Here is a 114969-nt window from a genome sequence, read left to right as displayed (position 1 = left end):
TGGTGGGCCTGGCCCCCTGGTGCCCGCCCGGGGACCCGGTGACGCAGCTGTCGGGGCGGGACGTCGTGCTGCTGCACAGCACCCAGGACCGGGTGACCAGCCCCCTGGCGTCCCAGTCGCTCACCGCCAGGGCCCGCCGCGCGGGTGCCCGTACCTGCCTGGTGACGATCCCGGGAAGCGACCACGCGATGATCCGCCGGGCCGGTGTCTGGCACCACCTGGCCGCCACCCTCGTCCGGGGCCTGCTGGGCCAGGGACCGGTTCCCGACCGCGTCGCCACCGCCCTGGAGCTGCCGGCCGACGCACGCGCGGCCGACGGCACGATAGCCCTGGCCGGCCTGCCCGCCCGACCGGGCGGCAGAGCCGCGCGCCGGGAGCCCCAGGAGTGAGGACACGGCGACTTCGAGGCCCAAGTCCGGCCGGAGCCGGGCCCGTTACGGTGTCGGCGGCTGCGCGTAGCATGGTCGGCGAGGTGAGGGGGAGCCCGTGGACAAATCCCAAGTGCCCAACCCGTACGACTACCGGAACCCCGTCCGCAATGCCGCGCTGTTCGTCGGCCGCACCGCCGAACTGGCCACCATCGACTACGAGCTGGGCCAGGCGGGCCTCGACCGGGCGTCCATCCACATCGCCGTGCACGGACAGCGTGCGTCCGGCAAGACGAGCCTCCTCAACCGCACCGAACATCTCGCCCGGGAGCGAGGCCTGTTGCCCGTCCGGGTGGACCTGGTCCCCGGCCACGCCTCCCCCTCGGCGTTCTTCCGCAAGGTGTACGAAGAGGTCGCGGAGGCCGTCATGGCCGAGGGCGTGCTCACGGACCCCGTGCCCCTCTCCGGCGCCCTGATACGCAGGATGTTCGCGGGGGCGGCCCCGGAGCCCGGGTGCCCGCTCCAGTTCCCCGAGGCGCTCGCCCTGGCCGGACCGCTCGGTGTGGTGCCGGAGACCCCGCTGCGGCTGGACCTCGCGCACTTCGTGAAGTCCCTCGGCCGGCCCATCGCCCTGCTCATCGACGAGGCCCAGCTGATCGCGGGGGAGCAGGAGGTCCTCTCCGTCCTGCGCTCGCTCGGCACCCGGCTCGACGGCTTCGTCTTCGTGCTCGCCGGCACGCAGAGCCTGCTCAGCACGATCGACGAGGTGTACTCACCGCTGCTCCGCCAGTTCACGGAGATCAAGGTCGAGCGCTTCGAGGAGCCGTCGGACATCGCCGCCTGCGTGTTCCAGCCCCTGCTCCACCTGGGCCTTCTGCGGCTGCTCTCCGAAGGACTCCGGGAGACCGCACACGAACTCGTACGGCTCACGGACGGCAATCCGTACGAGATCCAGCTCTACTGCCACGAGATGTTCGCCCGCTGGCAGACCGGCGCCGCCTCCACCATGGCGCTGACACCGGACATGCTGGAGGCGGTGCGCTCCCGCATGGAGAGCAACCGGGACGTCCGCGACCGCGCCCTCATCCGGGCGGTCCGCGAGATGTCGCCCGAGCGGCTCAGGGCCTTCAACGTGCTGTGCTGGGCGCTGGACCGCGCGACCCTGGACGACATCTGGTTCGCGTACAGCGTGCTGGGCGGCGGGTCGGTCACCCGCGAGGAGCTCGTCGAGTGCCGGGCCGAGCTGATCGCGGCGGGTGTCCTGGCCGACTCCGAGACCGTCCGTTTCGAGGAGGGGCCGGATCTCTTCGACGAGATCTACGTACGGCTGTGGACCGTCGGCCGGGTCGACCGCGAGCCGCATTCTCCGCTCCTGGGCAGGCGTGAGACCGCCGGGCTGCTGACGATGAGGCTCTCCTGCCTGCTCAGCGAGCTGGCGGGTGGCGAGGTACGCAGACTGTCCACCTGCTGCCCGGGGATGAGCCAGGAGGACGTGGACGGGGCGCTCCTGGCGCTGGAGGGCCTGACGGCGAGCGACACGAACCCCATCCCGTCGACCGTGCAGTTCCTGCACCAGGCCATCCTCAAGGCCGGACGCCCCGCCGCCCTCGACCTCACCACGGTGACCTGTGTGTACGGCGAGTACACGGCCGACCGCTGGCTCTACTCGCCGGACGCCGCCGACTACGACCTGTCGCGGGACGAGGCGTTCCTGGCCGCGGCGGAGCGGGTCGCCGCACTCGGCGGCGAGCTGCGGATCGACCGGGTCAGGGTGCCGGTCAGGCGCTGGGACGAGCTGACGGCGTGGCTGCGCAAGGCCACCGGCCCGCTGCGCGCGGATCTCGCGGAGAACTACGTGACCGCCGCGTACACGGCGTACGAGCGCGGGGACCGCGCCGGGGCGCTGGAGCTGCTGGGCGAGGCCTTCGCGCTGGAGCGGTCCGGGCAGGCTGCCAACAACCTGCTGTACCTCTCCCTGACCAGCGGCGAGCCGGACGCCGCCCTCACCTGGGCCGGGCATGCGGTCGAGCTGGCGGAGGACCCGACCGCCAGGGCGCTGAGCAGGTACAACGCCGCCATGGCACACCTGATGAACGAGAACTGGCAGGCCGCAGCCGAGATGCTGGGCCTGGCGGCGGCGGACGTCGCGCCGCTCGCCGTGCCCGAGGCCAGGGTCGGCTATCTCCTGATGCCACAGCTTCGCCCGGGGAGCGGGGGCATCGACTTCCCGGAGGAGGCCGGGGTCGATCTGCTCGCGGCGATCGACCGGGCGGCCGAGCTCGTCCGGAGCATCGCCCCGGTGCCGGACGACGCGGGAGCCGGTGCGCCCGGCGGGGCGGGACCGGGGCCCGACGCCGTCGCCCCCACCGCCTCCGAACCGCAGGGCGCCTCCGCTCCCGCGGTCACCGGGGACCGGGCCGCTGCCGTCGCCCCTGTGGTGCGTGGGCCGAAGGTCGTCCTGGTGGTCGCGACCGAGTGGTGGTCGGCCCACGGCGGGCTCAGCACCTTCAACCGCGACCTGTGCACGGCCCTGGCGGCTGCGGGCGCGGTCGTTCACTGCGTGGTGCTGAGCGCCTCGGACGCCGAGCTGACCGCCGCGCGCGAGAGCGGCGTCAACCTCCTCGTGGCGCCCGGCGCCGGTGACGTCGGCGACGACGTGCGGCTGACCATGCGGCCGAAGCTGCCGGCCGGCACCTCCGTGGACCTGGTGATCGGGCACAGCCGCATCACCGGACAGGCGGCGGCGCTGCTGGTGAACCACTTCTTCGAGGACGCCCGGCGTCTGCACTTCATCCACATGGCACCGGACGAGATCGAGTGGCTCAAGCCCGGCGGTGCCACCGAGATGGCGCTGGCCGCCGAGGACCGTACGGAGACCGAGCGGCGGCTCGGCAGGGACGCGTATCGCGTGGTCACGGTGGGCCCCCACCTGTACGAGCGCTTCCTCGGCGAGCTGGAGAAGGCGCCGCTGCGCCTCGATCCGGGCTTCGACGTCGCGGACGGCACCCCGCGGACGCCTCCCGCCGGCTCCCCCCTGAAGGTGCTCGTCGTCGGGCGCATGGAGGACCACCACCTGAAGGGGCTGGACCTGGCGGCCCGTGCCTGCGGAAAGGTCGCCGCCTGGCGCGACAGGGAACGGCTCAGCCGGATCGGCCTGGTGGTGCGGGGGGTGCCCAGGACCGGGGCGGACGATCAGCGGAAGGCGATCGAGGGCTGGGCCGACAACTCCCGGCTGGAGGTCGTGGTGCGGGTCTACTCGGCGGACCGGACGCGACTGGCGGAGGACATGGGGCGGGCGAGCATCGTCCTCATGCCCTCACGGGCCGAGGGCTTCGGCCTGGTCGGCCTGGAGGCGCTGACCGCGGGTGTCCCGGTCCTGATCAGTGAGGCGAGCGGGCTGGCCGAGCTGCTGCGGGAGAAGCTCGGCGACGAGGTGGCGGCCCGTGTGGTCGTACCGATGTCGGGGGACGACGACGCGGACGCCGAGGCCTGGGCGCGCAAGACGGACATGGTCCTGGCCGACCTGCCCAGCGCGTTCCGCCGGGCCGCGGAGCTCCGGGAGGTGCTGGCCCGCGAGGTGACCTGGACGGACGCCGCGGCCTCCGTGCTCGCGCAGACCGCGGACGCCGTACCGGACGCGCGGGTCGCCCCTGCGGTGACCGGCTGACACCTGCGCACTCCGCCGGGCCGGGCGCTGAGATGCGGGGCCGGGCGGAGCGGCAGACGATGAGGAGCCAGGGCGCCCGGCCGCAGGCGGTGCGGACCGCTCGCACTCGCCGGGTACGTATTCCTCCGGAGGCTCCGTTGCAGGCCGAAGAGCACGCCGACCCGCCGCCCTTCGACGCGTCCGGTCTGGCCGCGGTGATCAGCAGCAGTCCGGCCGGGGTGGCGGTATTCGACACGGAGCTGCGCTACGTCTACGTGAACCCCGCACTCGAACGGCTCAACGGGGTCCCGGCCGCCGCGCACCTCGGCAAGTCCGTCTCCGAGGTGCTTCCGGACATGGACGTCCGCACGGACGTCATGCGCCAGGTCCTGGCCGACGGGCGTCCCCGGGAGATCACCGTCGCCGGGCGGACCTGGGTGGACTCGCTCATCGAGCGGCGGTACTGGCGTGTCGGCCTCCACCGCATGGAGGAGAACGGCCGGATCCGCGGGCTGGTCGGGATCGCCCAGGAGGTCACGGCCACGGAGAACGAGCGGGAGGAGCTGCGGCGGGCCAAGAGCTATCTGTCGCTGCTGGACAAGGCGGCCGCCCGGATCGGTACGACGCTGGACGCGCACTCCACCTGCCAGCAGCTCGCGGAGTTCGTGGTGCCCGTGATGGCCGACGCGGCCGTCGTCGAGATGATCCCGCAGGAGAACGGACACAGCAGGCGGGAGCCGCCGGCCGGAATGATCCGGCTGCAGCGCTGTGGGGCGGCGGCGATTCCGGCGCTCTACGACGCGATCGAGAGTTTCGGCGGTCCGGGGGCGGACATCGACTACCAGGAGGACGCGGCGGTGCCCCGCTGCCTTGCCGACGACGAGCCGGTGCTCGTGAACCTCACCGGCGACGACCAGCTCGCCCGGGCGGCGCCCGGCGCCGAGCGAGCCGCCGCCTACCGCGCCGTGGGACTCCACTCCGCCGTCGTCGTGCCCCTCACCGCGCGCGGGCGCCCGATGGGGGCGCTCAGCCTGCTGCGTGCAGGGGACTCGCCGCCGTTCACGGAAGGACTGGACGTCGTCGTCGCCCGGACGCTCGCGGGCCGCGCCGCCGTCGACGTGGACCACGCCCACCGCTACACGCACGAGCACGGCGTCGCCCGGGAGCTCCAGCGCTCGCTGCTCTCCGAGCCGCGCGTACCGAACGCGGGCATCGAGATCGCGTCCCTCTACCTGCCCGCGGGGGAGGGGGCGCTCGTCGGGGGCGACTGGTTCGACGCCATCCCGCTGAAGGGCGGACGGCACCTCAAGGTGATGGGCGACGTGATGGGCCACGGGGTGGAGGCCGCCGTCGCCATGAGCAACTACCGCTCGATGCTCCGCATCATGGCCGACGACGAACAGCCGCCGCACCGCATCCTGGAGCGGCTGGACCGGGCCGTGGAGCAGTCCGGCCTCGACCGGGCGGCGACCTGTCTGGTCGCGGTCGTCGACCGGCGGAAGGGCGTCTGCGAGGTGGCCAGCGCGGGTCATCCGCCGCCCGCCTTCATCGACCCGGGGGCGCCCGCGGCGCGGGTGGCGCGGATGCCGGTGGGACCTCCCCTGGGCACCGGCTTCGGGGGGTATGTGACGACGGTGCTGCCGTGCGCTCCAGGGACGGTGCTGTTCATGTACACCGACGGTCTGGTGGAGCGCAGGGGCGAGGACATCGACGTCTCGATCCACCGGCTCGCCGGGCTCACGCTTCCGGCGAGCGGGCGTCTGGAGGACCTGCTGGAGGAGGTCGTGGACCGCTTCGCCGACACCGCCGAGGACGACATCGCGGTACTCGTCTCACGCAGCCGGGGATGCTGAACACCCTCCTCGGCCAAGGCCGTTGTCAGTGGCGGGTGCGAGGATCGACGGCATGGAACCTCTGCTCCTCACCGATGTCGAAGCCGCCGTCCGCAGCAGCTGGGACGCGGACACGACCACGCCCGAGTACCGCTCGCGGTGGAATCCGGGAAACCCCGCCCGGGACCAGTGCGGGGTCACCGCGCTCGTGGTCAACGACCTGCTGGGCGGCGAGCTGATCCGGGGCGAGGTGCGGGTCGACGGCGAGCGGGTCGACTTCCACTGGTGGAACCGGCTGGGCGAGGGCGTGGAGATCGACCTGACGCGCGAGCAGTTCGCCGCGCACGAGATCGTGACCGGGGGTGTGGTGATCGAGCGCCCCGCCGAGATCGTGCGGCTCCGCGCGGAGTACGAGCTGCTGCGCGGCCGGGTGCTGGAGCGGCTTCGCGGGCGGGCAGGGGCGGGCTCGCCGGCCGGGGCGCTCTGAGAGCGCGGCCCTCAGGTCATCGGGCGTGCCGGCCAGGTCACCGGGCGTGTCGGCGGGAGCGTCCGCGCAGCCGGCGCAGGACCAGCAGGGCGGACGTGACCAGGGGCACCAGTCCCGCCACGGTGTTCAGGGCGGTCAGCTTGTCCTGGGTGCCTCTGGACCTGCGCATCTGCTTCACGGTGCGGACGACGGCGACCGCGCTTCCGCCCAGGCTCAGGAGCAGACCGGCCTTGGAGTTCGAGGGTGTCCTGGGCATCTGCCTGCCTCCCGGTTGTGTCGCTGACCCTTCCCCCCGGACCACGTAACCGGGTCCAGTGCGGGATCGCAATCGGGGCCGCCCGCCGGACGCCGGTACATGCGGTCTGCGGGTCCGGGACGGGCTGGGACGCTGGGCCGGTGGATGCGGGGCCCACATGAAGTAGCCCTTCACGACGGGGGATGCGTGAAGGGCTACCGGGAGCAGTATGACCCTTCCCAGGTCTGCCGACAACTGACCGGTCGGTCAGCCCTGTTGGGGTGATCATGCGGCTACGGACCGCTTCCGCGGGTGCCCGCGCGACGTGGTGCGCGGGGTGGCGGACGCCCGGGCCGGGGGAAACCTGTTCCGGTGGCAATAGACATGACCTACCCCTACGCCTAGGGTTTCTTGTGCAGCCAGGCCATATCGGTGGTCCGGAGCGCTACAGAAGAGGTGCAGATGCCCCCGGAATTTCCGTCGCACGCCACGGACCGTCTCGATGACGACGACTACCCCGCTTACACGATGGGGCGAGCCGCGGAGATGATCGGTGCCACGCCGGGTTTCCTGAGGGCCATCGGTGAAGCCCGCCTGATCACCCCTCTGCGCTCCGAGGGCGGCCACCGCCGCTACTCGCGTTACCAGCTCCGCATCGCGGCCCGGGCCCGCGAGCTGGTGGACGGGGGCACGCCGATCGAGGCGGCCTGCCGCATCGTCATCCTGGAGGATCAGCTCGAAGAGGCCCTGCGCCTCAACGAGGAGCTGCGACGGCCCGCGGCCGGCCGGAGTGGCGCCGATTCCTGACCGGTGCGCGGGTGTATATCTGTTTCCGTCGGCACAGAAATGCGCGCAATCAGCGATGAGAGTTTATGCCTTGTGCGACGGAGCGCCGCGCGAGTGATATGGCGTACAGCTCGCCTGTGCCCGAATCGTGCTACTGTTGATCTCAGTTGCAGTTGTGGTTCCCAAAACTTCAAGTGCTCTCGCCGTTTTCACTCCGGTGGGTGCACTTTTGTATTTCCGGTCTCTTCCGGACGGGGCAATCATTTGCGGCGACGTAGGACTCGCACAGTGCGGGTCCACGGGCAACGCCCCGAAGGAGATATGACATGGCTACTGGCACCGTGAAGTGGTTCAACTCGGAAAAGGGCTTCGGCTTCATCGAGCAGGAGGGTGGCGGCGCTGACGTCTTCGCCCACTACTCGAACATCGCCGCCCAGGGCTTCCGTGAGCTGCAGGAAGGCCAGAAGGTGAACTTCGACGTCACGCAGGGCCAGAAGGGCCCGCAGGCGGAGAACATCACCCCCGCCTGATCTGCTCAGGTGTATGACGCAGCTGGGGCCCGCACCTTGGGGTGCGGGCCCCAGCTCGTTGTGTTTTTCCCGGCCGTGACCACGGCCGTCGCACCGTCGCGGTAATTCCCGCGGTGCGCCGACCGTGAAGTGGTCGGTTCATGCAGTCATATGGAGTACCGAATGCTGCTGGTTCATCCGGCGGACGGGCTTCGTTCTCAGACATTTCACCGGCTCGTTCTTGCGATTCTTGGCGCCGTACATGGCTGCAGCCGCCCGGAAAGAATCCCTCGACACGTGCCATTCGAGGGAAAGGTTCTCCATTGAACCGCGATCGCACATCTCGCACGAACGACCGATTTTCCCGGACCCGCTCCGGTGGGTCCAACGGCAGTCGCACCGCCAACGGATTCCGCTCGGCGGGATCCGGCAGGCCGGGCGCCCCGGGTGGGCAGGGCCGCTCAGGTGGACCGAAGCGCTCCGGCGGCTTCGGCCGGCGCTCCGCCCCGTCCGGTGAATTCGCCCTGCCGGTGACCATCACCCCCGCCCTCCCCGCCGTGGAGGCCTTCGAGGACCTGGAGATGCCCGCGCCCCTGCTGGCGGCGCTGGGTGCCGAGGGCGTGACGGTGCCCTTCCCCATCCAGGCGGCCACCCTGCCGAACTCGCTCGCCGGACGGGACGTCCTGGGGCGTGGGCGCACCGGATCGGGCAAGACGCTCGCCTTCGGTCTGGCCCTCCTCGCCCGTACGGCGGGCAACCGTGCCGACGCACGCCGTCCGCTGGCCCTCGTGCTCGTCCCCACCCGTGAACTGGCCCAGCAGGTCACCGACGCGCTCACCCCGTACGCCCGCTCGCTCAAGCTGCGGCTGGCGACGGTCGTCGGCGGCATGTCGATCGGCCGCCAGGCCAGCGCGCTGCGCGGCGGCGCCGAGATCGTGGTCGCCACCCCGGGCCGGCTCAAGGACCTCATCGAGCGCGGCGACTGCAAGCTCGACCGGGTCGCGATCACCGTCCTGGACGAGGCCGACCAGATGGCCGACATGGGCTTCATGCCCCAGGTGACCGAGCTGCTCGACCAGGTCGGCCCCGACGGCCAGCGGATGCTCTTCTCGGCGACCCTGGACCGCAACGTGGACCTGCTGGTCCGCCGCTACCTGCACGACCCGGTGGTCCACTCCGTCGACCCCGCGGCCGGCGCGGTGACGACGATGGAGCACCACGTGCTCTACGTCCAGGGCGCCGACAAGTACGCCACCACGACCGAGATCGCCGCCCGCGAGGGCCGGGTGATCATGTTCCTGGACACCAAGCACGCCGTGGACAAGCTCACCGACCACCTGCTGAACAGCGGTGTGCGGGCGGCGGCGCTGCACGGCGGTAAGTCGCAGCCGCAGCGGACCCGCACCCTGGACCGGTTCAAGACCGGCCACGTCACGGTCCTGGTCGCCACGAACGTCGCCGCGCGCGGCATCCACGTCGACAACCTCGACCTCGTCGTCAACGTGGACCCGCCCAGCGACCACAAGGACTACCTGCACCGCGGCGGGCGTACCGCGCGGGCCGGGGAGTCCGGCAGTGTCGTCACGCTCGTGCTGCCCAACCAGCGCCGCGAGATGACCCGGCTGATGTCCGACGCCGGGATCACGCCGCAGGTCGCCCAGGTGCGCTCCGGTGAGGCGGAGCTCAGCCGTATCACCGGTGCCCAGGCACCCTCGGGCGTGCCGGTCACGATCAGCGCACCCGTGACGGAGCGCAAGAGCAGTGGCTCGGGCCCCCGTGGGAGGCGCGGTGCGCGTCCCGGTCAGGGGCGCCGCTCCAACGCCAACACGGCGACGCCGCAGGCCCGTGCGGCAGCGGTCCAGCGCCGGGCCAACAAGGCCGCGTAGCGATCCGGCCCCCGGGCCGGCCCTTTCCGCCACCTCCCACGACCTTGCTGAGGCACCATGCGCTGTGTGATCGCCCGTTTCCCCTTCGACCTGTTCAAGAACGAGGTGGAAGCCTCGATGAAGGGCATCAAGCCCGAGCCCGTCATCGGTGACGCGGTGGTCATCAGCCGCCGCCTCTACCCCGTCAAGCAGGTCGGCGAAGTCATCACCCGGCAGGACCGCCGCGACTTCAGCGCCGCCGAGGTGACCCGGGCGCTGACGCGCCTGGGGTTCACCTGCCGGCCTGCGGAGGTGCCCGTTCCGGCTGCGCCCCGCACGCCGCTGGAGAGTGCGTCCGCGCTCCTCGGCGCGCCCGGCGACGCCTGACCTCCGCGCTCACCGCGACACCGCACCCCCGGAGCCGACGGCTCCGGGGGTGCGGTGCGTGGAACACGCCTCGGTCCCCGGGCCACGGGCGTCACCGGCTGGTGCTGCCCGGGAGGGCACGGCGGACGAGCTCCGTCAGGACACCGTCCCCGGCCTCCTGGCCCAGTCGAGCCGGGGCTCGACGACGTACCGGAACACCCGCCGTACGGGCGGGCTGCACAGGGCGGTGACCATGACAGCGGCGGCGACCGACACCAGGATCCGCCCAGGCGGCGTGGACAGCACGTCCGCCTCGAAGAGGTCCAGCTTCACCGCGCCCTTGATGACGAAGCCGTGCAGCAGGTAGCCGTACAGCGTGCCCGCGCCGAGCGCCGTCATCCACAGCTTGCGGCCGGGGACCCAAGCGAGGAAGCAGGCGCTGAGCACCAGGGCGCAGACGAACAGCAGCAGGGTCACAGGGGCGCCCGTCCAGGCGGGTGAGCCGAGCTGCTCGGCGCCGTACCGGCGGAAGAACCACGAGGTCGTCGTGCGCGGCACCGCCCAGTAGGCGGCGGCCAGGGCGACCAGGCAGACGGGCACGGACGCGATGCGCACCGCGCGGCGGCGTACGAACGCGAAGTGCTCGGGCCGCAGTCGCAGCCCCAGCACGTAGAACGGCAGGAACTGCAGGATGCGCTGGAGTTGCAGGTCGCCCCCGATGTTGCTGGTCACCGCCCCCACGGCCGCGACGGCCAGTGACACCGCGACCGGCCACCGGACCGTCTGCCAGAACGGGGTGGTGAGCCGCCACAGGAACAGCGCGGGCAGGAACCAGAGCAGCCAGTACGGGGTGAGCGGGCTCAGCGGGAAGCCGGGGGCTCCGGTGAGGCGCTCGAAGAGGGTGTAGGCGATCTCGAAGACGACGTAGGGCACGACGAGGCTGGTGACGAGCTTCCACACCCGGTCCTGCCGCAGTTCGAAGCCGCGCGAGAAGTATCCGGCGATCAGGATGAAGACCGGCATGTGGAAGGTGTAGACGAAGGTGTACACCGCCTCGACCAGGCGACCACTGCCGGGCAGCGGTTCCCAGGCGTGCCCCATCGCCACGAGCACGATGGCCAGGTACTTCGCGTTGTCGAAGTACGGGTCACGGCCCGGCCGGGCGGGCGTGGGGGCCGGTGCTCCGGCGCCGTCGGCGGCGGGACCCGGGGAGCGTGAGGTCAGCGAGGGCATCCGGTCACCCTACAAAGCCCCGCCGGGTCCCGAGCCCCCTCACGTGGTCAGGATCACCTTGCCGGTCGTCCGGCGGGCCAGCAGGTCCTCGTGGGCCCTTTGGGCCTCGGCGAGCGGATAGCTGCTGCCTGTCACCGGCCGCAGGCGGCCCTCGGCGACGAGGGTGAAGAGCTCCTTGAGGGGCCCGCTGACCGCCCCCGGGAGTGCGAGCGTGGGGCGCAGCCAGAATCCGACGACGGAGGCGTTGAGGCGGTTCAGGTGGGCCGGGTCGACCGGGGTGAAGCCCGTGCGGGCGGAGTTGCCGTAGGTCACGAGCCGGCCGAAGGAGGCGAGCGACCCCAGCGCCTGGTCGAAGAGCTCCCCGCCGACGCCGTCCAGGACGACGTCCGCCCTGTCGGCGAGGGGATAGCTGACCACCGCGTCCGCCCCGAGGTCCAGGACGAGCCGCTCCTTGGCCGGGGTGGAGACCTGGGCCAGCACCCGGCCCGCTCCGAACTCCCTGGCCAGCTGGACGGCCAGGCTGCCGACGCCGCCCGCGGCCGAGTGCACCACGACGCTCTCCCCGGTGCGCAGCCGGGCGGCGGAGCGCAGCAGGTGCCAGGCCGTCAGTCCCTGGACCATCAGGGCCAGCGCCTGTGCGGCGTCGAGCTCCTCGGGGATGTCCAGGACGGCGGACTCCTTGGCGGTCACCTGCTCCGCGTAGCCGTGGGAGACGCGGGCCAGGACCCGCCTGCCCTCGGGGGTGCGGCCCACCACCTCGCTGCCGGGGACGTAGGGCAGCGCGTCGGCGTCGAGGTAGGAACCGTCGACCTGGTGGGTGTCCGCGAAGTTCACCCCGGCCGCCTCGACGGTGAGGAGGACTTCGCCTGGGCCCGCCACCGGGGTGGGCAGCTCGACGGGGCGGAGGACTTCGGGACCACCGAAATGGTCGAACTGGATAGCGAGCATGCCGCACGGTATCGCGCGGCCTTCCAGGGCCGCCCGGTGTTCCGGAACGGGTTGTCGTGTTCCGGAACGGCTGTCGTGTTCCGGAACGGGCTGTCGGTCCTGGCTCGGGATCTCGCCGAAACCAGGACCGACAGAAACAGGACGAATGGTCTGTTCTCCGGGTGACTCTGCGTCGCGGCTGCGGGGCACGGACCGGGCACCGGGCCCCGTAGCGTCCGCCGGCCCGCACGCACCGGAGTCCCGGCCGCTCCGGGCAGGACCGGGCGGTACGGGAAGGCCGTGGTCGTGGCCGGGGAGGCCTGCCAGACTGCGCCCATGAGCGATCTCCTGAACGGCAAAGTCGTCCTGATCACCGGGGCGAGCAGCGGTATCGGCGCATCTGCGGCGCGGGTGTTCTCCCAGGAGGGTGCGACGGTCGTCCTGGCCGCGCGCAGGGAGGACCGACTTGCCTCGCTGGCCCACGAGTTGACCCAGAAGGGGGCACAAGCCTCCTACGTCGTCTGCGATGTCACGGTGGCCGAGGACGCCGCCCGCGCGGTGGCCTTCACGGTCGACACGTACGGCCGTCTGGACGCGGCCTTCAACAACGCGGGGCTCGGCGGCGATCGGACTCCCCTGCACCTGATGGGAGACGACGTCTACGACGCCGTCATGGACACCAATGTGCGCGGTGTGTGGAACTGCCTCCGCCACGAGATCGCGGCCATGCTGACGAACGCGTCGGGCGGCGCGATCGTGAACAACAGCAGTGTGGGAGGGCTGGTCGCCATACCCGCGGCGGCGCCCTACATAGCGGCCAAGCACGCTGTCGTCGGGCTGACGAGGGCCGCCGCGGACGAGTACGCCCAGCAGGGCATCAGGGTCAACGCGGTGGCACCCGGCACCACGCGCAGCGAGATCACGGCCGACTGGTTCGGCCGCAACCCGGGACTGGAGGAGATGGTCAACAGCATGACCCCGCAGGGGCGTACGGCCGAGCCGGAGGAGATCGCCAACGCGGCTGCCTGGTTGCTGAGCGACCGGAGCCCGTTCCTCACGGGCACGGTCCTCCCGGTGGACGGCGGCTTCATCAACCAGTGAGCCGCGGCGGGCCTTTCGGGGCCGTCAGGCGCAGGGACCGCTGAACCGGCCCCGGAAGACCGTTTCTCCGTCCTGTGTCGCGGTGATCCGGACGGAGGCCTCCCCGGGGGCGGCCGGCAGCACCTCAGCCTCGATCCAGCAGGGACGGTCGAACTCGGTGTACATCTCGAACGCGCAGTTCACCGTGGTCGCTTCGAGGGTGGCGGGATACAGGGCGGCGATCGCGGCCTGGTGGGCCGCCTCCATGAGGGCGAGCCCGGGGACGTGATCGACGGGGTGGTCGTACAGCACGGGGTTGCCGACGTCGTTGCGCAACTGCCAGCGAAGAGGCCTGTCGCCGGCCGACAGGGTCACGTCGGTGGGTTCGGTCCGGCGGACGGTGCGGGGATCGACCGGAGCGGGCAGCGGCCACGCGTTCCAGTCGACGGTGAAGTGGTCGCCGCGAAGCCGCCGGTAGACGCGGGTGGAGAGCCAGCCGAACTCGGAATCCGCACGGGCCACCATGCTGCCGCCGTGGAAGATGCGGAATTCCATGTCGAGTGAACTGACTTTCCTGCCCCGCTCCTTGGCCTTCTTGACCGTGACCTCGACGTCGATGTCGCAGGGCGCGCCCGGAGAGATCACGAATCCGGGAGCGACGGTCAGGTCGAAGTAGTTCAGAACGGTGTGATCGGACAGAGGCGCGCCGTAGGCTGCGTGCGCGATGGTCAGGCCGCTCTGCCGGACGGTCTGGGTGAGCATCCGCTGGTCGTACGGGAGGCCGACGGCGGGGGCCGGCCAGGTGCCGGACAACGAGAACTCGCCATCTTCCACGCGCTGCCAGGACGTGAGGAGAACCATGTCGGAACGTACCAGGTGGACGTGGTCCTTGAGGATTCCGTTCCGCCCCTCGACCGCGGCGAGCGGTGGGCGCGGAACGGGAGATATGTCGGGCACGGCCCCCCCGGACCTGGCGCAAAATGGTTGTTCCAGCGCTGATAGGATACCGGTTCACCGGTACTTTTTGAAGTAGCGTCATGCACGTTCAAGGGGGGCGCGAGTTGGCACGACAGCAACGGGCGATCCGCACGCGCCGCATCTTTCTGCAAGCCGCCGCCGAGGTCTTCGACGAGCACGGCTACGATGCCGCCACCATCGCCGCGATCCTCGACCGGGCGGGTCTCACGCGAGGCGCTCTCTACTTCCACTTCACGTCGAAGGAAGAGCTGGCCCGCGGGGTCCTCCAGGAGGCGGTGACCCTGGACGGGGTGACCCCGCAGACCTTCAAGCTGCAGGAATGGGTGGACATGGCCCTCCTGCTCGCCTACCGGCTGCCACGGGAACCCCTGCTCAGCGCCTCGATCCGGCTCTCCGTCGACCCCCGGGCGCGCGGGCTCTTCGGTACCCGCTGGCCGGACTGGATCGCTCTCGGCACCGACATACTCACCGAGGCCAAGGAGCGCGGCGAGCTCCTCCCGCACGTCGATCCGGAGGCCACCTCCAGGCTGGTCGTCGGCGCGTGGACCGGCGTCCAGCTGGTCACCGAGTCCATGGCCGAGCCGCTGGACCTGGTCGCCGAGATCTCCGCCCTCTTCGAGCTGATCCTCCCCAACAACGCGGTCCCGGGCGTGCTGGCCCGGCTCGACACCTCCCCGCACCGCGCGGCACGCATCATCGAGCAGCAGCAGGCGGTCGCCGCCTCCTGACCGCGCGGGCCGCCGCCCGGTACCGCCGCGCTCCCACTCCCCGCGGTCACCCGATCGGGCTCGCGTATCTGCGAAATGGCTGGTCAGCACGCATGGTGGGCCTATGTGGCTTCGCCGAACAGCCGTGGGTGCCATGGTCGTGCCGCTCGCCTTCCTGATCTTGAGGGACGCGCCGGTACGGCTCGCCGCGCCCGCACCCGCCACCGCGAAGCCGGCGACCCCTCCCGCGGCACCGAGGCCCCCGATCGTGAGCCGGGCGGCCTGGCACGCGGACGAGAGCCTGGTCAAGGAGGACGCGGTGTACACCGGGACGGTGCGGGCGGTCTTCGTCCACCACACCGGGCACACCAACGGCTACGACTGCGCCGACGCCCCCAAGATGCTCCGGGCGATGGAGGAGGCCCACGTCCGCGGCGAGGGGTGGGACGACATCGGCTACAACTTCGTCGTCGACCGCTGCGGGACCATCTACGAGGGCAGGGCGGGCGGCGTCGGACGCTCCGTGCGCGGGGCCCACGCCACCGGCTTCAACGCGCACAGCGTCGGGATCGCGGCCCTGGGTACCTACGACCCCGGCGTCCCGGTGCCCAAGGCGCTCATCGAGGGGGTCGCGAAGGTGGGGGCGTGGAAGCTGAGCCGGGACATCGACCCGGAGGGCTTCGTGCGGATGGTCTCCACGAACGACGAGAGTCTCTACAAGCGCGGCGAGGAGGTCTACCTCCACGCCGTCGCGGGCCACCGGGACACCTTCCAGACGTACTGCCCCGGTGAGGCGCTCTATGCCCAACTCCCCGCCATCCGCGCGGAGATGGTCCGGCTGAGGGCGGCAGCCGAAGCGCAGCGCGCCGGTTGAGCGTGCATCCCGCACCTGCGGGAGCGCGGGGTGGGGGCGGGGCCGTGGGGGACCCACCACCCGGGTGAAAGTGCGGACGTCGCACGCGTCAAAGCCAAGCTAAAAGCATATCGGCGGCTTATCTGTTCGTGCCCTTGCACACCTTTCGGAGCACAGCGGAGGACTACCGTCATGCCGGCATCACCCCTCGCCAAGCGGCCCGTCGAATCGGTGCTCGCCCTTCTGCTCGTACTGCTGAGCGTGCTGGGCCTCTCCGGCCGCAGCGCCGAGGCCGCGCAGGTCCGGACCCCCGCACAGGTCCCCGCCCAGGCCGTCACCGCCCCCACGGTGACCGCCCGCACCGCGACCGCCCCCACCGTCACGGCGCCCGCCTTCGTCGCCGGGACGGACTGGGACCGCATCGCCGAGTGCGAGAGCAACGGCCGCTGGAACATCAACACCGGCAACGGCTACCACGGCGGGCTCCAGTTCGCCCCCTCCACCTGGCGGGCCTACGGCGGCGGGCAGTACGCACCGCGCGCCGACCTCGCCACCAGGTCCGAGCAGATCGCGGTCGGTGAGCGCGTCGCCCGCTCCCAGGGACTCTCCGCCTGGCCCACCTGCGGGCGCCTCGGTGCGAACGGCTCGTCGAGCTCCTCGTCGAAGGGTTCCGGTGGTTCCGGTCAGAACGACACGGCGCAGGCGGCCCCGCAGCGGCAGTCGTCCGGCGGTTCGGGCAGCGGCTCGTCCGGCAGCACCGCGAGCGGTTCGTCCGACGGTTCGTCCGGCAGCTCCTACGGCAGCTCCGGCAACGGCAGTGCCTCCGGCAACAGCTCCGCGAGCGGGAGCAGCAGTGCGACGCACCACTCCGAGGACCTCGCCGACGAGGAGACGTACGTGGTGGAGTCCGGCGACTGCCTCTCGGTGATCGCGGAGCGGGCCGACGTGTCCGGCGGCTGGCACGCGCTGTACGAGCTGAACCGTGAGGTCCTGGACCGTGGACCGGACCTCATCTTCCCCGGTCAGCGCCTGCGCCTGAGCGCCTGAACGCACACCGGCACCACCTTCGGACCCGGCTTCCCCAGGGTCTGAGCTCCCCGAAGTCCTGACGGCTTCGCCGGTGAACGGCATCCCACGCAAGGAGACATCGATGGTGACGCCAGACCATCTCCTCGAAGGCCCGGCAGGCGCACACGCCCCGGCCGGACGAGGGGACGCAGGTCAAGGACACGCGGCGCGCGGCAAGGGCATTCAGCGCACGCGGGTCCGGCTCGCGGTGGGTCTCAGCGTCCGACGGCGCCCGAGCCCTCGATGTGATCGTTCGTCGCCCCAGGGCTCTCCCCGTACCTGTGGCACTCGGGATTGCGGCAGGGGCCCGGGCTCCAGTGCGGGACGAAGATGCCAAGGGTCTTGTGCCGCGCGAGCACGGTCTCGACGGGTTTCTTGCAGGCCGGACATGCGTATGCAGCCTGCCGATCGGTCTGACGCTCGGTACTGGCCATGCCTTCACGGTAGTCCTCGTCGGAACAAACCGAAACTTTCCAGACTTTTTACCCTGCGCGGCTCGATGGGGCACGAGGAGGACCTGCCGGAGCCACAGGAAGCGGCGACGCCCGGAACCTGGTGCCATGGAACAGGGGACGCCTCGACGAAGGGACCACCCGGTCATGGCACGCGCACCGTCACCGGCCGCAGTCCTGCTCTCCGTGCACGCGGTGGTCTTCGACACGGACGGAGTGATCACCGACTCCGCCCCGGCACACGCCGCGGCCTGGAAGGAGGCGTTCGACGCCTGCCTGGCCGTTCACGAGGGACAGCGGCCCTTCGACGAGGCGGACGACTACCGGCGCTACGTCGACGGCAAGGCACGCAAGGACGGTGCGGCGGCCTTCCTCGCGGCCCGCGGGATCGATCTCCCCGAAGGCAGCCCCGACGACCCCCCGGGCACCGGGACCGTATGGTCCGTCGCCGCGCGCAAGGACCAGGCGTTCACCCGGAGCCTGCGCACCGCCCCGATCGCTGTCTGGCCCGGCACGGTCCGTCTCCTGCACGTGCTGCGCGACGCGAGGGTGCCGTTCGCGGCGGCGTCCGCCTCCCGGCACGCGACCGGGCTGCTCTCCGGAGCCGGCCTCCTGGACCTGTTCACCGCCGTGGTCGACGGAAACGAGGCGCGCCGCCTGGAACTGCCGGGCAAACCTGATCCCGCCCTGTTCACCGAGGCGGCACGGCGGCTGGGAGTTCCCCCGGGTGACACCGCTGTCGTCGAGGACGCGCTGGCCGGTGTGGAGGCGGGCCGGCGCGGAGGCTTCGGCCTGGTCGTCGGGGTGGACCGGACCGACACCGCCGACGGCGCCGCCGCCCTCCGCCGGCACGGCGCCGACCTGGTGGTGTCCGATCCGGGAGACCTGCTGATCAGCGGGGCGAACTGATGGCGCGGGGCTGGGTGTGGTCGTACGAGGGGTACGACCCGGAGAAGGAGCGGCTGCGCGAGGCCCTGTGCACCCTCGGCAACGGCTACTTCGCCACCAGGGGAGCCGCGCCCGAGACACCCGCGGGCGATGTCCACTACCCGGGTACGTACGTTGCGGGCTGCTACAACCGGCTCACGTCGTCCGTGCAGGGGCGTCAGGTCGAGAACGAGGACCTGGTCAACCTCCCCAACTGGCTGCCCCTGCGCTACCGCATCCACCCGGCGGACACCCTCCCCGGTCCGTGGCTGGCCCCCGACCACGCGTATCTCGTGGAACACGGCCAGTCCCTCGACCTGCGCGGCGGCACGCTGACCCGTCGCTCGGTCTACGAGGACCGGCAGGGCCGCAGGCTGACGGTCGAGCAGGAGCGGCTGGTGCACATGGGCGACCCCCATCTCGCCGCGCTCCACACGACGTTCTCCGCCGAGGGCTGGTCGGGCGAGCTGGAGGTGGAGGCCGGGATCGACGGCGACGTCCGCAACACCGGGGTCGCGCGCTACCGGGAGCTGGCCGACCGCCACCTCGTCGGCTGGGAGACAGGCACGGAACCGAGTTCCGCGGTGTGGCTGCGCTGCCGCACCGTGGAGTCGGACATCGGCATCGCGCTGGCCGCCCGCACCCTGGCCTCCTGCGGCCCGGAACGCGACGGCGAGCACCGGGCCGAGCCCCGGCAGGAGCCGCGTGCGGTCCACCAGACCATGATGCTGCCGCTGGCACCGGGCTCCGACGCGGTCGTCGACAAGACGGTCGCCCTGTACACCTCACGGGACCCGGCGATCGGCAGCCCGCTGCGGGCAGCCGTGTCCGCGGTCGACGGGGCTCCGGCGTACTCCCGGCTGCTGGCCTCGCACCGCAGGGCCTGGGCGGATCTGTGGCAGCAGGCCAAGCTGGAGGTGCCGGGTGAGCCCGGGCGCATCCTGCGGCTGCACCTCTTCCACGTGCTCCAGACGCTCTCCCCGCACACCGCCGGACTCGATGTCGGGGTGCCCGCCAGAGGACTGCACGGGGAGGCGTACCGGGGACACGTGTTCTGGGACGAGCTGTTCGTCCTGCCCTTCCTGAATCTGCATCTCCCCGAGATCTCCAGGGGCCTGCTCGACTACCGGCACCGGCGGCTCCCCGCGGCCTGCGCCGCCGCGCGCGCCGTGGGCCGCAAGGGCGCGATGTATCCGTGGCAGAGCGCCGACGAGGGGCGCGAGGAGACCCAGGAGGTCCACCTCAACCCGCGCTCGGGGCGCTGGCTGCCCGACCGTTCGCGGCTGCAGCACCACGTCGGCTCGGCCGTCGCGTACAACGTGTGGCAGTACTGCCAGGCCACCGGCGACACGGAGTACCTCTACTCCAAGGGCGCCGAGATGATGATGCAGATCGCCCGCTTCTGGGCGGAGAGCGCCACCTGGGACGACGGCCTCGGGCGGTACCGCATCCGGGGGGTCGTCGGGCCGGACGAGTATCACGACGCCTATCCGGACTCCGACGCGGCGGGGCTCGACGACAACACGTACACGAACGTGACGGCGGCCTGGGTGCTCGCACGGGCCGGCGAACTCTGCCGCTCGCTGCCGCCGAGCCGCTGCCGTCAGCTGCTCGACCTGATCCGGCTCGACCCGGGGGAGCTGGACCGCTGGGACGACATCTCGCGGCGACTGTACGTGCCCCATCACCGGGGCGTCATCAGCCAGTTCGCCGGCTACGGAGATCTGGCCGAGCTGGACTGGGAGGGCTACGGGGAGCGGTACGGCAACTTCCGGCGCCTGGACCGGATCCTGGAGGCCGAGGGTGACACCGTCAACCGCTACCAGGCGTCCAAGCAGGCCGACGTGCTGATGCTGGGCTACCTCTTCTCACCCAAGGAACTCGCCTCACTGTTCCGGAGGCTCGGGCACGAACTCGACGACGAGACCTGGCGGGCCACAGTCGACTACTACGTGAAGCGCACGAGCCACGGCTCCACCCTCAGCTCCCTCGTCCACGCCTGGGTGCTGGCCCGGGTGCACCGCGACGACGCCTGGGTGTACTGCGAGGAGGCACTGATCGGCGACGTCGCCGACATCCAGGGCGGTACGACGGAGGAGGGCATCCACCTGGGCGCGATGGCCGGCACCCTCGACTTCGTGCAGCGCGGGATGACGGGCCTGGAGACCCGCGACGACGCCCTGTGGCTGGCTCCGGCCACGCTGCCGCAGCTCTCGAAGTTCCGCATGCGGCTCCGCTTCCGCCGGCACTGGGACGTGGACCTGCGGTTGCGCGCCGAGCGCCTCCGCATCGCCGTGCCGGACTCGGAACGGCCGGGGGTCCGGGTGCGGCTCGACGGCAGTTCGTACGTGGTCGAGCCGGGGACGGCGCGCTGGCTGGAGCTGCCGACCGACATGCCCGGCGGCGCATGACGGCGGCCGGGGCCCGCTCGCCGTAGGGCCCCGGTGCGTGGCCCTTTCGTCGTAGGGATGGCCCGTTCGCCGTTCGGGCCCGGGCGCGGACGCTGCGTGGGTCAGGCGGGTCGCGAGGAGACCAGGACGCCGATCTTGTCGATGCGGTGTTCCGGATTGTGGTGCGCGTCCCGCCAGAAGTTCCCGGCCGCGTCGTCCTCCGGGGTCGCGCAGGTCGAGAGGGTGATCATGGCCTTCGCCGGCTTCGCACCGGGCTCGCCCGGGACCTCGGCCCGCTGCTCGGCGAGCGAGCGCTCGGAGCGGAACGAGGTCTGCCGGGTCTCGGTGATCCGGTACTCGTAGACCGTGCCGCCCTCCGTGACCACGACCTCGTCACCCTTCTCCAGCGACGGCAGGTCGCGGAACGGGCCGCCCGCGGAGAGCCGGTGGGCGGTCACCAGGTAGTTCCCGATCTTGCCGGGGCCGACGCCACCGTCCACGCCGTACGGGCTGGCGGCCACACCGCGGTCCTGGACACGGGTCCCCGCCGTGTCGTCGGTCGTGCCCTCGTACGGCACCACGGGCAGGTCCGTGACGCCGATCGACGGGATGCCGAGCTCCGCCGTCACGGTGCGCGGGTCGGTCCGGTCCGCCGGGGTGACGGCCGCCGTCGTGGCCGTCACCGGAGCCGACACCACCGCAGTGGCCGGTGGAGGCCCGGCCGCCGCCGCTGCCGAGCAGCCGGCGGCCAGGGCCATGACGGCGGCGGCACAGGCGCGGGGGAGACGGCGGATCACACGGTGAGCGTGCATGGTGTTTCCGGATCGGTAGCCGGTGGGGGCGGTGGGGGCCTGGCAGGTGGGGCCGTGGGACCGGCCCGCACCTTCCAGTACACCACCGGTCGTCAGGCCGCGCCCGGGTCCAGCAGCTCACGCACCTCGTCGAGGGTCGTCTCGGTGAGCTCCTCCCCCACGAGCAGCCAGCGGGTGATCCCGACCGACTCCAGGAAGGGCAGGTCGTGGCCGGCGATCACGAGCGCGCCCTCGTAGGAACCGAGCGCGCTCGTCAGCTGCCGCACGCTCGCCAGGTCCAGATTGTTGGTCGGCTCGTCCAGCATCAGCAGCTGGGGCGCCGGGGTGGCGAGCATCGTCGCCGCGAGGGTGGCGCGGAACCGTTCGCCGCCCGAGAGCGTCCCCGCCTGCTGCTCGGCGCGCGCCCCCTTGAACAGGAAGCGCGCGAGCTGGGCGCGGATCTCGTTGTCCGTGGTCCCGGGCGCCATGCGGGCGACGTTCGCCGCGATGCTCAGCTCGTCGTCCAGCACGTCCAGCCGCTGCGGCAGGAAGCGCAGCGGCACGAAGGTCCTGGCCTCGCCCGCCTCCGGTGCCAGCTCCCCGGTGAGGGTGCGCAGCAGCGTCGTCTTGCCCGCGCCGTTGCGGCCGATGAGCGCGATGCGTTCGGGGCCCTGGACGTGCAGGCCCGCGTCGCGCAGGCTGCCGAAGCGGGGCCGCAGCCCTTCCAGGGTCAGGACAGTGCGGCCCGTGGGCACGGCGGTTCCGGGGAGCCGCACACGGATCTCCGCGTCGTCGCGGATCGCCCCCGATGCGGTGTCGAGCCGCTCGCGCGCCTCCTGCAGACGGTCCTCGTGCAGACCGCGGAGCTTTCCGGCCGTCTCCTGGGACGACCGCTTGTGCGCACCCGCCACGATCCTCGGCGCGCGCCGCTGCGCGTCCATCTTCTTGTTGTGGCGCTGCCTGCGGGCGACCTTGATCTGGGCCTCCTCCAGCTCGCGCTTCTGACGGCGCACGTCGGACTCGGCGGCCCGCACCATGCGCCCGGCCGCCTCCTGCTGGGTGGCCAGCGCCTCCTCGTAGTCCGACCAGCCGCCGCCGTACCAACTCACCGTTCCCGCACGCAGGTCGGCGATGCGGTCGACCCGTTCCAGCAGGTCACGGTCGTGGCTGACCACGACGAGCACGCCGGAGCGCCAGGACTCGACGGCGTCGTACAGACGGCGGCGTGCGAACACGTCGAGATTGTTCGTCGGTTCGTCGAGCAGCAGTACGTCGGGGCGTTCCAGCAGCAGCGCCGCCAGCCGCAGCAGCACCGTCTCGCCGCCGGACAACTCCCCGGCGGTGCGGTCGAGTCCGACGTCGCCGAGGCCGAGCGAGCCCAGGGTCGCGAGAGCACGCTCCTCGACGTCCCAGTCGTCGCCGACCGTCTCGAAGTGCTGCTCGGAGACGTCTCCGGCCTCGATCGCGCGAAGCGCCGCACGCCGCTCGGTGATGCCGAGGGCGTCCTCCACGCGCAGGTCCGTGTCGAGGGTGATGTTCTGCGGCAGGTAGGCGAGGCGCCCTTCGACGGCCACCGACCCCGAGGTGGGGCGGAGCCGGCCGGCCAGCAGCCGCAGCAGGGTGGACTTGCCGGAGCCGTTGGTCCCGACGAGGCCGGTCCGGCCCCGTCCGATGCTGAGAGAGAGCCCGTCGAAGACCTCCGTGCCGTCCGGATGGCGGAAGACCAGGGCGGAGCAGCTGAGGGAGGCGGCGGGCATGGTGGGCTGAGACATGTGATCCTCGCGGTCGCAAGCATGTGAACAGGGGCTTCGTGTGCGAGCACCACGCGGCGACCGGCCGAGGGGAAGGGGTGCGGTCCTCCGGGGAACGGGGGACGGTTCATGCACCGAGGTCGCATCCACGCGGGGTCACGGGCGGCAGGAAAGCCGACAGGGCGTGACGGGCTACGGCAGGGGCCGTACCGCGCGATGATCGCGGACCTCAGATGCGCAACGTCCACCTCTATCGGAGACAACAGGACTCCAAAACTGTACACCGCGCCGGTTCGGGGCGGGGTGTGGAACGGCGCACGGACGGCGGCCCCTCTCGCAGGCCCTCTTGACGGCGATGCGCGGGAATCCCTACGGTCTGCTCGCTCGATCGAAGAAAAGCTCGAAACTTTCGGTTGCGCAGCGTGAGTGCGACACAGGCTCTCGACACCCGCATCCCGTCTCCCAGCCCAGGAGTCACACCTCCATGAGACCGAACCCGGTGAACGCCCCGGCACGCCCGAGCCCTCTGAGCCGCATCCCCTTACGGGCGCGACGAGCTGCCCGTCCGCTGGTCGCCGTGCTGACCGGCGCGCTGCTCCTCGCCGCCGCGAACGCTCCCGCCGTATCGTCCGAGCCCTCGCCGGGACCCGGCGTCAACTCCACGAAATGGACCGGGACATGGGCCACCACGCCGACCGCGACTCCGGCGTCGGACACCACGGCGTTCGAGGACGAGACGATCCGCCAGACGGTCCACACCAGCATCGGCGGGAACCGCGTCCGCATCCGGCTGTCGAACGAATTCGGCAGCGCGCCCCTGGTCATCGGCGAGGCACGCGTGGCCCGCGCGGCCGGCGGCGGAGCGGGGACCCGCATCGATCCGCGTACCGACAGGCCGCTCACCTTCGGCGGACGCACCTCCGTGAGCGTTCCCGCGGGCGCCCCGCTGCTCAGTGACCCCGTCGCCCTGAAGGTGCCCGCCGGCACGGACCTCGTGGTGAGCATCCACCTTCCCGAGCCCACCCCGGGATCGACGCTCCACGCCTTCGCCCTCCAGCACAACCACGTGGCCGCCGGGAACGTCACCGACGACACCGTCATCCAGCCGACGTCGACCTTCGACCGCTGGTACTTCCTCACCGGTGTGAGCGTGAGTACCGCCCGGCCCTCCTCGGCCGTCGTCACGTTCGGTGACTCCATCACCGACGGGTCCGACACCGATGCCGGCGCCAACCACCGCTGGCCCGACTTCCTCGCGGGCCGGCTGCGCGCGGCCGAGGGCCCGGACGCGGTGGGCGTGCTCAACGAGGGCATCAGCGGCAACCGCCTGCTGCACGACCCCAACCCGCCCGCCGGTTCCGACGCCGAGAACTTCGCCGCGTACTTCGGCCAGAGCGCCCTGCGCCGCTTCGACCGCGACGTCGCCTCCCAGCCGGGCGCCGAGCACCTGATCGTGCTGCTCGGTGTCAACGACCTCGGCCACCCCGGCACCGTGGCCCCGGAATCGGAGCGGGTCACGGCCGCGGACCTCGTCGAGGCCCACCGCCAGATCATCGCCCGCGCGCACGATCTGGGCCTGAAGGCGTACGGCGGGACGATCCTGCCCTTCAAGGACGACACCCTCGGCTTCTACACCCCGGAGAACGAGGCGACCCGCCAGGCGCTCAACCGCTGGATCCGCACGAGCGGGGAGTACGACGCGGTGATCGACTTCGACAAGGCGCTACGTGGCCCCGCCGACCCGCAGCGCCTCCTCGCGGCCTACGACAGCGGCGACCACCTCCACCCCGACGACGCGGGGGCCGAGGCGATGGCCCGGGCCGTTCCGCTGCGGCTGTTTCGCTGAGGCGAGGCAGGCGTGCGGGGCCCACGACCGCGAAGTCGCGCCCGACGGGCCGCTTGCCGCGCGGCGACCTATCGAGTATCAATAGATAAGCATTGGTATTCGATAGGCGCCTGCGCGTGCTCGCCGGGTGCTCGACCGAGGGGGAAACGATGGGAAGACTGCCCGTGCTCGCGCTGCGCGCGGTGCTCGCGATGCTGCTCACCGGTTCGGTGTTCGTGCAGGCGGTGATGGTGCCGCTGCTCGCCGCCGATCTGGACGGACTCGACGCGGAACACGCGTATCTCCGGGCCCCGTTGCTCCTGATCGTCTTCCTGGGTGTGGTGACCGTCGAGGTCGTGCTGGTCTGCGTATGGCGTCTCGTGACGATGGTGCGGCGCGGGACGGTGTTCTCCCACGCGGCCTTCCGTCTCGTCCACGTGGTGATCGGCGCCGTCGTGGCCGCCGCGCTCCTGGTGTTCACGCTCGGAGCCCTCCTCGCGCCCGGCGAAGCGGTCGCGCCGGGCGTGGTGCTCCTGGTGGGCGGGGCGGGCGTGGCGGTCCTGGGGGTCGCGCTCGTCGTGCTCGTCCTGCGGATGCTTCTCGCCCAGGCCGTCGCGCGCGATGTCGAGGCGACGGCGATGCGGGCCGAGCTGAACGAGGTGATCTGATGCCGATCGCCGTCGACATCGACGTGATGCTCGCGAAGCGCAAAATGTCCGTGGGCGAGCTCGCGGAGCGCGTCGGGATCACCCCCGCCAACCTGGCGGTCCTCAAGAACGGCCGGGCCAAGGCGGTCCGCTTCACGACGCTCGCGGCGCTGTGCGAGGTACTCGAATGCCAGCCGGGGGACCTGCTGCGCTGGGAGGCGGAACCCTCGGACGGATGACACATGGCCGGGCGGCGCGGTTCCACAGCCGGTGCCGAGAGGTTCAGGTGCCGTTCATCCGGTGGCCGAGGGTGGAACCCACGTACGGAGACATTCCGTAGCTTGCGACCTCCGTAGCTGGTGACGAAGCCCCAGGCCGATCCGTCAGGCCTGGGGCTTCCTCGTGCGCGAGAGGAGGCCGGGCCTCCGAACGCGCGCTCCTCGCCGGGGCCGGGGCGCAGCCGGTGGCGACCCGGGAAGGAACCGGTGGTTGGACGGCTGTTCACCCGTGCGCCGCTTCCCGCTCGCCCACAGGTGCGACCATCTCGCTCCGACACTGTCGTGCCACTGTCGTGCAACGGAGAATCGATGCCCCCGAAGAGAACCCACGCCGCGCTGGCAGCCGTGGTTGTCGCCGCAGGCTTGCTGGCCGGTACGGGTGCGGCGAGTGCGCACCAGACGCCGCGGTGGCCGGTCGCCTTCGACCGCACGGCCACCTACCCGGTCTTCCAGAACCGGCCCGCCGGTGAGGACCCCGCCTCCGCGACCGTCGCCGAGATCTCGGCGGCCAGTGAGGACGGCCGCACCCTGGTCTACACGGACGCCCTCGCGCGCCGCATCGGTTTCCTCGACATCAGCGAGCCCGGGAAGCCGCGCGGCCTCGGCACACTGTCGCTGGCCGAACTCGGCGACGCCGAGGACGAGCCGACCTCTGTGGCCGTGGTCGGACGGTACGTGCTGGTCGTGGTGAACACCAGCGCCGACTACTCGGACCCCTCCGGACGCCTCGACGTCATCTCGCTGCGCGACCGCGAGCGGGTCAGCAGCTTCGACCTGGGGGGCCAGCCGGACTCCATCACCGTCACCGAGGACCAGCGGTACGCCGCCGTCGCGATCGAGAACGAGCGCGACGAGGAGGCGACCCCGCCCGGCGGCGAGGAGGGCGACCTCCCCCAGGCTCCTGCCGGATTCGTGCAGATCGTCGACCTGAAGGGCGGCTCCCCGCAGAACTGGAGCACCCGGGCCGTACCTCTGACCCGGCCCGACGGCGCCGCGCTGCCCGTGCTGGCCGACGCCGGGATCGCCGCTCCCACCGACCCGGAGCCGGAGTACGTCTCCGTCAACAGCCGCGGTCAGCTCGCCGTGACCCTCCAGGAGAACAACGGCATCGCGCTGGTGGACCTGCCGACAGGCCGTGTCACCAAGGCGTTCAGCGCCGGTACGGCCACGGTGGACGGCATCGACGCGGTCAAGGACGGCGTGATCGACCAGACCGGTTCGATCACCGGCGTACCCCGCGAGCCCGACGCCGTCAGCTGGATAAACGACCGCTACCTGGCGACGGCCAACGAGGGCGACTGGAAGGGGGGCACCCGCGGCTGGTCCGTCTTCGACAGCCGCACGGGCAAGGTCGCCTGGGACGCGGGCAACAGCTTCGAGCGGCTCGCCGTCCGGTACGGCCTCCACAACGAGGACCGCGCGGGCAAGAAGGGCACCGAACCGGAGGGGGTCGTGGTCGCCACCTACCGCGGGGTGCGCTACGCCTTCGTCGGCTCGGAACGCAGCAACTTCGTCGCCGTCTACGACCTGAGCCGGCCGACCGCTCCCGTCTTCCGCCAGGTGCTGCCCACCACCAACGGTCCCGAGGGCCTGCTGCCGATCCCGTCGCGCGATCTGCTCGCGGTCTCCAGCGAGGAGGACGACGCCTCCGTGAACGTACGGGCCTCGGTGAGCCTCTTCCGGCTGGGCGCGGGCACCCCCGCCACCCCCGGCATCGTCTCCGCCCCGGACTCCACCGGCGCACCGATCGGATGGGGCGCGCTGGGCGCGCTGTCCGCCGCCCCCGGCAGGCCTGACCAGCTGTACAGCGTCACGGACGCGGCGTACTCCGACACCCGGATCCTGACCATCGACACCTCGCGTCGGCCTGCGGTCATCACCCGGGCGCTCACCGTCGAGGACAGCGAGGGCCGGCCGGCCGGCTACGACGCCGAAGGCATCTTCGCCCGGCCCCAGGGCGGTTTCTGGCTCGCCGTGGAAGGCGCGACGGGCGACGGCAACAAGCTGGTCAGGCTCGACCGCGACGGCGTGACCCGGCAGGTCGTCCCGCTCCCGTCGGACGTCGCCGCGGGTCTGACGAAGCAGGGCTTCGAAGGGGTCACGGCCACCACCGACCGCAAGGGCCACGAGGTGGTCTGGGCCACGCTGCAGCGTGAGATCAAGGGCGACCCGGCCGGTCTCGTCCGGCTCGGCCGGTACGACGTGGCGACGGGCACCTGGAGCTGGTACGGCTACCGGATCGGCACCACCGGCACCCCGGGCGACTGGATCGGCCTTTCCGAGATCACCGTCGTCGGTGACAAGCTCGCCGTGATCGAGCGGGACAAGCTGAACGGTCCGTCCGCCAGGATCAAGCGGGTGTACACGGTCGCCCTCCCGAAGTCCGCAGCCCCCGTCGGCGAGCTGCGGGTCCTGCCCAAGAAGCTCGCCCATGACGTACTGCCCGACCTGCGAGCGACGAACGGCTGGACGCAGGAGAAGCTGGAAGGACTGACCGTGGGCGGCGACGGTCAGCTCTACGCCGTGACCGACAACGACGGCGTGGACGACGCCACCGGCGAGACGGCCTTCCTGCGCCTCGGTTCCGGCAGGAAGGTCTTCGGACGCGACTGATCCACCGCAGCGCGCGCTCAGAGGCACGACGCCGCGCCGCGACAGCACACCATGGCCGCCGGCACCCAGCCGGCGGCCGTACTGCTTTCCGGGAGGGCGCTCAGGAAGCCCCGGCTGAACGCCAGGTGGACGAAAGACCGAGGTGGGGACACCCACCGGATTGATGGCCGGGGCCGTCCAGCCGCTAGCATCCGGGCTCCGGGTGTTGCCGAGCGGTGGACGGAGTGGACTGTGGCGCGACCGCGTGTGGGTGTGGCGGTGCTGACGATGGGGACGCGGCCCGCCGAGCTGCGGGCGCTGCTCGATTCTGTGGCCGCCCAGGACGAGCCGGCCGCCCGCGTCGTCGTGGTCGGCAACGGCCAGGGCTCGCTCCCCGAACTGCCGGACGGCGTGACCGGGGTCGAGCTGCCGGAGAACCGAGGGGTGTCGGGCGGCCGGAATGTCGCCATCGAGGTGCTCCGCTCGTCCGGTGACGTCGACGTCCTGGTGGACCTGGACGACGACGGGCTGCTCGTCGACGCCGACGTGTTCCGCCGGCTCGCCGACCTGTACGAGGCCGACCCGAAGCTGGGCATCGTCTCGTTCCGCATCGCCGACGAGACGGGCGAGACCCAGCGCCGGCACGTGCCCCGGCTGGGCGCGAAGGACCCGATGCGCCGGGGCGAGGTGACGACGTTCCTCGGCGGCGGCCACGGCCTCTCCACGCGCATGCTCGACGAGATCGGCGGCTGGCCCGAGGACTTCTTCTTCACCCACGAGGAGACCGACCTCGCCTGGCGTGCGCTCGACGCGGGATGGACGGTGCTCTACGAACCGGACCTGCTGCTCCAGCACCCGAGGACCAGCCCGGCCCGCCACGCCGTCTACTACCGGATGACGGCCCGCAACCGGGTGTGGCTGGCCAAGCGCAACCTCCCTGCCCTGCTCGTCCCCCTCTACCTGGGCGTGTGGACCCTCCTCACCGTGGCCCGCACGAGATCGCTTCCGGGACTCAGGGCCTGGTCCGGCGGTTTCGTCGAAGGCGTGCGACGGCCGTGCGGCGTGAGGCGGCCCATGCGCTGGTCCACGGCCTGGCGCATGACCCGGCTCGGACGCCCGCCGGTCATCTAGCGCTGCTCCGGAAGTCCGTGTCGGCGAGCGGACTGCCCGTACGGACGCGCCGGGCCCGCACTCAGATGAACGAGAAACGCGTAGCGGCCTCGGCAGGAGTGACTCCTTGACGGCGGCCGGGGACGTCGTGAACGGCGTGCGCGCCCTCGGAGCGCAGTCGGTCGGCCCCGGCGTGCCGGGCCATCACCGTGGCGGAGGTGCGGATGTCGGCGGCAGTGATGTCGGTGCGGTCTCGCCCCGCGTGCTGCTCGAGGAGGGTTCCGAGGTCCGGGGCGAACCGCAGCACGGTCACCGGAGCGTCGAAACGCCTGGCGATGGCGATGAGGCGGGTGCGCGCCTGCGGAGTGACGTTCGTGGACTCGGCGACTGCTGTCCGTCCGCCCGCGAGCCGGGCGACGATCCTTCGGTCACGTTCCATGAAGATCCGAGCGTCCGCGGCGTCGGTGTGCGCTTCGGCGAGTGAGGTGCCGAAGAGCTCCGCGCGGATCTCGTCGCTGGACACCACGGCGCCCTCGTCGATGTGGCCGCCCGCGACCAGCGCGCGGACGAAGCTGCTCTTGCCCGACGCCGGCGGGCCCACGAGGACAACGAGCCCCGCCGGCACCCGGATCGGCCCGGACCTGGACGGCGCGTGAGGCCTCGGGCAGATGTCCTCGGCAGGCGGATCTGCCGGGACGGCTCGTGGCGGACCGTTGTGCGTGTACCTGCACTCCATCAGCAACTGGGTTCCCTGCGGGCCGACCGGACGAAAGCCCGCCCTGCTCCACGCTCTGACGGCCCGGTGGTTGGATGCCTCGGGGTCGACGGTCACCCGGTCCCATCCCACGACGGTATGGAGGTGCCGGACGAGTGCGCGGGCGGCGTCGGGGCCGTAGCCCCGGCCCTGTGCGTGGGGCAGGAGCACCAGGTCGATGCCGCCTTCGTGAGGGCCGGCAGGGACGTACTGGGCGTAACCCACGGGGTCGCCGCCCTTGAGTACCAGCAACGAGACCACTGCGGGACGCCGCCGTCCGGTGTACTTGGCGGCGACCTCCTCGCGAGTGAGTGGCCGCCCGCCCCAGTCGCGGACGAACTCCGGGTCGGAGAACCACTGGGCGAGCAACGGCAGGTGGTCCTCCGTGGCGGGGATGAGCGACGTGGCCTCGCCCGCGATGCCGCCCTCCGGCATGTCCTTCATGGGATGCCGCCCCCTTTCGTCCGTGCGTCCCGCCCATCCTTCCAGCGTGGGGCCGGTCCGGTGAGGAGACGGTGCGGAGCGGGAGAATCTGTGTTGCACCCGCTCGGGACGGGGAGGATGCTGAGCCGCCGGAGGTGCTCCAAATGATCAGTATCGCGATGGAGCTGACCGTGCGGGATCTGGTGCACGCGGATCTGGCATCGCTCGGCTGGGCAGGATCCGCCCGCCATCTCGTCTCCGTCGAGGAGCAGTTGGCCCGTAGAGGGTGCGGCGATGTCGACTATCTGGCCGTCTGCGCCCGTGCCGACATCCCGATCGCCAAGGGCGGTGTCGACTACCGGGCCAAGAGCGGCGCGGGCACGCTGTGGCAACTCGCCGTCCATCCCGCACTGCGGTCCTGCGGCGTGGGCACGGTTCTCATCAGGGCTGCGGAACAGCGCATCAAGGACCGGGGGCTGCGGCAGGCGGAATTGGGTGTGGAGGACGGCAATCCACGTGCCCGTGCCCTCTACGAGAGGCTGGGCTACCGTGCCTACGGCCGTCAGCCGGACGCGTGGGACGAACAGGCCCCCGACGGAACGCTGCGCCGCCACGAAACGGTCTGCACCATGATGCGCAAGGACCTGTCCTAGAGCGTCCCGCCTGAAGACGGATGACGATTCGCCCAGCGCCACCAGGAACACGCCATCAGGCCGGGTCGTCGGCGAACGTCGGCGCGAGTGCCGCCTCCAGCCGTGCGACGAACTCCTGCTCGCGTCCCGCGAACTGCGGGTACTCGTAGGCGAAGTGGCGCCACTCGACGTACTGGAGAGCATCGGTCAGGTCCTCACCGAGCACCCGGTCCCGCCCGAGTGCCGGCCACTCACCGCCCAGCCGGAACACCTCCTGGAGCAGGGCGTTCGGCAGCGCGTGGCGCTCGGCCAGCAGGACCGCGTCGTAGAGGTCCTTGCCCTGCGAATAGCCGTCGATGACCAGCCACAGCACCTTCCACGCCAATGACAGTGCTGGGGTGGCCCCTTGGAGCAGCCCCCCGGACGGTGCCGGAACGCGCTCCGGCGGTTCGGGAAGCGACTCACCGAAGACGAAGTCCAGCTGTACCCAGCCACCCGGGGTCCCAGGCGCCTCCCACGGCAGCATCATCCGGCGGCCCGGCACCCGCTCGTACGTCCAGATGTCCTCGCACACGGCACCCGAGGCGTCGATACGCACCCCGTGCGAACCCGCCGCGGCCCGTTCCCCGGCCGCCGCGGCGACACCGGCCAGGAGTTCCGAGGTCCGCTCCTCCTCCATCCGCCAGGACGGTGGAGCGACCACGAAGTCCAGGTCACCGGGCTCCCGGGCCTCCTCGCCGAACCACAGGGCCATCAGCATGCTGCCGCGGAGGACCAGCGAGGGTGCCCATCGCGAGGCAGCCGCCCCGTCCCGTACCGCGGCGAGCGCCTCGGCCCGCGCGGCCTGCCACGCCCGCGTCGCGCCGGGGGAGGGGAAGGCGGGGTCGGAAGCGCGAAAGGCATAGGGGAACTGCTTGAGTGCCGGATCGAACACCTCCTTCTGCACCGCGTCGGCGTCCATCACCCGCAGAAGTGTCCGGGGCACATCGGATGCGGAGCGGACCCAGGCGAGGCGTGACCCCGAAGGCTCCGGCGCGTCCTGCCGGCCGGCCTCGTTCGATGCGTTGCCCTCGTGCGTGCTCATACCGGCTCCAGCCACCCTTCGTCGAGATTCGGACCACTGTCGAGCAGCACGTATTCGCGCTCCACCGCAAGGACCTCGTACGCCTTCAGTTCCGAGAGCAGGGCGAGCAGGGCGCGCTCCGCGCTGCTCGCTCCCAGTGCGTGGCAGCGCTGCGTGACGAACCGTTCCTCCCGGCCGTCCGCGTGCCGCCTCCGCGCGTTCCAGGAGACGTGGGCGCCGTGCCGGAGGGCCACGGCGATCAAGGATTCCCGGTCATGGGACGGACCGAGCAGCAGCTTCACATGGTGCTCGAAGTGGCGTCCGCCGTCCTGGGTGGCCACGTCCGCGTCCGTCTGCGGCACCTCCTCCGCCCACGGCGCGCACTCGATCTTGATCCGCGCCACGTCGAAGCCGTCCCCGGCGAGGGACCGCACGGCGTGCCGCACGGCCGAGACCTCCTCGGAGTAGGTGGCCCGCGTTCCGCGCAGCGTCAGCATCGGCTGGGAAGCCGTCCGGCCCCGGGCCAGCTGGATGTGCGTGAACTTCACACCACTGCGGCGCTCCGCCCACTGCTCCAGTCTGTGCAGCTCGGCCCCGTCGCACAGCACTGTCATATGACTCTCGTACACCCCTGAAGCTTGCCGCAGTCCGTCACCCTGCGGCATCCGGATATACGGGGTCCCGCCCGGGCGCAGGCGTCGGCCGTGGCGCGTGCGGGGCGGCGCGCTCACCTCGCGACGGGAGAACCACTGCGGCGTGGGGGCTACGTCGGCGGGTTCAGCTTGCGGAAGTAGGTCCAGCTGGTCTCGTTCGGCTCGCTCCACTCCTCCGGCGCGCGGGCGAACTCCGGGTGCCGGGCGGCGATGTAGGCACGGGTGCGCTCGGGGACCTCGGCGTACGAGCCGAGCTTGCGTCCCCGGCAGTGGAAGGTGAGGCCGCCGGGTGCCTGGCCCCGGGCCATCCACGGGAGCCACGGGGACATCCGGGACCACGACATGGTGGCCGGGACCCCGGGAGCCGGGCCGGCCAGATCGGCCTTGTCGGCGAAGAACTGGAAGAGCTCCAGTGCCTTGTACGTGTCGCCTGCCGAGTGGACCGGGTACTCCGCCACCGGCAGCGGCGAGGGGTAGGACAGGGGGATCTCCAGGCTGAAGCAGACCTGTCCGCCGAGATCTGTCCGGGGGATGGGGAAGGGGCGCCACTTCTGGTTCGCCGGGTCGTTCCAGACGTGCACCACCGGCAGGTCCTGCCAGGTCTCCAGGATCTCGCGGCTCACGGGGTCCAGGTAGAAGGCGGCCTCACGGGTGAGCAGTCGGTAGGCGTCCGGCCCGGCCTCGGAGTCCTCGGCCAGCCGGGAGACGTTGATCCCTTCGAAGCCGAAGACGCGCCGGTAGGGCTCGTCCGGTGCCCAGGAGTACACGTCTCCGGACCACCAGTACGTGACGTCCTCGCCGTCGAGCGAGGCCCGGGTGCGGGCGAAGGAGCGGAGCTGCTCTGCGGGTGTCGTCATGGAACCACTCTGCGCTCCCGCCGCCCCGGAGGGAGGGGAAACAGGCCAGGGGCCGCGGGCGTGGGCCGGTGGAGCCCGTCGGCCGTGGTGGGCGGGCTCCACCGGCAGCGGACAGCGGGTGGCGGAAATCGAAGGCCCCGACAGCTCAGCGTGGCTATAGTCGCCCGCATGCATCTCCCTCAGATCTACGGCTGACAGCGGCTGGGGCCCTCGTGCCCCGGCCCCCGCGAGTCCACGTGCGCCGCCTGCGGCCGAGCCCTCACCGGCCCGGCCCGGCGCACCGGCTCGTCGTGTCCCTCTCGCCGTAGCCCTGAAATGAGTGAGCTTCCGTGCCTTCCGTGCCTTTCACGTCGCGCCGCCGTGCCCACATCGCGATGGCCGGCATCCCCGCTGTCAGCCACGTTCTGCCCAGCCTCGACATCATCCGGGAGCTCGTTGCCCGTGGGCATCGGGTGACCTACGCCAACGACCCAGCGGTGTCCGACCTCATCACGCCCACCGGCGCCGAACTCGTCCCCTGCACATCGGGACTGCCGGTCGCCGACAACGACTGGCCCGACGACCCGATCGCCGCGATGGGCCTCTTCCTCGAAGACGCCGTCCAGGCGCTTCCCCAGTTGCACGCCGCGTACGACGACGATCCGGCAGACCTGTACCTGTACGACATCGGCGCCTACGCCGCGCGGGCCCTCGCCGAGTCGCAGAACCGGCCGGTCGTGCAGCTGTCCCCGACGTTCGTGGCCTGGGACGGTTACGAGCAGGACGTCGCGGCGCAGCTGCGGCAACTGCCGGGGGCAGACGCGTACCGGGCACGGTTCGCGCGGTGGCTTGCCGGCTGCGGGGCGTCCACCACCGATGTGGACGCGTTCTCCGGGCCTCCCGCGCGAGCCCTGGCGCTGATCTCGCGGGCGATGCAGCCGTACGCCGAGAAGGTCGACGCCGGCAAGGTGACCTTCGTCGGACCCTGCTTCGACGCGTCCGCGGGCGACGGCGGTTGGACCCGCCCCGCGGACGCGGAGAACGTCCTGCTGATCTCGCTGGGTTCGGCGTACACCAGGCAGCCGGAGTTCTACCGTCAGTGCCTGGCGGCGTACGGCGGCCTGCCCGGCTGGCACGTCGTCCTCCAGATCGGCAGGTACACCGACGCGCGGGACCTCGGCAGCATCCCGCCCCACGTCGAGGTGCACCCGTGGGTCCCGCAGCGGGCGATCCTGGCTCAGGCGGACGCCTTCGTCACCCACGCGGGTATGGGCGGCTGCGGCGAAGGGCTGCTGGCCGGGGTCCCCATGATCGCCGTACCGCAGGCCGCCGAGCAGTTCATGAACGCCGACCGGCTCGTGGAACTGGGCGTGGCCCGTCGTATCGACACCCCCGACGCCACGGCCGGGGGCCCTGCGGGCGGCCCTGGAGGAACTGACCACCGACGCGGAGGTCGCCCGGCGCTCGGCACAGCTCCGCGTGGAAGCCCTGGCCGAGGGCGGCACCTCGCGCGCCGCCGACCTCATCGAGAGCATGCTGCCCTGAGCCTCCCGTGCTCCGGGGCGCACGCGTGTGGCCGACGTCCCGGTCGGGTCGCCGGCTGTCGCGGAACTCCTCTCTTTGTCGCCGGTCCCCTGTGGATTCGTCCGTGATCGGTAACAGACGGAGCCTGACGGGGCGTTCGCATGTCCTCATGGGTGCACTGCATCGGCGGAGACGGCAAAAGGGGCGGGCGGACATGGCGAAGCACAAGGGAAGGGGATGGAACGGCCGTCTTCTCGCGGCGGCACTCGGGGTGACCACCCTGGCCGCCGCCACCTCGGTGTGGACCGCGCAGGCCGACCCCGGCGAGGGGCGGCCGCAGCCGGGTGTCTCGGCACCGGGCACCCGGGGCGAGGACCAGAAGGTGGCCGCGGTGTCGGCCGAGATCGCGCACGCGTCCGACCGCGGTGACCAGGGCGTCAACATCACCATCGACGACGGCCCGGACCCGAACTGGACGCCGCAGGTGCTGCGGCTGCTGAAGGACAGCGGCGTGAAGGCCACCTTCTGCATGGTGGGCACCCAGGCCCAGGCGTACCCGGACCTGGTCAAGGCCGTCGTGGCGGACGGGCACAGGCTGTGCAACCACACGGTCTCGCACGACACCACGATGGACACCAAGTCCGAGGCGTACCAGTCCCAGCAGATCCTGGACGCCGAACGCATGATCATCAAGGCGTCCGGGGGCGTGCGGTCGCAGTACTACCGGGCCCCGGGCGGCGCGTTCACCCCGTACAGCCGACAGCTCGCCGCTTCCCACGGGATGCGTCCGCTGGGCTGGAACGTCGACTCCCGGGACTTCGAGCGTCCGGGCACGGACGCCATGGTCGCCACCGTCAAGAGTGAGATCGCCAACGGGCCCACCGTCCTCTTCCACGACGCGGGCGGGGAACGCTCCCAGACCGTGGAGGCCCTGCGCCAGGTGCTGCCCTGGCTGAAGGAGCAGGGCTATGTCTTCGGCTTCCCCGTGCGGTGAACGAGCCACATCCGAGGCCCGGCCTCCTGTTGTCAGTGTCTGCCCTTAGGCTCGCCGGACGCGGTCGGCTTCGGGGATTCCAGCTCTGTAAAGAATGGTTGCATCCCCGGTCTGTCCGGGGGCGGCCCGGGAAACACCCCGGGACCTAACCGACGACCGGGCTTCGTCGATGGCCAGCAGACGGCCTGACAGAGCCGACCGCGCCCCGGCCCTCCTGACGCCGAGGCTGACGCCGGCGACCCGCCGGGCGGGACCGCGCGCCGTCGACGACGACGCGTCACTCCGAGACGGCGGACCCCACTACCGCGGCCGTCGTCACAGCGCTGCGCTCAGCCGTGCGGCAGGACCGCACCGCGTAGCTCCCGCCGGCTCAGGACAGTCCGTCGAGCGGCCTGAGGAAACGGCGCTCGTAGCGTTTGATGCAGCGGGTCTCACGAGCCAGCTCGAACGCCGCCTGGCACTCCGGGTCGGTGGCGCTGTCCTCGCGGTACCGCTCGTACGCGGCCAGACTGGGGAAGGAGAACAAGGCGTAGGCGATGTCGCTGTCCCCCTCGCTCGGCAGGAAGTAGCCGTGGTGCGTCCCCCCGAAACGGTTGACGAGCCGGACCCAGCGACGACCGTACTCCTCGAAGCTCTCGAGTTCCTCGACGTCGATCTCGTACTTCAGATGAATGGTGATCATGCCCGAATGATGCCGTGTCACGGGCGGGCATCGGGTCCATGGCGATCTCAGGCGCGTGGGCCCGCACCGTGCAGCAGGGTGTCGATGATGCGGGCGGCGAGGGTGTCGGTGTCGATGCCCGTGTCGTCCGGGCTCCCGTGCAGGGACTCCCCGAGGAGCGCGTAGTAGACGCGCCGTACCCAGTGCAGGTCGGCCGCCTCGTCGATGAGCTCGTCCGCCCGGGCCCGTTCCAGCACGGTGATGCAATGCCGGCCGAGCTCCTCGTGGAGGGCCGCCGCTTCGCTGCCGGGGGCGGCCGGAAGTTCCAGGGCGAAGGTCCAGGCGCCCTTCACCTCGAGCACGTTGGCCGTGATCCGGTGCAGTGCCACCAGCGGAGGGGCGGTGTCCGGCCGGCCGTCCTCCACGGCCCGGACGAGCTGGCGGGCGGCGGAGGAGGCCAGCGCCTCGATCAGCGCCTGCCGGTGGGCGAACCGTCGATGGATCGTCGTCCTGGCCACCCCCGCCGCAGTCGCGATCTGCTCCATCGACGCGCCGGGGTCCTTGGAGAGCACGCGCTCGGCCGCCTCCAGGATCGCGCGGACACTGCGCTCCGCGTCCGCCCGCAACGGTCGTGCCGCTGACTCACTCATGGGCGCCTCCCGCTCTCCTGATTGACCTTCGAAACGATACATCACTGAGCCATCTTCCGGATAACTGCATCAAAGTTGTTGCAGCTAAGTGGAAAGTGAGTACGCTTTAGTCTCAGTTACCCGCTGAGTGGAGGAGATTTCCCGTGCACAGTGCAGCGCTCATCACCGGTGCCTCATCCGGACTCGGGGCGGAGTTCGCCGCCCAGCTCGCCGCCCGTGGACACGATCTGATCCTGGTGGCGCGTTCCGAGAGCAGGCTCACCGCCCTCGCCGAGCGGCTCACCGCGGAGCACGGCATCCAGACCCACGTATTGGTCCAGGATCTCGCCGAGCCCGACGCGGCCCGGCAGATCGCCGGACGTCTCTCCTCGCGCGGCCTGAGCGTCGGCCTGCTGGTCAACAACGCCGGATTCGGCACGTGCGGACGCTTCGAGGACATCGCCGCGGACCGCGACCACGACCAGCTGATGGTCAACGTCGTCGCACTCGTCGACCTCACCCACGAACTGCTCCCCGGCATGCTGGAGCGCGGCAAGGGCGCCGTCGTGAACGTCGCTTCCACCGCGGGTTTCCAGCCCTCCCCGTACTTCGCCGTGTACAGCGCGGCCAAGGCCTTCGTGCTCAACTTCGGGCTCGCCCTGCGCCAGGAGTACCGCGGGCGCGGCATTCGCGTACTGACCCTGTGCCCCGGCCCGGTCGACACCCCGTTCTTCGACACCATCGGCACCCGCAAGGCGGCGGTCAACGGCTCGATGACCACACCGGAGCCGGTGGTACGGGCCGCTCTGCGCGCACTCGACCGCGACCGCGGCTACGTCACCCCCGGACTCGGCAACGCCCTCTCCGCGCACCTGCTGCCGCGCCGGCCGCGCACTCTGGTCGCCGCCCTCGCCGAGCGTGTCACGCGTAAGGTCCTCAGCCCTGCGGGCACCGCCCCACAGCCGAAGGAGTACACGGCGTGAGTTCCTCCACCGTCCCGGCCGCGGGTGCAGCCGCCGCGATGCTGCTCGTCGGTACCTCGACGGCCGTCTCCGCGACGATCGCCGACTACCCCGTCCTCAGCGGCCAGGCCCTGCGCTACGCGCTCGCCGCGGCAATCCTCCTGGCCGTGGTACGCCACCGCCGATTACCCCGCGCCGGCCTGACCTTCCGTGACTTCCTGCTGCTTCTGGCGCTGGCCGCCACCGGACTGGCGGGCTTCAACATCTTCCTGGTCGAAGCCACCCGGCACGCGAGCCCCGCCACGATCGGCACGGTGGTCGGAGCGATCCCCATCGTCCTCGCACTCGTCGGGCCGTTGACGGAAGGCCGTCGCCCGGCGGCGCGCACCGTCGGCGCCGCGGTGGTCGTCACGCTGGGCGCTGCCGTCGCCGCGGGCTTCGGCGGAGGCAGCCTGCGCGGTGTGCTGCTGTCGGTGGGAGCGCTCGCCGGAGAGGTCGCCTTCTCGCTGCTCGCTCTTCCGCTGCTGCCCAAACTCGGCCCCATGAGAGTCGCCGCCTATCCCGCGGCGCTGGCCGTGCCCATGCTGGTGGCCGCGAGCATCGCCCTGGAGGGTACGGGCTCCCTCCGCCTGCCCACCCCCACCGAAGCGGCCGCCTTCGTATACCTCGGTGTACTCGTCACGGCCACCGCCTTCTTCCTCTGGTACGACGCGCTGCGCCGCCTGGGCGCCGCACGAGCCGGACTCTTCGCCGGTCTCGTCCCGGTGGGCGCGCTGGTCACCACGGTCGCACTCGGGCTCGGCGAGGCGGGCGTCGCGGATGTCGCCGGCGCACTGCTCGTCGGCGCGGGCGTCCTGATCGGTATGCGGCAGCCCGCGCAGACCGGCGGCGCGGACATCCCTGCCGGTGCTCATGGACACGGTCGCCACGTCCCTCGAGGCCAACCAGCCTCTGGGCGATTACGTACCCGCGGTGAATGAGCAGCAGTGCCTGAGCTGGGACTTCATACCGCTGGTCGAACGGACCGTCGTGCCTCGGCCGTGAGGCAGCGGAAGAGCGCTCCCGCTTCGACGCCAAGGCGGCCGTGGAATGTCTCACCGCTTCGTCGAAAGGCGGAGTGGTCTCAGGTGACCGCACATGACCGCTACTGCCCGCCGGGCACGGATGGGGCACGGGAATCGCTACGGAGACCGTGTGTCCCAGCGTCCGAGCTGTTGCGGCTGAGGCTCGTACAACCAACCGGTGCTCTTGGCTGTCTTGTTCGGCGACGTCTGACCGACATCGGCCGCCGAACAGGACTGAAGGACTTGATGAACCCAGCCAGACGCACGACCGCCACCGCCTTGGCTCTGGCCACGGCAGGCGGAGTGCTCTACGCCACCGCCGTACCTGCTTCCGCGGCGGTGAACTGTACTTCCCCCGTCTTCACACGGCAGTTCTTCGCGAACACGACGTTCTCGGGCACGCCGAAGAAGACGGACTGCGATTCCACGATCGACCAGAACTGGGGCAGCGGAGCCCCCGTCTCCGGCGTGCCGTCCAACAACTTCGGCGTGCGCTGGTCGGTGACGCGCGACTTCGGCTCCGGCGGCCCCTTCACGTTCACAGCCTCCGCCCTGGACGGAATGCGCGTCTATGTCGATGGCGTCCGCAAGATCGACGTATGGAAGAACGTCTCCGCCACCGTCAAGAAGACGGTCAACGTGACGATCCCCGCGGGCAAGCACACGATCCGCTTCGACTTCGTCAACTGGACAGGTTCCGCGAACGTCAGGTTCGCCTATACACCGCGCACCTCCGCCGCCTACGACAAGGTCAAGCCCCTCATCCCGACGGGCACGGCCGTCTCGTACAACTCCGCCACCGGCGCCGCCAAGCTCACCTGGACCAGGAGCAAGGAGATGGACCTGGCGAACTACCGGGTCTACCGGCGGCTGAAGGGCGCGCCGTACGGCAAGCAGCTCGCGACGACCACCGCGACGTCGTACACCGACAGCGCGCTGCCCAAGACCGGAGCGGCCTACTACTACGAGGTGCGGGCCGTCGACAAGGCGGGCAATGTCTCCGGCGGCAGCCCCGACAAGCTCGTCACCACCGTCGACAGGACGCCGCCCGCCGCGCCCTTCGTCGAATGGGATGCCTGCCCGGCCGACCAGCCCTACGCGGCACCGGAGCTGGTCACCACCGCGCAGAACGCCGCCGACATCGTCCGGTACGAGATGCAGCGGCTCGACGCCACCACGAAGAGCTGGAGCACCGTCTACTCCGGCACCAAGGGTGCCATCTGCGACACCGGTTACCGGGCCGACGGCAGCAAGGTCACCTACCGGGGGCGGGCCCGGGACGCCGCCGGGAACTGGTCGGCGTACTCGGCCGCCACGACGTTCACCACCCCCGACCTGACCCCGCCCGCCGCCGTCACGGGGCTCCGCGCCGAGTACCGGTCGGGCGTTCCGCATCTGGTGTGGTCGCCCGTCACCGGGGCCGCCTCCTACCAGGTCCTCCAGTACGACCCGGCGACCGGCGGCTACACCGACGCTCTTCCCGACGGAAGCCCCACCACCCGGACCGACGTCGTGCCGCGCCAGTCGGCCGCCGTCGCCGACAGCTACCGGTACGCGGTGCGCTCGCTGGACGCCAAGGGCAACCCTGCCGCGCCGGTGGAGATCACTCTGAAGATGGCCGACCGGCCGGAGGCGATCCCCGCGTTCAAGACCACTGCCGACAGGTTCGGCGAGGGCGTGATGGTCGAGTGGAGCAGCGTCGACCCGTGGACCGTCGACGAGCAGCCCCTTCCCACGTACAAGATCATCCGGACCGACACCGCGACCGGCGAGACCGACATCGTGGACCGGTGCAAACCGTTCACCTCGGTTGACCAGCCGCTGGATGACCCGGACACGTACTGGACCTGGGCGGACGACGATGCTCCTCTCTCCGCCCGCAAGCAGGTCAACGGCACCTGCTGGGATGTCCAGGGCGAGTCGGAGACGACGTACGAGTACCGAGTCGTGACGACCGACCGTTACGGACATGTGTCGCAGGCCGGCCCGCCCGCCACGGAGACCACCCCGGACACGCAGCGTCCGGCCCCGGTCCAGGACCTGACCGCGGAGCGCGTCCCGCTCGGCGTCCGGCTGACCTGGACGCCGCCCGCCGACGCGGACGTCACCGGCTACCACGTATGGCAGGGCGTCACCGACGCGGACAGCGGTGAGACGGTCTGGAAGGAGAACTGCTGGTCCGGCAGCTCCCTGGCCAGGACCGAGATCCTCTGCCCCACGGTTGCCGACGGTGCCACCCACGTCTACAAGGTGGCAGCCACGGACGACCGGCTCATGCACGACGACCAGGCACTCGACGTACTCCACCCCGCCGAGGTCTCGGTCACCCTGCCTGACACCCGCCCGCCGGGCTGGACGGGGACCGAGGTCCGTGAGGGCCAGTACCCGGAGCTGTACGTCGGCTGCTCCGAGAGTTCCGGACTCGGGGACTGTTCCCGGTTCGCGAGCTACCGCGTGGAGCGCTGGGACCCCGTCACTGCCGCCTACGTCGCCCTGGCGGAGGGCACGATGGGTGACGCCGCGTACTACATGGACACCACGGTGCACGAGGACCGGCTCGGCCTGTACTACTACCGCGTCGTACGGCTCGACGCCTCGGGCGTCGAGGCCGAGACCCGATCGGCGGCGTACGGCATCTGGGACTCCTGGCTCTGACCGGACGTGTGACAGGGGAGGCGACCGAAGGTTGTTTCGGCCGCCTCCCCTGTCCCATGCAAAAAAGCCCCCGGCCTCTGGCCGGGGGCTTTTCATGGAGCGGGTGACGAGGATCGACCTCGCGCTCTGGAATCGCTGATCGCTGATCGCCCTATGACGTACCCCAGACCTGAAAACCGTCGTGGCAGCGATGTGACGTGGGCCCAGATCCCGCACCACCGCAGGTGAACGGCCCTGGCCAGGCGAATTGGTCAGAGGTCGTTCCGCTGCCCGACGCCCGTAGGCGACCGCACTTCCCTGCGGTTTCCTGTCCAGTCGGGCACGGGTGGGGCACGGCGCCGGGGCTGCTGATCGTGAGGCCGCTCTTCAGCACCCGAGGTTGTCGGAGTTCTGGGAGGTGTCCGACTTCATCTTGGAACACGACCCGCTAGTACGCGGCCACATCTACGGGCGCTGATTCACCAAGGCTGGGGTGGCCCATTGCCGGGTCAAGGCCCCCAGCGTTCCTGTTACCGCGGGCCGTGCCAGTCCAGGCACAGGACTGTGGCGTCGTCTTGTGGGGGGTGGCCGTGGTAGGCATCGGTGACCGCGGCGACCAGAGCACGCACGGCCTCTCGTGGGTGATCGGTGGCTGTGGCACGGATGAGGCCGGGCAGATCCACGGTGTTCGCTTCGCGTTCTTGCATCCCGTCGGTGTGGAGCACGAGGCGGTCACCGGGGCGCAGATCGAGGTCCTGCACCTGGTAGGCGCCTTGCAAGGAGATACCGAAGGGCATGTCAGCCGCCAGAGGCAGTTCGTCGACTGTGCCGTCGCGCAGCCGGAGTGGCTGGGGGTGGCCGGCGTTGACGAACTTGGAGCTGCTCCCATCCAGGGCGATGCGTAGCAGTTGTCCGGTGGCAAAGGCGGGTTGCCCGTGGTCGAGGAGGGCCTGGTGGATCTGGCGGGCCTGTTCGGCGAGGCCGGTTCCGGCGCGGCGGGCGCCGCGGGAGGCGTTGACGAGGAGGGTAGCGGTGAGAGCGGCGTTGACGTCGTGGCCCATGGCGTCAGTGACGGACATGTGAAGGGTTTCGTTGTCGAGGCTGTAGTCGTAGGTGTCGCCGGCGATGTCGGAGGCCGGGACCAAGGCGCCGGCGAGGGTGAAAACGGTGGCTTCCAGGGAGGCGGCCGACGGAAGGAGTTGGCGCTGGATTTCCGCGGCCAGGCTGACTGAGGTGGTGCGATTGCCCCAGTGGTAAAGGTCGGTGAAGCGACGGTCGGTGACGACGATGTACGCCAACGCGTGCGCCGCCGCCTCGACCTGTTCCAGCACGTCCTGGGTTACGTGATCGAGAAACAGCTCCAGGACACCGATGGTGTCGCCGCGGTTGGTGACCGGTGCGAGCACCCGCTGCCTGTGTTCCCTTTCCGGAGCCAGCACCAGCCGCTGGGCACGCAGGACCTTGTCGTAGAGGCCGCTGTCGGCGAGGGGCACTTGTTCGGCGCAGCGCTCCTGTGGCGTAGCCGCGGTGTCGTTCACCCGCAGCAGGCGTCGTCCGACGACGTCGACGAACAGGAACGACACGGATCGGGCGCCGAACCGGTCGCGCAGATTGCGCGCCACGACATCGATGGAGTCAGCCGGAGCGGCATCCTCCGCCGCCGCCAGCACCTCAGCCAGTCTCATTCGATCACGAGCCACATCAGCCTCCCGGAACGGCGGACTCCTGCGGACTCTGCCTCCCGCGGCATAACAGTACGTTCCTCACCCATTACTCAATGCGATAAGCGGTGAACTCGCCTCTCGCCGAGCAACCCGTCCTGCCGGTTCAACCGGACCGAGTGCCGCGTCTGACGGCCCCGACGGCGGTCTGCCGGGTGATCTGGGACTGAAATCGCGAGCCGAGCAGCACGCGACCGTCCGGTAGGACCGGGCCGGGCCGGTCGGTGGGCACCGGATCAGCCCAGCGGCAGTTCGGCGGTGCCGCATCGGGAGGCCGCACCAGAGGCCGTGGAAGCCGCGCACCAGTGACCGGGGCCGTGGTCGTATGCCTGGGCACCGACGGCCTGAACGGCGGCGATGGCGGACGGGATGCCGAATGTGTCGAGTCTGTGCGGGAGATGGGGTCACAGGCGTGCCGCGCCCATGTGCCGGCGATTCATTGATCTCACCTGGACGGCGGCACGAGAACATCCCGGACGGGACTTGCTCGCAGCCGCGACGGAGACATTGCGTCATGTGAGTTAAGGAAAGAGACGCGCCAGAGTGAATAGGCTTATGGTCGACAGTTCCTTCATCTTGTGATTGTCACTTTTTTGGAATGGCATTGTCGCTGGAATTTCTGGCTCCGTGGCCGGGGTGTGGAAAATTGCTGCGTAATATTCGGCGGAAACGTGACGGCTGCTCGGACGTTTGGCTGGGCCGGGTGCGCCGTGGACCACGACTCTCCGACAGGAAATGGCCTCTCGATGAAGTTGAAGATCCCTAAGCTGGCTTCCCGCCGCGCCCTCTCCGGCTGGCTTGCCTCGGGGCTTGCGGCGACCGTTGCCGGCGTCATGGTCGCTGTGACACCGACGCAGGCGCTGGCCATCGCGACCCCCGTGCCGTTGGGCACGGCTGCCTCGTACTCCGTTCTGGCGGGCTCGGAGATCACGAACACGGGGCCCTCGCTCATCAGCCAGGATCTCGGGGTGAGTCCGGGGACGGCCATCACCGGGTTCCCGCCCGGACAGGTGCTCGGTGCGGTGCATTCCGCGGACGCCGCGGCGCTGCAGGCCAAGAGCGATCTGGTCGTGGCTTACAACAACGCGGCGGGCCAGGCCACGGATTTCGCACTCGCGGCGGGTATCGGGAACGGAGACACGCTGCTGCCGGGTGTGTACACCGCGGTGTCGGGTGTGGGCCTCACCGGTGACCTGATTCTGGATGCCGGGGGGAACCCGAACGCGGTCTGGGTGTTCCAGATTCCCGAAGCTCTCACCACGGCGTCCTCCAGCCGGGTGCTTCTGACGAACGGCGCGTCCGCCTGCAATGTGTACTGGCAGATCGGCAGTTCGGCCACGCTGGGTACCACCTCCACGTTCGTCGGCACGATCATGGCTCTGACCTCGATCAGTGTGACCACGGGGACGAACATCCAGGGCCGTGCGCTGGCCCGCAACGGTGCGGTGACGCTCGACAACAACCGGATCTTCCCCGGAACGTGCTCGACCACGACCACGGGCGGAACGACGACCGGCACCACCACCGGCACCACGACCGGGACCACCACTGGAACGACGACCGGCACCACGACCGGTGTCCTGGGTGGCGTGACGACCGGCGGTACGACGACGGGCGCGGTCGGCGGTCTTCTGGGCGGCATCTCGACCGGGGGCCTGGTCGCCGGCCAGGTGTCCGGCGGTACGTCCGGGAACATTTCCGGCAACACCGCAGGGAATGTCGCGGGCAACACGACCAGCGGCAACACCGCGGGCAACACGACCGGCGGTAATACCGCGGGCAACACGACCGGCAACAACACCGCGGGGAACGACACCGGCGGTCACGGTGGTGGGCCGGGCGGCCCCGGTCAAGGCGGTCCGGGGCACGGCGGCCCCGGTCACGGCGGTCCGGGTCACGGCGGTCCGGGTCACGGTCACGAGGGTGGACCGGACAAGGGACACGAGGGTGGACCGGACAAGGGACACGAGGGCAAGCCCGGGCACGGTCCCGAGGGCAAGCCCGGGCACGGTCCCGAGGGCAAGCCCGGGCACGGCGGCGACGACAAGCACGGTGAGCACCACGGCTACGGGGACAAGCCCGATGAGCAGGGTGGCCCTGAAGGTCACGCGGGCTAGGTCTCGGACCTGACACGGCGGTTCCGAGGCTTTCGGGGGCAGGTCTCGGACTGACCGCCGGTATCGAATGACTGGATGACAGCTCGACGGCATGCGGCAGATTCTTCTTTCTGCCGCATGCCCTCAGTGGTATTCGCGATAGCGGCAGTAAATGCGAGAGTTGACATGAGAAGAACTGGGTGGGCGGTGTCCAGTGGAATGCAAGCAGTGGACACGGAACGAGCACAACAGTCCGAGTCCGGTGTGTCCAACGCCGGCGTCAAGGGGGTCGGCCCGTCGTCGAAGCGGGAGAAATCTGCCCGTGCCCTGCATAAGGGTCTGTTCACCGTGGTGCTCATGTGTCTGGTGACAGCACTGGCCCACGTCGCCATGGTTTTCCTCCATGTGGCACCCGCGAATCATGTGTCGAAGCGATACAGCCCTCAGGTGAACGCATGGGTGTATCCCTTGTTCGAGCAGAACTGGCGGCTGTTCGCCCCTGATCCGGACTCTGCCAACCGGCAAATCCTGGCGAGGACGTCGCACACCGCGCCGGATGGATCAGTCCAGGTGAGCGGCTGGTTCGACCTGGCCGCCGTGGACTCCTCGGCGGTCGAGCACAACGTGTTCCCGAGCCACACAGCGCAGAACCTGTTGCGCCGCGCGTGGACGACCTACGTCGAACTGCACGGTGGCGACGACGCGGCGGACTCGGACCGGGCCGTGATGTTGCAGCAGTACCTGCGCAACATCGCCGCTGACCGTTTCGCGGACCACAACAGCGGCCCCTTCGAGTTCATCCAGCTCCGTGCCCTGACGCTGCCTATCGCAGCCCCCGGGACAGCGGCATCCAAGCGTCCGCCCGTCCCGGTCGAGAACCGGCTTCTGCCCTGGTGGAAAGTGACCCGTCATGGGAACTGAGCAGCTCCCCCCATACCCGTCGGCCGTGACCCCGGACCGGACGGCCGAACAGGAAACTACGAACAGAGTCGTCATGCGGTGGCTGAGTGAGCGGGCCGCAGCGTTCTGGGCTCTGGTGACCGGCCGACCGGTGTCCTTGTACGCGGCCGCGGTGCTGCGTATCGGTTACGGACTGCTGTACCTCGCCTTCCTCCTCCGGGAGTTCCCGCACCGAAACGAGATCTGGGGCCCCGGCTCGCCGTGGACACCGGAACTGGCACAGCAGCTCTTCGAGCAGTCGGGCTGGAACAGCATCCTGACTCTGTCCGGCAGCCGCACCTACTTCGAGGTCTGCTACGCGGCGGCCGTGGTGACGTCCGTCCTGTTCACGCTGGGCTGGCGGACCCGCATCATGTCCGTGCTGTTCGCTGTCGTGGTGGTCTCCTTCCACGCGAGGGCGATCTTCATGACGGACGGGGGAGACAACCTGATCCTGCTGATGGCCCTCTACCTCGTCCTCACCGCGTGCGGCCGGCGCTGGTCCCTGGACGCGCGCAGGACCCGACGGGCCGTCGCACGAGCGGGCATGACGCCGCCGCCTGTGAAGACCTTCTGGATTCAGCAACTCAGCGACGCGCGGGTCACGCTGACGACCGTCGTACACAACTGCGGACTCTTCGTCATCGCAGCACAGGTATGCCTCCTGTACGGAGCAGCCGGCCTGTACAAGGTCCAAGGCGCCTCGTGGGGTGGGGGCACCGCCATCCACTACGTGCTGAACCTCGACCTCTTCCAGCCCTGGCCGGCGCTCTCGCATCTCGTGGACCAGTACCCGACCGTGATCGCTGTCGCGAGCTACGTCACCGTTCTCCTGCAGGTCGCCTTCCCCTTCGTACTCTTCGGCAGACTGAAGTACCCCGTCCTCGCCCTGCTGCTGGGCATGCACATCGGCATCGCGGTACTCATGGGACTACCCCTGTTCTCCGGGGCCATGATCGTGGCCGACGCGGCGTTTCTCCCCGACCGCTTCTACATGTTCCTGGCCCGCGCCGCCCGGCGCATGGCTCCGCGAGCCGGCACGCGGCGGCCCAGCGCCTCCGAGGGACCGGACTCCCGGTCCGTGCCTCCACAGCTCAGGGGCGGCTACACACCGCGGGTCAGCAGATCGCTCAGGTAAGGGGACGTCCGGCGTCAGCCGACAAGGACAAGCTGCTCCCCGACCTGCGGTGAGTGCGGCACTGCGGTATCGCACGACACCACCATCGCAACTCACGTACCGCAATCTGCCCAGCGCCTGTATGCCGGCAAGCGCGCCGCAAGACCGACAGCGCCGGCCCGTGCCCGCACCTCTTGCCTGAGGGCAGGAGGCGTAAGCCGTCAGAATTCCTGCACAAGGGGTCTGCCGAACTGACGGGCCGGGCCCTCTGGCACAGGGTGCTCCACCGCAGCGCGGACCCGCCGCCCAGCCGGACTCGAACCGGGCTACCGGACAGCTCCCCCGCGCAGGGAGGTGCACTCAGACAGGACGAGCCCATGCCCAAGCGATCTGTACTCCCAGTGGTGGTCTACGACGGTGACTGCGCCTTCTGTACCACCTCGCTGACCTATCTCATGCGGCGCTTGCGGCCCAAGTGCGCCGTTACACCCTGGCAGTTCACAGACCTCGATGCTCTCGGCGTCAGCCGACGGAGAGCCCAGCACGAACTCCTGTACGTCTCGCCGACAGGAACGGTGTACGGCGGCGCGCAGGCCGTCGCCAAGCTCCTGCTGCGCGCGGGCGGCATCTGGGCCTGGCCCGGCGGGATGCTCACCTTGCCACCGGTCCGCTGGATCGCCCATGGCATCTACCGGATCATCGCCACCCACCGGGACCGAATGCCCGGCGGCTCACCGGCCTGTGCGATGCCGACCGCATACCAAGCGCCCTGACCTGCGGCCTTTGACAGAGCGGTGGTTCCGGTGCGCGTCGGAGCGCCTCGCAGCCGGTGACCACGGCCAGGCAGAACCCCTCTGTCACAGCGGTGGGCACTCAGTGTTACGCCATACGGGCGGACTCCCCCACGCGGTTGGCTGACACCTCGGCACAGCGATGCACAATGTGCTCAAGATTTGATCTTGGCAGCCTGTTGAGCAGCAGTGCGCCCATTACGCCCGGAGATGCACTACCCCGTGGTTTCGAGGATGAGCCCCACTGTCAGGAAGCGCCGTCTGGGAGCCGAGCTCCGTCGACTCCGCATCGACAGCGGGCTGACCGGCGGGCAGGTCGCAGAGCGCCTCCTGATCTCCCAGCCGAAGATCAGCCGTCTGGAGAACGGCCACTGCGCCATCAGCCCCCGCGACGTCCGCGACCTGTGTGCCCTCTACGGCGTCACCGATCAGCAGGTACTCAATTCGCTGATGCGGATGGCGAAAGAATCCGCACAGCAGGGCTGGTGGAATTGCTACGGCGACATCCCCTACAGCATCTACATCGGCCTGGAGACCGACGCTCACTCCATTCACTGCTTCGCACCCATAATCATTCCCGGGCTGCTGCAGACCCCCGCTTATGCCCAGACAGTCATCGAGGAAACGATCCCTCTGATCACCGCTGAGCAGGCATCCAACCGCCTGAAGGTACGGCTGCGACGCCAGCACAGGATCTACGACCCCACTGGCCAACTGCGCCTATATGTCATCCTCGACGAATCAACGCTACGTCGAGTCGTTGGCGGCCCTGGGCTCATGCGCGAGCAACTGGAGCACCTGAACGCACTGAGCGCCGAACCGCACATCACCGTGCAGGTCCTCCCCTACAGCGCGGGTGCCCTCTCAGGTGCCGCAGGACAGTTCTCGATCCTGAGCTTCGCGGACAGTCCCGAAGCAGGGGTGGTGTACCTCGAAGGATCGACCAGCGACCTCTACCTGGAAAAACGTTCCGACCTGGAGCATTACGAGCTCATCCACACCCACCTGCGAGCCCGGGCACTCAGCCCTGACAACACTCGGCACTTCGTCTCCGACATCATCGGGAGCTATGGCGCCGCAACACCGTGAAGGGCGAAGGACTGAACCGGGTGTGGTGGAGTATCAGGGCGTGCCCCTCCCTGACGCCGACGGCTCAGAAGAGACCGCGCCGGCCCTCCGCACCGCGAATCCGGCCTGCGGAGCGGAGCGCGAGCCGCTCTGGTCAGCCGGCGACGCGGGCTGCCTGCTCGTGGAGCTCTTGGGCCTCCGGGACGGCGCTGTACCGGCGCGGGCGGACGCGCATGTCCTGGAGGGCGGCCTGTACCTTCACCGAGCGGTATGCCGTCGGCGCAGTCGAGGAAGGCGAGCCAGGCGGCCATGGCGCCGTCCACGTCACCCTGGCGAAGGCGTACGCCGCCTAGGTCGGCCAAGACGATGGCTCGAGAACGGCGCCGAGGCATCCGTATCAGCCGGAGACGGGGCACGCGGAGGGCACAGCCGCTCAAGCGGTCTAGACAACAAGAAAGGCCCGGGTCGCTGACATGGGCCTCATAAAAGAGCGGGTGACGAGAATCGAACTCGCGCTCTGCTCCTCGGGAATCAACGGTTCTTGAGAAGGCGAAGCCGCTCTGGCCTGCATGTTTGACGGGTGCGGGCCAGGGCGGTGCGGCCTCTGGGAGCCATACTTGTCCGCTGCTGTCCGCTCCGAAGGGCACGGATGGGGCACGAGAGCTGACAGCGCGACGCGTGCTCCGGGCGGGCCGACTGGTCAGAGGTGGATGATGCGGACTTGGTTGCCGCAGAGGCTGGTCATGTCGTCGTTGTCGGAGGTCAGCAGGGCGACAGGCTTCGGCTGGCGCAGGGCGACCTCGGCGACTGTGGCGTCGATGGCGTACTTGTGCCCGTGCAGTCCGGCACCTTTGAGGAGTTCCGCTGCTGCTTTCGCCGTCTGTTCGGTGACGGGCTCCACCTTGACGCGGGACAGGGCCCAGTTCAGGCGGGGCATGTTGGTGCGGGAGTGGGTGACTTCCACGATGGTGTTGGCCCCGATGACCAGGTCGGCTCCCATGTCGTGGAAGACCCGAAGCATGGCGAGGAGCTTGCGGTCCTGCGCGATCCAGGCGGAGAGCCCTTCCGAGTCCAGGACGACGGTTTCGATGCGTTCGCTCACGCGGCGTCCGCGCCCGTGGAGGTCTCGGCGGAGCCGAAGATCTTCGCGCGGGCCTCGGCGAGCTCCTCGTCGCTGAAGGGGCTGTGCTCCTCCTCGTGACGGCGGAGGTCGTCGCCCAGTAGCTGGTGCCGGATCTGGCGGGCTACGGCTTCGGCGACGTAGCCGGAGACGTTGTCCGTGAGCTTGCGGAGTTCCGCCACCTGGTTGCTGGGCAGCGTGACGGTGATGCGAGTCGTTGAGGACATGCAGCAAGCATACTGGAGTATGCGCGCAAGGGTATGTGTTTGGGCGCCCCATCGCCACTCTCGTGACGCTAGTCATGCAATGTGGATGGGACACCACATGCGCGACGTTGCCCCCCTTCGCCCTCGACGTGTGGTGGGAAGCTGTATGAACAAGCTCCTGTGTGTGCCCGGGACGGTTGAGTCGTAGCTCACGGCTGGCTGGAAGGCTGGCGGGTCCCAGTGGAGTCGCGATGGTCGATTGGCCGTCGCCACCACTCCGTAGATTTGAAACAGCCCATCAGCCAGTGGGCTTCCGCGATGTCAAGGATGACGTTGCCGACCCAGGGGATTGGCTCGAAGCGGAGCATGCCCTCCTGGATGCGCACCGGCTCCCAATCCAGGTCGTGGTGGAGAAGGACGGCGTGCGGCTCACCGCGACGCTGCCAGAAGACCATGGGTTCGTGGACCTCGTTCTCGAAGGGTTTGACGATGTCGTCCGGAGCGAACTCGACGTTCGCCATGTCCGCCCACCTGCCGACTCCCTCGCGTTCCCGTGCCAGATAGCGCCGCATGGCCTGGACGAACACATTGAGGCTCGCGTCGTCCAGTACGGACTCCTTGGGGACGACGATCGACTTCAATTTCTTGCGTAGCGCCCTGCCCCGGCGGAGCTGACGGGTCGCATTGGCCCAGAAAAGCCCGCCGCGCTCGGGATCGTGGACCACGCAGAGAACGGGAAGGCTGCCATCGCGCCAGTTATCCCCGTGATTGCCGACCGGTACGCGGTGCCCGTTGTTGGTGCGGGTCGAGATTCCGCCCTTCACCTGCACGGTCAGGGAATCCTCCGTCCGCTGTCCGTTATCGACGAAGGTGATGTGCAGATCCTCGCCGTGGTCGTTGCCGCCGTCTATCTCCTGCACGATGTGGCCGTGCCGTTCCAGCAGCGAACGCACCTCATTCACTGCCATGCGTCCGATACGCCTACTTTCGGGCACCTTCGGCATATAGCCCCCTCTTCACGAATGCGCGGGAACCAGGTTAGGACCAGCCACTGACACGCATGTGGCCTTCGAAGAACGTGGCGGGACGTGCAACTCCCTGGCTCACCTTGTCAATTGCTGTCAGCGTGGGAAACCGTGCGATTGAGGACGACCTGATCCGACAACCCACGTGGGATCGGGGCCTGGACGAGCTGACCAACCGCGTCCGCATGGCGGCGCCCGAGCTGACCGCCGGTCGCCGTCCTCCGGGCGACATCAAGTCAGAGGTGGTCGAACGGGTCGTGGTCCTGTCGGCTCCGGACCGACATCCCGTGTGCTCGTTGGCCTGGCCGGACGGCTTCCGCTTCTCACGACCTCCGTCACACCGGGCATACCCAGGCCACCTGATCCGGGGCCACCCTCAAGGAAGCGATGGTCCGGGCCGGGCAGTTCTCGGAGAAGGTCGCGTTGATCTAACAGCACTCCGGTCTTGGGCGGCAGCAGAAGGTGGCCGGCGGCCCGGACGGCCTCGTGCGCGACGCCCCGTGAAGGCCAAGGAGAAGCCTTCTGGTGCGGAGGCGGTGTGTGGCGCTGGCCAGTCTGGACAACAAAAAACCCCGGCCGCTGGCCTGGGGCTTTTTCGTGGAGCGGGTGACGAGAATCGAACTCGCGCTCTGAGCTTGGGAATCAATGGTTCTTGAACGGCTTTAGTGACTCTGACCTGCATGTTTGGCCGGGCCGGGCAAGGTCGGTGTGGTCTCCGGGCACCGGGCTTGACCGCTGTTGTCCGCTCCGAAGGGCACGGATGGGGCACGAACGCGGTCACTGTGGGGAAACGGCCCTTGGCGTGTCACACCCAAGCGGTGATGAGGTGGTCGGGGGTGAGGCTGAGGATGCCGTTGGCGCTGCTTCCGCTGCGGGCGACGGCGAGCAGGGGGGTGGAGTCGTCGGTGCCGGGCAGTTGTGAGCGGTGGGTGACGAGTCGGGCGAGGTCGCGGTTGTCGAAGGGTTTGTTCTCCAGCCATTTGATGGATCCGACGAAGGTGATCTTCTTGGCGATAGGAGATCGGTCGGCGCCGACGAGGTCGATTTCAGGGTCGTTGGTGCGGGTCCAGTAGCCGCCGATCACGTTGGTGGCCTCCGGCAGCCGGTCGTCGGTCAGGCGCCACAGGGCCTCGCGGATCACAGGTTCGACGGCGCGGCCCCGCCAGGACGTCCAACTGGTGCGGATCGATTCGAGTACACGGTCTCCACGCCCGCGCTCGATCATGGGGATGCCGGGCCCGAGGAAAGAGAGCCAGAAGCGCAGGTACGGATCGGTGACGCGGTAGCGGCTCTCGCGGCTCGGCCTGGTGGACAGTGGAAGGTCGGCCGCCACCATGCGTCGGCTGGTGAGGAGCTCCAGGGAACGTTTCAGAGAGCCTGGATTGAGGTCGCCGGCTGCCCGGCCGATCAGGGTGAAGGTGCGTTCACCGTGTCCGATGGCACTCAGCACGGTGCGGGCCTGTGCCTCGGTGGGGAATTCGGCGGCCAGAGTGCGCTCGCCACTGACGAGGAGGGCGGATGTCGGACGGACCAGTGCCTGTTCCAGGTAGTCCCAGAGGGTGGCACCTGGAGGCCATTCTTCAAGGATGAGCGGGAGGCCGCCGGATACGAGAAAGGCGTCGAACGCTTCAGCCGGCGGAAGGTCGAGCATGGCGGCGACCTCGGCCGGATTGAGCGGAGGTACGACCATCTCGGTGCCGCGCTGGTAGAAGGGGCGACCGTAGGTGTTCAGCTGCTCCATCATGGCGATGTCCGAGCCGATGAGGACGAGTAGTACAGGGAGCTTGGACAACGTCCGATCGAATGCCTTCTGTAGCGCGCCCTCGAAAGTGGGGTCCTCGCGTACGAGGTAGGGCATCTCGTCGAGCACGACCACGCTGGGCGTGTCCTGAGGCAGGACACTGGCGAGCAGGCTCAAAGCCGCGTCCCAAGTCTGCGGGGTGGCGAAGTCCGCGACGCGGCCGGCGTCGGGGAGTGGAGAGACGGCGAGCTCGGCGGCGAATCCTGCCAGGTCCTCGGCCTTCGAGCCGCCTACTGCGGTGAAGAAGACATGAGGAAGCCCGGAGCGTTCCAGGAACTCCTCCACGAGCCGGGACTTGCCGACGCGTCGGCGCCCTCGGATCAATACGGCGCGCCCGGGCCGCCCGCTGCGTCCGCCGGTCCGTACAGGGGCCAGCAGGTCATCAAGAAGGCCGAGCTCCGTACGACGCCCAACGAATCCGTTCACAGGTTCCACCTCGCCGATCGTTCATTCTCTGCCAGGGCAGGTTACTTTCATAAATGAAAGTTGCGCAAATGCAATGCTTCCTGCGCAGCTGTTGCCGACATCCCGTGAGACCGAGAGAAGATCAAGGCCGGCTTGCATGCGGTGGGCCCGTGTTATGGCACGCCAACTCGCCGACGCCCGGGGTCGATCGACGTCAGTGGCGGGCGCCGGGTGCCGGGAGGTGTGCGTGACAGGGCTGCGTCCAGGCGCCTCCGGCAGTCGACGCATGCCGACGCGCCAGATTGGACTCGCCTTGTAGTTGTAGATGTTGTTTGAAGCCAGGCTCGGGGCGTGATGGCCGGGCGGAAGGGCGCTGAATAGCGGGAAGAGGGGCACGGCGCGGAGGTGATACGGGATGGTCAGGCCGGTCTGAACAGCAAGAAAGCCCCCGACCACTGGCCTGGGGCTTTTTCATGGAGCGGGTGACGAGAATCGAACTCGCGCTCTGAGCTTGGGAAGCTCATGTTCTACCATTAAACTACACCCGCGAAGCGCGCCGATCATCCGGCAGTGCATCGCCCACACTGTACCCCATCTCAGGCCCCCGGCGTCGTCGCCGTGGGGTCTGTGTGTCGTGCCGGGGTGCGGGCGGTGGGGTGGACGCGGGTGCCGGGGCGGGGAGTTGGGGGCGTAGCGTGGGTGGTCGGAGTGCCGCCTGGAGTGGCGTCCTGTTCATCCCCTAATGTGGCGGTCTCGTCCAAGGCTTGTTGGGGAAGGGACTTGATGGAGTCGATGGAGCGCACCGTCGTCCGCTGTGCCTCGGGGCACGTTTTCGCTACCTCGTCGTTCCCGATGCAGCAGCTCGGGTCCGAGCGGATCGGTCCCGGGCGGCTCATCCGCTGTCCGCGCTGTGCGCGGTTGCGGCAGGCGGTTCCCGTGGTGTTCGAGGAGCGTTAGCGGGGCGTCGGAGATCTGAGGCGGGACGCGCGGGACGGTCCGGTTGGGGTCGGCTCGCGCGTTCTGCGTATCCTCGGTGCGTGCTTCTCTCAGATAAGGACCTCCGGGCCGAGATCGATGCCGGGCGGGTTCGCATTGACCCGTTCGACGCTTCGATGGTGCAGCCCTCGAGCATCGATGTGCGGCTCGACCGCTACTTCCGGGTGTTCGAGAACCACCGCTATCCGCATATCGACCCTGCCGTCGAGCAGGTGGACCTGACGCGTCAGGTCGAGCCGGAAGGCGACGAGGCGTTCATCCTCCACCCCGGGGAGTTCGTCCTGGCGTCGACGTACGAGGTCATCTCGCTCCCCGACGACCTGGCGTCGCGGCTGGAGGGGAAGAGTTCGCTGGGGCGGCTCGGGCTGGTGACGCACTCGACGGCCGGCTTCATCGACCCCGGATTCTCGGGGCACGTGACCCTGGAGCTGTCGAATCTGGCGACCCTGCCGATAAAGCTGTGGCCGGGAATGAAGATCGGGCAGCTGTGCATGTTCCGGCTGACTTCGCCCTCGGAATTCCCGTACGGATCCGAGCGCTACGGATCGCGATACCAGGGTCAGCGAGGGCCGACCGCCTCGCGTTCGTTCATGAATTTCCATCGGACTCAGGTGTGATGCTGCGTGGCTGCTGAAGAGCGGGAGAATCTCAACTACGAGGCCTTCGGGCGTGCCGTGCGTGAGCTGGCCCAGTCGGTCGCCGACGACGGCTACGAGCCCGACGTCGTGCTGAGCATCGCGCGGGGCGGGGTCTTCGTCGCCGGTGGTCTGGCGTACGCCCTGGACTGCAAGAACATCCACCTGGTGAACGTGGAGTTCTACACCGGGGTGAACACCACCCTGGAGATGCCCGTCATGCTGGCGCCCGTTCCGAACGCCATCGACTTCACCCGGAAGAAAGTCCTCATCGCCGACGACGTCGCCGACACCGGCAAGACGCTGAAGCTGGTCCGGGACTTCTGCATCGATCACGTGGCCGAGGTGCGCAGCGCGGTCATCTACGAGAAGCCGCACTCGCTCGTGAAGTGCGAGTACGTGTGGAAGAAGACCGACCAGTGGATCAACTTCCCGTGGAGCGTGGAGAAGCCCGTCGTGCGCCGTGAGGGACAGGTGCTCGACTCGTAGGCCCGCGCCGCGAGGCATGGTCTCGGTTCTGACGCGGGAGGGCCCCGGTGGCACGCCACCGGGGCCCTCCCGCGTCAGAACCGGGTCGGTCAGATCGTGCCCAGCTTGATGATCGAGAGCAGCGCGATCAGCTGGATCGCCGAGGCGCCCAGCGCCTTCGGCCACGGCAGGTCGTGGGACTTGCTCACCATGGACGTGAACAGCGCTCCCGCGGCCAGCCAGGTGACCCAGCCCAGGATCTGGACCAGGGAGTTCTCGCCGCCCAGGAAGAGGGCGAAGACCAGGCGGGGCGCGTCCGTGATCGACATGATCAGCATCGACAGGCCGACGGTCGGCTGCCAGGAGCCGGTGCCACCGAGCTGGCGGGCCAGGGTGTGGGTCACCGCGCCGAGGACCAGTCCACCGATGACGAAGCCCAGGCCCGTGAAGATCACGTACGGGGCCGCCGTGGAGACCTCGGCGTGGATCGCCTCGTCGCGGGCCTGGTCGAAGCCGAAGAGCGCGAGCAGGCCGTAGACGAACGTGACGACGATCGCGGTGCCCCAGACGGGGTAGTCGCGCATCTGCCAGAACGTCGGTCCCGGCCGCATCACAATGCCGCTCAGCAGCTGCTTCCAGTGCAGCCGGGGCCCCGACGGCTGCGCGGGGGCCTGGCCGGCCTGGTAGGTGCTGCCGTCGCCGTACGGGTCCTCGCCGATGCTGAACGCCTGGGTGTGCCCAGGGGCGTTGGCGTACGGGTCGTGCTGCGCGGGCTGGTGGTACGGGTCGCCGAAGTACTCCGGCTCGCCGTGCCCGCCCGTGTGCCCCTGCGCACCCCCGTGTCCGTTGCCGCCGTGCCCGCCGCCGTACGGGGCCCCTTGGGGCCCTCCGTACGGTGCGCCGTTGCCTCCTGCCGGGGGCCACGACTGCCCGCCGTACGGCTGCTGCGATGGTGCCTGCGCGCCGTACGGCTGTTGCTGCTGCGGGTGTTGTTGCGGTGTGCGGTTGTCCCGGCCGCGTCCGATCCTGAATCCAGCCACACATCGAACGTACCTGGTCCGTGCGGGTGCGGGGCGGGAGCCGGGGGAACAGGGGCCCTTTGCGGCCTACCTGTGACATCCCCTAAGGGGACCCTGGGGGGCCCGCCCCACCCCGCAACGCCCGCTGGACGTGCTCCTGGGACCCCCAGGCGCCCCTGGACGCCCCGGGAAGCGCGGAAGCGGCCGGTCCTGCCCCCGAGGCAGGTCCGGCCGCTTCCGCGCGGCGGGGCAGAGCTACTGGACGGGCTCCGGCTCCGGCTGGTCGGCCGTCTCCGCGTCGCCGGCCGGGTCGGTGGGCGTCTTCACCGACTCCAGCAGCAGCTGGGAGACGTCGACCACCTGGACCGACTCCTTCGCCTTGCCGTCGTTCTTCTTGCCGTTGACCGAGTCGGTCAGCATGACGAGGCAGAACGGGCAGGCGGTCGAGACGATGTCCGGGTTGAGCGACAGGGCTTCGTCGACGCGCTCGTTGTTGATGCGCTTGCCGATCCGCTCCTCCATCCACATCCGGGCACCACCGGCGCCGCAGCAGAAGCCGCGCTCCTTGTGGCGGTGCATCTCCTCGTTCCGCAGGCCCGGCACCTTCGCGATGATCTCGCGCGGGGGTGTGTAGATCTTGTTGTGGCGGCCCAGGTAGCAGGGGTCGTGGTACGTGATCAGACCCTCGACCGGCGTCACCGGGATCAGCTTGCCCTCGTCCACCAGGTGCTGGAGCAGCTGCGTGTGGTGGATGACCTCGTACTCGCCGCCCAGCTGCGGGTACTCGTTCGCGATGGTGTTGAAGCAGTGCGGGCAGGTCGCGACGATCTTCTTCGCCGACTTCGCCTTCTTGGTGGAGTCGTCCTCGTCGTCCTCGCCGAACGCCATGTTCAGCATCGCGACGTTCTCCTGGCCGAGCTGCTGGAACAGCGGCTCGTTGCCGAGGCGGCGGGCGGAGTCACCGGTGCACTTCTCGTCGCCGCCCATGATCGCGAACTTGACGCCCGCGATGTGGAGGAGCTCCGCGAAGGCCTTCGTCGTCTTCTTGGCACGGTCCTCGAGAGCGCCCGCGCAGCCGACCCAGTAGAGGTAGTCGATCTCGCTGAGGTCCTCGACGTCCTTGCCGACGATCGGGACCTCGAAGTCGACCTCCTTGGTCCACTCCACGCGCTGCTTCTTGGCGAGGCCCCAGGGGTTGCCCTTCTTCTCCAGGTTCTTGAGCATCGTGCCCGCCTCGGACGGGAACGCGGACTCGATCATCACCTGGTAGCGGCGCATGTCGACGATGTGGTCGATGTGCTCGATGTCGACCGGGCACTGCTCGACGCAGGCACCGCAGGTGGTGCAGGACCACAGCACGTCCGGGTCGATGACGCCGTTCTCCTCGGCGGTGCCGATGAGGGGGCGCTCGGCCTCCGCGAGTGCGGCGGCGGGGACGTCCTTGAGCTGTTCCTCGGAGGCCTTCTCGTTGCCCTCCATGTCCTTGCCGCCGCCGGCCAGCAGGTACGGCGCCTTGGCGTGCGCGTGGTCGCGCAGGGACATGATCAGGAGCTTCGGGGAGAGCGGCTTGCCGGTGTTCCAGGCGGGGCACTGCGACTGGCAGCGACCGCACTCGGTGCAGGTCGAGAAGTCGAGGATGCCCTTCCAGGAGAACTGCTCGACCTGGGAGACACCGAAGGTGTCGTCCTCGCCCGGATCCTCCCAGTCGATCTCCTTGCCGCCGCTGGTCATGGGCTGCAGCGCGCCGAGCGCGACCTCGCCGTCGGCGTTCCGCTTGAACCAGATGTTCGGGAAGCCGAGGAAGCGGTGCCAGGCGACACCCATGTTGGTGTTCAGCGAGACCGTGATCATCCAGATCAGCGAGGTGCCGATCTTGATCATCGCGGTGAAGTAGATGAGGTTCTGCAGCGTGCCGAGCGCGAGGCCCTTGAAGGCGAGCACCAGCGGATACGAGACGAAGTACGCGGCCTCGTAGCCCTCGACGTGGTGGATCGCGCCTTCCAGGCCGCGCAGGGCCAGGATCGCCAGGCCGATGACGAGGATGACGTACTCGACGAAGTACGCCTGCCAGGCCTTGGAGCCGGCGAAGCGGGACTTGCGTCCGGCGCGCGAGGGCAGGTTCAGCAGGCGGATGGCCATCAGCGTGACGATGCCGAGCACGGTCATGATGCCGATGAACTCGATGTACATCTCGAACGGCAGCCAGCCGCCGACGATCGGCAGCACCCAGTCGGCCTGGAAGAGCTGTCCGTACGCCTGGAGCAGCGTCGGCGGCAGGGTCAGGAAGCCGATCGCGACGAACCAGTGGGCGAAGCCCACGATCCCCCACCGGTTCATCCGGGTGTGGCCGAGGAATTCCTTGACCAGGGTGATCGTGCGCTGCTTGGGGTCGTCGGTGCGGCTGCCTGCCGGTACCGGCTGTCCGATGCGGACGAACCGGTAGATCTGCGCGACGGCTCGGGCGATGAGCGCAACGCCGACAACCGTCAGCACCAGCGACACGATGATCGCGGCGAGTTGCATTTGGGGGCTCCTCGGGCCTGCGAGGGTGGGATCCAGCGCGTACAAGCGATTACTAAGCAGTAACTTAATCAGTCTGTGCTGACACTATCCACTTATTCCGCCACGCTGTAGTTGGGCAGGCGGTGATCTGTGTCGCTCAGGTGAGCCTTCCCCCGGCGCGGTACCCGGCGCAGTGCCGCATGCAGGGGGATGCGTACGGATTGCGCCAGGATCGCCAGGTCCAGCCGTGTTCCATGATGCTCTGCGTAGTACGCGTCCAGGAGGGCGGGTTCGTCCCAGGGCATTCCCGAGCGGGCGCGGACCTGGGCCAGGCCGGTCAGGCCGGGCCGGAGCCGGTGCCGCCAGTGCCGGGCGGGCCCGAGCGCGGCGGTCTGCTCGGCGCTGAGGGGGACCGGGCCGATGAGGGAGAGCTCTCCGCGTACGACGTGGGGCAGCCGGGACAGCAGGTCGAGCCGGAGCCGCCGGGTGTCCAGCGAGCGCAGCTCGAAGGGGTGCCCGCCGCGCCCGATCCGGATCTCGCGCCGCAGTGCGCCGGCGGTCCCGCGGGCCCGCACGGTGAGTGCCAGGGCGGCGAGTGCCAGCGCGGGGGCGGTCAGGACCAGGAGAGCCGAGCCGAGCGCCAGGTCGAGAAGGCGCTTCACGGTCAGGGCCGCGAGCGCCTTCGCCAGGCGCCCGGCCATCGGTCCCGCGGCCCCGGCCATCGCGGAGACGGCGGGGTGCCGTGTCCTTCGTGTCGCAGTCCGCCTCGCGTTCCGCATTGCACCTGCCCGGGGTCGGTGAGGTGACGGTATGACCGTCTCGATGCATTTTGTGACAGAACGATCCCACGGTGCGATGGTGGGTGGGGTGTGTACGGCATGCCCCGTGTGCCGGGTGTCGCGGATCCGCAGTGCCCCGGGAGGGCGCCGAGGGAGGTCGCGCAACCTTCAGAATCCGGGAAATGCCTGGTCATCGCGTATGCGAGCACATAAGTTGAGCGTAAGCGGCTCAGGTCCTTTGACTCCGGAGTGCGTGTCATGCATCCTTGAGTCAGATCCACTCAAGTAGTCAGTTGGAGGAATCGAAATGGCACGTGCGGTCGGCATCGACCTGGGCACGACTAACTCCGTCGTGAGCGTTCTGGAAGGCGGCGAGCCCACCGTCATCACCAACGCCGAAGGCGCCAGGACCACGCCGTCCGTCGTCGCCTTCGCGAAGAACGGCGAGGTGCTCGTCGGCGAGGTCGCCAAGCGCCAGGCGGTCACGAACGTCGACAGGACGATCCGTTCGGTCAAGCGCCACATGGGCACTGACTGGAAGATCGAGCTGGACGGCAAGAACTTCAACCCGCAGCAGATGAGCGCCTTCATCCTGCAGAAGCTGAAGCGCGACGCCGAGGCGTACCTGGGCGAGAAGGTCACCGACGCGGTGATCACCGTCCCGGCGTACTTCAACGACTCCGAGCGTCAGGCGACCAAGGAGGCCGGTGAGATCGCGGGCCTGAACGTCCTGCGCATCGTCAACGAGCCGACCGCCGCCGCGCTGGCGTACGGCCTCGACAAGGACGACCAGACGATCCTCGTCTTCGACCTCGGTGGCGGCACCTTCGACGTGTCCCTCCTGGAGATCGGCGACGGCGTCGTCGAGGTGAAGGCCACCAACGGTGACAACCACCTCGGTGGTGACGACTGGGACCAGCGCGTCGTCGACTACCTGGTGAAGCAGTTCGCCAACGGCCACGGCGTGGACCTGTCCAAGGACAAGATGGCTCTCCAGCGTCTCCGCGAGGCCGCGGAGAAGGCGAAGATCGAGCTCTCGTCCTCGACCGAGACCACGATCAACCTGCCCTACATCACGGCGTCCGCCGAGGGCCCGCTGCACCTGGACGAGAAGCTCACGCGCTCGCAGTTCCAGCAGCTGACGGCGGACCTCCTGGACCGCTGCAAGAACCCGTTCCACAACGTCATCAAGGACGCGGGCATCCAGCTCTCCGAGATCGACCACGTCGTTCTCGTCGGTGGCTCGACCCGTATGCCGGCCGTCGCCGAGCTCGTCAAGGAGCTCACGGGCGGCCAGGACGCCAACAAGGGTGTGAACCCGGACGAGGTCGTCGCCATCGGCGCCTCGCTCCAGGCCGGTGTCCTCAAGGGCGAGGTCAAGGACGTCCTCCTCCTCGACGTGACCCCGCTGTCCCTCGGCATCGAGACCAAGGGAGGGATCATGACGAAGCTCATCGAGCGCAACACCACGATCCCGACCAAGCGTTCCGAGATCTTCACGACGGCCGAGGACAACCAGCCGTCCGTGCAGATCCAGGTCTACCAGGGCGAGCGCGAGATCGCGGCGTACAACAAGAAGCTCGGGATGTTCGAGCTCACGGGTCTGCCGCCGGCCCCGCGTGGTGTGCCGCAGATCGAGGTCGCCTTCGACATTGACGCCAACGGCATCATGCACGTCGCCGCCAAGGACCTCGGCACCGGCAAGGAGCAGAAGATGACCGTCACCGGCGGCTCCTCGCTGCCGAAGGACGAGGTCAACCGGATGCGCGAAGAGGCCGAGCAGTACGCCGACGAGGACCACCGCCGTCGCGAGGCCGCCGAGTCCCGCAACCAGGGCGAGCAGCTCGTCTACCAGACGGAGAAGTTCCTCAAGGACAACGAGGACAAGGTCCCCGGTGACGTGAAGACGGAGGTGGAGACCGCGCTCACCGAGCTGAAGGAGAAGCTCAAGGGCGAGGACACCGCCGAGATCCGTACCGCCACCGAGAAGGTCGCGGCCGTCTCCCAGAAGCTGGGCCAGGCGATGTACGCCAACGCCCAGGCCGAGGGTGCGACGCCGGGTGCCGAGGCGCCGGGCGACGGTCAGGCCAAGGCCGCCGACGACGACGTCGTCGACGCCGAGATCGTGGACGACGAGAAGGACCAGAAGGGCGGTGCGGCGTGACCGAGGAGACTCCGGGCTTCGACGAGAAGCCTGACGTCCCCTCCGGCGCCAACTCCGACGACGCCGACCCGAAGGCCGCCACCCCCTCCGAGGAGGAGGCGGCGGCCCCGGCCGGGGACGTACCGCAGACAGCGGCTCTGACGGCTCAGCTGGACCAGGTCCGCACCGCGCTCAACGAGCGCACGGGTGACCTCCAGCGGCTCCAGGCCGAGTACCAGAACTACCGTCGCCGCGTCGAGCGCGACCGGGTGACGGTCAAGGAGATCGCGGTCGCGGGTCTCCTGACCGAGCTCCTGCCCGTGCTCGACGACGTCGGCAGGGCCCGCGAGCACGGCGAGCTCGTCGGCGGCTTCAAGTCGGTGGCCGAATCGCTGGAGACGGTCGTCGCGAAGCTCGGCCTGCAGCAGTTCGGCAAGGAGGGCGAGCCCTTCGACCCGACGATCCACGAGGCCCTGATGCACTCGTACGCACCGGACGTCACCGAGACGACCTGCGTGGCGATCCTGCAGCCTGGGTACCGCATCGGGGAGCGCACCATCCGCCCCGCGCGGGTGGCCGTGGCCGAACCGCAGCCGGGCGCCACGCCCTCGGCCGCGAAGGAAGAGAAGGCAGACGACGAGGAGAGCGGTGGCACCGAAGAGGTCTGACATTCCGTCCGACCACAGCGGTGAACACCGACGGGGCGTGCGGCCGGCCACAGGGCCGGCCGCACGGCCGATCGTCCGGAAGGAGGGACGTCGATGAGCACGAAGGACTTCGTCGAGAAGGACTACTACAAGGTTCTCGGCGTCCCCAAGGACGCCACCGACGCCGAGGTCAAGAAGGCGTACCGGAAGCTCGCCCGCGAGTACCACCCGGACGCCAACAAGGGTGACGCCAAGGCGGAGGAGCGCTTCAAGGAGATCTCCGAGGCGAACGACGTCCTCGGTGACCCCAAGAAGCGCAAGGAGTACGACGAGGCGCGCGCCCTCTTCGGCAACGGAGGCTTCCGGGCGGGTCCCGGCGGTGCCGGAGGCAACTTCAACTTCGACCTGGGCGACCTCTTCGGAGGCGCCCCGGGCGGTGCCCAGGGCGGCGCGGGCGGCTTCGGTGGTGGCGGCGGTGGTCTGGGAGACGTCTTCGGCGGCCTCTTCAACCGTGGCGGCGGTGGCACACGTGTCCAGCCGCGGCGCGGCCAGGACATCGAGTCCGAGGTGACGCTCAGCTTCACCGAGGCGGTCGACGGGGCCACGGTCCCGCTGCGGATGTCCAGCCAGGCACCCTGCAAGGCCTGTTCGGGCACCGGCGACAAGAACGGCACCCCGCGGGTCTGCCCGACCTGTGTGGGCACCGGACAGGTCTCCCGCGGCACCGGTGGCGGCTTCTCGCTCACCGACCCCTGCGTGGACTGCAAGGGCCGGGGCCTCATCGCCCAGGACCCCTGCGACGTCTGCAAGGGCAGCGGCCGGGCGAAGTCGGCCCGCACGATGCAGGTCAGGATCCCCGCCGGGGTCCTGGACAACCAGCGGATCCGGCTGCGCGGCAAGGGCAGCCCGGGCGAGCGCGGCGGCCCGGCCGGCGACCTGTACGTCGTGGTCCACGTCGACGCCCACCCGGTCTTCGGCCGCAAGGGCGACAACCTCACGGTCACCGTGCCCGTCACCTTCCCGGAGGCGGCGCTCGGCGGCGAGGTGAAGGTGCCTACGCTCGGCGGGCCCCCGGTCACCCTGAAACTCCCGGCGGGCACGCCCAACGGACGTACGATGCGGGCCCGGGGCAAGGGCGCCGTGCGCAAGGACGGCACCCGGGGCGACCTCCTGGTCACCGTCGAGGTGTCCGTGCCGACGGACCTCGGCGCCGACGCCCAGGACGCGCTGGAGTCCTACCGGAAGGCGACCGCGGGGGAGGACCCGCGGGCGGAGCTGTTCCAGGCTGCGAAGGGAGCTTGAGATGGACGGCCGTCGACGCAATCCGTACCAGCTGACCGACGAATCACCGGTGTACGTGATCTCGATCGCGGCCCAGCTCTCGGGCCTGCACCCGCAGACACTGCGCCAGTACGACCGTCTCGGCCTGGTCTCCCCCGACCGCACGGCCGGGCGAGGCCGGCGCTACTCGGCCCGCGACATCGAACTGCTGCGCACCGTCCAGCAGTTGTCGCAGGACGAGGGCATCAACCTCGCGGGCATCAAGCGCATCATCGAGCTGGAGAACCAGGTCGCCGCGCTCCAGCAGCGCGTCGCCGAGCTCTCGGCGGCGGTGGACGGGGCGGCGGTCGCGATGCAGCAGCGCGAGGCCCAGGTGCACGCCTCCTACCGGCGGGACCTCGTGCCGTACCAGGACGTGCAGCAGACCAGCGCGCTGGTGGTCTGGCGGCCGAAGAGGCCGAAGGACTGAGCGGTCCGGAAGGGGCCCGTAGCGGAGTTCACGACTCCGGTACGGGCCCCTTCCGCATGGTCGCGGAGGTGTCCACGATGCCGGACCGCACGAGCAGGACGCCGAGATGGGTCCGGCTGGTCGCGCCGAGGGCCTGCGTGAGCCTGGCGATGTGGGAGCGGCAGGTGCGGACGCTGATCCCCAGCTTGCGGGCGACCACGTCGTCGACGTGGCCCTCGCTGAGGAGCCGGGCGATGCTCTGCTGCACGGCCGTGACCTGGACCCCCGGCGCCGGGCCGGGCACCTGCTCGGTGAGCGGGGTGGCCTGCGCCCAGAGGACCTCGTAGACCTGGACCAGATAGCGGACGAGTGCGGGGTGGCTGATCCGCAGGGCCGCGCTGCGGTCGGCGGTGGCGGGGATGAACGCCACCGTCCGGTCGAAGATGAGGAGCCGCTCGACGGTCAGCTCGGTGGTGCGCACCTGGAGGGACTCCGCGGGTACCTGGCGCAGGTAGTCCCTGACCTGTGTGCTGTAGCGCGCCGGGTGCTGGTAGATGTGCCGGAGCCCGGCGCCCCGGGCGATGGCGGTCGTGGCGTTGTCCAGTGCCGTACGCAGCGTCGCCTGCGGCCTGGTGCTCCCCGGCTGTGCCGTCAGGACCTCGTCGGCGGCCTGGGCGGTGGCCTCCTGGATGGCCGTACGTATCGCGTCGGGCCCCTCCAGCATGGTGATGGCCAGATGGGGGTCACCGTTGGCGATGGCTGCCAGCGGCGCCAGCGAGCGGGTCAGCCGGAGCGTCTGTTCTATGCGCTCGTCGATCTCGCGGGTGAGCGGCTGCAACAGCCGGGACAGGGCCGCGGACGGCGGTACCGGGCGCAGCCAGTGCTCGTCCCAGGGGTCTGCCTGGACCAGTGCGCCGGCGGTGAGACAGGGCGCGGCCCCGAGCTCCTGACGGGCGATCCGCCCCTGGCGCAGCGCCCGCTCGTACAGCTCGAGTGCGGGAGCGCAGAGTTCTCCAGGTCCGTGACGGTGCGGCGGTTGCACCGGTTCTGTTCCCATCTGGGAGCCCCCCGCTTTGTGCACTGCAACAAGTTGCCGGTGGTGCAAGCCTAGTGGCCTGGTGGAGTGTGGGGGCCTCCTGGCCAGGAGAGCCCGCCACGGCGCGCGCCGTTCCACACGTCACCGGGCGCCGGCCGTCAGCTCTTCCGGTCCAGGATTCCCGACTGCGAGATGAGGTAGCCGAGCTGCGCACGACTGCCGCTGCCGAGGGCGGCGTTGAGCTTGGCTATGTGCGCCCGGCACGTGCGTACGTTCATGCCCAGCCTCCGTGCGATGGAGTCGTCCACATGGCCCTCGACGAGCAGTTGGGCGATGGAGCGCTGTACTCCGCTGATCCCGGCGGGAGTCGGGGTGTACGACACGTCCTCCAGCAGGGGGGTGGCGCGTTGCCAGAGTTGCTCGAAGACGTTGATCAGGTAGGAGACGAGGCCCGGGTGCCGGAGTTCCAGCGCGACCGTCAGGTCGTCCTGAGCGGGAATGAAGGCGACGGCGCGGTCGAAGATGAGCATGCGCTGCACGAGCTCCTCCAGCGTACGTATCTCGACGCCCTCGGCGAGGCGCTCGGCGTACGCGAACGTGCCGTGGTGGTGGCGCACCGTGTGCTGGTAGAGGGTGCGGATGCTGACGCCGCGGTCCACCACGGCCGTGCCGCGCTCCAGCCCCTTGCTGAGGATGTCCTCGCTGCGCGCCCCCCCGGGCTGCACGGTGAGCACTTCGCTGCGGCACTCGGCCGTGGCCACGTCGATGGCCGCGTTGATGCGCGTCCCGCCTTCGAGCACGGTGATTGCGTGCGTCGTGGGCGGATCCTGCGCGCTGATGTCCATGAAAGGTTCGAAGGACTCGGTGAGTTCCAGGGAGTGGCGTCTGCGCTCCTGGATCTCCCTCTCGATGGGGTGCAGCCGCTGGGCGAGGGCCGCCGACGGCGGAACCGGACGTAGCCAGTCGGCGTCGTCGGGGTCGGGATGGAGCAGGGCGAAGTCCATCAGGCACGGAGCGGGCTCCACCTCCGAACGCGGTATGCGGCCGGAGCGCAGCGCGCTCGCGTAGAGACGCTGCCCCGCATCGCATAGTTGGGTGATCCCGTGCCGATGCGCCCCATTTGAGTCGCATGTATCCATATCTCCACCCCCCATGTTCCTGAACGTGCAAGAACATGATGCATCGATCCAGTGGTGCTTGCGTGTCCGCGTGAGACATCGTCTTGAGAGCGGGGGAGATGAATCCATCAAGTGAGGACGAAGCCGAAATGTCTAAGCGAATGCTTCGCTCGGTGCTTGCCACAGCTTTCGTGGGGGCCCTGGCCTACGGTGCGTTGGGTGTCCACGACATCACCTGGGGGGCTGCGCCGGCCGAGCAGGCGACAGCCGGGTCCGGTGACATCACCTGGGGAGCGGCCCCTACCGACATCACGTGGGGCGCGGCATCGGGTGACATCACCTGGGGTGCCGCTCCAAGTGACATCACGTGGGGTTCGGCTCCGACCGGCACCGCGGCATGACCATCCCACCGGACGACCGCACCTTCCGGCGGGAGATGGCCACGGCGTATCGCTCAGGGTGGCATTTCATCGATCTGCTCACGGCACTCACCCGCCCGGGCGATTCGTTGATGGTCACCCTGTTCGGAGAGCCGATCGTCGTCGTGATGGAAACGGATGACGACATCCGCGCCTATCGCTGTCTCCGTCGGCCGCGCGGAGCGCCGCAGCCTGTTCGATGTGCCGTGCGTTACGGCATGATTTTCGTAAATCTCGACCAGCGTGATCATGAGCTGTTCGAACCAGAAACCATTTCCGCCACCCCCCGCAGTGCCTGAACGATTCCCCCGTCGTTCCATGTCGTTCGGGCACTTCCCCCACACAACGGCGCCATCGTGACCTGAACACGGTGGCGCCGTTGTGCTGTCCGGATATTCTTTCCGGAATTCCCCGAGCCTGCTGCCGGCTGCTTTTTCAGCCCTTTCCGAGCGCCCTGTCGACGGCGATCTCGATGACCACCCGCTCCGGGTTGGGCCGGGGGGTGCGCTCGTAGCGCTCCGCGTAACGGCGTACGGCGTCCTGGATCTCGCCGGGCTCCGTGCGGACCACCGCGCGGCCCTCCAGGGTCGCCCAGCGGCGCCCCTGCATCTGGCAGACCGCGACACGCGCACCCTCCGGGCCCGCCGCCAGGACGTGGGCGACCTTCCTGGTGTTCCTGCCGGTGATGATGCGGGCGAGCCGCGTCTCCGGGTCATAGGTCACCCCGACGGGCACCACGTGCGGTGTGCCGTCCGGGCGGAGCGTGGTCAGGGTGCACACATGGCGCTCCTGCCAGAAGGCGAGGTACTCGGGGCCGGGGTTGCTCACGTCAGGCATGGGGTCAGCCTAGAGACAGGAGCATCCGGGCCCCCCGGAGGCCTCCGCACGGCCTTGAGTGGAATAGACTCAACTTTGTACCCGTTGTTGCAGTCATAGTTCCGTGGAAGCACCCGTACGAGGAGGAGACAGCGCCCGTGGACGCAGAGCTGACCAACAAGAGCCGGGACGCCCTCAACGCGGCCACCAGCCGGGCCGTGAAGGACGGACATCCGGACCTGACCCCCGGGCATCTGCTGCTTGCGCTGCTCGCGGGCGAGGACAACGCGAACATCACCGACCTGCTGGCCTCCGTCGAGGCCGACCAGGTGACCGTGCGCGAGGAGACCGAGCGGCTCCTCGGCGCGCTGCCCAGCGTCACCGGGTCCACGGTCGCCCCGCCGCAGCCGAGCCGCGACCTGCTCGCCGTCCTCGCGGACGCCGACCGACGCGCCAAGGAGCTCGGCGACGACTATCTCTCCACCGAGCACCTGCTGATCGCGGTCGCCGCGAAGGGCGGCCGCGCCGGTGAGATCCTCGACGGGCAGGGAGCCAGTGCGAAGAAGCTCCTGGACGCATTCGAGAAGAGCAGGGGAGGGCGCCGGGTGACCACTCCCGACCCCGAGGGGCAGTACAAGGCGCTGGAGAAGTTCGGAACGGACTTCACGGCCGCCGCGCGTGAGGGCAAGCTCGACCCGGTCATCGGCCGTGACCAGGAGATCCGCCGCGTCGTGCAGGTGCTGTCGCGCCGCACGAAGAACAACCCCGTGCTCATCGGTGAGCCCGGCGTCGGCAAGACGGCCGTCGTCGAGGGCCTCGCCCAGCGCATCGTCAAGGGCGACGTCCCCGAGTCCCTGCGGAACAAGCGGCTCGTCTCCCTGGACCTCGGCGCGATGGTCGCGGGTGCCAAGTACCGCGGTGAGTTCGAGGAACGCCTCAAGACCGTCCTCTCCGAGATCAAGGAGAGCGACGGGCAGATCATCACCTTCATCGACGAGCTGCACACCGTCGTCGGCGCGGGCGCGGGCGGCGACTCCGCGATGGACGCCGGGAACATGCTCAAGCCGATGCTCGCCCGCGGTGAGCTCCGCATGGTCGGCGCCACCACGCTGGACGAGTACCGCGAGCGCATCGAGAAGGACCCGGCGCTGGAGCGCCGCTTCCAGCAGGTCCTGGTCGCCGAGCCGTCGGTCGAGGACACCATCGCCATCCTGCGTGGCCTCAAGGGCCGCTACGAGGCGCACCACAAGGTCCAGATCGCCGACTCCTCACTGGTGGCCGCCGCGACGCTCTCCGACCGTTACATCACCTCCCGCTTCCTCCCCGACAAGGCCATCGACCTCGTCGACGAGGCGGCTTCCCGGCTCCGTATGGAGATCGACTCCTCGCCCCTGGAGATCGACGAGCTCCAGCGGTCCGTCGACCGTCTGCACATGGAGGAGCTGGCGCTCAAGAACGAGACCGACCAGGGCTCCAAGCAGCGGCTGGAGAAGATCCGCCGCGACCTCGCCGACAAGGAGGAGGAGCTGCGCGGTCTCACCGCCCGCTGGGAGAAGGAGAAGGAGGGCCTGAACCGCGTCGGTGAGCTCAAGGAGCGCCTCGACGAGCTGCGCGGCCAGGCGGAGAGGGCCCAGCGCGACGGCGACTTCGACACGGCGTCCAAGCTGCTCTACGGGGAGATCCCCGGTCTGGAGCGCGAGCTGGCCGAGGCGGACGAGGCCGAGCAGGAGGCCGCCGTCGACACCATGGTCAAGGAGGAGGTCGGCCCGGACGACATCGCCGACGTCGTCGGCGCGTGGACCGGCATCCCGGCCGGACGCCTCCTGGAGGGTGAGACCCAGAAGCTGCTGCGGATGGAGTCCGAGCTCGGCAGGCGGCTGATCGGCCAGGCCGAGGCCGTGCGGTCCGTCTCGGACGCCGTACGCCGCACGCGGGCGGGGATCGCCGACCCCGACCGGCCCACCGGCTCGTTCCTCTTCCTCGGTCCGACCGGGGTCGGCAAGACGGAGCTGGCCAAGGCCCTCGCCGACTTCCTGTTCGACGACGAGCGCGCCATGATCCGCATCGACATGAGCGAGTACAGCGAGAAGCACAGCGTCGCCAGGCTCGTCGGGGCTCCGCCCGGATACGTCGGCTACGAGGAGGGCGGTCAGCTCACGGAGGCGGTCCGCCGCCGTCCGTACAGCGTCGTGCTGCTGGACGAGGTCGAGAAGGCGCACCCCGAGGTCTTCGACATCCTGCTCCAGGTGCTCGACGACGGCCGGCTCACCGACGGGCAGGGCAGGACGGTGGACTTCCGCAACACCATCCTGATCCTCACCTCGAACCTGGGCAGCCAGTTCCTGATCGATCCCCTGACCGAGCCCGAGGTGAAGAAGGAGCAGGTCCTGGAGGTCGTACGGAGCTCCTTCAAGCCGGAGTTCCTCAACCGGCTCGACGACCTGGTCGTCTTCTCCGCCCTGTCCGGGGACGAGCTGGCCCACATCGCGGGGCTGCAGGTGGGCCGCCTCGCGCAGCGACTGGCTGACCGCCGGATCCAGCTCGACGTCACCCCCGACGCGCTGGCCTGGCTGGCGGTGGAGGGCAACGACCCGGCCTACGGCGCCCGGCCGCTGCGCCGACTCATCCAGACCGCGATCGGGGACCGGCTCGCGAAGGAGATCCTCGCGGGCGAGGTCAAGGACGGCGACACGGTCCGGGTGGACCGTGCGGGCGACGGACTGATCGTCGGGACCGCGACGGCGGCGAAGACCCTGTAGGACCGTCCCCCCACGTCCCCGGCCGCCAGACCTCGCGTCGCGGCCGGGGACGCCTGTGTGTGCGGTGCCGTTCGTTTTGATGAGTGCATCCGGCACACATCAGCGGCGGATATCGCCCACGAAATCGAGCCGAAAATTTACATTCCTTGGCCGACCGGTGGGCGCGTAACGTTCCGGTGCTGCTTTTTGTATCGCGGCGATACATATCGTCATCCCCCGGCGGGAGCTGTGGCAATGGCGGTGCGTGTGATCGGCGAACCCTCGATACCAGGACACTCCGGGTCCTTTTTCCATTGCGACGGGGGAGGCTCTGCCGAATTCGGAAGCCGGTAAGGTACGCGCATGACGGAGCGGATATCTGGCGACCCGGGTGCGGATTCGAAGGATCGCAGAAGTGGCACCCTGATTCGCCACGGCGAATTTCGGACGCTGTGGGCGGCTTTTGCCCAGTCGGTGCTGGGTGACCAGCTCGCGCGGGTCGCCCTGTCGCTCCTGGTCTTCGAACGCACCGAGTCGGCCGGCTGGACCGCGGCGACCTACGCGCTGACGAGCCTGCCCGCACTGCTGTCCGGAGTGCTCCTCACCGGTCTCGCCGACCGTTTCCCCCGGCGTACGGTCATGATCGGCTGCGATCTGGCGCGCGCGGTCCTCGTCGGCCTGATGGCGCTGCCGGGCACGCCCCTGCCGCTGCTGGCCGGGCTCCTCGTCCTGGCGCAGCTCGCGGAAGCCCCGTTCGGGGCGTCGCAAGGCGCCCTGATGCCGGCCGTCCTGGGCGAGCGTCTGTACGAGCAGGGGCAGCGGGTCATGATGGTCACGCATCAGGCCGGACAGCTGATCGGCTTCGCCGTCGGCGGGGTGCTGGTCGTGTGGCTCGGCAGCCACGTCTCCCTCGGGCTGAACGCGGTGACGTTCCTGATCTCCGCGGCCCTGATCAGGCTGGGCGTGAAGGCGCGGCCGGTGGAGGAGGCGGACGGCGCGCGGCCGAAGCGGATGCACACCCAGGTGCGGAGCGCGGCAGCGCTGATCTGGTCCGACCCCCGGCTGCGCTCGCTGGTCGCGCTCGGCTGGCTGGCGGGGTTCATCGTGCTCCCGGAGGGCCTGGCCGCCCCGTTCGCGGAAGAGGCCGGCGGGAGCGCCGCGTCGGTGGGGCTGCTGCTCGCCGCGCATCCCGCCGGAATGGTCCTGGGGGCCGCGCTGCTCGGGCGGGCCGGCTTCGACGCCGAGCGGCGGCGCCGGCTGCTCGGGCCGATGGCGGTGGGCGCGAACCTCCCGCTGGTCGTCTACTGGGCGGGCCCCGGGGTGGGGGTGGCCCTCCTGGTACTGCTGGTGTCGGGCGTCTTCTCCGTCTACCAGATCACCGCCGGGGCGACCTTCGTCCTGCTCACCCCGGCCGGCCAGCGCGGTCAGGCCCTGGGGCTGGCCAGGTCCGGGCTGACCGCCGTGCAGGGCATCGGGGTGGCGGCGGGCGGGCTGGCGGCGCAGCTGTCCGGCTCGTCGGCCCAGACCATCGGCGGTGCCGGCCTCGTCGGAACGCTGTGCGCGGTCCTGGTCGGGGTTTCCTGGTCACGGGCCCGGGGAACGAGCGCCGGGACGATTCCCCTCAGCGCTTAGAACGGCGGGCGGGACGACCGGCCGCGATCGCGGCTAGGGTCGAAGCCAGGAAACCACGTGCGATCCACAGGAGTACCCAGCGATGTCTATCGACCCGTCCTCGATCCCTAACTTCGGGGGACAGCCCGAACCGCAGGCCGCAGGACCCGAGGGCCCCGTGGTCCCTGACCAGGACCTCGTCAAGCAGCTTCTCGAGCAGATGGAGCTCAAGTACGTCGTCGACGACGAGGGCGACCTCGCCGCGCCGTGGGAAGAGTTCCGCACGTACTTCATGTTCCGCGGCGAGGAGGAGCAGCAGGTCTTCTCGGTGCGGACGTTCTACGACCGCCCCCACGCCGTGGACCAGCGCCCGGTCCTGCTCGACGCGATCGACGACTGGAACCGCCGCACCCTGTGGCCCAAGGTCTACACGCACTCCCACGAGGGTGAGGAGGGCGCCGCGGCCTCCGTGCGGCTGATCGGTGAGGCGCAGATGCTCATCGGCACCGGCGTCAGCCTGGAGCACTTCGTCTCCTCGACGGTCAGCTGGGTGCGGGCCTCGATCGAGTTCGACAAGTGGCTCGTGGAGCGCCTGGGCCTGGAGCCCGCCGAGAAGAAGGCGGAGGGCGAGGAGCCCGGCGAGGCCTGATCCGGCCGAACCGCGAAGGCCCGGTCGGGGCTGTGGTCGCAGGACCACGGCCCCGGGCCGGGCCTTCGCCGTGCCGCAGCCCTGTCCGGGCCCTTCGGCACGGCGGGGACAGGCCCTCGGAGGCTCTGCACCGGGCCTCCGGACTGCCGGGTCAGGCCCCCTGGAGGCTCTTCAGCCGGGTGACCGCCTCGGTGAGCACGTCGGTGCGCTTGCAGAACGCGAAGCGCACGAAGGGCGCGCCCTGCGCACGGTGGTCGTAGAAGACGGCGTTCGGGACGGCGACCACCCCGCACCGCTCGGGCAGTGCCCGGCAGAAGGCGAAGCCGTCCTCGGTCCCGAGCGGGCGGATGTCGACGGTGACGAAGTACGTCCCGGCGGGCCGGTACACGTCGAAGCCGGCCTCGGCGAGGCCCCCGCTCAGCAGGTCCCGCTTGGCGCGCAGGTCCGCCCGCAGCTCGTCGAAGTAGCTTCCGGGCAGCCGCAGGGCCTCCGCGACGGCGTACTGGAAGGGGCCGCCGGAGACGTACGTGAGGAACTGCTTGGCGGAGCGCACCGCGGTGACCAGTTCCGGGCTCGCGGTGATCCAGCCGATCTTCCAGCCCGTCAGCGAGAACGTCTTGCCCGCGCTGCTGATCGTGACCACCCGCTCGCGCATGCCCGGGAAGGACGCGAGAGGGATGTGCTCACCCTCGAAGACCAGGTGCTCGTAGACCTCGTCGGTGATGACGAGCAGGTCCCGCTCACAGGCCAGCGCGGCGATCGCGGCCAGTTCGTCCCGGGTCAGCACGGTCCCGGTCGGGTTGTGCGGGGTGTTCAGCAGGATGAGCCGGGTGCGGGGGGTGACGGCCGCCCGGAGCTCGTCGATATCGAGCCGGAAGGCGCCCTCGTGGGGCCGGAGGGTGACGGGCACGCGGGTGCCGCCCGCCATGGCGATGCAGGCGGCGTACGAGTCGTAGTAGGGCTCCAGGGCGATGACCTCGTCGCCCGGTTCCAGGAGCGCCAGCAGGGAGGCGGCGACCGCCTCGGTCGCGCCCGTGGTGACGAGGACCTCGGTGTCGGGGTCGTACGCCAGCCCGTAGTGGCGCTGCTGGTGCTCCGACACCGCGGCGCGCAGTTCGGGGACGCCGGGGCCGGGCGGGTACTGGTTGCCGTGGCCGGTGCGTACGGCGCGGACCGCGGCCTCGCGGATCGCCTCCGGGCCGTCGGTGTCGGGGAATCCCTGGCCCAGGTTGATCGATCCGGTCCGCACGGCCAGCGCCGACATCTCCGCGAAGATCGTCGTACCGAAGTCGGTGAGGCGGCGGTTGAGCAGCGGTCGTCCCTGTGTCATGGGGCCATCCTGGGCCGAAGCTCTGGAGTTGCTCAAGTCTGCTTTGGCCCGGGCGGGGCGCGGGAATCCAACGGGCACTTGAGAAGCGGGGACCTCGCTTCGGGGGACAGAAGGATGTGAGGTCGATGGAGTTGTTCGTCTTCATCGTGTTCCTGGGGATCGTGGTGATCGGGATCATCGCGCTCTCCTCGGGGGCGGGCGGCAGGAAGAAGCCGCTCGGGGGGCGCGCCGGGCGAGGCGGGCGCCGGGGTTCGGACAGCGGCGGCGGCGGTGGTTCCGAAGGGGGCAGCTGGTGGGGCGGTGGTGACAGCGGCGGCGGTCACTCGTGCGGTGGTGGTGGCGGTTGCGGTGGTGGTGGCGGCGACTGAGCCGGCCCCGCCGGCCGTGCGGAACGGACGGGGGACGTGGGCGTGAGGTGTCCGGCGGGAGCGAACTCCCGCCGGACATCTTTTGGTTGGGGGCACCGGGAACACCTGAACCGTGCTGCCCCCTGACGGATGGAAACCACGGCAAGTTGGGTAAAAACGCTGTGAGTGCCGCGTACTTCGTGATTGCATCGATGTAGAGAACATTCAGCCCTCGGAGCCCAGTTGGGCCGGATCGGGCTTGTCCGCCCCTGCGTGCGCCGCACCGGGGTACCTCCTGTCCATGTGTCCCTGTGTGTCCTGCGGAGCCGATCCATGCTCACGACCCTCCAGACCTCCTATTCCGACACCCGCGCCGCCGACCTGGCGTGGGCGCTCGGCTGTGAGCCGTTGCCGGCTCTCGCCGTGCTCGATCTCGAACTGGCCGGTGCGAAGGTGCAGATGAGGCTGCTCGGCGCCTCCCATCAGGTCCTGATGGAGGAGGAGCGGCGGACGTGCTCGGAGACCGTCGCCTGCCTTCCGGGCAGCAGCACCCCCCTGCCCCTCGGCGTCGCCGAGCGTGTGGGTGACTGGGAGTACGAGTTCGCGGCGCGCGTCGAGACGCTCTCCGAGGGGTCCTTCGCGGGGCGCGCGCAGGAGCTCCTCGCACTGGTGGCCGATCATCCGCACGGGCTTGCGGGCACCTTCCCCGGCAGCCCTTACGCCTTCACGGCGATGCTGGCGCAGCGTACGGAGGGCCAGGTCCGGTGGCGCACCTGGCACGCCTATCCGCAGGAGGGGCAGCTCGTGGTGACCCGGACGCGGGTGGGGGTGCGGGCCAGGGCGCGGGCTTCCTGAGGGGCGCGGGCGGGGTCGCCCGAGGCGACTCCTCCGTGCGCCACTTGCACCCGTGTGGGTGACGAACGGCAAGGTTTCCGTCACGTAGCGTTCGCCTCATGATCGACCAGCAGACACCGGTGCGACGGGGCGCGGCGCGACTTCCCGTACGGCCGAGGACCGGCCGGTTCCTGGTGCTGGCCGTGGTGTTCGTCTGTGCCGCGTGCGGTCTGGTGTACGAGCTGGAACTGGTCGCGCTGGCCTCGTACCTGATCGGTGATTCGGTCACGCAGGCGTCCGTGGTGCTCTCCGTGATGGTGTTCGCGATGGGCATCGGCTCCCTTCTCGCGAAACGTTTACGCTGCCGTGCCGCCGTGGGCTTCGGGCTGATCGAGGCCGCACTCGCGCTGACGGGCGGCACCTCGGCGCTCGTGCTCCACGCGTCCTTCGCCTGGCTGGGCGAGTCGCGTCACGCGCTGGTGTGCTTCTCGCTCGCCATCGGCATCCTGATCGGCGCGGAGATCCCGCTGCTGATGACGATGATCCAGCGGGTCGACCGGCAGGACGCGGGCGGCGCCGTCGCGGATCTCTTCGCCGCCGACTACGTGGGCGCGCTCGTGGGCGGGCTCGCCTTTCCGTTCCTGCTGCTGCCGATGATGGGCCAGCTCACCGGGGCGCTGTTCACCGGCGGGGTCAACGCGGTGGCGGGCGGGGCGCTGGTCCTGTGGGTGTTCCGGCGTGATCTCGCCGGCCGGGAGCGCCGGCTGCTGATCGTGGTCAACGCCCTCGTCATCGCGCTGCTGGCCACCGCCACGGTGCTGGTCGACGACTTCGAACGGGCGGCGCGGCGTGCGGTGTACGGGGACGAGGTGCGGGTCGCCGTGCGGACCGGGGTGCAGGAGGTCGTCCTCACCGGGACGGGGCGCGGCCCGCTCGACCTCTATCTGGACGGGCGGCTGCGGGTCAGCTCCCGCGACGAGTACCGCTTCCACGAGGCGCTCGTGCACCCGGCGATGAAGGGGGCCCACCGGCGGGTGCTGATTCTGGGGGGCGGTGACGGACTGGCCGCCCGGGAGGTGCTGCGCTATCCGGACGTCACGGCCGTCGTCGTGGTGGAGCTCGATCCGGCCGTCACCCGCCTGGCCCGTACGGACCCGGCGCTCTCCCTGCTGAACGGGCACGCGTACGAGGACCCCCGGCTGAGGACGGCCACCGCTGACGCCTTCACCTGGTTGAGGGCCGCGCGGGACCGTTTCGACGTGGTGATCTCGGACCTGCCCGACCCCGGGATCACGGCCGGCTCGAAGCTCTACGCCGCTGAGTTCTACGGGCTGGTCACCGAGGTCCTCGAGCCCGGCGGGCGGCTGGTGGTGCACGCGGGGCCGCTGGCCGGCAGTCCTGAGACGTTCTGGACGGTGGAGGCGTCGATGCGGGCGAGCGGCCTGAGGACCCGGCCGTACCGCGTGGCGGGGAGCCTCACCGGTTTCGCGGCCGGCCCCGCCCCCGGCCGTGGGACCGGTGCAGCGCCCCGGGACTGGGGGTTCGTGCTGGCCGCCCGGCACGATTCGGGTCCGCTCGGTCTCGACCCCGGGGCGCCGGTGCTGCGGACGCTGGGGGAGCGGGAGCTGCGGGTGGCCCGGCACGGGGCGGAACGGGTACGGCAGCGAGGGGTGCCGCCTTCGACGCTGGTCCATCCGCGCTACCGGGAGGCGCCGTGAGCGCGGCGAGGCGGTGCGGTGGACGTGGCGTACGCGGGTCGCGGGGTGCGGAAGCGCTGACGGGACGGCCGGGGCTGAGTAGGCTCGGGCGGTATGGAGCATGAGGTGTTCGTTCCGGTTCCGGTCACGTCCCTTCGGCGGACGCTGGGTGATCCCGCCCGGGTCGCGCGATGCGTGCCCGGCCTCCAGCGGGACGCCGACGCGTCGGCGGGCCCGTTGGCAGGCCGGCTGAAGTTCCGTGCCGACGGTCACACGATCACGTATCGCGGGGCGCTGACCCTGCGGCCGTCGGGCGAGGGCGAACCCGGTGCCTTCTCCGTGACGGGCGAGGGCGTGGAGGCCAGAGGCACCGGTTCGGCGAAGCTGGCCCTGACCATCGGACTCGCGGAGACGGACGGCGGGACGACGATCCGGTTCACGGGCACGGCGAGCGGTGACGGCCGGGTCGTGGATCTGGACGAGGCGACGGCGCTCGCCTCCGCGCAACGGCTGCTGGACCGCTTCACGCAGCAGCTGGTGACGGAGACCCTGGCGACGCGGGAGGACACGTCGGCACGGGAGGGGGAACAGGCCACGGAGCCGTCCGCTTCCGGCGCACCGGCGGGGAAGACGCCCGATGCGCCCACGGCGAAGACGCACGACGTACCGAACGGGAAGACGCCGGACGCACCCACGGCGAAGACGCCCGACGTGCCCCCTGGGGAGGCTCCTGACGCCCCCGCCGGGAAGACGCCCTCGGACCGGGATTCCGTGTTCGACACCCCCGTGCCGGATTCGCCGCTCGACCCGTCAGCGGAACTGGAGTTCACCGTGCCCGACGAGCCGCCCGCCGAGGCCGCGCATGCCCGCCGCACCATGATCGGCCGCAGCACGGAGGAGGTCGACCACGCCCCGCCGCGCGGCCGGTACGCCCCCGTCCCCTCGCCCGAAGCGGGAGCCGCGGGCATCACCCTTCGCTGGGCCGCTCCGGCCGCGGCCCTCGCGATCGCCTCCGCCGTGGTCGTGGGCAGGGCTCTGCGCCGTAGGAGGCCCTGAGAGGCACCCCGCGCCAGTAGTGTCGTGGGGTGAGCGATGTTGGGAAGAACGTCCGGCTGACCGCCGGCGATGCCGAGTTGACCGTCGACCCCGTCCATGGCTGCCGCATCCGCAGCCTGCGGATCGGAGGCACCGAACTGCTGCGCCAAGGCGAGCGGTACGGCTGCTTCCCGATGGTGCCGTGGTGCGGACGAACCGAGAACGGCCTGTTCCGCAACGGCGGCGAGCCGCACCGACTGCCGCTGAACTCTCCGCCGCACGCCATCCACGGCACCGGCCGTGACACCGCCTGGAAGCCCGCCCGGCAGGACGAGGCCGAAGCGGCGTTCTTCTACGACCTGGCCGATCCGTGGCCGTACGAGGGGCGGGTCACGCAGACCTTCGAGCTGACCGAGGACTCGCTGACGCTGAGCCTCGGCATCGAGACGTACGGCGACTCCTTCCCGGCACAGGGTGGGTGGCACCCCTGGTTCCTGAGGAACCTCGGCGGCGAGGACGTGCGGATCGACTTCGACGCGGCCTGGCAGGAGGAGCGCGGCGAGAACCACCTGCCGACCGGCCGCCGGATCGACCCCCTGCCCGGCCCGTGGGACGACTGCTTCGGCATGCCCGCAGGTGTGGACGTGAAGCTCACCTGGCCCGAGCAGCTGGAGCTGACGGTCAGGAGCCGGGACGAATGGGTGGTGATCTACGACGAGCAGGCGGAGGCGGTCTGTGTGGAGCCGCAGTCCGGTCCGCCGAACGGGCTGAACACCGCCCCCCGGCTCGTCACCCCGATCGAACCCCTGGAGATCGCCACGACCTGGAACTGGGTGCGGCTCTGAGCCTCCGCGGCAGCGCTTACCCTCGTTGACATGACTGACGTACGCGCTGAGCTGCTCCAGCAGATCAAGGACAAGGCCGTGGTGCACGGCAAGGTGACCCTCTCCTCGGGTCTGGAAGCCGACTGGTACATCGACCTGCGCCGGATCACGCTGGACGGCAAGGCCGCGCCGCTGGTCGGCCAGGTCATGCTCGACGCCACCGCCGAGCTGGACTACGACTGCGTGGGCGGGTTGACCCTGGGTGCCGACCCGGTCGCCACCTCGATGCTGCACGCCTCGGCCGCACGGGGGAAGAGCCTCGACGCGTTCGTCGTCCGCAAGGCACAGAAGGCCCACGGGATGCAGCGCCGCATCGAGGGCACGGACGTCAAGGGCCGCCGCTGCCTCGTCGTCGAGGACACCTCGACGACCGGTGGCTCGCCGCTGACCGCCGTCGAGGCGGTGCGCGAGGCCGGCGGCGAGGTCGTCGCCGTCGCGGTGATCGTGGAGCGCGGTGCGGCTCCGGCGATCGCCGAGGCCGGTCTGCCCTACCTCCACGTCTACTCCGTGGCTGACCTCGACCTGGCCTGACCTGGGGATTCTCTCGGAGGCGCCCCGTTTCACGTGAAACAGGGCGCCTCAGCCGACAGGCAGCGTGGAGCCGGAGCGAGAGTCTGGGAAGATAAGGGCGACGATGACGTCGCCCCCAGGTCAGGGACCAAGCCTGAACACCCGCACATCCCAAGGAGCGGACAGATGCCCATCGCAACCCCCGAGGTCTACGCCGAGATGCTCGACCGGGCGAAGGCAGGCAAGTTCGCCTACCCGGCCATCAATGTGACGTCGACCCAGACCCTGCACGCTGCACTGCGCGGCTTCGCGGAGGCGGAGAGCGACGGCATCGTCCAGATCTCCACCGGTGGTGCCGAATTCCTGGGCGGCCAGTACAACAAGGACATGGTGACGGGCGCCGTAGCCCTCGCCGAGTTCGCGCACATCGTCGCCGCCAAGTACGACATCACGGTCGCGCTGCACACCGACCACTGCCCCAAGGACAAGCTGGACGGCTATGTCCGCCCGCTGCTCGACGTCTCCGCCGAGCGGGTCGCCAAGGGCCTGAACCCGCTGTTCCAGTCGCACATGTGGGACGGCTCGGCCGAGACCCTGGCCGACAACCTGGCCATCGGCCAGGAGCTGCTGGCCAAGGCCGCCGCGGCCAAGATCATCCTTGAGGTCGAGATCACTCCGACCGGTGGCGAGGAGGACGGCGTCACGCACGAGATCAACGACGAGCTGTACACGACCGTCGACGACGCGCTGCGTACGGCCGAGGCCCTCGGACTGGGCGAGAAGGGCCGCTACCTGCTGGCCGCGTCCTTCGGCAACGTCCACGGCGTCTACAAGCCGGGCAACGTCGTCCTGCGTCCCGAGCTCCTCAAGGACCTGCAGGAGGGTGTCTCCGCCAAGTACGGCAAGCCGGCCGGCAGCCAGCCGTTCGACTTCGTCTTCCACGGCGGCTCGGGCTCCACGGCCGAGGAGATCGCCACCGCGCTGGAGAACGGCGTCGTGAAGATGAACCTCGACACCGACACCCAGTACGCCTTCACCCGCCCGATCGTGGACCACGTGTTCCGCAACTACGACGGCGTGCTGAAGGTCGACGGCGAGGTCGGCAACAAGAAGGTCTACGACCCGCGCAGCTGGGGCAAGTCCGCCGAGGCGGGCATGGCCGTGCGTGTCACGGAGGCCTGCGCCAACCTGCGGTCCGCCGGCACCAAGCTGAAGTAAGTACGCACGTACGTCGCGGACGTCCACGGACGCAGGACGGGCCCGGTCTCCCTCGCGGGGGGGCCGGGCCCGCTCCATGTCTGCGGCCGGTCACCGGGACCCGGGGAATTGAGGACAACGCTGTGAGCACGCCTGCGCGCTACGACTTCGACACCGTCATCGACCGCCGGGGGACCTGGTGCGTGCAGTGGGACGGGGTCGCCGAGCGCTTCGGGGTGGACGGGCTGCTGCCGTTCACCATCTCCGACATGGACTTCGAGACCGCGCCGGAGGTGCTGACCGCCCTGCGCGCCCGTCTCGAACACGGGGTGCTCGGCTACACCGGATGGCAGCACGAGGACTTCCTGTCGGCGATCGCGCACTGGTACGCGACCCGGTACGGCACCGCCCTCGACACCCGCCAGGTGGTCTACGGGCCGTCCGTGCTCAGCCAGCTCTCCCAGCTGCTGCAGATGTGGACGGCCGAGGGCGAGGGCGTGGTCGTCCACACCCCGACGTACGACGGATTCCGCAAGGCGGTCACCGGGCTCGGGCGGGAGCTCCGGGGCGTGCCGATGGAGGACGCGGCTGCCCTGGAACGGGAGCTGGCGCGGGCCGACGCGAAGGTCCTGGTGCTGTGCTCGCCGCACAACCCGACGGGGCGGGTGTGGACGGAAGCCGAGCTCCGGGAGATGGCTGCGCTCGCCCGCAGGCACGGGGTGGCGGTGGTGTGCGACGAGATCCACGCGGACTTCGTGCGGGACGGACACGCGCACGTCCCGTACGTGCGGATCGCGGAGGCGGAGGCAGAGGCGGCGGGCGGTCCCGGGCGCTGGGCCGTCATCACGTCCGCGTCGAAGGCCTTCAATTTTCCGGCGCTGACCGGGGCGTACGGGATCATCGGGGACCCGGAGGACCGGGCGGAGTATCTGCGGCGCATGGAGACGGCGGAAGGGCTCGCCTCGCCCGCGGTGCTCTCGCTGACCGCGCACATCGCGGCGTACCGATCGGGTGCGGCCTGGCTGGACGCGGTGCGCGCGTACGTCGCGGAGAACCTGGCGCTGGTGGCGGAGCGGCTGAACACGGCCTTCCCCGAGCTGGCGTGGGAGCCACCGCAGGCCGGCTACCTGGCGTGGGTCGACCTGCGTCCACTGGCTGTGGACGACGAGGCGCTCCAGCGGGTGCTGATCGAGCGCGAGAAGGTCGCGATCATGCCGGGGGCGGTGTACGGGGCCCCGGGGTTCGTTCGGCTGAACGTGGGGTGCGCGCGAAGCAAGGCCGACGCCGGGGTCTCCGCGCTGGTGCGCGCCCTGGAGGCCGTACGGGACGACGCGTCCCGCACATGAATGGCCTCGCGGGCGGGGAGCGGTGATGCTGCTCGTATGACTGATGCGGACGGTGACGGGATCCGGGTTGCCTCGCCCGTAGGACGGTGGGTCGTCCTCACCACCGTGCTCGGGTCGAGCATGGCCCTGCTCGACTCCACCGTCATCAACGTGGCACTGCCCCGCATCGGCCAGGACCTCGGCACCGATCTGGCGGCCCTCCAGTGGACCGTCAACGCCTACATGCTCACCCTGGCCGGCCTGATCCTGCTCGGGGGTGCGCTCGGGGACCGGTTCGGGCGGCGCCGGGTGTTCGTCCTGGGGGTCGTCTGGTTCGCCGTGGCCTCGCTGCTGTGCGGGATCGCGCCGAACGCGGAGGTGCTGATCGCGGCGCGGGCGCTCCAGGGGGTCGGGGGCGCGCTGCTCACGCCCGGCTCCCTGGCGATCATCCAGGCGAGCTTCCACCCCGACGACCGGGCCCGCGCCGTGGGGCTCTGGTCCGGGCTCGGCGGGGTCGGCGCGGCTGTCGGGCCGTTCCTCGGGGGATGGCTCGTGGACGGGCCGGGCTGGCGGTGGGTGTTCCTGCTGAACCTCCCGCTCGCCGCCGTCTGTGTGCCCGTCGCCCTGCGGCACGTGCCGGAATCCCGGGACCCGGACGCCCACGGACGGTTCGACGTGCTGGGGGCCGCGCTCGCCGCGCTCGCGCTCGCCCTGGTCACCTACGCCCTGATCGAGGTGCCGGAGCAGGGCGCGTCCTTCGTGGTCGTCGGCTCAGCGGTCGGCGGCGTGGCGCTGGGCGTGGCCTTCGTGTCCGTGGAGCGGCGCCGGGCCGAGCCCATGGTGCCGCCGTCGATCTTCGCCTCCCGGCAGTTCACGGCCGTCAACATCGTGACGTTCTGCGTGTACGCGGCCCTCGGCGGCTTCTTCTTCCTGTCCGCGATCCAGCTCCAGGTGGTCGCCGGCTACTCCGCACTCGGAGCGGGCACCGCGCTCTTGCCCACGACGGTGCTCATGCTGCTCTTCTCCGCTTCGGCGGGCGATCTCGGACGGCGGATCGGGCCCCGCGTCCCGCTCACCGTGGGCCCGCTGCTGGCGGCAGCGGGGATGCTGCTGATGCTGCGCGTCGGGGAGAACGCCTCGTACGTCGCCGACGTCCTGCCCGCCGTGCTGGTGCTGGGGCTCGGCATGGTCACCCTCGTGGCGCCCCTCACCGCGACCGTGCTGGCCGCCGTGGACACCGGCAGGGCCGGGCTCGCCAGCGGGATCAACAACGCCGCGGCGCGGGCCGCCGGGCTGCTCGCGGTGGCCGCGCTGCCGCTGCTGGCCGGGATGGGCCCGGAGGCGTACCGGGACGCGGGGGAGTTCGCCTCCACGTTCCGCCGGGCGATGCCCATGTGCGCCGGTCTGCTGGTGGCCGGTTCGGTGATCGCCTGGTGGACCGTGCGGAAGCCGCGGGAGGCCCGTCAGGAGGCGCGGCCCGAGTGCACGATGCACTGCGGTGTCACGGCCCCGCCCTTGGAGCCGGAGCGCGGGCCCAGGCACACTTGAACCATGTCCATCCACGAGAACCTGCTCGGGGGCCCCGCCCCGACCCACCTGCCCGACGACCCGGAGCCGCGTGAGCTGCTCGCCGCAGGCACGGCGCCCGCCGATGTCGCGGCGAAGTACCCCACCTCCTCGCTGGCCTGGGCGCAGCTCGCCGACGAGGCGTACGAGGGCGGCCGGGTCATCGAGTCGTACGCCTACGCGCGCACCGGCTACCACCGCGGTCTCGACGCCCTGCGCCGCGCGGGCTGGAAGGGCCACGGCCCCGTCCCGTTCGAGCACGAGCCCAACCGCGGCTTCCTGCGCGCGCTGCACGCCCTGGCGCGCGCCGCGCAGGCGATCGGCGAGCAGGAGGAGTACGAGCGCTGCTCCACGTTCCTGCGTGACTCCTCCCGGACCGCCGCCGACATCCTGGGCTGAGTCTCCCTCGCCCCACGGGCCCCGCGGGCAGCCGCCCACGGGCCCCGCGGGCAGCCGCCCGCGGGGCCCGACGCGTTCCCCGGACTGCCGTTAGGATGCCGAGCAGGGGACCGGAGCTCCACCACCTCAGAGGAAGGGGCGGACCGCTACCCGGAAGCTCGTGTCGAGGAGACAGAAATGTCGGCCATCCACCCCGACCCCGAAGCCACCGGTGCGGACACCCCGCACCTGGACTTCGCGGGCACGACTCCGTACGAGGACTATGTCCAGGCGGATGTCCTGACCCACCTCCAGCACCTGCGCTCGGACGACCCCGGCGAGATGGTCTTCCTGGTCACCACCCAGGTCATGGAGCTGTGGTTCACCGTCATCGTCCATGAGTGGGAGACGGCGGCGCACGCCCTGCGCGAGGACCGCATACCGGTCGCCCGCGACGCCCTGAAGCGCTCGCTGCGGGAGCTGGAGGCGCTGAACGCCTCCTGGAAACCGCTCGCCGGTCTCACGCCCGCCCAGTTCAACTCCTACCGGGGCTCGCTCGGCGAAGGATCGGGATTCCAGTCGGCGATGTACCGGCGGATGGAGTTCCTGCTGGGCGACAAGTCCGCCTCCATGCTCGTGCCGCACCGGGGCGCTCCCCGTGTGCACGCGGAGCTGGAGAAGGCGCTCCACGAGCCCGGCCTCTACGACGAGACGCTCGCGCTGCTCGCCCGGCGTGGATACGCCGTACCGCAGTCGGTGCTGGAACGCGACCTGTCGCAGAAGTACGAGCCCTCTCCCGCGGTCGAGGCCGTCTGGGCGGAGATCTACGCCGACCCGGACCAGAACGCCGAGCTCGTACGGCTCGGCGAGGTGCTGACCGACGTCGGCGAGCTGGTGTGGCGCTGGCGCAACGACCACCTGACCGCCACCCGGCGGGCGATGGGTTCGAAGACGGGCACCGGCGGATCGGCCGGGGTCGCCTGGCTGGAGAAGCGGGCCACCAAGAGCGTGTTCCCCGAGCTGTGGACGGCGCGCAGCCATGTCTGATCTCCGTGAGCGCGCGACGGCGCTCGACTCCGCCGACCCCCTGGCCGCACTGCGCGATCTGTTCACCCTGGACGACACCGTCTACCTCGACGGCAACTCGCTGGGCGCGCTGCCCCGCCACGTGCCCGCGCGCATGCAGGACGTCATCACCCGCGAATGGGGCTCGCTGCGCATCCGCTCCTGGGACGAGAGCGGCTGGTGGACCGCGCCCGAGCGGATCGGCGACCGGATCGCCCCGCTCGTGGGAGCCGCCGCGGGCCAGATCGTGGTGGGCGACTCCACCAGCGTGAACGTCTTCAAGGCCGTCGTCGGCGCTATCCGCCTGGCGGGTGGGGGCAGGGACGAGATCCTCGTCGACGCGACGACGTTCCCGACGGACGGGTACATCGCCGGATCGGCGGCCCGGATGACGGGTCACCGCGTCGTGCCGGTCGCCCCGGCCGACGTGCCGGCCGCGCTCGGCCCCCGCACGGCGGCGGTGCTCCTGAACCACGTGGACTACCGCTCGGGACGGCTGCACGATCTGCCCGGTCTCACCGCCGCCGTCCACGCGGCGGGCGCCCTCGCCGTCTGGGACCTGTGCCACAGCGCGGGCGCGCTGCCCGTCGGCCTCGACGCCCACCAGGTGGACCTGGCCGTCGGCTGCACGTACAAGTACCTCAACGGTGGCCCCGGTTCGCCCGCGTACCTGTACGTCGCCGAGCGCCACCAGGAGGCCTTCGACTCACCGCTGCCCGGGTGGACCTCGCACGCGGACCCGTTCGGGATGACTCCCGGCTACGTCCCGGCGGACGGCTCCGTGCGGGGCCGGGTCGGCACGCCCGACATCCTCTCCATGCTGGCGCTGGAGGCCTCGCTCGACGTGTGGGACGGCGTATCGGTGGACGCCGTCCGGGCCAAGTCCCTCGCCCTGACGGACTTCTTCCTCGAGTGCGTCGCCGCCTACGTCCCCGAGGGCCGGGTCACCCCGGTCACCCCGGCCCCCCACACCGCGCGCGGCAGCCAGGTCTCGCTGCGCTGCGAGGTGCCCGAGGAGACCGAGCCGGTGATGCGCGCGCTCGTCGAGCGCGGGGTGGTCGGCGACCTCAGGCGCCCCGACGTGCTCCGGTTCGGTTTCACCCCGCTGTACGTGGGTTTCGCCGACGTGGAGCGGGCGGCGCGGATCCTGGCCGAGGTGCTGGGGGTCTGAGCGTCCGCCGCCGTACGCGTCCGCTCTCCGGGCCCGTACGGCGGCGGTCCGCCGTACTGGTACCGTCCCCGCAGGTCAGTCCAGTTGGGCACAGGCGTAGGACGGTTGGAGCAGCATGTCGGATTCTGCCGCGCGTGATCGGGACGCCGCCGAGACCGAGTCGGCGTTCGCGCATCCGGTGGTCGCGCCCGACGGGTCGGCGGCCTACGGGAGCCACCCCGACCAGGTGATCGACTTCTTCGCGCCGAGGGACGGCCGTGACGGGGCGCCGCTCGTGGTGCTGCTGCACGGCGGGGCCTGGCGCGCCCCGTACGACCGGCAGCACGTGTCGCCGTTCGCGGACTTCCTGGCGCGGCGTGGCTTCGCCGTGGCCAGCGTCGAGTACCGGCGCGGCGGCGAGATCCCGCAGCAGGGCGGGGCGGGGCCGGTCGCCGGGCGCTGGCCCGAGACGTTCGACGACGTCGCGGCGGCGATGGACGCCCTGCCGGCGCTGGTGGCCGAAGGGCTCCCGGCGGCCGACCTGCGCAAGACCGTCGTCACCGGGCACTCGGCCGGCGGGCAGCTCGCCCTGTGGGCGGCAGCCCGGCACGTGCTCCCGGAGGGTTCGCCGTGGCGGCTGCCCGCCGCCCCGCCGCTGCGCGGGGTCGTCGCGCTGGCGCCGATCGGGGACTTCGCCAGCGCGGTGGAGCTGGACGTCTGCTCGGGAGCCCTCCACCAGCTCCTCGGCGGCGCCACGGACTTCGAGGCGCGCAGCGCCCACGTCGACCCCGCCCTGCTGCTGCCCACCGGGATCGCCACGGCCGTCGTCCAGGGGGTGGAGGACACCACCGTGCCGCCCGCCGTCACGGAGGCGTTCGTGGACGCCGCGGCGAAGGCCGGGGAGATGGTGGGGCTGACGCTGCTCGACGGGGTCGGCCACTTCCCGCTGATCGACCCGTCCGCGGACGCCTGCGCGGTCGTGGCCGAGGAGATCGCCCAGCTGGCCTGGTAGTACTTGCGACGGACGGACCAGGATCCACATCACTGCGGACGCCCCGGGCACGGCCCGGCACCTACCGTGTGGGTGTGACCGAGACCAAGACCAGAAGCCCGGAATTCCGGCTGGCCGCAGGAGCGATAGGCGGACTGCGGCAGGACCTCTTCCACGATGTGTTCGACTACCGCCCGCTCGGCCCGCTGGGCACGGACGGGCCGGTGATCCGCCGGCTGCCGAGGCCCGTACGGGCCAGGGCCGTCTGGTTCCCGCACGCGGTGGTGGCCGCGGTCGCGCTGATCGCGCTGCTGGACGGTGTCTTCACGGCGAACTCCTACTCGCCGTTCGGTATCGCGACGCTCATTACCGCGTTCCTGCCGGCCGCCACGCTGCTGATGACACTGATCCGTCCCGTCCTCGCGTTCTGGGTGTCGATCGTGTCGACCCCGGTGGTGGCCGTGGTGGGCAGTGGCGACTGGCCCTGGCAGACGAGCGCCTTCATCTGCCACCTCGGCGTGCTGGTCGTCGTCGCGGCGAGGACCCGGCCGCGTACCGCCGCCTGGATGTGGCTGGCCACCCTGGTCGTCGGCAGCCTCCTCGGGAACATCGGCCCCGGCTTCTCCAACACCGCGCCCATGGCCGTCACCTCGGCGTTCGCGCTGCTCGTCGTCGCCATGGTGCAGGTGCGCCGTGAGGCGGAGCGCGAGGTGACCGTGCAGCGCACCGTCACCGCAGTCGAACGCGACCGGCGCACCCTGCTGGAGGAGCGCACCACCATCGCCCGTGAGCTTCACGACGTCGTAGCCCACCACATGTCCGTCGTCGCGATCCAGGCCGAGGCCGCCCCGTACCGGGTGGAGAACCCCCCGCCCGAGCTGGAGCAGGCCTTCGCCACGATCCGGGAGAACGCCGTGGCCGCGCTCACCGAGCTGCGCCGGGTCCTCGGTGTCGTACGGGCGGAGGACTACGAGGCACCGGACGCCCCGCAGCCCACCCTGGCCGAGCTCGACCGGCTGCTGGACAACGTCCGGGAGACCGGGCTGCGGACGGAGAAGACCGTCACCGGCGCCGTACGCGAACTCCCGCAGGGCGTCGAGCTGTCGGCGTACCGGATCGTCCAGGAGGCGCTGAGCAACACACTGCGCCACGCCCCGGGCGCCGGCGCCCAGGTGGAGATCGGGTATGTGCTCGGCGGGCTGGGAGTGCGTGTCGTCAACGGTCCCGCGCGGGGGCTGGTCAAACCGTCGCCGGGGGCCGGACACGGGATCACGGGGATGAGGGAGCGGGTCGCGATGCTGAACGGGGAGATGACCGCCGGGCCGACCGGCGACGGAGGGTACGAGGTCGCCGTGTTCCTCCCCGTACCGTCCCAGCGGGAGCAGACCGAGGACGGTGGGCGCGCATGAGCGAGTCGCCCATCCGGGTACTGATCGTCGACGACCAGATGATGGTCCGCGAGGGTTTCTCCGTGCTGCTGAACGCGATGCCCGGCATCGAGGTCGTCGGCGAGGCCGTCGACGGGCGGCAGGCCGTCTCGCAGGTCGCCGCCCTGCGTCCCGACGTGGTGCTCATGGACATCCGGATGCCGGAACTCAACGGCATCGAGGCGACCCGTGAGATCGTCGCGGCCGACGCGGAAGCCAAGGTGCTGGTCCTGACCACGTTCGATCTCGACGAGTACGTCTACCAGGCGCTGCGCGCGGGCGCCTCCGGCTTCCTGCTGAAGGACGCATCGGCGCGGCAACTGGCCGACGGCGTGCGGGTGGTGGCCTCCGGCGAGGCGCTGCTCGCGCCGACCGTCACCAAGCGGCTGATCACCGAGTTCTCGAAGATCGCCGAGGCGCCCAGGCCGCCCGCCATGGCCCGGATCGGTGACCTCACCGAGCGGGAGACGGAGGTGCTCGTGCTGATCGCGCAGGGCCTGTCGAACCAGGAGATCGCCTCGCACCTCGTGGTCGCCGAGTCGACGATCAAGACGCACGTGAGCCGCATCCTCGTGAAGCTCGGGCTGCGGGACCGGACCCAGGCGGCCGTGTTCGCCTACGAGGCACGGCTGGTCACGCCCGGATAGCGTCGGCCCATGCACGTGTCCTTCGACCCCTGGTCCCCGGCGTTCGTCGCCGATCCGTACCCCGCCTACGCCGCGCTGCGCGCCACCGGCCGGGCGCACTACTTCGAGCCGACGCGGCAGTGGCTCGTCCCGCACTACTCCGACGTCTCGGGGCTGCTGCGTGACCGGCGGCTGGGGCGGACATATCTGCACCGCTTCAGCCATGACGAGTTCGGGGTCACCGCCCCGCCCGAGGCACACGAGCCGTTCCACACGCTCAACGGCCACGGGATCCTCGATCTGGAAGCGCCCGACCACACCCGGATCCGGCGGCTGGTCGCCAAGGCGTTCACGCCCCGCAGGGTCGAGGCGCTCGCCCCGACGGTGGAGCGGCTGGCCGCCGCGCTCGTCGACGACTTCGTCTCGGCGGGCGGCGGCGATCTGCTGGGGGCGGTGGCCGAGCCGCTGCCGGTGGCGGTCATCGGGGAGATGCTCGGCGTGCCGGAGGCCGACCGGGGGCTGCTGCGGCCCTGGTCGGCGGCGATCTGCGGGATGTTCGAGCTGAATCCGCCGGAGGAGACGGCGCGGGCCGCCGTCCGCGCGTCGGTCGAGTTCTCCGCGTATCTGCGGGAGCTGATCACCGCACGCCGCGGCGACCCCGGAGCGGACCTGATCTCCGGGCTCATCGCCGCGCACGACGACGAGGACCGGCTGACCGAGCAGGAGATCATCTCCACCTGTGTGCTGCTGCTCAACGCGGGCCACGAGGCGACGGTCAACGCCACCGTCAACAGCTGGTGGATGCTCTTCCGGCATCCGGAGCAGCTGGCGGCCCTGCGCGCCGACCACAGCCTGCTGCCGACGGCCGTGGAGGAACTGCTGCGCTACGACACCCCGGTGCCCATGTTCTCCCGATGGGTCCTGGACGACATCGAGGTCGACGGCACCGTCATCCCCCGTGGCGCGCAGGTCGCGCTGCTCTTCGCGTCGGCCAACCGTGATCCGGCGCGCTTCGCCGACGCGGAGACGCTGGACCTCTCCCGCCGGGACAACCCGCACATCTCGTTCGGGGCGGGCATCCACTACTGCCTGGGCGCGCCTCTGGCCCGGGTCGAACTGGGCGCTGTGTTCGGCGAGTTGCTGCGCAAGGCGCCCGGCATGCGGCTGCTGGCGGAGCCGGAGTGGAAGCCCGGCTACGTGATCCGGGGGCTGCGGGAGCTACTGGTCGAGATCTGAGACGAGGGTGCCCGACAGCCGTACGCGATCCGGGTCGTACGGATTCGCCCAGCTGTGCAGGCCCCACGTGGCCCCGGCGGACACGCCGGCCGTGCAGAGCCCCGCGACCAGGACCCGGCCCCGCAGGGGCGCGCGCCCGCGCAGCGGACGCAGGGTCAGCAGCCAGGTCAGCGGGGGTGTCAGGGCTCCGGCGAGCAGGACGAGGGGCAGCTCCGTCCACAGGACGGAGAGGTCCCGCCCGTGGCCCTCCGGTCCGGTGCCCATGTGCGGGCCGGTACGCCGGGACGAGCCCCGGACGAACAGAGCCGTCACGGCGCCGAGCAGCGCCGTCGCGCACCCGCCGTACCCCGCCACGTCCCGTTGCTCCATGCGGGTGGGGACGTCCGGCGGCCGGGGCCGGTTCCTCACGTGGTCCGCAGGTCCCGGCGGCGGAAGCCCTCCAGGCCGAACAGGATCAGGGCCGCCGCGACCAGGGTGAGGACGGCCAGGGGTGTCCAGTCCATGGGTGCGGCGGGCAGCCGCGGGACATGACCGAAGGGGGACAGGTCGTTCATCCCGTCCGGGAAGCGCAGCAGCTGACCCAGGTAGCCGGTCACGAAGGCGTACACCGGGAGCGCCCACGCGGCCTGGGCGGCCCGGGGGAGCCAGCCGAACAGCACGGCGGCCACGCCCGCGGTGACCCACAGCGCCGGTGCGTACGCGAGCGTCGCGCCGGTCAGGGAGAGCACCAGCCGCGAGTCGCCGGTCGAGGCCGCCCCCGCGACACCGATGCCGAGTCCGGCCAGCAGCAGGACCACGGTGCCGCCGGCCAGGGCGACCGCCAAGTGGCTGCCCGCCCAGCGGACACGGGACAGCCCGGTCGCCAGGAGGGCTTCGGCGCGGCCCGCGTTCTCCTCGGCCCGGGGCCGCAGCGTGGCCGTCACGACGTGGACGGAGGCCACCACCGCGAGGACCACGATGATCATCGAGGCGAACGACTCGGCCGTCGTGGCCCCGCCGATCTCCGAGAGCGCCTCCTCCATCTGCTCGATGCTCCCCAGCATGTCGTCGGCCTGGCCGAGGATCGACCTGTACATGGCGCCCATCAGGAACAGCCCGGCGCCGAATCCGGCCAGTACGGAGCGGTGCAGCCGCAGGGCGAAGCCCAGCGGCCTGAGCAGCGCGCCGGACGCCGTCGCGCTGCCGGGCCGGGTGGCGCGGAGCCCCGCGCCCACGTCGCGCCGGGTGGACAGGGCGAAGCCCGCGCCGGCGCAGAGGGCGGCGGACACGAGGCAGAGCAGCAGGGGCCACCAGTCGTCGTCCACGTACGGGTAGCTGCGCTGCACCCAGCCGATCGGGGAGAGCCAGGACAGCACGTCGTCCCCGCCCGCGTCCCCGGCGGCCCGCAGGACGTAGGCGAGACCGATGACGGCGAGCGCGGAGCCGGACGCGCCCCGGGTGTGGGCGCTGATCTGCGCGGTGACGGCGGCGACGGAGGCGAAGACGAGGCCGGCGCACGCAAGCGCGAGGCCGTAGAGGAGTGAGCCGGTGGCTCCGGCGGGCGCGAGGTCCATGGCGCCGAGTCCGGCGGCGAGCAGGACGGCGAGCGCCAGGTCGGCGATCACCGCCACGCAGAGCGCGGCGGCCAGGTGCGCGTGACGCCCCACGACGGTGGAACGGACCAGTTCGGCGCGGTTGGTCTCCTCCTCGTCCCGGGTGTGGCGGGTGACGGTCAGGACATTCATGAGCCCGATCAGGACGGCGGTGAATCCCAGCATCTGATGGCCGGTCATCGCGCCGAACGTGTAGTCGTCCAGATAGTGCCTGGGCCCGGTCATCGCGAGCGCGGCCGGGCTGCCCATGGTGGCGAGCGCGGAGGCCCGGTCCTCCGGACCGGCGTAGAGCGCCGCGTACTTGTCCGCGGCGGCCAGGGTGCCGAAGAACAGCGCGAGGATCCATACGGGGAGCCGGACGCGGTCCCTGCGGAGGTTGAACCCGACCAGGGTGCGGGTGCCCGCCAGCGCGCCGGGGGCCATGAGGGTCCGTGGGGGTGCCGGTGTCCTGGTGACGGTCGCGGCGCTCATCGCGTGCTTCCCGTGGAGAGGTTCCCCTCGGGGGAGCCGTGCCCTACGGCGGCGAGTTCGTCGCCGTAGTGGCGCAGCATCAACTCCTCCAGGGTCGGCGGATGGCTGATCAGACTGCGCACGCCGAACGAGGCGAGCCTGCTCACGGCGCCGTCCAGATGGCCGCCGTCCACGGTGAACCGCACGCGGGTCCCGCCCCCCTCGGCCGCCACCTCCACGGAGTGCACGCCCGGGAGCAGGCCGAGACCCTCCGCGGGCCGTACCGTCTCGGCCTCGACCGTCGTACGCGTCAGATGCCGCATCTCGCTCAGCGACCCGGACTGCACGGTCCTGCCGAGCCGGACGATGCTGATCCTGTCCGCCAGCTTCTCGACCTGCGCCAGGACATGGCTGGAGAGCAGCACCGTCCTGCCCGCCTCCTTCGCCTGGAGGATCACGTCCTGGAAGACCGTCTCCATCAGGGGGTCGAGTCCGGCAGTCGGTTCGTCCAGGAGCAGCAGTTCCGCGTCGGACGCCAGGGCCGCGACGATGGCCACCTTCTGACGGTTGCCCTTGGAGTAGGCCCTGCCCTTCTTCGTCGGATCGAGTCCGAAGCGCTCGATCAGCTCGTCACGGCGCCGCTTGTCGGCCCCGCCCCGCAGACGCGAGAGCAGATCGATGGCCTCACCGCCGGTGAGACCCGGCCAGAGCTCCACGTCGCCGGGGACGTAGGCGAGGCGCCGGTGCAGCGCGACGGCGTGGTGCCACGGGTCCTTCCCGAGCAGCTGGGCCGCGCCCGAATCGGCGCGCAGCAGCCCCAGGAGGACGCGGATCGTGGTGGACTTCCCGGCGCCGTTGGGCCCGAGGAAGCCGTGGACCTCGCCGGCCTCGACGGCGAGGTCGAGCCCGTCCAGAGCGCGCGTCCGGCCGAACGACTTGTGCAGCCCGGCGACGCTGATTGCCTTCGTCATGTTTCTGAACGTACGCGGGCTTCATAAACTTGTGAAGTTAAGGAACCGTATAAAGTCGGGCCATGACCTGGGCGGCGGAGACGGCGGGGGATATGACCAGCGGGACCGAGGGCGCGGGCGCGGGAGCGGCCGGCGGGCGCGACGAGGAGGCCGTGGCGCGGTTCGTCGAGCGCTTCGCGGCCGATATGGCCGAGGCGGGGATGCAGCGCATGGCCGCGCGCGTCTTCGCGGCCCTCCTGGCGGCGGACGACGGCTCCATGACCTCGGCGGACCTCGGCCGGCAGTTGCAGATCAGCCCGGCGGCGGTATCGGGCGCGATCAGCTATCTCTCGCAGGTCAACATGGTCGGCCGCGAACGCGACCCCGGCTCACGCCGTGACCGTTACCGCCTGCACGAAGAGGTCTGGTACGCCACCCTCGCGGGCCGCGACCAGGTGATGACCCGCTGGGAGCGCACGCTGAGGGACGGCGCGCGCTCCCTGGGCGAGGACACCCCGGCCGGTGCGCGCCTCACGGAGACGGCGGAGTTCTTCGAGTTCCTGCAGGAGGAGCTGCTGGGCATCCTGAAGCGGTGGCGGGAGAGCCGGAAGACGGAGAGCTGAGGGCGCTCCGGGGCTGGAGCCCTTCGGCCGCGGTGCCTTCCGGCCGGAAGGCACCGTTCCCGGCTCAGCCGTCAGCCGCCGGGAGTACCAGCTCCCAGGCTCCCGCCCGGACCGTCCACGTGCGGCTCCTGACCGGGCCCGCCACCTGTATGTCCGCGCGATAGCGGAAGTCCGGACCCGCGACCGTGACCGCCTTGGCCTCCGACACGAGGGTCTCGCCGGAGGTCGTGTGGATCACCACGTCCGCCAGCCCTCCGTCTCCCTGGGCGGTCACCGAGACGCCCTCGACCGGACGGTCCAGGTCGTTCAGCAGGACCCCGTCCGCCTCGACCCGCAGCCGGTGCGTCCGGGAAGGACCCGAAGGTGAGGGCGGCGCGGGGCGGACCAGGGCCGTTATCAGGTTGCGGCAGGTGTCCCAGACCGTGTGGGGCGGGCCGGGCCGGGTGCTCGACGCGGGGATGCGCAGTTCGCCCAGTACGACCCCGTCGCTGTCGTCGACCAGCAGGTCCAGCCGGCGGGCGGCCCCGTCGAGAACCGTGCGGGCCGCGGCGACCGCTCCCCTGGGCACGCCCAGCGCGTGCGCGAGCTCCAGGGAGTGCGCGGCGCCGACCGGGATCAGGGAGAGAGCGCCGTCGGAGAGCTCCCGCTCCCGGTGGAGCTGGGACACGGCGCGCAGCAGCGCGTGGTCGTCACCGACGACCACCGGACGTCTGGCACCCCGCCGCGACAGGGCCCTGGCGAACTCGTCGGGGCCGTCCGGGAGGCAGATCTTGGCGTGCGCACCGGCGCTCAGTACGTCCTTCGCGATGCGCACGGACTCGCCGTCGTAGCGGCGGGCAAGGGGGTCGATGAGCACGAGTAGCTGGTGGTCGCCGTCGCCGGGGGGCTCTGCAGCCGACACCTCGGTCCTTCCTCGGGTAGCATCTTGGTGCAAGAGCCCCTTGCGCTATTGCGCCAGGGGCTTCGTCTATTCCGGGGCACCCGGTTCGACGGCTCAGGCTTTGCCGTACATCGTCGTACGGCAGGTACGACCTTTACGTACGCCCCCTGACCTTGGACATGCCCCGCCCGGAAGGGGTGTACGCCTGTGCCCGCACTTGTGCTGCTCGGTGCTCAGTGGGGTGACGAGGGCAAGGGGAAGGCCACCGACCTGCTCGGTGGGTCCGTTGACTATGTGGTGCGCTATCAGGGCGGCAACAATGCCGGCCACACGGTTGTCGTAGGCGACCAGAAGTACGCACTGCATCTCCTCCCCTCCGGAATCCTGTCGCCGGGGTGTACTCCGGTCATCGGTAACGGTGTCGTCGTCGACCCGGCGGTCCTGCTCTCCGAGCTGAGCGGTCTGAACGAGCGTGGCGTCGACACGTCCAAGCTCCTGATCAGCGGCAACGCTCATTTGATCACTCCGTACAACGTCACCGTCGACAAGGTGACCGAACGCTTCCTCGGCAAGCGCAAGATCGGCACGACCGGGCGCGGTATCGGCCCGACCTATGCCGACAAGATCAACCGCGTGGGCATCCGCGTCCAGGACCTCTACGACGAGTCCATCCTGGAGCAGAAGGTCGAAGCGGCGCTGGAGCAGAAGAACCAGCTCCTGGCCAAGGTCTTCAACCGCCGCGCGATCGACGCCGGGAAGATCGTCGAGGAGATGCTCCAGTACGCGGAGCAGATCAAGCCGTACGTCGCCGACACGACGCTGATCCTGAACGACGCCATCGACGAGGGCAAGGTCGTCCTCTTCGAGGGCGGCCAGGGCACGCTGCTGGACGTCGACCACGGCACGTATCCCTTCGTCACCTCGTCGAACCCGACCGCGGGCGGCGCCTGCACCGGAGCCGGCGTGGGCCCGACGAAGATCAGCCGGGTCATCGGCATCCTCAAGGCCTACACCACTCGCGTCGGTGCGGGACCCTTCCCGACCGAACTTCTCGACGAGGACGGCGAGGCGCTGCGCAGGATCGGTGGCGAGCGCGGTGTCACCACCGGCCGTGACCGCCGCTGCGGGTGGTTCGACGCCCCGATCGCGCGGTACGCGACCCGGGTCAACGGCCTCACCGACTTCTTCCTCACCAAGCTGGACGTGCTGACCGGCTGGGAGCAGATCCCGGTGTGCGTGGCGTACGAGATCGACGGCAAGCGCGTCGAGGAACTCCCGTACAGCCAGACCGACTTCCACCACGCGAAGCCGGTCTACGAGATGCTGCCGGGCTGGTCCGAGGACATCACGAAGGCCAAGACCTTCTCCGACCTGCCGAAGAACGCGCAGGCGTACGTGAAGGCGCTGGAGGAGATGTCCGGCGCCCCGATCTCCGCGATCGGTGTCGGCCCCGGCCGTACCGAGACGATCGAGATCAACTCCTTCCTCTAGGAGACGACACGACGGCGGCCGGTCCTTCCTCGCGGAAGGGCCGGCCGCCGTCGTCCGTGTGCGGGAGGGCGCGTGTGCGGGGGAGGGCGCGCCGTCGTCGTGTGCGGGGAGGGAGCCTGCGCGGGGAGCCGCCGTCAGGGCAGCTGCCGGGCGAACGCCCAGACGAACAGCGCCCCTGCCAGGCAGCAGACCAGCGCCGTCGGCAGCACCCAGCCGGCCCTGCGCCGCCCGCGCAGGGGCGCTGTCAGCCGGTCGTGCAGCCCGGCCAGGCCGTGGAGCCCGGCCGTCGCCGCGAGGCAGCAGGGGACGGCGACCGCGAAGTGGGCGAGCCAGGCTCCCCCCTTGCCGGGGCCGCCCCAGGAATTGTCGTACGGGCCCTGGTCGACGAATCCGTAGAACGGGCCCCGCGCCAGCGCGAGCAGGGTCACGCCCGCGAGGACGAGGGCCGGCGCGCCCAGAAGCACAGCCGTGACGGCATGGCCCGCCACCCGCACCGGCGACGGGCGCGGAGCGCCGGGAGGCGGGACCGCCCGCAGCAGGGAGCAGGCGGAGCCGGCGCGGCCGATGACGGTCAGGGCGAGCGCGGCGGCGCCCCGGGGGAGCAGGGTGACCGCGTCCCGGCCGCGGAGCGCGGCACGTCGGGTCGCGCGGGGCAGGGTGCCGGCCGGCGGCGGGGAGAGGGGAGCCCGTGGGGTGTCCATGGCGGGACCGTAGGCGGGGGGCCGTGTCCGCCGCGGCATACCGGGGTGCTGTCCTGGCCCCCTACTCCGGTAGGGGGCCGCTCAGCCCGCGCCGCAGATCCGCATGCCCTTCGGCGTCGCGCACGGCAGGTGGCCGTTGGCACGCATGACCTCCTCGCCGTAGTTGTCGAGGTAGTTCAGGAAGCTGGACACCAGGCTGTTCGCGGGCGGGGAGCCGTAGGTGTAGGCGTACTCGATCTCCTGGTACGGATAGCCGCTGGTGTCGATCGTCTCGACGGAGGGCGTGATGCCGTCGATCGTCACCTGGTGCGCGCCTTCGGGAACCGCACCGGCACGCAGCTCGGTGTAGCCGATGGCGCCGTCGAGCTCGGCGACCTTGGGCAGGACCTGGTCCGTGCCGTCGAGTTCGCAGCGGACGACCGGGGCCCGGGGGTCGTCCTTGGTGGTGCAGTCGCGCGAGGACGCGGCGAGCTCGTTGCCGTCGAGTACACGGCGCTGGAACACCTCACGGGTACCGGAGTTGGCGTCGCGGCTGACCAGCAGGATCTCCAGGTCGGGCCCGCCGTCGATCTGGTTCCAGTTGCGGATCTCGCCGCGGTGGATCCGTCTGATCTCGTCGAGCGAGAGGTCGCGCACGGGGACGGTGTCGTTGACGACGAGCGAGAAGAGCGAGACGGCGACCGGCTTCTCGCGCAGCTTGGCGAGGCCGGAGGGCTTCGGGCCGTCGGAGAGGGCGATCAGCGACGGCGAGCCGGACGATCCTGTTCTGGCGCCCCGGGCGTCGAGTTCCCGCACGCCGGCGTTGCTGCCGTGGGTGTCCACGACGATGCTGGACCCCTCGCACTCCTTCTCGTACTTCTTCTCCAGCTCCACCAGGACCGGGCGGAAGGCGGTGGAGCCGGTGAGGGTGAGGGTGCCCGTGGCGCAGTCCAGCGGGGGCGGGGTGTCGTCCCGGACGACGATGATGCCGGCGAGCGCGAGCACGCAGACCGTGAGCGCCACGGTGATGATCCTCGCGGCCCGGCCGAACATCGGGGGCTTCTCGTCGGGGCGGGCGGCCGTGTTCGGAGCCACCACCCCGTCGCGGATGCCGCCGGTGACCTTGATGGGACCGCCCACCTGCGACCCGGTCAGCAGGACGAGGAGCTTGAAGTGCTCGTTGCGGTTGAGCGGGACGCGTGGCAGCTGGATCAGGGAGCCGTTGTGGCGCACGGCGGCGGAGGTGAAGTGGTCCATGAGGTGATCGGCGCCCGGTGAGTGGGTGACCGCGATACCCCGGACCGTGCGGCCGGTGAACTCGGCGGTGAGGCCGTGGAGGTCGCCGCGCCCGGTGTAGTCCTCGTCGGCGATCGACTGGGAGCCGTCGTTCTCGATGCGCAGCAGGACGAGGGTGGCGTCGGCCATGTCCGGCGTCTCGTGGAAAAGGCCGAGCCGCACGTTGGCCCGCCCCTGGCTCACCCCGCTGCCTATCGGGGTGTCCATCTGGACGCGGTAGCCGATGCGCTTGCGGCGGGGGACCCGGCGCTCGTACCAGAGGACGCCTGCCGAGGTGAGTACGCCCAGGACCGCGGTGAGGACGGCGACGACGTTCTCGGGGCTGAACCACTCCATGGTTCTGGCGCTCCCTCGTGGGTGCGATGTGCCGGTCGGCGTCACCGTACGACTCGGTCGCGCGCCAGGGGAGAGCCGCCGGGATCCTTCCGGCGAAGTTCGTCTTCCGTTCAACAAGGGCGCTCAGAAACCGAGTTGGGATCCCGCCCAGGGGGTGGCGAGTTCTGGTCTAGACCTTGACAGGTCCAGACCATCGACGCTTGAGTGGCTGTACCCCCCATGGCGGCGCACGCTCAGCGCGGCGCCGCGCCGAAGGAGTGATCGCGTGATCAAACGTGTCATGAGCCTGATCGCCGCGCTGGGCGCAGTGGTCGCGACGTTCGTCTTCCTCCCCGCCTCCACGGCGTCGGCCGCCACCTGCGCACCCGCCTGGAGCGCCTCCGCCGTCTACTGGGGCGGCGGCTCCGCCTCGTACAACGGGCACAACTGGTCCGCGAAGTGGTGGACCCAGAACGAGCGGCCCGGAACGGCCGACGTCTGGGCCGACCAGGGCACCTGCGGGACCGGCGGCGGCACGGACCCCGGCACTCCCAACCCTTCGGGCTTCGTCGTCAGCGAGGCCCAGTTCAACCAGATGTTCCCGAGCCGGAACTCCTTCTACACCTACAGCGGCCTCACGGCGGCGCTGAGCGCCTACCCCGGCTTCGCCAACACCGGCAGCGACACGGTGAAGAAGCGGGAGGCCGCCGCCTTCCTCGCCAACGTCAGCCACGAGACCGGCGGGCTGGTGCACATCGTGGAGCAGAACACCGCCAACTACCCGCACTACTGCGACACCAGCCAGTCCTACGGCTGCCCGGCAGGCCAGGCCGCCTACTACGGGCGTGGCCCGATCCAGCTCAGCTGGAACTTCAACTACAAGGCGGCCGGTGACGCACTCGGCATCGACCTCCTCGGCAACCCGTGGCAGGTGGAGCAGAACGCCTCCGTGGCCTGGAAGACCGGTCTCTGGTACTGGAACACCCAGTCCGGCCCCGGCACCATGACGCCCCACAACGCCATCGTCAACGGCGCCGGCTTCGGTGAGACCATCCGCTCGATCAACGGCAGCATCGAGTGCAACGGCGGCAACCCCGCCCAGGTCCAGAGCCGCATCAACAAGTACCAGGCGTTCGTGCAGATCCTCGGCACCACGCCCGGCTCGAACCTGAGCTGCTGAACCCTCCCCACCCCGGGGACCGGGGCGCGTCCGGCAGCGGCCGGACGCGCCCCGATTCGCTTGGCCCGACAGGCGGTTGGCAGGATCACGCACCATGAACACGGACAGCCACAGCACCCCGCCCACGACGACCGAGGCACGCCTCGCCCTGATCGACTCCGTCCTCGCCCTGCCGTTCCCCGCGGGGGAGGAGAGCGAGGACAGCGGCGTCCGCAGCAGCGGCCCCGGACATCACCTGGTGATCCTGCGGGCGAGTCAGGACTTCTGGGACGACAGGTCCCCCGAGTTCATCGAGCCGGCGGAGCAGGAGATCGAAGCCGAATTCAGCGTGCTGGCCTCCGCGCTGAGCGAGAGATGGGGCGAGCCGGAGACGGTCGACCTCTGGCCCTGCCTGGAAAGCGAGGAGGGCGCCGACGCGCCCCCGGAGCCCATGGGGCAGCTCTGCAACCTCGCGGGGAGCATGCAGGTGTGGCGCGTACCGGGGAGCACGCGGTGGATCGGTCTCGCCGTGGGCCAGGCCGATCCGGAGTTCCCCATCTGGCTGCTCGCCGCCGTCGGGGAGGCGGCCACCCTCCCGGCGTGAGCACGGGGCGGGAAGCCCGAGCGGGCCTTCCCCGTGAGCGCCCTGCACGCGAGGTCCTGCGAGCGAGAGCCCTTTGTGCGAGGGCCCCGCGCGTGAGGTTTCGTCAGAGCCAGGTCACAGGAGGGCGGGCTTCACGGACATCAACAGGTGTTGATGCGTGGGTGTCCCGGCCTCCGCCCCGCCCGTGATCATGGCGCGCTGCCCCGGGCCGAGCAGCTTCATCCGGATCACGGGGTCCTCGAAGGAGGACAGGGCATCCATGAGGTATCCGGGATTGAAGGCGACGGTCATCTCCTCGGCGCCCGACAGGGTGGCCGGCAGCCGTTGCGCGGCGACGTCGTCCTCGAACCCCGCTTGGAGGAGCACGGAACCCTCCGGCCCGGCGGAGAACGTCAGCTGCACGGGGCTTCCGCCGTCGGCGACCACGGAGACCCTCCGCAACGCCTCCACCAGCAGCGCCCTGTCCAGCACCGCGACCGAGGGGTCCGCCATCGCGAACAGCTTGTCGTGGCGCGGCAGCCGGCCGTCCAGCAGCCGCACCGTCGTACGCGTCCCGGCGTGCTCGAAGCCCGCCGAACCCCCGTCGACGGCGACGCTGACCGGCCCGGACCCGCCGAGCGACCGCGCGATGCCGGCCAGCCGGCGTGCGGACACCACCACATCGGCCGTCACGGCGGGCCGCACCGCCTCGAACGGCAGGGTGCGCACCGCGAAGCGGTAGCGGTCGGTCGCCGCGAGCGTCATCGTGGAGCCGTCCAGCCCGAGCCGGATCCCGGTGAGCGTCGGCAGGGACTCGTCCTTCCCCGCCGCCACCGCCACCTGCGCGACCGCCGAGGCGAACTCCCCGGCATCCACCGCCCCGTGGACCTCCGGCAGCGGCGGCAGAGCCGGATGGTCGTCGAGCGGCAGGACCGAGAGACCGAAGCGTGAGCCGTCGCCCGCGACCGTGAAGCGTGAGCCCTCCACCGCGCACTCCACGGGCCCCTCGGGCAGCACCTTGCAGATGTCGAGCAGCCGGCGGCCCATGACCAGCACCTTCCCGGCCCGCACCGAGTGCACCCGGGTCTCCACGCGGGCGGATGCCTCGAAGTCCAGCCCGGACACCCGGAGCCGGCCGGAGGCGTCCACGTCCAGGAGGAGCCCGCCGAGTACGGGGACGGGTGAACGCGCGGGCAGCACCCGGGCCGCCCGGGACACGGCATCGGTCAGTGCGCCTCGCTCGATGCGGAACTCCACGTCAGGGGCCTCTCGTCCGGAGTACGACACGGTCGAGATCCACGCTAGGCGGCGCCACTGACAGTCATGGGCGCCGACGACAGCGACCACCCCCGTGAGCCGCTGCCGCCGCGCCGCGAGGACGTCCCCCGACCTCCTCGTCCTGCTCCGGCTCCGGGTCGTTCCGGCATCCCCCGACGCCTTCCGAACGCTCCGGAGCACGCTCGGGACTCTAGGGCGGCCGGGCGGCGGGGCGGGAGATTCAATTCGCACCGTGTGACGCGCGACGGGTATCAAACCGCACAGCCGTACCGGTACTCTGCACTCCGGTTTTCGGGCAGGAGCGGGGGACACGTGAACGGGCGGGACCGGGCGGACGACGTACTGCTCATGTACCGGCTGGCACGGACCGGTGGATCGCCGGAGCTGCTGCGCAGACTGGCCCGGAGGGCGGACGGGTGGGCCGGGATGGTCGACCGGGACGGCACGGTTCTCCAGGCCGTGGCCGGGAACACCCGGTGGCCGGGGCACGAGGCGGCGGCGCTCGCCTCCCGCGCGGTGCGGGAGCTCGCGGCCCGAGGCGCCGGGTCGTACTCCCTGGACGCCGACGACTGCGTGGCGCTGCTGCTTCCCCTCCACCAGGCACCCGACGACAGCGGCCCCGTCCTCGCGCTCGTCGCACCCGGACCGCTGCCCGCCGGCCTCGCCGGGCTGGCGGCGGACGCGGTGATGCCGCTGGCCCTGTCCTGGGCGACGGAGAGCGTCGAACGCAAACGGCGGCGTGTGGACCTCGCCGAGTCCCGTGGCCGCGAGGCCGTGCTGCATCTGCTGATGACGGGTCAGCTCTCGATCGCCCGCCAGGTGGCGGGCGCCCTGCGGCCGAAGCTCCCTGATCCGGTACGCGTCTGCGTCGTCGAGTGCTCCGGCGGACAGCGCGACGAGGTGGCCCGGATCTGCGCCGACGCCTCGGGCGGGCGCACCTGGATCGTGCGCTGCCCGGTGTACGCCCGCCATCTGATCCTGATCATGCCGGCGGACGAGGAAGCCGGAGCGGAGCAGCCGGGCGGCGGCCGTACGCTCGACCTGACCGTCGCGGGTCTCGTGGACGACTGTGTGGTGGGGGTCAGCGAGGAGGTGCGGCTGCCCGACACCGCGACCGCCTACCAGCAGGCCTTCCACGCCCTCGCCGTCGCCCGTGGACTTCCCGGGCGCCACTCCAGGTTCGGCGCCGCCCCGGAACCCGCGCTGGTCGCCGGTGCCGCCGGAGCCCGGTGGGCCGACGCCCTCCTCGCCCCGCTGCTCGCCCATCGGCCGCGCCGCGCGCAGGACCCCGGCAGTCAGGAACTCGCGGCGACCGTCGCGTCCTGGCTGGCCTTCTCCTCCCACGCCACCCAGCACCTGAAGATCCACCGCAACACCCTGGCCGCCCGTCTCCGGCTCGTGGAGGAGCTCCTCGGCCTGGACCTGAACCGGGTCGCGGACCAGGCGGCCGTCGACCTGGCCCTGCGCATCAGGGCCACACCCGCGCTGCACCATTCGCACACGCGGGGCGTCCGGTCGTCCGAGGACCTCGACACGGTCCTGCGGACCCCCGGCTTCCAGGAGTGGGCCGTCCACCAGCTCGGCCTGCTCGCCCAGGCAGGCCCCACGGGCGAGGAGACCCTGCGGACATGGCTGGCCTGTGAGGCTCAGCTGAGCCCGGCCGCGGACCGGCTCGGCATATCCGTGCCCGGTGCGCGCAAGCGGCTCACCCGGCTGGAGGCACTGCTGCGCCGGTCGCTGCTCCGGACACCGAGCGCGCGGTACGACCTGTGGCTCGCGTTCCGCGCCGTGGACCTCGCGGCCTGAGCCGCTCAGCCCTCCTTGGTGTACGTCAGGCTCTCGCCGGTGGCCGTGATCTCGCGGCGCAGGCTGCCGTCGGGCAGCAGCGTGAGGACGGTGGGCTTGCCCGGGGTGCACGAGGACATGGGCTCACCGGACGTGACGCGGGAGGGCCCGATGCGGACGGAGGTGCCGGAGCCGGGCGAGGTCTCAAGATCGGCCTGGAAGACACAGCGGTAGGAGCCGCCGGAGCCGAGCGGGCCCTCGGCGGTGAGGGACAGCACGGTGTCGCCGACCTCGCCCTGCTGGATCACGAGTCGCCGGGTGGACGCGCCGGCGCCACCGTCGATGGCCCCCGTCCAGGTGCCCAGGTAGCCGGAAGGGACGGGCCCGTCCGCGCTCTTGGGGTCAGGGGCCGTTCCGTCCTGCGTGGGCGAGCCGCCGGCGTCACCGGACGGACCGTCAGACGTGTCGCGCGAGGGGGCCGCCGTGGTGGGCGAGGCCGTCGTGTCGCCGCCGCCACCGCCCGTCATGAGGGCGTAGACCCCCCAGGCCGCGCCGACCGCGACCAGCACCGCGACGGCGAACAGCGCGAACATGGTCCCCGCACCGTGACGGCGCTCGGGCACGGGCGCGGGGAGGTGGCCGGGCTGCGGACCGTACGGGGGAGTGGGGCCGAACCCGTGACCGGGGACGGGCTGTTGCGGGTAGCCGTACGACGGCCGCGGAGCCACGCCTGGCGGCCCGGCCAGCGAGGGGGGCCCGTACGCGGCACCGGGAGCAGTGGGGGGCCCGTACGCGGAGGCGGGTGCAGCGGACGGCGGACCGTAGGCGGGGTGCGCGGGTCCCGCGGGCGGGGCTGCCTGGGCCGGTGCGGGGGATGCGGGCGCGGGCCGCGCCGGCACCGGCGGGGCTGCCTGGGCGGGCGCGGGGAGTGCGGGCCGCACCGGTACGGACGGGGCGACGTCCGCCGGGGCGGTCCGGGCGGGCGTCGGCGGGCCGGCCTGCGCCGGTGGAGTCCGGACGGGGCCGCCCTCCTCAGGATCCTCCGAGTCCAGGAGCTCCACCGCGTGCCGCCCGAGCTGGGCGATCAGCGCGCCGGGCAGCCACGGCTCCTTCGTGTCCGCTTCGCCGAGGCGCTCCAGGACCGCGTCGGTGGACGGCCGCGCGGCCGGGTCCTTGGCGAGGCAGTCCCGGATCAGCTCGACGAGGCCCACGGGCACGCCGGTGAGGTCCGGGTCCTCCTGCGCGATGCGGAACATCAGCGCGTGGATCGCGCTGTCCGCCGCGCCGAACGGCAGCCGGCCGGTCGCCGCGTACGCGAGCACGGAGCCGAGACAGAAGACGTCGCACGCCGTCGTCACGCGCTCGCCCCGCATCTGCTCGGGGGACATGAAGCCGGGTGAGCCGATCACCGCTCCCGTACGCGTGAGGCCGCCGTCGGTGACGGTGTCCAGGGCGCGCGCGATGCCGAAGTCGATGACCCGGGGGCCGTCGATCGTCAGCAGGATGTTGGACGGCTTCAGGTCACGGTGGATCAGCCCGGCGCGATGGATGTCCTGGAGGGCTCCCGCGAGCCCGACGCCCAGGGCACGGACGGAGCGCTCCGGGAGCGGACCGTACGCCCCTGATCCGGCCGGAGGGAGGCCCCGGCGTCCGGAGACGACGAGGTGCAGCGAGGGGCCGGCGACGTACCCCGTGGCCACCCACGGCACCGCGTCGTCCACCCCGGCGTCCAGCACCGGCGCGGTCCAGGCGCCGCCGACCTGCCGCGCGGCCTGCACCTCCGCGCGGAAGCGGTCGCGGAAGTGCTGCTGCGCGGCGAGTTCGGGGCGGACCAGCTTGATGGCGACGGTACGGCCCCGGTCCGAGCGGGCCAGGAACACCTGCCCCATGCCACCGGCGCCGAGCCGCCCCAACAGGCGGTATGTGCCGATGCGTTGCGGATCGCCGGAGCCCAGCTTCTCCATGTGCGCTTCCTCCCCCGTACGGTCGTGGCGGACCGTGGTCGAGGATAGCGGCGGCTCCGGCGCACCGGACCGAGGGCGTCCGGCGGCCGCCCCTGGGTGCGGTCGGCTGCGGGACGGGCGTCCGCGGGAGCTCCCGGGCAGGGGATTCGTTATTGCCGCCGAGGAAACGCGAGGCGCACCGCGTGCATTCCCCGAGCACCGCCGGACTTTTGCGCAGGCTGAAGTCTCGCGGCGATTATCCGCGAGATACTTTCGCTACCCACAGGTAATAAAACGATCCGGTGGAGTGGCGGGTTGTTGGCCGGGTGTGGAACGCAGCATTGCGGGCAGGGGGACGTATTGCGGAATATCGGACGGGTGCTGCCTGAATTCGCTCGCGCGATCAGTCTCGACGAAGAGCGTTCACACCTATGGAGACGCTGTGTGACAGCGCCGCGGTTGCAGCCAGGTCCGCGGGTGGACGCGTCACGCGCGGCCCGGCTGTCCGGAGTGTCCGGTGCGCGCCCGTCGAGGCCCCGGTGCGGGCCGGACGGATCCCGGCGCCCCCGCGGCCGATGGCAGGGCGGGCGGGGGTGTCTCGTGCGCCGTCCCTTCCGGGCCCGGAGCCGCGGAGTCGCTGGGGGCGGGACGCCTGCCCGCCCGGCTCCGGCCGGGGCCGACAGGCCAGTCGGAAGGGGTGATCCCGAATGGGCAGCGGGAGTGGACGCGTACTGATGGTCCAGGCCATTGGCTCCCTGATGGGGGCGGGTGATCGCACTGTCGCCGTCGGCGGACCGGCCGCGTCGGCTCGATGCCGGCCGCCGCTCCCGGGTGGGCCGGAGGGGCGCGCGTGCGGGTCGGTGCCGGACACGGCGGCGGGGGTGTGGGGCCCACGCCTGGGCCCAGAAGTGGGCCCAGGCGTGGGCCCTGGAGCCTGGGCCCAGGCCCCTGGAGAGGGCGTGTGGGCCCGCCTCGTTCCAGGGGTGGGTGGCCATTACCGGACAGCATCGGCTCCGTTGCGTGATTGCATGATCACATACCGCAGGGTAAGCGGAATGTGGAGGGCCTGAATAGCGGCCCCGGATGCAGCTTGATGACATTTGCGCGCCCCGGTGCCGGGCCCGGGTCGGCCCAAGGTGAAATCGCGGATCGCGTCCGTCCGTTTGTGCCCGTGGGCCGTTGACTGGTTCACGTCCGAGATCTAATGTCTGAGAAAGTAGGGCGATGGCGCGTAAGTGTGTCCCCCGGATAAGTAAACGATTTACCGGTCGGTCTCATTCGGCTCCCGGAGCCCTTTGGGCAAGGCAATCCAGCGCTGGTGATTGTTTACCAGTTGGTTGAATCAGTGACGAAGGAGCGGAATGGGTTCGGGGGTGACGGATGCGCCGGAGGGTGTATGCGGAGCGGACTCCGTGGAGCGCGCTCTCCTTGAGGCGAGGGCGCTGATCGAGTCCTCGGTGTCGATGCACCGCAGCCGGCCTGGTGGTGCGTCGCTGCTGGTGCGGGCGGACGACGGCTCGGTGGACAGGGCCGTGAAGCGCGTCATGGCGGGTGCGAAGTACTCGGCCCATCTCGCGGTCACCGGCAACTGGAAGCACTCGGCCGTGGTGATCAGGGCGGTGGCCGCTGCTGTGGCGCCTCCCGCGACCCCGAGGAGGCGGGGCCAGCTGGCCGTGCGCCTGCTCGCGGCGGGCCGGGCACTCGAACTGTCCGCCGACAGCCGCCGGCACTTCGCCGAGACGTCGCTGGAAGTGCGCATGACCAGGGGGGAGTTGCGGGAGGCGCTGATCGTCGACGGCAGGACCGCTCTGGTCCAGTCCGGCGACGGCTCCGGGGGCAGGCACGCGGCGGTGGTCACCGACCCCGCGGCGGTGGGAGCGCTCGATCTGCTCTTCGCCGGAGCCTGGGCCGTCGCCCGCCCCGTCGCCGACGAGCTCAGGCTGGACCGCAGCCTGCGGGGCGAGCTGGCGCGGCAGATCCTTGAGCAGCTGCGTGCGGGGCGCACCGACGACGTGGCCGCGCGGGAGATCGACGTGTCACTGCGCACCTACCGGCGCCATGTCGCCGCGATCATGCGCGTACTCGGGGCGAACTCCCGATTTCAGGCGGGAGTTCGCGCGGTGGAGCTGGGGTTGCTGGAGCGGGGCTGAGCTGTCGGTCCGTGCAGTGACACCCCCACCGGGGATCAACGGGGGCAACAGGAATGAGCAGAACCACACCAGGGCCGGACCCGAGTGAAGCGGGCGGCGAAGGGCGCGGACCCGGCAGGGGAGCCGAGGAACCGCCCGGGCCGCCGGGCGAGGGGCCGGAGGACCCGGAGGAGGGGCAGGACGCCATAGAGCGGACCCTGCTCCAGGTCCGGGCCCTCATCGAGTCGACGGTGGAGAGGCATCGCAACAGGGTCTCCTGGGACCGCCAGATCATCGCCGTGGACGTCAGGAGGGAGGAGCTGCTGGGCGAGGCGCGCAAGCTCGTGCTTCAGGCCCGGTCGACCATCGACGTGGTGCTGGCCTCCGGCCCGAGCTGCGGCACGGACGCCAAGGGGCCCTTGCGGGAACTGACCTACGTGGTGCCCGAGACCGTCCGTCTCCGGCTGCTGTGTTCGCCGGCCATGATCGACGAGGACTTCGTGCGCGAGCAGCTCGCACTGGGCTCACCCATCGAGATCCGGGTGGCTCGTGTCCCACCTCTTCAGGGCGTGATCGTGGACGGAGCGGTGGCGCTCGTATCGGCCGAGTCCTCGACCGGCCGCCGGGCGTCCCTCATCAGGGTCCCCGACGTCATCAGCACGCTGCGCACGCTCTACGAGGGGGTGTGGCGCAACGCCGTGCCGGCGTACGCGCGCATCACCTTCGGCGACCACTGTCGTACGGACCTCGCCCGGCAGATACTCGGAGCGCTGCGCGCCGGGGTCACCGACGAGGTGGCGGCGCGCGAACTCATCGTGTCCGTACGCACCTACCGGCGGTACGTCGCGGAGATCATGACGCTGCTGGAGGCGACGTCCCGGTTCCAGGCGGGCGTGCGGGCCGCTGAACTCGGCCTGCTGGGCGGCATGGAGGGCCCCGCACATCCCACCAGGTTACCCACGGACGGCACCTGACGTGCCGTGTGGTGCGGCCCGGGGCTGGCAGCTTCCTGAAGTTGCCGTTGTCGGGCCGCGCGGCGGACGGCTACAACTGGCTGCGTCGACCGGGGCCCGCCCGCGCGCCCCGGCGCAGTACCGCCATGAAGTACCGCCGACGCGAGGTGCGAACAGAATGAAGGCCGGCACGGGCGGCGGACGGTTCCGCCGCCACAGCCCGGGGGCCGCCGGCGGAAGGCCGCCGCAGTCGCCGTCCCACGCGGCCCGCCCCGGAGAGCCGCCGCCCACGCCGCCTCGCACGGCACTGTCCGGAGCGTGGCCGGGGTCTCCGCACGCGGCTCCGTCCGGAGCGCGGCGGGAAACGCCGTCTCACGCCGGGCCCGCCGGACCGGCCTCTCCCGGCGGTCACTTCTACCTGATCGTCCCGGCCGCCGAACCGGCCGGTGCGCGGGCCGAGTCACTGGAGGGTGTTCGATGACCACCTTGTCCTGCACGGACCTCCCTCTCCCTCATGACAGCGGGGTCGGCGTGCTGAACAAGGCCTCCCTGCTGCTGAGCGTGCTGGAGGAGGGCCCCGCCTCGCTGTCCAGGATCGTCGTGGTCACCGGGCTGACACGGCCCACCGCCCACCGCCTGGCCCAGGCGATGGAGAGGCTCCGGCTGGTCACCCGTGACGCGAAGGGCAGGTTCCAGCTCGGCCCCAGGCTCGGGGAGATGGCGGTCGTCGTGCACGGTGACCGCATGCTTGCCCTCGCCGGGTCCGTCCTGGCGGACCTGCGCGACCGGACCGGGGCCGGCGCCCGGCTGTACCGGCGCCGGGAGGACGTGCAGTTGTGCGTGGCCGGTGCGGAGACCGCCACGGCGGGGAAGGACGCGGTGCCGGTGGGTACCGCCTTCACCCTCCGGTCCGGTGCGGTGGCGCAGGTGCTGCTCGCCTGGGAGGAGCCCGAGGTGCTCTACGCGGGCGTCACCCGCGCCCGTTTCACCGCTGCCGCGCTGACCCAGGTACGCAGGCGTGGCTGGGCCCAGAGCTTCGGCACCTGGGACACGGACGTGGTGACACTGGCCGCTCCCGTGCGGGGGCCGGGAGGGCGGGTGGTCGCGGCGCTCTCCCTCTCGGGTCCGGCCTCGGTGCTGACCAGGGAGCCCTCGCGGGAGTTCGGCGGTGCCGTGATCGACGCGGCGCTGCGACTGGGCGAAGCGTCTGCCGGATGACCTCCCCGCACCAGGGCGGGTGGCGGCCCGGGCCGCCGGGACGGCAGGAGCCGGGCACGCCGATGGAGTTCAGGATCCTCGGCCCCACGGAGATCTGGGACCGGGGGGCCCGTGTCCCGCTCACCGCCGCCAAGCAGCGCACCGTGCTCGCGGCCCTCCTCATCTCCCCGGGACGGTTCGTCTCCGACCTGTGGCTCGGCGAACTGCTGTGGGGGCCGACGCCGCCCGCCACCAAGTCCGCACAGCTCTACACCTACATATCCCGCCTGCGGCGCAGCTGCGAGCCCGGAGTACGGCTCGTGCGCCGGCACCGTGGCTACGGCCTGGTCCTGGGGTCGGCCCGGCTCGACTGGAAGACCTTCCAGCAACTCGCGGAGCAGGGGCGGCAGTACCTGGTGCAGCGCCGCTACGCGGAGGCCGCCGCGGGCCTCGAAGCGGCACTGCGGCTGTGGAGAGGCCCCGCGCTGGCGGACGTCACGGAGTTCCTCGCCCGGACCGAACTCCCCCTGCTGGAGGAGGCGCGGCTACGGGCGGTCGACCAGCGGATGCAGGCGGTCCTGGCTCTCGGCAGACACGACGCCGCCCTGCCGGAACTCACCAGGCTCGTGGCGGAGAACCCCGCCCGGGAGTCGTTCCGCGGCCACCTGATGACCGCGCTGTACCGCTGTGACCGGCAGATGGACGCGCTGCGGGTGTACGAACAGGGCCGACGGGTCCTCCAGGCGGAGCTGGGGGTGGCCCCGGGAGCAGCGCTGCGCGCGCTGCACCGCGCGGTGCTGCTGGAGGAACTCCCCGGTCCCGTCGCGGCCGAACCCCTGATCCTGACCGGGCGGCGCGCGGGCTCCGCCCCGCCGGGGCCGGACGCCCCCGCCGGAGTGCCCGGGCGCGCCGCGCACAGTCCGTGGGAGGGCATCGTCCCCGCGATGCTGCCGGTGGACGCGGCGGGATTCGTAGGGCGACGCGCTGAACTTCTCGGTGTCCTCGCGGTGTTGCGAGACCGCGAGGGTCCGTACCGCGGAGTCGCCCTGACCGGTGCGGCCGGGGTGGGCACCTCGGCACTGGCCGTGCGCGCCGGGCACGCCTGCCGGGACGAGTTCCGGCACGGGCAGCTCTACATCGATCTGCGCGACGAGGGCGGTCGCGCCAAGGATCCGAGGGACGTGCTCGGCAGCTTCCTGCGCGCGCTGACGCACGTACGGAGCGAGGACCTGCCCCCGACGCTGGACGAGCGGGTGCAGCTGTACCGCAGCGCCCTGTCCCGCCGCCGGATCCTCGTGGTGCTCGACAACGCCCTGGACGAGCGGCAGGTGCGCCCGCTGCTGGCGAGCGGCCCCGGGTGCCGGGTGCTGATCAGCGGCGGCAGGCAGTTCGCCTCGATGGAGGGCGTGAGGGTGGTGCCGGTCGGTCGTCTCGACGAGACGGAGGCGTGGGAGCTGCTCTCCTCCCGCGTCGGCCAGACGCGTCTGGACGCCGAACCCGAGGCCACCGCACGGCTGCTGGCGCTGTGCGAAGGGCTGCCGCTGGCGCTGCGGTTCTGCGCGACCCGGCTGGTGACCCGCCCGCTGTGGCCGGTGGGCAGGCTGGTGGACCGGCTGGAGAGGGGAGAGGTGGGGCCGGACGAGTGGGGTGAGGGGGGACACGAGTTGTGGAACGTGCTCAGGGCGGGCGTCATGCGGCTGGAGCCGCCGCTGCGCCCGGTCCTGCGCACGCTGGCCCGGACGGAGTCGGGGATCTTCTCGCCTGCCGGGGCGGCGCAACGGCTCAACTGGTCGGAGGACCGGGCCCGGGGAGCTCTGGACGCGCTGGTGGAGGGCGGGCTGCTGGAGATGGTGGGCAGTCCCCAGGGAAGCACGGCGGCCGGAAGCGCGGCGGCCGGGGGCGCGGCGGACAGGGCTCCGGGCGGAGCCCCTCCGCTGCCGCCGGGCGGCCCGTCCGCCGCGTTCACGGCACCGGAGCGCTACCGGTGCACGCCGCTGGTCAGGCTGGTGGTCCGTGAGGCGGAGTGCGTCACGGAGGGCGCCTGACCGGCGGACGCGGCGGCGTGGCGCCCGTGGCGGCGCGCGTCACGGAAGGCGCCTGACCCCCGGAGGCGGCGGGTCAGTCCGCCGGCGGCGTCGCCGGCGGGGGCTGTACGTCGTTGATGAACGCCGCCAGCAACGCGGCCCAGCGCAGTCCCTGGTCGTCCGCGACCGAGTCCTCAACCGGATATCCGTCCTCCTCCGGCCCGTCCTCGCCGGGTACGCCGTCCGCGGCTTCCTCCGGCCACTGCCCCCCGGTCCCCGTCGGGGTCTCCGGCAGCTCGGCCGGATCCGGTGCGGCGCCCATGCTCATGTGTCCCTCCTCCTCGAACCGCCCCTGCCGGGCGGTCCCTCCAGAGTTGGGCACATACCTATGCCTCTTCTATACTCCGGCCCTTTTGCATGCACACCGGATGCCCTGTGCCCTGCGGGCTGGCAGCTTCCTGAAGCGGCTCTTGCCGGGCGCGAGGGCCTCGCAGTTCCATGGACGGGTCAGGCGCCGTGCTCGCCCCTCTTGCGGAGCCCGCCTGTCCGGCAGGCGATTCCCCCCCGTTCGTACTGCCGGGACGCCGGGGGTCCGGTTCCGTCGTGGGACCGGACCGTCGGGTCGGAGCGTGTCGTGCCCGGCGTGCCCTCGCACGACGTCGCGAGCCCGCTGAGAAAAGGACGAGGACATGACTGCCACGGCCCTGCCCGGTTCCGAGCTGCTTGCCCACATGGCTGCGCACGACCCGTCCTTCCGCGAGCGGACGGCGGAATCCCTGATCGCCGTCGAGAAGCGCCTCCTGGACTGCGCGGCGGAAGCCGGCGACCCACGGGTGGCCGAGCTCACGGGCCACATCGCGACGGCGGGCGGAAAGAGGCTCCGCCCGCTTCTGGTGCTGCTCGGCGCGGAGTTCGGGGAGCCGTGGCGGGAGGGTGTCGTCGAGGCGGCCGTGATCGCCGAACTCGTCCACATCTCCTCCCTCTACCACGACGACGTGATGGACGGGGCGGAGCTGAGGCACGGAGTGCCCAGCGCCAACGCCCTCTGGGGCGCCCGGCTCGCCGTGGCGGGCGGCAACTGGCTCCTGGCTCGTGCCGCCCGGCTCGCCGCCGAACTGGGCCCGGACATGGTGCGGTTCCAGGCGGACGTGGCGAGCGAGCTCGTCGTGGGGCAGCTGCGCGAGATGACGGGGCCCGCCGAGGGCGAGGATCCCGTGGCCCACTTCTTCCAGGTCACCTCCGGCAAGACGGCGGCGCTGCTCGCCATGGCGCTGGGTGCCGGTGCCCTCCGGGCGGGCGCCCCGGCCTCGTACGCACGCGCCCTCGACGCGTACGGCCGTCAGCTGGGCATCGCCTTCCAGATATCGGACGACCTCCTCGACCTCCGCGCACCCGCCTCGTCCACCGGCAAGGAGCAGGGCAAGGACCTGGCCGCCGGTGTCCCCAGCCTGCCGGTGCTGCTGGCCCTCGCCGACCGGCGGCCGGCGGGCGCCGAGCTGCGGGAGCTGCTGGCGGCCGGACCGCTGGCCGACCCGGACGACCGGCGCCGCGCACTGGAGCTCTTCACGGCGTCGCCCGCCCCGGCAGCCGCCGAGGCGCATCTGCGCCGGCGGCTCCGCCTGGCCCGGGCCGCCCTGGACGCACTGCCACCGGGGCCCGCGCACCGGGCGCTGCACGCCCTGGGCGACTACGTCGTCGCGCGAGCGGCCCCCGCCGTGTGCGCGGGGGCACTGACGTGACGAGCGGACACGACAAGGGGTTGGACATGGCACGGGAATCGACGGACGAACTGGCGGTCATCCGCGCCGAAGCGCTGCGCGGGCCGAGTGACCGGGCGACCGAGGCGCAGCATGCGAAGGGCAAGCTGACGGCGCGGGAGCGTATCGAGCTGTTGCTGGATCCGGGTTCGTTCAAGGA

The 114969-nt window shown here is 70.8% G+C and carries 99 protein-coding genes, 1 tRNA gene and 4 pseudogenes (1 of these 104 only partly in view); 68 read left to right on the top strand and 36 right to left on the bottom strand.

What is annotated here, in order from left to right:
* The 4 genes from ABZY45_RS30395 to ABZY45_RS30380 all read left to right on the top strand — a co-directional run.
* A protein-coding gene (locus tag ABZY45_RS30395) for an alpha/beta hydrolase (protein ID WP_356745094.1) crosses the window boundary here: on the top strand, positions 1-389 show its 3' portion. Its footprint begins 346 nt before the window's first position; only the last 389 of its 735 coding nucleotides appear in the window; its start codon lies off the left edge, out of view; the stop codon is at positions 387-389.
* 97 nt (positions 390-486) lie between these two features.
* Positions 487-4035 carry a glycosyltransferase gene (locus ABZY45_RS30390; protein WP_356745092.1) on the top strand — a complete coding sequence of 1183 codons (3549 nt, stop codon included), beginning with the start codon at positions 487-489 and terminating at the stop codon, positions 4033-4035.
* A gap of 137 nt (positions 4036-4172) precedes the next feature.
* A complete protein-coding gene (locus ABZY45_RS30385) occupies positions 4173-5867 on the top strand; it encodes a SpoIIE family protein phosphatase (RefSeq protein ID WP_356745090.1) in 1695 nt (564 codons plus the stop codon).
* Between the two features lie 52 nt (positions 5868-5919).
* Complete coding sequence (locus tag ABZY45_RS30380) at positions 5920-6333, top strand: hypothetical protein (protein ID WP_356745088.1); 414 nt, start codon at positions 5920-5922, stop codon at positions 6331-6333.
* 37 nt (positions 6334-6370) lie between these two features.
* Here the strand turns inward: ABZY45_RS30380 and ABZY45_RS30375 are convergent, their stop codons facing one another.
* Complete coding sequence (locus ABZY45_RS30375) at positions 6371-6589, bottom strand: hypothetical protein (RefSeq protein ID WP_356745086.1); 219 nt, start codon at positions 6587-6589, stop codon at positions 6371-6373.
* 441 nt (positions 6590-7030) lie between these two features.
* Here ABZY45_RS30375 and ABZY45_RS30370 point away from each other — a divergent pair, with 441 nt between their 5' ends.
* From ABZY45_RS30370 to ABZY45_RS30355, 4 genes are all read left to right on the top strand, one after another.
* Complete coding sequence (locus ABZY45_RS30370) at positions 7031-7375, top strand: MerR family transcriptional regulator (RefSeq protein ID WP_356745084.1); 345 nt, start codon at positions 7031-7033, stop codon at positions 7373-7375.
* Between the two features lie 305 nt (positions 7376-7680).
* On the top strand, positions 7681-7884 hold the full coding sequence (locus ABZY45_RS30365; RefSeq protein ID WP_014155340.1) for a cold-shock protein: 204 nt from the start codon (positions 7681-7683) through the stop codon (positions 7882-7884).
* A 302-nt stretch (positions 7885-8186) separates the two neighbouring features.
* Positions 8187-9749, top strand: a complete 1563-nt coding sequence (locus ABZY45_RS30360) for a DEAD/DEAH box helicase (protein ID WP_356745081.1) — start codon at positions 8187-8189, stop codon at positions 9747-9749.
* A 57-nt stretch (positions 9750-9806) separates the two neighbouring features.
* The gene (locus ABZY45_RS30355) at positions 9807-10115 is read left to right on the top strand and encodes an SCO5918 family protein (RefSeq protein WP_356745079.1); all 309 of its coding nucleotides are present in this window, start codon (positions 9807-9809) and stop codon (positions 10113-10115) included.
* A 135-nt stretch (positions 10116-10250) separates the two neighbouring features.
* On the opposite strand, the gene ABZY45_RS30350 is transcribed toward ABZY45_RS30355, so the two are convergent.
* Entirely contained in the window at positions 10251-11327 is a 1077-nt protein-coding gene (locus ABZY45_RS30350) for an acyltransferase family protein (RefSeq protein WP_356745077.1), read from the bottom strand.
* A 39-nt stretch (positions 11328-11366) separates the two neighbouring features.
* Positions 11367-12275, bottom strand: a complete 909-nt coding sequence (locus ABZY45_RS30345; RefSeq protein ID WP_356745075.1) for a zinc-binding dehydrogenase — start codon at positions 12273-12275, stop codon at positions 11367-11369.
* Positions 12276-12590: 315 nt separating this feature from the next.
* On the opposite strand from ABZY45_RS30345, the gene ABZY45_RS30340 reads away from it, so the two are divergent.
* Positions 12591-13355 (top strand): glucose 1-dehydrogenase, encoded by a 765-nt coding sequence (locus tag ABZY45_RS30340; RefSeq protein ID WP_356745073.1) that lies wholly within the window; start codon positions 12591-12593, stop codon positions 13353-13355.
* Between the two features lie 24 nt (positions 13356-13379).
* On the opposite strand, the gene ABZY45_RS30335 is transcribed toward ABZY45_RS30340, so the two are convergent.
* Positions 13380-14291, bottom strand: coding sequence for a ScbA/BarX family gamma-butyrolactone biosynthesis protein (locus ABZY45_RS30335; protein ID WP_356745071.1), 912 nt, complete (start codon positions 14289-14291; stop codon positions 13380-13382).
* A gap of 104 nt (positions 14292-14395) precedes the next feature.
* Here ABZY45_RS30335 and ABZY45_RS30330 point away from each other — a divergent pair, with 104 nt between their 5' ends.
* The 3 genes from ABZY45_RS30330 to ABZY45_RS30320 all read left to right on the top strand — a co-directional run bounded on the left by ABZY45_RS30330 (position 14396) and on the right by ABZY45_RS30320 (position 16919).
* Positions 14396-15040: a ScbR family autoregulator-binding transcription factor gene (locus tag ABZY45_RS30330; protein WP_356745069.1), complete on the top strand. Its 645-nt coding sequence runs from the start codon at positions 14396-14398 to the stop codon at positions 15038-15040.
* Between the two features lie 103 nt (positions 15041-15143).
* Complete coding sequence (locus ABZY45_RS30325) at positions 15144-15893, top strand: peptidoglycan recognition protein (RefSeq protein WP_356745067.1); 750 nt, start codon at positions 15144-15146, stop codon at positions 15891-15893.
* A gap of 171 nt (positions 15894-16064) precedes the next feature.
* Positions 16065-16919 (top strand): transglycosylase family protein, encoded by an 855-nt coding sequence (locus ABZY45_RS30320; RefSeq protein ID WP_356745065.1) that lies wholly within the window; start codon positions 16065-16067, stop codon positions 16917-16919.
* 236 nt (positions 16920-17155) lie between these two features.
* On the opposite strand, the gene ABZY45_RS30315 is transcribed toward ABZY45_RS30320, so the two are convergent.
* On the bottom strand, positions 17156-17374 hold the full coding sequence (locus ABZY45_RS30315) for a hypothetical protein (protein ID WP_356745063.1): 219 nt from the start codon (positions 17372-17374) through the stop codon (positions 17156-17158).
* Positions 17375-17539: 165 nt separating this feature from the next.
* On the opposite strand from ABZY45_RS30315, the gene ABZY45_RS30310 reads away from it, so the two are divergent.
* Together ABZY45_RS30310 and ABZY45_RS30305 are read left to right on the top strand one after the other, a co-directional pair.
* Positions 17540-18301: an HAD-IA family hydrolase gene (locus ABZY45_RS30310; RefSeq protein ID WP_356745061.1), complete on the top strand. Its 762-nt coding sequence runs from the start codon at positions 17540-17542 to the stop codon at positions 18299-18301.
* Positions 18301-20730, top strand: a complete 2430-nt coding sequence (locus ABZY45_RS30305; protein WP_356745059.1) for a glycosyl hydrolase family 65 protein — start codon at positions 18301-18303, stop codon at positions 20728-20730. The genes ABZY45_RS30310 and ABZY45_RS30305 overlap by 1 nt, the downstream gene beginning before the upstream one ends.
* Before the next feature lie 101 nt (positions 20731-20831).
* On the opposite strand, the gene ABZY45_RS30300 is transcribed toward ABZY45_RS30305, so the two are convergent.
* Together ABZY45_RS30300 and ABZY45_RS30295 are read right to left on the bottom strand one after the other, a co-directional pair.
* Complete coding sequence (locus ABZY45_RS30300) at positions 20832-21521, bottom strand: class E sortase (protein ID WP_356745057.1); 690 nt, start codon at positions 21519-21521, stop codon at positions 20832-20834.
* A gap of 92 nt (positions 21522-21613) precedes the next feature.
* Entirely contained in the window at positions 21614-23272 is a 1659-nt protein-coding gene (locus tag ABZY45_RS30295) for an ATP-binding cassette domain-containing protein (RefSeq protein WP_356745055.1), read from the bottom strand.
* Between the two features lie 463 nt (positions 23273-23735).
* Here ABZY45_RS30295 and ABZY45_RS30290 point away from each other — a divergent pair, with 463 nt between their 5' ends.
* From ABZY45_RS30290 to ABZY45_RS30270, 5 genes are all read left to right on the top strand, one after another.
* A complete protein-coding gene (locus ABZY45_RS30290) occupies positions 23736-25097 on the top strand; it encodes an SGNH/GDSL hydrolase family protein (protein ID WP_356745053.1) in 1362 nt (453 codons plus the stop codon).
* A 149-nt stretch (positions 25098-25246) separates the two neighbouring features.
* On the top strand, positions 25247-25744 hold the full coding sequence (locus ABZY45_RS30285; RefSeq protein ID WP_356745051.1) for a DUF2975 domain-containing protein: 498 nt from the start codon (positions 25247-25249) through the stop codon (positions 25742-25744).
* Complete coding sequence (locus tag ABZY45_RS30280; protein WP_145809908.1) at positions 25744-25962, top strand: helix-turn-helix transcriptional regulator; 219 nt, start codon at positions 25744-25746, stop codon at positions 25960-25962. Before ABZY45_RS30285 ends, ABZY45_RS30280 begins: the two co-directional genes overlap by 1 nt.
* 348 nt (positions 25963-26310) lie before the next feature.
* Positions 26311-28614: an esterase-like activity of phytase family protein gene (locus tag ABZY45_RS30275; RefSeq protein ID WP_356745049.1), complete on the top strand. Its 2304-nt coding sequence runs from the start codon at positions 26311-26313 to the stop codon at positions 28612-28614.
* A gap of 231 nt (positions 28615-28845) precedes the next feature.
* Positions 28846-29724: a glycosyltransferase family 2 protein gene (locus ABZY45_RS30270; protein WP_356745047.1), complete on the top strand. Its 879-nt coding sequence runs from the start codon at positions 28846-28848 to the stop codon at positions 29722-29724.
* Positions 29725-29785: 61 nt separating this feature from the next.
* On the opposite strand, the pseudogene ABZY45_RS30265 reads toward ABZY45_RS30270, so the two are convergent.
* Positions 29786-30304, bottom strand: a pseudogene (locus tag ABZY45_RS30265) (ATP-binding protein); the annotation flags it as partial.
* Between the two features lie 126 nt (positions 30305-30430).
* Positions 30431-30901: pseudogene (locus tag ABZY45_RS30260) on the bottom strand (GNAT family N-acetyltransferase); the annotation flags it as partial.
* Between the two features lie 143 nt (positions 30902-31044).
* On the opposite strand from ABZY45_RS30260, the gene ABZY45_RS30255 reads away from it, so the two are divergent.
* A complete protein-coding gene (locus ABZY45_RS30255; RefSeq protein ID WP_356745045.1) occupies positions 31045-31533 on the top strand; it encodes a GNAT family N-acetyltransferase in 489 nt (162 codons plus the stop codon).
* Positions 31534-31588: 55 nt separating this feature from the next.
* Here the strand turns inward: ABZY45_RS30255 and ABZY45_RS30250 are convergent, their stop codons facing one another.
* From ABZY45_RS30250 to ABZY45_RS30240, 3 genes are all read right to left on the bottom strand, one after another.
* On the bottom strand, positions 31589-32596 hold the full coding sequence (locus tag ABZY45_RS30250; protein ID WP_356745043.1) for a nucleotidyl transferase AbiEii/AbiGii toxin family protein: 1008 nt from the start codon (positions 32594-32596) through the stop codon (positions 31589-31591).
* Entirely contained in the window at positions 32593-33189 is a 597-nt protein-coding gene (locus ABZY45_RS30245; RefSeq protein ID WP_356745040.1) for a hypothetical protein, read from the bottom strand. The genes ABZY45_RS30250 and ABZY45_RS30245 overlap by 4 nt, the downstream gene beginning before the upstream one ends.
* A 149-nt stretch (positions 33190-33338) precedes the next feature.
* On the bottom strand, positions 33339-34085 hold the full coding sequence (locus ABZY45_RS30240; RefSeq protein WP_356745038.1) for a DUF1838 family protein: 747 nt from the start codon (positions 34083-34085) through the stop codon (positions 33339-33341).
* A 374-nt stretch (positions 34086-34459) separates the two neighbouring features.
* On the opposite strand from ABZY45_RS30240, the pseudogene ABZY45_RS30235 reads away from it, so the two are divergent.
* Both ABZY45_RS30235 and ABZY45_RS30230 read left to right on the top strand, forming a co-directional pair.
* A pseudogene (locus ABZY45_RS30235) lies at positions 34460-35609 on the top strand (macrolide family glycosyltransferase).
* A 193-nt stretch (positions 35610-35802) separates the two neighbouring features.
* On the top strand, positions 35803-36582 hold the full coding sequence (locus tag ABZY45_RS30230; RefSeq protein ID WP_356745036.1) for a polysaccharide deacetylase family protein: 780 nt from the start codon (positions 35803-35805) through the stop codon (positions 36580-36582).
* A gap of 370 nt (positions 36583-36952) precedes the next feature.
* On the opposite strand, the gene ABZY45_RS30225 is transcribed toward ABZY45_RS30230, so the two are convergent.
* Together ABZY45_RS30225 and ABZY45_RS30220 are read right to left on the bottom strand one after the other, a co-directional pair.
* Positions 36953-37264: an NIPSNAP family protein gene (locus tag ABZY45_RS30225; protein ID WP_356745034.1), complete on the bottom strand. Its 312-nt coding sequence runs from the start codon at positions 37262-37264 to the stop codon at positions 36953-36955.
* A gap of 47 nt (positions 37265-37311) precedes the next feature.
* Complete coding sequence (locus tag ABZY45_RS30220) at positions 37312-37893, bottom strand: helix-turn-helix domain-containing protein (RefSeq protein ID WP_356745032.1); 582 nt, start codon at positions 37891-37893, stop codon at positions 37312-37314.
* 143 nt (positions 37894-38036) lie between these two features.
* Between ABZY45_RS30220 and ABZY45_RS30215 the strand changes: the two genes are divergently transcribed.
* From ABZY45_RS30215 to ABZY45_RS30205, 3 genes are all read left to right on the top strand, one after another.
* Complete coding sequence (locus ABZY45_RS30215; protein WP_356745030.1) at positions 38037-38855, top strand: SDR family oxidoreductase; 819 nt, start codon at positions 38037-38039, stop codon at positions 38853-38855.
* The gene (locus ABZY45_RS30210) at positions 38852-39814 is read left to right on the top strand and encodes a DMT family transporter (RefSeq protein ID WP_356745028.1); all 963 of its coding nucleotides are present in this window, start codon (positions 38852-38854) and stop codon (positions 39812-39814) included. The genes ABZY45_RS30215 and ABZY45_RS30210 overlap by 4 nt, the downstream gene beginning before the upstream one ends.
* A gap of 330 nt (positions 39815-40144) precedes the next feature.
* Positions 40145-42553, top strand: a complete 2409-nt coding sequence (locus tag ABZY45_RS30205; protein ID WP_356745026.1) for a PA14 domain-containing protein — start codon at positions 40145-40147, stop codon at positions 42551-42553.
* Between the two features lie 509 nt (positions 42554-43062).
* Here the strand turns inward: ABZY45_RS30205 and ABZY45_RS30200 are convergent.
* Entirely contained in the window at positions 43063-44232 is a 1170-nt protein-coding gene (locus tag ABZY45_RS30200) for a PP2C family protein-serine/threonine phosphatase (RefSeq protein WP_356745024.1), read from the bottom strand.
* A gap of 767 nt (positions 44233-44999) precedes the next feature.
* Between ABZY45_RS30200 and ABZY45_RS30195 the strand changes: the two genes are divergently transcribed.
* From ABZY45_RS30195 to ABZY45_RS30175, 5 genes are all read left to right on the top strand, one after another.
* Complete coding sequence (locus ABZY45_RS30195; protein WP_356745022.1) at positions 45000-46370, top strand: ice-binding family protein; 1371 nt, start codon at positions 45000-45002, stop codon at positions 46368-46370.
* 198 nt (positions 46371-46568) lie between these two features.
* The gene (locus ABZY45_RS30190; RefSeq protein ID WP_356745020.1) at positions 46569-47270 is read left to right on the top strand and encodes a DUF5819 family protein; all 702 of its coding nucleotides are present in this window, start codon (positions 46569-46571) and stop codon (positions 47268-47270) included.
* A 73-nt stretch (positions 47271-47343) separates the two neighbouring features.
* Positions 47344-48426 (top strand): HTTM domain-containing protein, encoded by a 1083-nt coding sequence (locus ABZY45_RS30185; RefSeq protein ID WP_356745018.1) that lies wholly within the window; start codon positions 47344-47346, stop codon positions 48424-48426.
* A gap of 356 nt (positions 48427-48782) precedes the next feature.
* The gene (locus tag ABZY45_RS30180; protein WP_356745016.1) at positions 48783-49178 is read left to right on the top strand and encodes a DUF393 domain-containing protein; all 396 of its coding nucleotides are present in this window, start codon (positions 48783-48785) and stop codon (positions 49176-49178) included.
* Positions 49179-49418: 240 nt separating this feature from the next.
* The gene (locus tag ABZY45_RS30175; protein ID WP_356745014.1) at positions 49419-50285 is read left to right on the top strand and encodes a helix-turn-helix transcriptional regulator; all 867 of its coding nucleotides are present in this window, start codon (positions 49419-49421) and stop codon (positions 50283-50285) included.
* A gap of 679 nt (positions 50286-50964) precedes the next feature.
* Here the strand turns inward: ABZY45_RS30175 and ABZY45_RS30170 are convergent.
* The 3 genes from ABZY45_RS30170 to ABZY45_RS30160 all read right to left on the bottom strand — a co-directional run bounded on the left by ABZY45_RS30170 (position 50965) and on the right by ABZY45_RS30160 (position 52558).
* Positions 50965-51366: a DNA-binding protein gene (locus ABZY45_RS30170; protein ID WP_356745012.1), complete on the bottom strand. Its 402-nt coding sequence runs from the start codon at positions 51364-51366 to the stop codon at positions 50965-50967.
* Complete coding sequence (locus ABZY45_RS30165; protein WP_356745010.1) at positions 51363-51611, bottom strand: hypothetical protein; 249 nt, start codon at positions 51609-51611, stop codon at positions 51363-51365. The genes ABZY45_RS30170 and ABZY45_RS30165 overlap by 4 nt, the downstream gene beginning before the upstream one ends.
* A 188-nt stretch (positions 51612-51799) precedes the next feature.
* Positions 51800-52558: a DUF4365 domain-containing protein gene (locus ABZY45_RS30160; protein ID WP_356745008.1), complete on the bottom strand. Its 759-nt coding sequence runs from the start codon at positions 52556-52558 to the stop codon at positions 51800-51802.
* A gap of 215 nt (positions 52559-52773) precedes the next feature.
* Here ABZY45_RS30160 and ABZY45_RS30155 point away from each other — a divergent pair.
* Positions 52774-53113, top strand: a pseudogene (locus ABZY45_RS30155) (site-specific integrase); the annotation flags it as partial.
* A gap of 307 nt (positions 53114-53420) precedes the next feature.
* Here ABZY45_RS30155 and ABZY45_RS30150 read toward each other — a convergent pair.
* Positions 53421-54842, bottom strand: a complete 1422-nt coding sequence (locus ABZY45_RS30150) for an ATP-binding protein (RefSeq protein ID WP_356745006.1) — start codon at positions 54840-54842, stop codon at positions 53421-53423.
* Between the two features lie 453 nt (positions 54843-55295).
* Positions 55296-55369: transfer RNA gene (locus tag ABZY45_RS30145), tRNA-Gly, on the bottom strand.
* Between the two features lie 489 nt (positions 55370-55858).
* Between ABZY45_RS30145 and dcd the strand changes: the two genes are divergently transcribed.
* Positions 55859-56434: a dCTP deaminase gene (gene dcd / locus ABZY45_RS30140; RefSeq protein ID WP_356745004.1), complete on the top strand. Its 576-nt coding sequence runs from the start codon at positions 55859-55861 to the stop codon at positions 56432-56434.
* 6 nt (positions 56435-56440) lie between these two features.
* Positions 56441-56941 (top strand): phosphoribosyltransferase, encoded by a 501-nt coding sequence (locus tag ABZY45_RS30135; protein WP_356745002.1) that lies wholly within the window; start codon positions 56441-56443, stop codon positions 56939-56941.
* Between the two features lie 89 nt (positions 56942-57030).
* Here ABZY45_RS30135 and ABZY45_RS30130 read toward each other — a convergent pair whose 3' ends face one another.
* From ABZY45_RS30130 to ABZY45_RS30120, 3 genes are all read right to left on the bottom strand, one after another.
* Positions 57031-57960, bottom strand: a complete 930-nt coding sequence (locus ABZY45_RS30130) for a Yip1 family protein (RefSeq protein WP_356745000.1) — start codon at positions 57958-57960, stop codon at positions 57031-57033.
* Positions 57961-58194: 234 nt separating this feature from the next.
* Complete coding sequence (locus ABZY45_RS30125; protein ID WP_356744998.1) at positions 58195-60462, bottom strand: (Fe-S)-binding protein; 2268 nt, start codon at positions 60460-60462, stop codon at positions 58195-58197.
* Positions 60463-60554: 92 nt separating this feature from the next.
* The gene (locus tag ABZY45_RS30120; RefSeq protein ID WP_356744996.1) at positions 60555-61142 is read right to left on the bottom strand and encodes a sugar transferase; all 588 of its coding nucleotides are present in this window, start codon (positions 61140-61142) and stop codon (positions 60555-60557) included.
* Between the two features lie 385 nt (positions 61143-61527).
* Between ABZY45_RS30120 and dnaK the strand changes: the two genes are divergently transcribed.
* The 4 genes from dnaK (at position 61528) to ABZY45_RS30100 (ending at position 65760) form a co-directional block, all read left to right on the top strand.
* Positions 61528-63384, top strand: coding sequence for a molecular chaperone DnaK (gene dnaK, locus ABZY45_RS30115; RefSeq protein WP_356744994.1), 1857 nt, complete (start codon positions 61528-61530; stop codon positions 63382-63384).
* Positions 63381-64031 (top strand): nucleotide exchange factor GrpE, encoded by a 651-nt coding sequence (gene grpE / locus ABZY45_RS30110; RefSeq protein WP_356744992.1) that lies wholly within the window; start codon positions 63381-63383, stop codon positions 64029-64031. The genes dnaK and grpE overlap by 4 nt, the downstream gene beginning before the upstream one ends.
* Before the next feature lie 93 nt (positions 64032-64124).
* Positions 64125-65312 (top strand): molecular chaperone DnaJ, encoded by a 1188-nt coding sequence (gene dnaJ, locus ABZY45_RS30105; RefSeq protein ID WP_356744990.1) that lies wholly within the window; start codon positions 64125-64127, stop codon positions 65310-65312.
* Position 65313: 1 nt separating this feature from the next.
* Complete coding sequence (locus ABZY45_RS30100; RefSeq protein WP_014155378.1) at positions 65314-65760, top strand: helix-turn-helix domain-containing protein; 447 nt, start codon at positions 65314-65316, stop codon at positions 65758-65760.
* A 28-nt stretch (positions 65761-65788) separates the two neighbouring features.
* On the opposite strand, the gene ABZY45_RS30095 is transcribed toward ABZY45_RS30100, so the two are convergent.
* Both ABZY45_RS30095 and ABZY45_RS30090 read right to left on the bottom strand, forming a co-directional pair.
* On the bottom strand, positions 65789-66796 hold the full coding sequence (locus tag ABZY45_RS30095) for a helix-turn-helix transcriptional regulator (RefSeq protein ID WP_356744988.1): 1008 nt from the start codon (positions 66794-66796) through the stop codon (positions 65789-65791).
* A 137-nt stretch (positions 66797-66933) separates the two neighbouring features.
* Positions 66934-67779: a helix-turn-helix transcriptional regulator gene (locus tag ABZY45_RS30090; RefSeq protein ID WP_356745190.1), complete on the bottom strand. Its 846-nt coding sequence runs from the start codon at positions 67777-67779 to the stop codon at positions 66934-66936.
* A gap of 287 nt (positions 67780-68066) precedes the next feature.
* On the opposite strand from ABZY45_RS30090, the gene ABZY45_RS30085 reads away from it, so the two are divergent.
* The gene (locus ABZY45_RS30085; RefSeq protein WP_356744986.1) at positions 68067-68294 is read left to right on the top strand and encodes a 5'-nucleotidase; all 228 of its coding nucleotides are present in this window, start codon (positions 68067-68069) and stop codon (positions 68292-68294) included.
* Positions 68291-68611, top strand: a complete 321-nt coding sequence (locus tag ABZY45_RS30080; protein WP_356744984.1) for a (2Fe-2S)-binding protein — start codon at positions 68291-68293, stop codon at positions 68609-68611. The genes ABZY45_RS30085 and ABZY45_RS30080 overlap by 4 nt, the downstream gene beginning before the upstream one ends.
* A gap of 136 nt (positions 68612-68747) precedes the next feature.
* Here the strand turns inward: ABZY45_RS30080 and ABZY45_RS30075 are convergent, their stop codons facing one another.
* A complete protein-coding gene (locus tag ABZY45_RS30075; RefSeq protein ID WP_356744982.1) occupies positions 68748-69149 on the bottom strand; it encodes a TIGR03618 family F420-dependent PPOX class oxidoreductase in 402 nt (133 codons plus the stop codon).
* Between the two features lie 137 nt (positions 69150-69286).
* Here ABZY45_RS30075 and clpB point away from each other — a divergent pair, with 137 nt between their 5' ends.
* The 3 genes from clpB to ABZY45_RS30060 all read left to right on the top strand — a co-directional run bounded on the left by clpB (position 69287) and on the right by ABZY45_RS30060 (position 74126).
* A complete protein-coding gene (gene clpB / locus ABZY45_RS30070; RefSeq protein WP_356744980.1) occupies positions 69287-71887 on the top strand; it encodes an ATP-dependent chaperone ClpB in 2601 nt (866 codons plus the stop codon).
* A gap of 342 nt (positions 71888-72229) precedes the next feature.
* Positions 72230-73498, top strand: coding sequence for an MFS transporter (locus ABZY45_RS30065; RefSeq protein ID WP_356744978.1), 1269 nt, complete (start codon positions 72230-72232; stop codon positions 73496-73498).
* Positions 73499-73580: 82 nt separating this feature from the next.
* Positions 73581-74126 (top strand): YbjN domain-containing protein, encoded by a 546-nt coding sequence (locus ABZY45_RS30060; protein WP_356744976.1) that lies wholly within the window; start codon positions 73581-73583, stop codon positions 74124-74126.
* Positions 74127-74277: 151 nt separating this feature from the next.
* Here the strand turns inward: ABZY45_RS30060 and ABZY45_RS30055 are convergent, their stop codons facing one another.
* Positions 74278-75456, bottom strand: coding sequence for a pyridoxal phosphate-dependent aminotransferase (locus ABZY45_RS30055; RefSeq protein ID WP_356744974.1), 1179 nt, complete (start codon positions 75454-75456; stop codon positions 74278-74280).
* 125 nt (positions 75457-75581) lie between these two features.
* On the opposite strand from ABZY45_RS30055, the gene ABZY45_RS30050 reads away from it, so the two are divergent.
* The 16 genes from ABZY45_RS30050 (at position 75582) to ABZY45_RS29975 (ending at position 91724) form a co-directional block, all read left to right on the top strand.
* On the top strand, positions 75582-75824 hold the full coding sequence (locus ABZY45_RS30050) for a hypothetical protein (RefSeq protein WP_356744972.1): 243 nt from the start codon (positions 75582-75584) through the stop codon (positions 75822-75824).
* 312 nt (positions 75825-76136) lie between these two features.
* Positions 76137-76658 carry a DUF2617 family protein gene (locus ABZY45_RS30045; RefSeq protein ID WP_356744970.1) on the top strand — a complete coding sequence of 174 codons (522 nt, stop codon included), beginning with the start codon at positions 76137-76139 and terminating at the stop codon, positions 76656-76658.
* A gap of 98 nt (positions 76659-76756) precedes the next feature.
* Positions 76757-78355 carry a polyamine aminopropyltransferase gene (locus ABZY45_RS30040; protein ID WP_356744968.1) on the top strand — a complete coding sequence of 533 codons (1599 nt, stop codon included), beginning with the start codon at positions 76757-76759 and terminating at the stop codon, positions 78353-78355.
* A gap of 93 nt (positions 78356-78448) precedes the next feature.
* Complete coding sequence (locus ABZY45_RS30035; protein ID WP_356744966.1) at positions 78449-79390, top strand: carbon monoxide dehydrogenase; 942 nt, start codon at positions 78449-78451, stop codon at positions 79388-79390.
* Between the two features lie 29 nt (positions 79391-79419).
* Positions 79420-80214: an aldose 1-epimerase gene (locus ABZY45_RS30030; RefSeq protein WP_356744964.1), complete on the top strand. Its 795-nt coding sequence runs from the start codon at positions 79420-79422 to the stop codon at positions 80212-80214.
* Positions 80215-80244: 30 nt separating this feature from the next.
* Positions 80245-80784, top strand: a complete 540-nt coding sequence (gene pyrE / locus ABZY45_RS30025) for an orotate phosphoribosyltransferase (protein ID WP_145812994.1) — start codon at positions 80245-80247, stop codon at positions 80782-80784.
* A 165-nt stretch (positions 80785-80949) separates the two neighbouring features.
* Positions 80950-81981 carry a class II fructose-bisphosphate aldolase gene (gene fbaA, locus ABZY45_RS30020; protein WP_356744962.1) on the top strand — a complete coding sequence of 344 codons (1032 nt, stop codon included), beginning with the start codon at positions 80950-80952 and terminating at the stop codon, positions 81979-81981.
* Positions 81982-82103: 122 nt separating this feature from the next.
* Entirely contained in the window at positions 82104-83306 is a 1203-nt protein-coding gene (locus ABZY45_RS30015) for a MalY/PatB family protein (RefSeq protein WP_356744960.1), read from the top strand.
* A 36-nt stretch (positions 83307-83342) separates the two neighbouring features.
* Positions 83343-84833: an MFS transporter gene (locus ABZY45_RS30010; protein WP_356744958.1), complete on the top strand. Its 1491-nt coding sequence runs from the start codon at positions 83343-83345 to the stop codon at positions 84831-84833.
* A gap of 3 nt (positions 84834-84836) precedes the next feature.
* Complete coding sequence (locus ABZY45_RS30005; RefSeq protein ID WP_356744956.1) at positions 84837-85250, top strand: DUF3151 domain-containing protein; 414 nt, start codon at positions 84837-84839, stop codon at positions 85248-85250.
* 177 nt (positions 85251-85427) lie between these two features.
* A complete protein-coding gene (locus tag ABZY45_RS30000; protein WP_356744954.1) occupies positions 85428-86276 on the top strand; it encodes a tryptophan 2,3-dioxygenase family protein in 849 nt (282 codons plus the stop codon).
* Entirely contained in the window at positions 86269-87465 is a 1197-nt protein-coding gene (kynU, locus tag ABZY45_RS29995; protein WP_356744952.1) for a kynureninase, read from the top strand. Before ABZY45_RS30000 ends, kynU begins: the two co-directional genes overlap by 8 nt.
* Positions 87466-87580: 115 nt before the next feature.
* A complete protein-coding gene (locus tag ABZY45_RS29990) occupies positions 87581-88456 on the top strand; it encodes a prolyl oligopeptidase family serine peptidase (RefSeq protein ID WP_356744950.1) in 876 nt (291 codons plus the stop codon).
* Positions 88457-88530: 74 nt separating this feature from the next.
* Positions 88531-89844 (top strand): histidine kinase, encoded by a 1314-nt coding sequence (locus ABZY45_RS29985; RefSeq protein ID WP_356744948.1) that lies wholly within the window; start codon positions 88531-88533, stop codon positions 89842-89844.
* The gene (locus ABZY45_RS29980; RefSeq protein ID WP_356744946.1) at positions 89841-90509 is read left to right on the top strand and encodes a response regulator transcription factor; all 669 of its coding nucleotides are present in this window, start codon (positions 89841-89843) and stop codon (positions 90507-90509) included. The genes ABZY45_RS29985 and ABZY45_RS29980 overlap by 4 nt, the downstream gene beginning before the upstream one ends.
* A gap of 9 nt (positions 90510-90518) precedes the next feature.
* Positions 90519-91724: a cytochrome P450 gene (locus tag ABZY45_RS29975; protein WP_356744944.1), complete on the top strand. Its 1206-nt coding sequence runs from the start codon at positions 90519-90521 to the stop codon at positions 91722-91724.
* On the opposite strand, the gene ABZY45_RS29970 is transcribed toward ABZY45_RS29975, so the two are convergent.
* From ABZY45_RS29970 to ABZY45_RS29960, 3 genes are read right to left on the bottom strand one after another with little or no spacing between them, the layout of a single operon-like run.
* Positions 91707-92078 (bottom strand): hypothetical protein, encoded by a 372-nt coding sequence (locus ABZY45_RS29970; protein WP_356744942.1) that lies wholly within the window; start codon positions 92076-92078, stop codon positions 91707-91709. The genes ABZY45_RS29975 and ABZY45_RS29970 overlap by 18 nt on opposite strands.
* Positions 92079-92128: 50 nt before the next feature.
* Positions 92129-93787, bottom strand: coding sequence for an ABC transporter permease (locus tag ABZY45_RS29965; RefSeq protein WP_356744940.1), 1659 nt, complete (start codon positions 93785-93787; stop codon positions 92129-92131).
* Entirely contained in the window at positions 93784-94737 is a 954-nt protein-coding gene (locus ABZY45_RS29960) for an ABC transporter ATP-binding protein (RefSeq protein ID WP_356744938.1), read from the bottom strand. Before ABZY45_RS29960 ends, ABZY45_RS29965 begins: the two co-directional genes overlap by 4 nt.
* A gap of 92 nt (positions 94738-94829) precedes the next feature.
* On the opposite strand from ABZY45_RS29960, the gene ABZY45_RS29955 reads away from it, so the two are divergent.
* Positions 94830-95339 (top strand): MarR family transcriptional regulator, encoded by a 510-nt coding sequence (locus ABZY45_RS29955; protein ID WP_356745188.1) that lies wholly within the window; start codon positions 94830-94832, stop codon positions 95337-95339.
* A gap of 64 nt (positions 95340-95403) precedes the next feature.
* Here the strand turns inward: ABZY45_RS29955 and ABZY45_RS29950 are convergent, their stop codons facing one another.
* Entirely contained in the window at positions 95404-96240 is an 837-nt protein-coding gene (locus ABZY45_RS29950) for a diacylglycerol kinase (RefSeq protein ID WP_356744936.1), read from the bottom strand.
* 186 nt (positions 96241-96426) lie between these two features.
* Between ABZY45_RS29950 and ABZY45_RS29945 the strand changes: the two genes are divergently transcribed.
* Entirely contained in the window at positions 96427-97710 is a 1284-nt protein-coding gene (locus ABZY45_RS29945; protein ID WP_356744934.1) for an adenylosuccinate synthase, read from the top strand.
* Positions 97711-97844: 134 nt separating this feature from the next.
* Here the strand turns inward: ABZY45_RS29945 and ABZY45_RS29940 are convergent, their stop codons facing one another.
* Together ABZY45_RS29940 and ABZY45_RS29935 are read right to left on the bottom strand one after the other, a co-directional pair.
* The gene (locus tag ABZY45_RS29940) at positions 97845-98411 is read right to left on the bottom strand and encodes an NUDIX hydrolase (protein WP_356744932.1); all 567 of its coding nucleotides are present in this window, start codon (positions 98409-98411) and stop codon (positions 97845-97847) included.
* 81 nt (positions 98412-98492) lie between these two features.
* On the bottom strand, positions 98493-100022 hold the full coding sequence (locus ABZY45_RS29935) for a substrate-binding domain-containing protein (protein WP_356744930.1): 1530 nt from the start codon (positions 100020-100022) through the stop codon (positions 98493-98495).
* Between the two features lie 265 nt (positions 100023-100287).
* Between ABZY45_RS29935 and ABZY45_RS29930 the strand changes: the two genes are divergently transcribed.
* Positions 100288-101181, top strand: a complete 894-nt coding sequence (locus tag ABZY45_RS29930) for a glycoside hydrolase family 19 protein (protein ID WP_356744928.1) — start codon at positions 100288-100290, stop codon at positions 101179-101181.
* Positions 101182-101275: 94 nt separating this feature from the next.
* Positions 101276-101764 (top strand): hypothetical protein, encoded by a 489-nt coding sequence (locus ABZY45_RS29925; RefSeq protein WP_356744926.1) that lies wholly within the window; start codon positions 101276-101278, stop codon positions 101762-101764.
* Between the two features lie 114 nt (positions 101765-101878).
* Here ABZY45_RS29925 and dnaN read toward each other — a convergent pair whose 3' ends face one another.
* Complete coding sequence (gene dnaN, locus ABZY45_RS29920) at positions 101879-103000, bottom strand: DNA polymerase III subunit beta (protein ID WP_356745186.1); 1122 nt, start codon at positions 102998-103000, stop codon at positions 101879-101881.
* Between the two features lie 369 nt (positions 103001-103369).
* Here dnaN and ABZY45_RS29915 point away from each other — a divergent pair, with 369 nt between their 5' ends.
* Positions 103370-104827, top strand: coding sequence for a helix-turn-helix domain-containing protein (locus ABZY45_RS29915; protein ID WP_356745184.1), 1458 nt, complete (start codon positions 103370-103372; stop codon positions 104825-104827).
* A gap of 5 nt (positions 104828-104832) precedes the next feature.
* On the opposite strand, the gene ABZY45_RS29910 is transcribed toward ABZY45_RS29915, so the two are convergent.
* Positions 104833-106770: a protein kinase gene (locus ABZY45_RS29910; protein WP_356744924.1), complete on the bottom strand. Its 1938-nt coding sequence runs from the start codon at positions 106768-106770 to the stop codon at positions 104833-104835.
* A 1391-nt stretch (positions 106771-108161) separates the two neighbouring features.
* Between ABZY45_RS29910 and ABZY45_RS29905 the strand changes: the two genes are divergently transcribed.
* The 4 genes from ABZY45_RS29905 to ABZY45_RS29890 all read left to right on the top strand — a co-directional run bounded on the left by ABZY45_RS29905 (position 108162) and on the right by ABZY45_RS29890 (position 113073).
* Positions 108162-108899 (top strand): hypothetical protein, encoded by a 738-nt coding sequence (locus tag ABZY45_RS29905; protein WP_356744922.1) that lies wholly within the window; start codon positions 108162-108164, stop codon positions 108897-108899.
* A 53-nt stretch (positions 108900-108952) separates the two neighbouring features.
* Entirely contained in the window at positions 108953-109852 is a 900-nt protein-coding gene (locus tag ABZY45_RS29900; protein WP_356744920.1) for a LuxR family transcriptional regulator, read from the top strand.
* 456 nt (positions 109853-110308) lie between these two features.
* Positions 110309-111049 carry an IclR family transcriptional regulator gene (locus ABZY45_RS29895; protein ID WP_356744918.1) on the top strand — a complete coding sequence of 247 codons (741 nt, stop codon included), beginning with the start codon at positions 110309-110311 and terminating at the stop codon, positions 111047-111049.
* A gap of 62 nt (positions 111050-111111) precedes the next feature.
* Complete coding sequence (locus ABZY45_RS29890; protein ID WP_356744916.1) at positions 111112-113073, top strand: BTAD domain-containing putative transcriptional regulator; 1962 nt, start codon at positions 111112-111114, stop codon at positions 113071-113073.
* Between the two features lie 73 nt (positions 113074-113146).
* Here ABZY45_RS29890 and ABZY45_RS29885 read toward each other — a convergent pair whose 3' ends face one another.
* Complete coding sequence (locus ABZY45_RS29885; protein ID WP_356744914.1) at positions 113147-113380, bottom strand: hypothetical protein; 234 nt, start codon at positions 113378-113380, stop codon at positions 113147-113149.
* Between the two features lie 361 nt (positions 113381-113741).
* On the opposite strand from ABZY45_RS29885, the gene ABZY45_RS29880 reads away from it, so the two are divergent.
* Positions 113742-114791 (top strand): polyprenyl synthetase family protein, encoded by a 1050-nt coding sequence (locus ABZY45_RS29880; RefSeq protein ID WP_356744912.1) that lies wholly within the window; start codon positions 113742-113744, stop codon positions 114789-114791.
* Positions 114792-114969 lie beyond the last annotated feature (178 nt).

Source organism: Streptomyces sp. NPDC006516 (assembly GCF_040611875.1).
Classification (GTDB): domain Bacteria; phylum Actinomycetota; class Actinomycetes; order Streptomycetales; family Streptomycetaceae; genus Streptomyces.
Note: the sequence above shows the minus strand (reverse complement) of the source record. Positions and strands in the feature narration are given on the sequence as shown.

Excerpts from the sequence above, each read along its gene's own strand:
- ABZY45_RS30055 (WP_356744974.1), bottom strand. The coding sequence starts at position 75,456 with ATGACACAGGGACGACCGCTGCTCAACCGCCGCCTCACCGACTTCGGT.
- ABZY45_RS29975 (WP_356744944.1), top strand. The coding sequence starts at position 90,519 with ATGCACGTGTCCTTCGACCCCTGGTCCCCGGCGTTCGTCGCCGATCCG.
- ABZY45_RS30365 (WP_014155340.1), top strand. The coding sequence starts at position 7,681 with ATGGCTACTGGCACCGTGAAGTGGTTCAACTCGGAAAAGGGCTTCGGC.
- ABZY45_RS29915 (WP_356745184.1), top strand. The coding sequence starts at position 103,370 with ATGTACCGGCTGGCACGGACCGGTGGATCGCCGGAGCTGCTGCGCAGA.
- ABZY45_RS30355 (WP_356745079.1), top strand. The coding sequence starts at position 9,807 with ATGCGCTGTGTGATCGCCCGTTTCCCCTTCGACCTGTTCAAGAACGAG.
- ABZY45_RS30180 (WP_356745016.1), top strand. The coding sequence starts at position 48,783 with ATGCCCAAGCGATCTGTACTCCCAGTGGTGGTCTACGACGGTGACTGC.
- ABZY45_RS30300 (WP_356745057.1), bottom strand. The coding sequence starts at position 21,521 with ATGCACGCTCACCGTGTGATCCGCCGTCTCCCCCGCGCCTGTGCCGCC.
- ABZY45_RS29990 (WP_356744950.1), top strand. The coding sequence starts at position 87,581 with ATGTCGGATTCTGCCGCGCGTGATCGGGACGCCGCCGAGACCGAGTCG.
- ABZY45_RS29885 (WP_356744914.1), bottom strand. The coding sequence starts at position 113,380 with ATGAGCATGGGCGCCGCACCGGATCCGGCCGAGCTGCCGGAGACCCCG.
- ABZY45_RS29900 (WP_356744920.1), top strand. The coding sequence starts at position 108,953 with ATGAGCAGAACCACACCAGGGCCGGACCCGAGTGAAGCGGGCGGCGAA.
- ABZY45_RS29890 (WP_356744916.1), top strand. The coding sequence starts at position 111,112 with ATGGAGTTCAGGATCCTCGGCCCCACGGAGATCTGGGACCGGGGGGCC.
- ABZY45_RS30065 (WP_356744978.1), top strand. The coding sequence starts at position 72,230 with ATGACGGAGCGGATATCTGGCGACCCGGGTGCGGATTCGAAGGATCGC.
- ABZY45_RS30010 (WP_356744958.1), top strand. The coding sequence starts at position 83,343 with ATGACTGATGCGGACGGTGACGGGATCCGGGTTGCCTCGCCCGTAGGA.
- ABZY45_RS30045 (WP_356744970.1), top strand. The coding sequence starts at position 76,137 with ATGCTCACGACCCTCCAGACCTCCTATTCCGACACCCGCGCCGCCGAC.
- ABZY45_RS30310 (WP_356745061.1), top strand. The coding sequence starts at position 17,540 with ATGGCACGCGCACCGTCACCGGCCGCAGTCCTGCTCTCCGTGCACGCG.
- dnaK (WP_356744994.1), top strand. The coding sequence starts at position 61,528 with ATGGCACGTGCGGTCGGCATCGACCTGGGCACGACTAACTCCGTCGTG.
- ABZY45_RS30350 (WP_356745077.1), bottom strand. The coding sequence starts at position 11,327 with ATGCCCTCGCTGACCTCACGCTCCCCGGGTCCCGCCGCCGACGGCGCC.
- ABZY45_RS29940 (WP_356744932.1), bottom strand. The coding sequence starts at position 98,411 with ATGGACACCCCACGGGCTCCCCTCTCCCCGCCGCCGGCCGGCACCCTG.
- ABZY45_RS30290 (WP_356745053.1), top strand. The coding sequence starts at position 23,736 with ATGAGACCGAACCCGGTGAACGCCCCGGCACGCCCGAGCCCTCTGAGC.
- ABZY45_RS30090 (WP_356745190.1), bottom strand. The coding sequence starts at position 67,779 with ATGGACTTCGCCCTGCTCCATCCCGACCCCGACGACGCCGACTGGCTA.
- ABZY45_RS30275 (WP_356745049.1), top strand. The coding sequence starts at position 26,311 with ATGCCCCCGAAGAGAACCCACGCCGCGCTGGCAGCCGTGGTTGTCGCC.
- pyrE (WP_145812994.1), top strand. The coding sequence starts at position 80,245 with ATGACTGACGTACGCGCTGAGCTGCTCCAGCAGATCAAGGACAAGGCC.
- ABZY45_RS30050 (WP_356744972.1), top strand. The coding sequence starts at position 75,582 with ATGGAGTTGTTCGTCTTCATCGTGTTCCTGGGGATCGTGGTGATCGGG.
- ABZY45_RS30000 (WP_356744954.1), top strand. The coding sequence starts at position 85,428 with ATGTCGGCCATCCACCCCGACCCCGAAGCCACCGGTGCGGACACCCCG.
- ABZY45_RS30245 (WP_356745040.1), bottom strand. The coding sequence starts at position 33,189 with ATGACAGTGCTGTGCGACGGGGCCGAGCTGCACAGACTGGAGCAGTGG.
- ABZY45_RS30225 (WP_356745034.1), bottom strand. The coding sequence starts at position 37,264 with ATGATCACCATTCATCTGAAGTACGAGATCGACGTCGAGGAACTCGAG.
- ABZY45_RS30380 (WP_356745088.1), top strand. The coding sequence starts at position 5,920 with ATGGAACCTCTGCTCCTCACCGATGTCGAAGCCGCCGTCCGCAGCAGC.
- ABZY45_RS30230 (WP_356745036.1), top strand. The coding sequence starts at position 35,803 with ATGGCGAAGCACAAGGGAAGGGGATGGAACGGCCGTCTTCTCGCGGCG.
- ABZY45_RS30315 (WP_356745063.1), bottom strand. The coding sequence starts at position 17,374 with ATGGCCAGTACCGAGCGTCAGACCGATCGGCAGGCTGCATACGCATGT.
- ABZY45_RS29880 (WP_356744912.1), top strand. The coding sequence starts at position 113,742 with ATGACTGCCACGGCCCTGCCCGGTTCCGAGCTGCTTGCCCACATGGCT.
- ABZY45_RS30285 (WP_356745051.1), top strand. The coding sequence starts at position 25,247 with ATGGGAAGACTGCCCGTGCTCGCGCTGCGCGCGGTGCTCGCGATGCTG.
- ABZY45_RS30280 (WP_145809908.1), top strand. The coding sequence starts at position 25,744 with ATGCCGATCGCCGTCGACATCGACGTGATGCTCGCGAAGCGCAAAATG.
- ABZY45_RS30250 (WP_356745043.1), bottom strand. The coding sequence starts at position 32,596 with ATGAGCACGCACGAGGGCAACGCATCGAACGAGGCCGGCCGGCAGGAC.
- ABZY45_RS30240 (WP_356745038.1), bottom strand. The coding sequence starts at position 34,085 with ATGACGACACCCGCAGAGCAGCTCCGCTCCTTCGCCCGCACCCGGGCC.
- ABZY45_RS30325 (WP_356745067.1), top strand. The coding sequence starts at position 15,144 with ATGTGGCTTCGCCGAACAGCCGTGGGTGCCATGGTCGTGCCGCTCGCC.
- ABZY45_RS30340 (WP_356745073.1), top strand. The coding sequence starts at position 12,591 with ATGAGCGATCTCCTGAACGGCAAAGTCGTCCTGATCACCGGGGCGAGC.
- ABZY45_RS29980 (WP_356744946.1), top strand. The coding sequence starts at position 89,841 with ATGAGCGAGTCGCCCATCCGGGTACTGATCGTCGACGACCAGATGATG.
- ABZY45_RS30080 (WP_356744984.1), top strand. The coding sequence starts at position 68,291 with ATGACCATCCCACCGGACGACCGCACCTTCCGGCGGGAGATGGCCACG.
- ABZY45_RS30075 (WP_356744982.1), bottom strand. The coding sequence starts at position 69,149 with ATGCCTGACGTGAGCAACCCCGGCCCCGAGTACCTCGCCTTCTGGCAG.
- ABZY45_RS30195 (WP_356745022.1), top strand. The coding sequence starts at position 45,000 with ATGAAGTTGAAGATCCCTAAGCTGGCTTCCCGCCGCGCCCTCTCCGGC.
- ABZY45_RS30205 (WP_356745026.1), top strand. The coding sequence starts at position 40,145 with ATGAACCCAGCCAGACGCACGACCGCCACCGCCTTGGCTCTGGCCACG.
- ABZY45_RS30305 (WP_356745059.1), top strand. The coding sequence starts at position 18,301 with ATGGCGCGGGGCTGGGTGTGGTCGTACGAGGGGTACGACCCGGAGAAG.
- ABZY45_RS30060 (WP_356744976.1), top strand. The coding sequence starts at position 73,581 with ATGTCTATCGACCCGTCCTCGATCCCTAACTTCGGGGGACAGCCCGAA.
- dnaJ (WP_356744990.1), top strand. The coding sequence starts at position 64,125 with ATGAGCACGAAGGACTTCGTCGAGAAGGACTACTACAAGGTTCTCGGC.
- ABZY45_RS30160 (WP_356745008.1), bottom strand. The coding sequence starts at position 52,558 with ATGGCAGTGAATGAGGTGCGTTCGCTGCTGGAACGGCACGGCCACATC.
- kynU (WP_356744952.1), top strand. The coding sequence starts at position 86,269 with ATGTCTGATCTCCGTGAGCGCGCGACGGCGCTCGACTCCGCCGACCCC.
- ABZY45_RS30295 (WP_356745055.1), bottom strand. The coding sequence starts at position 23,272 with ATGTCTCAGCCCACCATGCCCGCCGCCTCCCTCAGCTGCTCCGCCCTG.
- ABZY45_RS29895 (WP_356744918.1), top strand. The coding sequence starts at position 110,309 with ATGACCACCTTGTCCTGCACGGACCTCCCTCTCCCTCATGACAGCGGG.
- ABZY45_RS30190 (WP_356745020.1), top strand. The coding sequence starts at position 46,569 with ATGCAAGCAGTGGACACGGAACGAGCACAACAGTCCGAGTCCGGTGTG.
- ABZY45_RS29925 (WP_356744926.1), top strand. The coding sequence starts at position 101,276 with ATGAACACGGACAGCCACAGCACCCCGCCCACGACGACCGAGGCACGC.
- ABZY45_RS30095 (WP_356744988.1), bottom strand. The coding sequence starts at position 66,796 with ATGGGAACAGAACCGGTGCAACCGCCGCACCGTCACGGACCTGGAGAA.
- ABZY45_RS29935 (WP_356744930.1), bottom strand. The coding sequence starts at position 100,022 with ATGGAGTGGTTCAGCCCCGAGAACGTCGTCGCCGTCCTCACCGCGGTC.
- ABZY45_RS30185 (WP_356745018.1), top strand. The coding sequence starts at position 47,344 with ATGCGGTGGCTGAGTGAGCGGGCCGCAGCGTTCTGGGCTCTGGTGACC.
- ABZY45_RS29910 (WP_356744924.1), bottom strand. The coding sequence starts at position 106,770 with ATGGAGAAGCTGGGCTCCGGCGATCCGCAACGCATCGGCACATACCGC.
- ABZY45_RS30125 (WP_356744998.1), bottom strand. The coding sequence starts at position 60,462 with ATGCAACTCGCCGCGATCATCGTGTCGCTGGTGCTGACGGTTGTCGGC.
- ABZY45_RS29965 (WP_356744940.1), bottom strand. The coding sequence starts at position 93,787 with ATGAGCGCCGCGACCGTCACCAGGACACCGGCACCCCCACGGACCCTC.
- ABZY45_RS30375 (WP_356745086.1), bottom strand. The coding sequence starts at position 6,589 with ATGCCCAGGACACCCTCGAACTCCAAGGCCGGTCTGCTCCTGAGCCTG.
- ABZY45_RS30370 (WP_356745084.1), top strand. The coding sequence starts at position 7,031 with ATGCCCCCGGAATTTCCGTCGCACGCCACGGACCGTCTCGATGACGAC.
- ABZY45_RS29955 (WP_356745188.1), top strand. The coding sequence starts at position 94,830 with ATGACCAGCGGGACCGAGGGCGCGGGCGCGGGAGCGGCCGGCGGGCGC.
- ABZY45_RS30035 (WP_356744966.1), top strand. The coding sequence starts at position 78,449 with ATGGAGCATGAGGTGTTCGTTCCGGTTCCGGTCACGTCCCTTCGGCGG.
- ABZY45_RS30220 (WP_356745032.1), bottom strand. The coding sequence starts at position 37,893 with ATGAGTGAGTCAGCGGCACGACCGTTGCGGGCGGACGCGGAGCGCAGT.
- ABZY45_RS30005 (WP_356744956.1), top strand. The coding sequence starts at position 84,837 with ATGTCCATCCACGAGAACCTGCTCGGGGGCCCCGCCCCGACCCACCTG.
- fbaA (WP_356744962.1), top strand. The coding sequence starts at position 80,950 with ATGCCCATCGCAACCCCCGAGGTCTACGCCGAGATGCTCGACCGGGCG.
- ABZY45_RS30040 (WP_356744968.1), top strand. The coding sequence starts at position 76,757 with ATGATCGACCAGCAGACACCGGTGCGACGGGGCGCGGCGCGACTTCCC.
- ABZY45_RS30345 (WP_356745075.1), bottom strand. The coding sequence starts at position 12,275 with ATGCTCGCTATCCAGTTCGACCATTTCGGTGGTCCCGAAGTCCTCCGC.
- ABZY45_RS30320 (WP_356745065.1), top strand. The coding sequence starts at position 16,065 with ATGCCGGCATCACCCCTCGCCAAGCGGCCCGTCGAATCGGTGCTCGCC.
- ABZY45_RS30100 (WP_014155378.1), top strand. The coding sequence starts at position 65,314 with ATGGACGGCCGTCGACGCAATCCGTACCAGCTGACCGACGAATCACCG.
- ABZY45_RS30255 (WP_356745045.1), top strand. The coding sequence starts at position 31,045 with ATGATCAGTATCGCGATGGAGCTGACCGTGCGGGATCTGGTGCACGCG.
- ABZY45_RS29960 (WP_356744938.1), bottom strand. The coding sequence starts at position 94,737 with ATGACGAAGGCAATCAGCGTCGCCGGGCTGCACAAGTCGTTCGGCCGG.
- ABZY45_RS30165 (WP_356745010.1), bottom strand. The coding sequence starts at position 51,611 with ATGTCCTCAACGACTCGCATCACCGTCACGCTGCCCAGCAACCAGGTG.
- ABZY45_RS30120 (WP_356744996.1), bottom strand. The coding sequence starts at position 61,142 with ATGGCCGGGCGCCTGGCGAAGGCGCTCGCGGCCCTGACCGTGAAGCGC.